At 35.5% G+C, this 115,343-nt stretch carries 118 protein-coding genes, 1 tRNA gene and 10 pseudogenes (2 of these 129 cut by a window edge); 31 read left to right on the top strand and 98 right to left on the bottom strand.

Annotated features, from left to right (window positions below; all coding sequences use genetic code 11):
* The 11 genes from A6J68_RS04300 to A6J68_RS04250 all read right to left on the bottom strand — a co-directional run.
* Nucleotides 1–585 carry the 5' portion of a phage portal protein gene (locus tag A6J68_RS04300; protein WP_370657591.1) on the bottom strand. The gene continues 882 nt to the left of window position 1, outside the view, so the window shows 585 of its 1,467 coding nt (coding positions 1–585); its start codon is at nt 583–585; its stop codon lies off the left edge, out of view.
* A 77-nt stretch (nt 586–662) separates the two neighbouring features.
* A complete protein-coding gene (locus A6J68_RS04295; protein WP_000208745.1) occupies nt 663–1,943 on the bottom strand; it encodes a PBSX family phage terminase large subunit in 1,281 nt (426 codons plus the stop codon).
* Nucleotides 1,933–2,364, bottom strand: coding sequence for a terminase small subunit (locus A6J68_RS04290; RefSeq protein WP_000041103.1), 432 nt, complete (start codon nt 2,362–2,364; stop codon nt 1,933–1,935). The genes A6J68_RS04295 and A6J68_RS04290 overlap by 11 nt, the downstream gene beginning before the upstream one ends.
* A 120-nt stretch (nt 2,365–2,484) precedes the next feature.
* Nucleotides 2,485–2,898 (bottom strand): transcriptional regulator, encoded by a 414-nt coding sequence (locus A6J68_RS04285; RefSeq protein ID WP_000041038.1) that lies wholly within the window; start codon nt 2,896–2,898, stop codon nt 2,485–2,487.
* A gap of 77 nt (nt 2,899–2,975) precedes the next feature.
* Nucleotides 2,976–3,308, bottom strand: a complete 333-nt coding sequence (locus tag A6J68_RS04280) for a hypothetical protein (RefSeq protein ID WP_000052302.1) — start codon at nt 3,306–3,308, stop codon at nt 2,976–2,978.
* A gap of 2 nt (nt 3,309–3,310) precedes the next feature.
* A complete protein-coding gene (locus A6J68_RS04275) occupies nt 3,311–3,541 on the bottom strand; it encodes a hypothetical protein (RefSeq protein WP_001005355.1) in 231 nt (76 codons plus the stop codon).
* The gene (locus A6J68_RS04270) at nt 3,538–3,774 is read right to left on the bottom strand and encodes a DUF3310 domain-containing protein (protein WP_000145465.1); all 237 of its coding nucleotides are present in this window, start codon (nt 3,772–3,774) and stop codon (nt 3,538–3,540) included. The genes A6J68_RS04275 and A6J68_RS04270 overlap by 4 nt, the downstream gene beginning before the upstream one ends.
* Nucleotides 3,771–3,986: a hypothetical protein gene (locus A6J68_RS04265; RefSeq protein ID WP_000687319.1), complete on the bottom strand. Its 216-nt coding sequence runs from the start codon at nt 3,984–3,986 to the stop codon at nt 3,771–3,773. The genes A6J68_RS04270 and A6J68_RS04265 overlap by 4 nt, the downstream gene beginning before the upstream one ends.
* On the bottom strand, nt 3,983–4,381 hold the full coding sequence (locus A6J68_RS04260; protein WP_000151204.1) for a RusA family crossover junction endodeoxyribonuclease: 399 nt from the start codon (nt 4,379–4,381) through the stop codon (nt 3,983–3,985). Before A6J68_RS04260 ends, A6J68_RS04265 begins: the two co-directional genes overlap by 4 nt.
* A 26-nt stretch (nt 4,382–4,407) precedes the next feature.
* Entirely contained in the window at nt 4,408–4,605 is a 198-nt protein-coding gene (locus A6J68_RS04255; protein WP_000666342.1) for a crAss001_48 related protein, read from the bottom strand.
* A gap of 369 nt (nt 4,606–4,974) precedes the next feature.
* Nucleotides 4,975–7,254, bottom strand: a complete 2,280-nt coding sequence (locus A6J68_RS04250) for an AAA family ATPase (protein ID WP_000829573.1) — start codon at nt 7,252–7,254, stop codon at nt 4,975–4,977.
* A gap of 70 nt (nt 7,255–7,324) precedes the next feature.
* Between A6J68_RS04250 and A6J68_RS04245 the strand changes: the two genes are divergently transcribed.
* Complete coding sequence (locus A6J68_RS04245; protein WP_001114109.1) at nt 7,325–7,576, top strand: hypothetical protein; 252 nt, start codon at nt 7,325–7,327, stop codon at nt 7,574–7,576.
* Here the strand turns inward: A6J68_RS04245 and A6J68_RS04240 are convergent.
* From A6J68_RS04240 to A6J68_RS04195, 11 genes are all read right to left on the bottom strand, one after another.
* Nucleotides 7,569–7,766 (bottom strand): hypothetical protein, encoded by a 198-nt coding sequence (locus tag A6J68_RS04240; protein WP_000427885.1) that lies wholly within the window; start codon nt 7,764–7,766, stop codon nt 7,569–7,571. The genes A6J68_RS04245 and A6J68_RS04240 overlap by 8 nt on opposite strands.
* A gap of 8 nt (nt 7,767–7,774) precedes the next feature.
* A complete protein-coding gene (locus A6J68_RS04235; protein WP_032456395.1) occupies nt 7,775–9,358 on the bottom strand; it encodes a DEAD/DEAH box helicase in 1,584 nt (527 codons plus the stop codon).
* 5 nt (nt 9,359–9,363) lie between these two features.
* Nucleotides 9,364–9,972, bottom strand: a complete 609-nt coding sequence (locus A6J68_RS04230; RefSeq protein ID WP_001870729.1) for a hypothetical protein — start codon at nt 9,970–9,972, stop codon at nt 9,364–9,366.
* Nucleotides 9,972–10,577 carry a hypothetical protein gene (locus tag A6J68_RS04225; RefSeq protein WP_000141564.1) on the bottom strand — a complete coding sequence of 202 codons (606 nt, stop codon included), beginning with the start codon at nt 10,575–10,577 and terminating at the stop codon, nt 9,972–9,974. The genes A6J68_RS04230 and A6J68_RS04225 overlap by 1 nt, the downstream gene beginning before the upstream one ends.
* 95 nt (nt 10,578–10,672) lie before the next feature.
* Nucleotides 10,673–11,746 carry an ATP-binding protein gene (locus A6J68_RS04220; protein WP_001167564.1) on the bottom strand — a complete coding sequence of 358 codons (1,074 nt, stop codon included), beginning with the start codon at nt 11,744–11,746 and terminating at the stop codon, nt 10,673–10,675.
* A 14-nt stretch (nt 11,747–11,760) separates the two neighbouring features.
* On the bottom strand, nt 11,761–13,080 hold the full coding sequence (locus tag A6J68_RS04215; protein WP_000156426.1) for an AAA family ATPase: 1,320 nt from the start codon (nt 13,078–13,080) through the stop codon (nt 11,761–11,763).
* Nucleotides 13,064–13,294, bottom strand: coding sequence for a hypothetical protein (locus A6J68_RS04210; RefSeq protein WP_000573547.1), 231 nt, complete (start codon nt 13,292–13,294; stop codon nt 13,064–13,066). The genes A6J68_RS04215 and A6J68_RS04210 overlap by 17 nt, the downstream gene beginning before the upstream one ends.
* On the bottom strand, nt 13,287–13,514 hold the full coding sequence (locus tag A6J68_RS04205) for a hypothetical protein (protein ID WP_000910901.1): 228 nt from the start codon (nt 13,512–13,514) through the stop codon (nt 13,287–13,289). Before A6J68_RS04205 ends, A6J68_RS04210 begins: the two co-directional genes overlap by 8 nt.
* On the bottom strand, nt 13,508–13,657 hold the full coding sequence (locus A6J68_RS11470; RefSeq protein ID WP_000732608.1) for a hypothetical protein: 150 nt from the start codon (nt 13,655–13,657) through the stop codon (nt 13,508–13,510). The genes A6J68_RS04205 and A6J68_RS11470 overlap by 7 nt, the downstream gene beginning before the upstream one ends.
* A gap of 4 nt (nt 13,658–13,661) precedes the next feature.
* Entirely contained in the window at nt 13,662–13,973 is a 312-nt protein-coding gene (locus tag A6J68_RS04200) for a hypothetical protein (protein WP_001123482.1), read from the bottom strand.
* Between the two features lie 79 nt (nt 13,974–14,052).
* Nucleotides 14,053–14,244, bottom strand: coding sequence for a hypothetical protein (locus A6J68_RS04195; protein WP_001112862.1), 192 nt, complete (start codon nt 14,242–14,244; stop codon nt 14,053–14,055).
* Nucleotides 14,245–14,294: 50 nt separating this feature from the next.
* Between A6J68_RS04195 and A6J68_RS04190 the strand changes: the two genes are divergently transcribed.
* Nucleotides 14,295–15,083 carry a hypothetical protein gene (locus tag A6J68_RS04190; RefSeq protein WP_000092750.1) on the top strand — a complete coding sequence of 263 codons (789 nt, stop codon included), beginning with the start codon at nt 14,295–14,297 and terminating at the stop codon, nt 15,081–15,083.
* Here A6J68_RS04190 and A6J68_RS04185 read toward each other — a convergent pair.
* Nucleotides 15,034–15,279, bottom strand: a complete 246-nt coding sequence (locus A6J68_RS04185; protein WP_000739596.1) for a hypothetical protein — start codon at nt 15,277–15,279, stop codon at nt 15,034–15,036. The genes A6J68_RS04190 and A6J68_RS04185 overlap by 50 nt on opposite strands.
* Before the next feature lie 295 nt (nt 15,280–15,574).
* On the opposite strand from A6J68_RS04185, the gene A6J68_RS04180 reads away from it, so the two are divergent.
* The 4 genes from A6J68_RS04180 to A6J68_RS04165 all read left to right on the top strand — a co-directional run bounded on the left by A6J68_RS04180 (nt 15,575) and on the right by A6J68_RS04165 (nt 18,138).
* On the top strand, nt 15,575–15,922 hold the full coding sequence (locus A6J68_RS04180; protein ID WP_000484457.1) for a helix-turn-helix domain-containing protein: 348 nt from the start codon (nt 15,575–15,577) through the stop codon (nt 15,920–15,922).
* A 3-nt stretch (nt 15,923–15,925) separates the two neighbouring features.
* Complete coding sequence (locus A6J68_RS04175; RefSeq protein ID WP_000151182.1) at nt 15,926–16,312, top strand: ImmA/IrrE family metallo-endopeptidase; 387 nt, start codon at nt 15,926–15,928, stop codon at nt 16,310–16,312.
* Between the two features lie 17 nt (nt 16,313–16,329).
* Nucleotides 16,330–16,881 carry a hypothetical protein gene (locus tag A6J68_RS04170; RefSeq protein WP_047198696.1) on the top strand — a complete coding sequence of 184 codons (552 nt, stop codon included), beginning with the start codon at nt 16,330–16,332 and terminating at the stop codon, nt 16,879–16,881.
* A 114-nt stretch (nt 16,882–16,995) separates the two neighbouring features.
* Nucleotides 16,996–18,138, top strand: coding sequence for a tyrosine-type recombinase/integrase (locus tag A6J68_RS04165; RefSeq protein ID WP_000269472.1), 1,143 nt, complete (start codon nt 16,996–16,998; stop codon nt 18,136–18,138).
* A gap of 87 nt (nt 18,139–18,225) precedes the next feature.
* On the opposite strand, the gene A6J68_RS04160 is transcribed toward A6J68_RS04165, so the two are convergent.
* From A6J68_RS04160 to A6J68_RS04085, 16 genes are all read right to left on the bottom strand, one after another.
* Entirely contained in the window at nt 18,226–18,501 is a 276-nt protein-coding gene (locus A6J68_RS04160; RefSeq protein WP_001284634.1) for an HU family DNA-binding protein, read from the bottom strand.
* A 102-nt stretch (nt 18,502–18,603) separates the two neighbouring features.
* Nucleotides 18,604–19,206: a YpmS family protein gene (locus tag A6J68_RS04155; RefSeq protein ID WP_000806954.1), complete on the bottom strand. Its 603-nt coding sequence runs from the start codon at nt 19,204–19,206 to the stop codon at nt 18,604–18,606.
* On the bottom strand, nt 19,181–20,020 hold the full coding sequence (locus A6J68_RS04150; protein ID WP_001035227.1) for an SGNH/GDSL hydrolase family protein: 840 nt from the start codon (nt 20,018–20,020) through the stop codon (nt 19,181–19,183). Before A6J68_RS04150 ends, A6J68_RS04155 begins: the two co-directional genes overlap by 26 nt.
* The gene (locus tag A6J68_RS04145; RefSeq protein ID WP_000034835.1) at nt 20,013–20,849 is read right to left on the bottom strand and encodes a DegV family protein; all 837 of its coding nucleotides are present in this window, start codon (nt 20,847–20,849) and stop codon (nt 20,013–20,015) included. The genes A6J68_RS04150 and A6J68_RS04145 overlap by 8 nt, the downstream gene beginning before the upstream one ends.
* Before the next feature lie 112 nt (nt 20,850–20,961).
* On the bottom strand, nt 20,962–22,620 hold the full coding sequence (gene recN, locus A6J68_RS04140) for a DNA repair protein RecN (RefSeq protein WP_000923611.1): 1,659 nt from the start codon (nt 22,618–22,620) through the stop codon (nt 20,962–20,964).
* 11 nt (nt 22,621–22,631) lie between these two features.
* Nucleotides 22,632–23,105 (bottom strand): arginine repressor, encoded by a 474-nt coding sequence (locus tag A6J68_RS04135; RefSeq protein WP_000747940.1) that lies wholly within the window; start codon nt 23,103–23,105, stop codon nt 22,632–22,634.
* Nucleotides 23,092–23,919, bottom strand: coding sequence for a TlyA family RNA methyltransferase (locus A6J68_RS04130; RefSeq protein ID WP_001041038.1), 828 nt, complete (start codon nt 23,917–23,919; stop codon nt 23,092–23,094). The genes A6J68_RS04135 and A6J68_RS04130 overlap by 14 nt, the downstream gene beginning before the upstream one ends.
* Nucleotides 23,912–24,784 (bottom strand): polyprenyl synthetase family protein, encoded by an 873-nt coding sequence (locus A6J68_RS04125; protein ID WP_000256277.1) that lies wholly within the window; start codon nt 24,782–24,784, stop codon nt 23,912–23,914. The genes A6J68_RS04130 and A6J68_RS04125 overlap by 8 nt, the downstream gene beginning before the upstream one ends.
* Entirely contained in the window at nt 24,784–24,999 is a 216-nt protein-coding gene (locus tag A6J68_RS04120) for an exodeoxyribonuclease VII small subunit (RefSeq protein ID WP_001280898.1), read from the bottom strand. The genes A6J68_RS04125 and A6J68_RS04120 overlap by 1 nt, the downstream gene beginning before the upstream one ends.
* The gene (gene xseA, locus A6J68_RS04115; protein WP_001286946.1) at nt 24,977–26,317 is read right to left on the bottom strand and encodes an exodeoxyribonuclease VII large subunit; all 1,341 of its coding nucleotides are present in this window, start codon (nt 26,315–26,317) and stop codon (nt 24,977–24,979) included. The genes A6J68_RS04120 and xseA overlap by 23 nt, the downstream gene beginning before the upstream one ends.
* A 125-nt stretch (nt 26,318–26,442) precedes the next feature.
* Nucleotides 26,443–27,279 carry an NAD(P)H-hydrate dehydratase gene (locus A6J68_RS04110; protein WP_000634982.1) on the bottom strand — a complete coding sequence of 279 codons (837 nt, stop codon included), beginning with the start codon at nt 27,277–27,279 and terminating at the stop codon, nt 26,443–26,445.
* Nucleotides 27,276–28,130 (bottom strand): bifunctional methylenetetrahydrofolate dehydrogenase/methenyltetrahydrofolate cyclohydrolase, encoded by an 855-nt coding sequence (locus A6J68_RS04105; RefSeq protein ID WP_000137498.1) that lies wholly within the window; start codon nt 28,128–28,130, stop codon nt 27,276–27,278. The genes A6J68_RS04110 and A6J68_RS04105 overlap by 4 nt, the downstream gene beginning before the upstream one ends.
* Before the next feature lie 138 nt (nt 28,131–28,268).
* Nucleotides 28,269–29,963 (bottom strand): phospho-sugar mutase, encoded by a 1,695-nt coding sequence (locus A6J68_RS04100; protein WP_001106849.1) that lies wholly within the window; start codon nt 29,961–29,963, stop codon nt 28,269–28,271.
* Nucleotides 29,964–30,249: 286 nt separating this feature from the next.
* Nucleotides 30,250–30,984: an amino acid ABC transporter ATP-binding protein gene (locus tag A6J68_RS04095; RefSeq protein ID WP_000230129.1), complete on the bottom strand. Its 735-nt coding sequence runs from the start codon at nt 30,982–30,984 to the stop codon at nt 30,250–30,252.
* Nucleotides 30,977–31,669, bottom strand: coding sequence for an amino acid ABC transporter permease (locus tag A6J68_RS04090; protein ID WP_001011647.1), 693 nt, complete (start codon nt 31,667–31,669; stop codon nt 30,977–30,979). Before A6J68_RS04090 ends, A6J68_RS04095 begins: the two co-directional genes overlap by 8 nt.
* A 140-nt stretch (nt 31,670–31,809) precedes the next feature.
* Nucleotides 31,810–32,040 (bottom strand): DUF1797 family protein, encoded by a 231-nt coding sequence (locus tag A6J68_RS04085; RefSeq protein ID WP_000443582.1) that lies wholly within the window; start codon nt 32,038–32,040, stop codon nt 31,810–31,812.
* A 297-nt stretch (nt 32,041–32,337) separates the two neighbouring features.
* Between A6J68_RS04085 and A6J68_RS04075 the strand changes: the two genes are divergently transcribed.
* From A6J68_RS04075 to A6J68_RS04065, 3 genes are all read left to right on the top strand, one after another.
* Complete coding sequence (locus A6J68_RS04075; protein WP_000882544.1) at nt 32,338–34,599, top strand: ATP-dependent Clp protease ATP-binding subunit; 2,262 nt, start codon at nt 32,338–32,340, stop codon at nt 34,597–34,599.
* A gap of 185 nt (nt 34,600–34,784) precedes the next feature.
* The gene (locus tag A6J68_RS04070) at nt 34,785–35,240 is read left to right on the top strand and encodes an NUDIX hydrolase (RefSeq protein WP_000184290.1); all 456 of its coding nucleotides are present in this window, start codon (nt 34,785–34,787) and stop codon (nt 35,238–35,240) included.
* A 63-nt stretch (nt 35,241–35,303) separates the two neighbouring features.
* Nucleotides 35,304–35,606 (top strand): DUF1827 family protein, encoded by a 303-nt coding sequence (locus tag A6J68_RS04065; protein ID WP_001237037.1) that lies wholly within the window; start codon nt 35,304–35,306, stop codon nt 35,604–35,606.
* Between the two features lie 69 nt (nt 35,607–35,675).
* Here the strand turns inward: A6J68_RS04065 and ileS are convergent, their stop codons facing one another.
* From ileS to A6J68_RS03985, 17 genes and pseudogenes are all read right to left on the bottom strand, one after another.
* The gene (gene ileS, locus A6J68_RS04060) at nt 35,676–38,468 is read right to left on the bottom strand and encodes an isoleucine--tRNA ligase (RefSeq protein WP_000768156.1); all 2,793 of its coding nucleotides are present in this window, start codon (nt 38,466–38,468) and stop codon (nt 35,676–35,678) included.
* Between the two features lie 284 nt (nt 38,469–38,752).
* A complete protein-coding gene (locus A6J68_RS04055; RefSeq protein ID WP_001131467.1) occupies nt 38,753–39,523 on the bottom strand; it encodes a DivIVA domain-containing protein in 771 nt (256 codons plus the stop codon).
* A 9-nt stretch (nt 39,524–39,532) separates the two neighbouring features.
* Entirely contained in the window at nt 39,533–40,321 is a 789-nt protein-coding gene (locus A6J68_RS04050) for an RNA-binding protein (RefSeq protein WP_105253161.1), read from the bottom strand.
* 1 nt (nt 40,322) lies between these two features.
* Nucleotides 40,323–40,577, bottom strand: coding sequence for a YggT family protein (locus A6J68_RS04045; protein ID WP_000604718.1), 255 nt, complete (start codon nt 40,575–40,577; stop codon nt 40,323–40,325).
* Nucleotides 40,578–40,579: 2 nt separating this feature from the next.
* Nucleotides 40,580–41,185, bottom strand: coding sequence for a cell division protein SepF (locus tag A6J68_RS04040; protein ID WP_001185362.1), 606 nt, complete (start codon nt 41,183–41,185; stop codon nt 40,580–40,582).
* A gap of 11 nt (nt 41,186–41,196) precedes the next feature.
* The gene (locus tag A6J68_RS04035; RefSeq protein WP_000981488.1) at nt 41,197–41,871 is read right to left on the bottom strand and encodes a YggS family pyridoxal phosphate-dependent enzyme; all 675 of its coding nucleotides are present in this window, start codon (nt 41,869–41,871) and stop codon (nt 41,197–41,199) included.
* A 5-nt stretch (nt 41,872–41,876) separates the two neighbouring features.
* Entirely contained in the window at nt 41,877–43,157 is a 1,281-nt protein-coding gene (gene ftsZ / locus A6J68_RS04030) for a cell division protein FtsZ (protein ID WP_000232007.1), read from the bottom strand.
* A gap of 21 nt (nt 43,158–43,178) precedes the next feature.
* Complete coding sequence (locus A6J68_RS11740; protein WP_370657100.1) at nt 43,179–43,385, bottom strand: cell division protein FtsA C-terminal domain-containing protein; 207 nt, start codon at nt 43,383–43,385, stop codon at nt 43,179–43,181.
* Nucleotides 43,359–44,552, bottom strand: a pseudogene (ftsA, locus tag A6J68_RS04025) (cell division protein FtsA); the annotation flags it as partial. The pseudogene ftsA and the gene A6J68_RS11740, both read right to left, overlap by 27 nt.
* A 272-nt stretch (nt 44,553–44,824) precedes the next feature.
* A complete protein-coding gene (locus tag A6J68_RS04020; RefSeq protein WP_001124855.1) occupies nt 44,825–45,961 on the bottom strand; it encodes a cell division protein FtsQ/DivIB in 1,137 nt (378 codons plus the stop codon).
* 3 nt (nt 45,962–45,964) lie between these two features.
* On the bottom strand, nt 45,965–47,041 hold the full coding sequence (locus A6J68_RS04015) for a UDP-N-acetylglucosamine--N-acetylmuramyl-(pentapeptide) pyrophosphoryl-undecaprenol N-acetylglucosamine transferase (RefSeq protein WP_000516700.1): 1,077 nt from the start codon (nt 47,039–47,041) through the stop codon (nt 45,965–45,967).
* A 2-nt stretch (nt 47,042–47,043) separates the two neighbouring features.
* Nucleotides 47,044–48,399: a UDP-N-acetylmuramoyl-L-alanine--D-glutamate ligase gene (gene murD, locus A6J68_RS04010; protein ID WP_000849678.1), complete on the bottom strand. Its 1,356-nt coding sequence runs from the start codon at nt 48,397–48,399 to the stop codon at nt 47,044–47,046.
* 129 nt (nt 48,400–48,528) lie between these two features.
* Entirely contained in the window at nt 48,529–48,774 is a 246-nt protein-coding gene (locus A6J68_RS04005) for a DUF3165 family protein (protein ID WP_000499533.1), read from the bottom strand.
* A gap of 44 nt (nt 48,775–48,818) precedes the next feature.
* Nucleotides 48,819–50,660 (bottom strand): translational GTPase TypA, encoded by a 1,842-nt coding sequence (gene typA, locus A6J68_RS04000; protein WP_000183434.1) that lies wholly within the window; start codon nt 50,658–50,660, stop codon nt 48,819–48,821.
* A 231-nt stretch (nt 50,661–50,891) separates the two neighbouring features.
* Nucleotides 50,892–51,272: a rhodanese-like domain-containing protein gene (locus tag A6J68_RS03995; RefSeq protein ID WP_000367664.1), complete on the bottom strand. Its 381-nt coding sequence runs from the start codon at nt 51,270–51,272 to the stop codon at nt 50,892–50,894.
* An 11-nt stretch (nt 51,273–51,283) separates the two neighbouring features.
* Nucleotides 51,284–52,252, bottom strand: coding sequence for an ROK family glucokinase (locus A6J68_RS03990; RefSeq protein WP_000038547.1), 969 nt, complete (start codon nt 52,250–52,252; stop codon nt 51,284–51,286).
* On the bottom strand, nt 52,249–52,458 hold the full coding sequence (locus tag A6J68_RS03985) for a YqgQ family protein (protein WP_000865866.1): 210 nt from the start codon (nt 52,456–52,458) through the stop codon (nt 52,249–52,251). Before A6J68_RS03985 ends, A6J68_RS03990 begins: the two co-directional genes overlap by 4 nt.
* Before the next feature lie 154 nt (nt 52,459–52,612).
* On the opposite strand from A6J68_RS03985, the gene A6J68_RS03980 reads away from it, so the two are divergent.
* The gene (locus A6J68_RS03980; protein WP_000606045.1) at nt 52,613–53,008 is read left to right on the top strand and encodes a prepilin peptidase; all 396 of its coding nucleotides are present in this window, start codon (nt 52,613–52,615) and stop codon (nt 53,006–53,008) included.
* On the opposite strand, the gene nth is transcribed toward A6J68_RS03980, so the two are convergent.
* The 4 genes from nth to A6J68_RS03960 form a co-directional block, all read right to left on the bottom strand.
* Entirely contained in the window at nt 53,009–53,641 is a 633-nt protein-coding gene (gene nth, locus A6J68_RS03975) for an endonuclease III (protein WP_000949175.1), read from the bottom strand.
* 112 nt (nt 53,642–53,753) lie between these two features.
* The gene (locus tag A6J68_RS03970) at nt 53,754–54,983 is read right to left on the bottom strand and encodes an AMP-binding protein (RefSeq protein ID WP_000894041.1); all 1,230 of its coding nucleotides are present in this window, start codon (nt 54,981–54,983) and stop codon (nt 53,754–53,756) included.
* On the bottom strand, nt 54,976–56,091 hold the full coding sequence (locus tag A6J68_RS03965) for a thiolase family protein (RefSeq protein WP_000796102.1): 1,116 nt from the start codon (nt 56,089–56,091) through the stop codon (nt 54,976–54,978). The genes A6J68_RS03970 and A6J68_RS03965 overlap by 8 nt, the downstream gene beginning before the upstream one ends.
* A complete protein-coding gene (locus A6J68_RS03960; RefSeq protein WP_000732603.1) occupies nt 56,081–56,596 on the bottom strand; it encodes a hypothetical protein in 516 nt (171 codons plus the stop codon). Before A6J68_RS03960 ends, A6J68_RS03965 begins: the two co-directional genes overlap by 11 nt.
* A gap of 124 nt (nt 56,597–56,720) precedes the next feature.
* On the opposite strand from A6J68_RS03960, the gene bioB reads away from it, so the two are divergent.
* Both bioB and A6J68_RS03950 read left to right on the top strand, forming a co-directional pair.
* A complete protein-coding gene (gene bioB, locus A6J68_RS03955; RefSeq protein WP_000009965.1) occupies nt 56,721–57,713 on the top strand; it encodes a biotin synthase BioB in 993 nt (330 codons plus the stop codon).
* Nucleotides 57,714–58,252, top strand: a pseudogene (locus A6J68_RS03950) (biotin transporter BioY).
* Between the two features lie 67 nt (nt 58,253–58,319).
* Here A6J68_RS03950 and A6J68_RS03945 read toward each other — a convergent pair.
* From A6J68_RS03945 to rsmD, 11 genes are all read right to left on the bottom strand, one after another.
* On the bottom strand, nt 58,320–58,886 hold the full coding sequence (locus A6J68_RS03945; RefSeq protein WP_000925630.1) for an aminodeoxychorismate/anthranilate synthase component II: 567 nt from the start codon (nt 58,884–58,886) through the stop codon (nt 58,320–58,322).
* Between the two features lie 127 nt (nt 58,887–59,013).
* Entirely contained in the window at nt 59,014–60,753 is a 1,740-nt protein-coding gene (locus tag A6J68_RS03940; protein WP_000841526.1) for an ABC transporter ATP-binding protein, read from the bottom strand.
* Nucleotides 60,743–62,488 (bottom strand): ABC transporter ATP-binding protein, encoded by a 1,746-nt coding sequence (locus tag A6J68_RS03935; RefSeq protein WP_000022469.1) that lies wholly within the window; start codon nt 62,486–62,488, stop codon nt 60,743–60,745. The genes A6J68_RS03940 and A6J68_RS03935 overlap by 11 nt, the downstream gene beginning before the upstream one ends.
* 195 nt (nt 62,489–62,683) lie before the next feature.
* The gene (locus A6J68_RS03930; protein WP_000919737.1) at nt 62,684–63,199 is read right to left on the bottom strand and encodes a VanZ family protein; all 516 of its coding nucleotides are present in this window, start codon (nt 63,197–63,199) and stop codon (nt 62,684–62,686) included.
* Nucleotides 63,199–64,305, bottom strand: a complete 1,107-nt coding sequence (gene rlmN / locus A6J68_RS03925; RefSeq protein ID WP_001124996.1) for a 23S rRNA (adenine(2503)-C(2))-methyltransferase RlmN — start codon at nt 64,303–64,305, stop codon at nt 63,199–63,201. The genes A6J68_RS03930 and rlmN overlap by 1 nt, the downstream gene beginning before the upstream one ends.
* Nucleotides 64,306–64,355: 50 nt before the next feature.
* A complete protein-coding gene (locus A6J68_RS03920) occupies nt 64,356–64,934 on the bottom strand; it encodes a YutD family protein (RefSeq protein WP_001224500.1) in 579 nt (192 codons plus the stop codon).
* A 68-nt stretch (nt 64,935–65,002) separates the two neighbouring features.
* On the bottom strand, nt 65,003–66,337 hold the full coding sequence (locus tag A6J68_RS03915) for a bifunctional metallophosphatase/5'-nucleotidase (protein WP_000137524.1): 1,335 nt from the start codon (nt 66,335–66,337) through the stop codon (nt 65,003–65,005).
* A gap of 74 nt (nt 66,338–66,411) precedes the next feature.
* Nucleotides 66,412–67,485 carry a SepM family pheromone-processing serine protease gene (locus tag A6J68_RS03910; protein WP_000790649.1) on the bottom strand — a complete coding sequence of 358 codons (1,074 nt, stop codon included), beginning with the start codon at nt 67,483–67,485 and terminating at the stop codon, nt 66,412–66,414.
* Entirely contained in the window at nt 67,475–67,960 is a 486-nt protein-coding gene (coaD, locus tag A6J68_RS03905) for a pantetheine-phosphate adenylyltransferase (RefSeq protein ID WP_000161888.1), read from the bottom strand. Before coaD ends, A6J68_RS03910 begins: the two co-directional genes overlap by 11 nt.
* Nucleotides 67,957–68,247 carry a hypothetical protein gene (locus tag A6J68_RS03900; protein WP_000384889.1) on the bottom strand — a complete coding sequence of 97 codons (291 nt, stop codon included), beginning with the start codon at nt 68,245–68,247 and terminating at the stop codon, nt 67,957–67,959. The genes coaD and A6J68_RS03900 overlap by 4 nt, the downstream gene beginning before the upstream one ends.
* Before the next feature lie 11 nt (nt 68,248–68,258).
* A complete protein-coding gene (gene rsmD / locus A6J68_RS03895; protein WP_001873924.1) occupies nt 68,259–68,798 on the bottom strand; it encodes a 16S rRNA (guanine(966)-N(2))-methyltransferase RsmD in 540 nt (179 codons plus the stop codon).
* A 130-nt stretch (nt 68,799–68,928) separates the two neighbouring features.
* Here rsmD and A6J68_RS03890 point away from each other — a divergent pair, with 130 nt between their 5' ends.
* Nucleotides 68,929–69,378 (top strand): bacteriocin transport accessory protein, encoded by a 450-nt coding sequence (locus A6J68_RS03890; RefSeq protein WP_000592264.1) that lies wholly within the window; start codon nt 68,929–68,931, stop codon nt 69,376–69,378.
* Between the two features lie 44 nt (nt 69,379–69,422).
* On the opposite strand, the gene asnA is transcribed toward A6J68_RS03890, so the two are convergent.
* The 5 genes and pseudogenes from asnA to A6J68_RS03865 all read right to left on the bottom strand — a co-directional run.
* Nucleotides 69,423–70,415, bottom strand: coding sequence for an aspartate--ammonia ligase (asnA, locus tag A6J68_RS03885; RefSeq protein ID WP_000748010.1), 993 nt, complete (start codon nt 70,413–70,415; stop codon nt 69,423–69,425).
* A 114-nt stretch (nt 70,416–70,529) separates the two neighbouring features.
* The gene (locus A6J68_RS03880; RefSeq protein ID WP_000021310.1) at nt 70,530–71,594 is read right to left on the bottom strand and encodes an MmcQ/YjbR family DNA-binding protein; all 1,065 of its coding nucleotides are present in this window, start codon (nt 71,592–71,594) and stop codon (nt 70,530–70,532) included.
* 158 nt (nt 71,595–71,752) lie between these two features.
* Entirely contained in the window at nt 71,753–72,655 is a 903-nt protein-coding gene (locus A6J68_RS03875; protein ID WP_000492953.1) for a magnesium transporter CorA family protein, read from the bottom strand.
* A 160-nt stretch (nt 72,656–72,815) separates the two neighbouring features.
* Nucleotides 72,816–73,775, bottom strand: coding sequence for a Gfo/Idh/MocA family protein (locus tag A6J68_RS03870; RefSeq protein ID WP_000921948.1), 960 nt, complete (start codon nt 73,773–73,775; stop codon nt 72,816–72,818).
* A gap of 273 nt (nt 73,776–74,048) precedes the next feature.
* Nucleotides 74,049–75,464 (bottom strand): annotated as a pseudogene (locus tag A6J68_RS03865) (CRISPR-associated endonuclease Cas3''); the annotation flags it as partial.
* A 1,020-nt stretch (nt 75,465–76,484) separates the two neighbouring features.
* Between A6J68_RS03865 and A6J68_RS03855 the strand changes: the two are divergent.
* Nucleotides 76,485–77,264 (top strand): hypothetical protein, encoded by a 780-nt coding sequence (locus A6J68_RS03855; RefSeq protein ID WP_000934864.1) that lies wholly within the window; start codon nt 76,485–76,487, stop codon nt 77,262–77,264.
* Between the two features lie 217 nt (nt 77,265–77,481).
* On the opposite strand, the gene A6J68_RS03850 is transcribed toward A6J68_RS03855, so the two are convergent.
* The 6 genes from A6J68_RS03850 to A6J68_RS03830 form a co-directional block, all read right to left on the bottom strand.
* Complete coding sequence (locus tag A6J68_RS03850) at nt 77,482–80,133, bottom strand: valine--tRNA ligase (protein ID WP_000032187.1); 2,652 nt, start codon at nt 80,131–80,133, stop codon at nt 77,482–77,484.
* Nucleotides 80,133–80,699 carry an AAA family ATPase gene (locus A6J68_RS11405; RefSeq protein ID WP_001021315.1) on the bottom strand — a complete coding sequence of 189 codons (567 nt, stop codon included), beginning with the start codon at nt 80,697–80,699 and terminating at the stop codon, nt 80,133–80,135. Before A6J68_RS11405 ends, A6J68_RS03850 begins: the two co-directional genes overlap by 1 nt.
* The gene (locus tag A6J68_RS11400) at nt 80,696–81,280 is read right to left on the bottom strand and encodes a GNAT family N-acetyltransferase (RefSeq protein WP_000590595.1); all 585 of its coding nucleotides are present in this window, start codon (nt 81,278–81,280) and stop codon (nt 80,696–80,698) included. Before A6J68_RS11400 ends, A6J68_RS11405 begins: the two co-directional genes overlap by 4 nt.
* Nucleotides 81,281–81,377: 97 nt before the next feature.
* The gene (locus A6J68_RS03840; protein WP_001166201.1) at nt 81,378–81,947 is read right to left on the bottom strand and encodes a GNAT family N-acetyltransferase; all 570 of its coding nucleotides are present in this window, start codon (nt 81,945–81,947) and stop codon (nt 81,378–81,380) included.
* 267 nt (nt 81,948–82,214) lie between these two features.
* A complete protein-coding gene (locus A6J68_RS03835) occupies nt 82,215–82,526 on the bottom strand; it encodes a hypothetical protein (RefSeq protein WP_001119099.1) in 312 nt (103 codons plus the stop codon).
* Between the two features lie 108 nt (nt 82,527–82,634).
* The gene (locus A6J68_RS03830) at nt 82,635–82,889 is read right to left on the bottom strand and encodes a DUF1912 family protein (RefSeq protein ID WP_000119699.1); all 255 of its coding nucleotides are present in this window, start codon (nt 82,887–82,889) and stop codon (nt 82,635–82,637) included.
* Between the two features lie 310 nt (nt 82,890–83,199).
* On the opposite strand from A6J68_RS03830, the pseudogene A6J68_RS11710 reads away from it, so the two are divergent.
* From A6J68_RS11710 to A6J68_RS03820, 3 genes and pseudogenes are all read left to right on the top strand, one after another.
* Nucleotides 83,200–83,863 (top strand): annotated as a pseudogene (locus A6J68_RS11710) (class I SAM-dependent methyltransferase); the annotation flags it as partial.
* Nucleotides 83,837–84,034 (top strand): methyltransferase, encoded by a 198-nt coding sequence (locus tag A6J68_RS11575; RefSeq protein ID WP_370657590.1) that lies wholly within the window; start codon nt 83,837–83,839, stop codon nt 84,032–84,034. The pseudogene A6J68_RS11710 and the gene A6J68_RS11575, both read left to right, overlap by 27 nt.
* A 70-nt stretch (nt 84,035–84,104) precedes the next feature.
* Nucleotides 84,105–84,175, top strand: a tRNA-Thr gene (locus A6J68_RS03820).
* A gap of 135 nt (nt 84,176–84,310) precedes the next feature.
* On the opposite strand, the gene A6J68_RS03815 is transcribed toward A6J68_RS03820, so the two are convergent.
* Nucleotides 84,311–84,715 (bottom strand): tyrosine-type recombinase/integrase, encoded by a 405-nt coding sequence (locus A6J68_RS03815; protein ID WP_228761747.1) that lies wholly within the window; start codon nt 84,713–84,715, stop codon nt 84,311–84,313.
* On the opposite strand from A6J68_RS03815, the gene A6J68_RS11570 reads away from it, so the two are divergent.
* Nucleotides 84,706–84,957 (top strand): hypothetical protein, encoded by a 252-nt coding sequence (locus tag A6J68_RS11570; RefSeq protein ID WP_000280199.1) that lies wholly within the window; start codon nt 84,706–84,708, stop codon nt 84,955–84,957. The two genes, A6J68_RS03815 and A6J68_RS11570, sit on opposite strands and share 10 nt — an antisense overlap.
* A gap of 304 nt (nt 84,958–85,261) precedes the next feature.
* On the opposite strand, the gene A6J68_RS03805 is transcribed toward A6J68_RS11570, so the two are convergent.
* From A6J68_RS03805 to A6J68_RS03795, 3 genes and pseudogenes are all read right to left on the bottom strand, one after another.
* Complete coding sequence (locus tag A6J68_RS03805) at nt 85,262–85,633, bottom strand: lipoprotein (RefSeq protein ID WP_000727985.1); 372 nt, start codon at nt 85,631–85,633, stop codon at nt 85,262–85,264.
* A gap of 2 nt (nt 85,634–85,635) precedes the next feature.
* A pseudogene (locus tag A6J68_RS11705) lies at nt 85,636–85,974 on the bottom strand (hypothetical protein).
* A complete protein-coding gene (locus tag A6J68_RS03795; RefSeq protein WP_000108709.1) occupies nt 85,971–86,264 on the bottom strand; it encodes a type II toxin-antitoxin system RelB/DinJ family antitoxin in 294 nt (97 codons plus the stop codon). The pseudogene A6J68_RS11705 and the gene A6J68_RS03795 overlap by 4 nt, the downstream one beginning before the upstream one ends.
* A gap of 56 nt (nt 86,265–86,320) precedes the next feature.
* Here A6J68_RS03795 and A6J68_RS03790 point away from each other — a divergent pair.
* Nucleotides 86,321–86,470 (top strand): annotated as a pseudogene (locus tag A6J68_RS03790) (IS256 family transposase); the annotation flags it as partial.
* Between the two features lie 505 nt (nt 86,471–86,975).
* Here the strand turns inward: A6J68_RS03790 and A6J68_RS03785 are convergent.
* A complete protein-coding gene (locus tag A6J68_RS03785) occupies nt 86,976–89,960 on the bottom strand; it encodes an alpha-like surface protein (protein WP_105253160.1) in 2,985 nt (994 codons plus the stop codon).
* A gap of 246 nt (nt 89,961–90,206) precedes the next feature.
* Here A6J68_RS03785 and A6J68_RS03780 point away from each other — a divergent pair, with 246 nt between their 5' ends.
* Nucleotides 90,207–91,400 (top strand): YSIRK-targeted surface antigen transcriptional regulator, encoded by a 1,194-nt coding sequence (locus A6J68_RS03780; protein ID WP_000564876.1) that lies wholly within the window; start codon nt 90,207–90,209, stop codon nt 91,398–91,400.
* Nucleotides 91,401–91,594: 194 nt separating this feature from the next.
* On the opposite strand, the gene A6J68_RS03775 is transcribed toward A6J68_RS03780, so the two are convergent.
* Nucleotides 91,595–92,119, bottom strand: coding sequence for a TetR/AcrR family transcriptional regulator (locus tag A6J68_RS03775; RefSeq protein ID WP_000237802.1), 525 nt, complete (start codon nt 92,117–92,119; stop codon nt 91,595–91,597).
* A gap of 131 nt (nt 92,120–92,250) precedes the next feature.
* Between A6J68_RS03775 and A6J68_RS03770 the strand changes: the two genes are divergently transcribed.
* The 9 genes and pseudogenes from A6J68_RS03770 to A6J68_RS03725 all read left to right on the top strand — a co-directional run bounded on the left by A6J68_RS03770 (nt 92,251) and on the right by A6J68_RS03725 (nt 98,874).
* The gene (locus A6J68_RS03770) at nt 92,251–93,114 is read left to right on the top strand and encodes a cation diffusion facilitator family transporter (protein ID WP_000203282.1); all 864 of its coding nucleotides are present in this window, start codon (nt 92,251–92,253) and stop codon (nt 93,112–93,114) included.
* A gap of 84 nt (nt 93,115–93,198) precedes the next feature.
* The gene (locus A6J68_RS03765) at nt 93,199–94,053 is read left to right on the top strand and encodes an aldo/keto reductase (protein ID WP_000132683.1); all 855 of its coding nucleotides are present in this window, start codon (nt 93,199–93,201) and stop codon (nt 94,051–94,053) included.
* A 109-nt stretch (nt 94,054–94,162) separates the two neighbouring features.
* A pseudogene (locus A6J68_RS03760) lies at nt 94,163–95,190 on the top strand (zinc-dependent alcohol dehydrogenase family protein).
* Between the two features lie 15 nt (nt 95,191–95,205).
* Entirely contained in the window at nt 95,206–95,595 is a 390-nt protein-coding gene (nmlR, locus tag A6J68_RS03755; protein ID WP_001873959.1) for a stress response transcriptional regulator NmlR, read from the top strand.
* A gap of 9 nt (nt 95,596–95,604) precedes the next feature.
* On the top strand, nt 95,605–96,000 hold the full coding sequence (locus A6J68_RS03750; protein ID WP_001158473.1) for a cupin domain-containing protein: 396 nt from the start codon (nt 95,605–95,607) through the stop codon (nt 95,998–96,000).
* A gap of 27 nt (nt 96,001–96,027) precedes the next feature.
* Nucleotides 96,028–96,345, top strand: a pseudogene (locus A6J68_RS03745) (carboxymuconolactone decarboxylase family protein).
* A gap of 86 nt (nt 96,346–96,431) precedes the next feature.
* Entirely contained in the window at nt 96,432–96,716 is a 285-nt protein-coding gene (locus tag A6J68_RS03740; RefSeq protein WP_000955820.1) for a DUF2316 family protein, read from the top strand.
* A gap of 238 nt (nt 96,717–96,954) precedes the next feature.
* Nucleotides 96,955–97,446: a GyrI-like domain-containing protein gene (locus A6J68_RS03735; protein ID WP_000948273.1), complete on the top strand. Its 492-nt coding sequence runs from the start codon at nt 96,955–96,957 to the stop codon at nt 97,444–97,446.
* Between the two features lie 82 nt (nt 97,447–97,528).
* Nucleotides 97,529–98,874, top strand: a protein-coding gene (locus A6J68_RS03725) for an IS3-like element IS861 family transposase (protein WP_370657101.1) whose coding sequence is annotated in 2 segments (ribosomal slippage) — nt 97,529–97,985 and nt 97,985–98,874 — 1,347 coding nt in all. Because the reading frame shifts where the segments join, the coding sequence is not laid out codon by codon here.
* Nucleotides 98,875–98,924: 50 nt separating this feature from the next.
* On the opposite strand, the gene A6J68_RS03720 is transcribed toward A6J68_RS03725, so the two are convergent.
* From A6J68_RS03720 to rlmD, 10 genes and pseudogenes are all read right to left on the bottom strand, one after another.
* Nucleotides 98,925–99,314 carry a pyridoxamine 5'-phosphate oxidase family protein gene (locus A6J68_RS03720; protein WP_000632623.1) on the bottom strand — a complete coding sequence of 130 codons (390 nt, stop codon included), beginning with the start codon at nt 99,312–99,314 and terminating at the stop codon, nt 98,925–98,927.
* Nucleotides 99,315–99,326: 12 nt separating this feature from the next.
* Nucleotides 99,327–102,494 (bottom strand): leucine-rich repeat adhesin HupY/LrrG, encoded by a 3,168-nt coding sequence (gene hupY, locus A6J68_RS03715; RefSeq protein WP_000162172.1) that lies wholly within the window; start codon nt 102,492–102,494, stop codon nt 99,327–99,329.
* A gap of 62 nt (nt 102,495–102,556) precedes the next feature.
* Nucleotides 102,557–104,722, bottom strand: coding sequence for a class 1b ribonucleoside-diphosphate reductase subunit alpha (gene nrdE / locus A6J68_RS03710; RefSeq protein WP_000194382.1), 2,166 nt, complete (start codon nt 104,720–104,722; stop codon nt 102,557–102,559).
* A 1-nt stretch (nt 104,723) separates the two neighbouring features.
* Complete coding sequence (gene nrdI / locus A6J68_RS03705; protein WP_000378631.1) at nt 104,724–105,137, bottom strand: class Ib ribonucleoside-diphosphate reductase assembly flavoprotein NrdI; 414 nt, start codon at nt 105,135–105,137, stop codon at nt 104,724–104,726.
* Nucleotides 105,138–106,148 carry a class 1b ribonucleoside-diphosphate reductase subunit beta gene (nrdF, locus tag A6J68_RS03700; RefSeq protein ID WP_001192437.1) on the bottom strand — a complete coding sequence of 337 codons (1,011 nt, stop codon included), beginning with the start codon at nt 106,146–106,148 and terminating at the stop codon, nt 105,138–105,140.
* 553 nt (nt 106,149–106,701) lie between these two features.
* Nucleotides 106,702–107,610: a glycosyltransferase family 2 protein gene (locus A6J68_RS03695; protein WP_000848920.1), complete on the bottom strand. Its 909-nt coding sequence runs from the start codon at nt 107,608–107,610 to the stop codon at nt 106,702–106,704.
* A gap of 209 nt (nt 107,611–107,819) precedes the next feature.
* Nucleotides 107,820–111,520, bottom strand: a pseudogene (locus tag A6J68_RS03690) (S8 family serine peptidase).
* Between the two features lie 188 nt (nt 111,521–111,708).
* Entirely contained in the window at nt 111,709–112,014 is a 306-nt protein-coding gene (locus tag A6J68_RS03685) for a GNAT family N-acetyltransferase (RefSeq protein WP_001873962.1), read from the bottom strand.
* Between the two features lie 29 nt (nt 112,015–112,043).
* Nucleotides 112,044–112,262 (bottom strand): annotated as a pseudogene (locus tag A6J68_RS03680) (hypothetical protein); the annotation flags it as partial.
* Between the two features lie 267 nt (nt 112,263–112,529).
* Nucleotides 112,530–113,885, bottom strand: a complete 1,356-nt coding sequence (rlmD, locus tag A6J68_RS03675; protein WP_001103613.1) for a 23S rRNA (uracil(1939)-C(5))-methyltransferase RlmD — start codon at nt 113,883–113,885, stop codon at nt 112,530–112,532.
* A 98-nt stretch (nt 113,886–113,983) separates the two neighbouring features.
* Here rlmD and recX point away from each other — a divergent pair, with 98 nt between their 5' ends.
* Complete coding sequence (gene recX / locus A6J68_RS03670) at nt 113,984–114,760, top strand: recombination regulator RecX (protein WP_000704971.1); 777 nt, start codon at nt 113,984–113,986, stop codon at nt 114,758–114,760.
* An 83-nt stretch (nt 114,761–114,843) separates the two neighbouring features.
* Nucleotides 114,844–115,343, top strand: partial view of a DUF402 domain-containing protein gene (locus A6J68_RS03665; RefSeq protein ID WP_001239184.1) — the 5' portion only. It continues 34 nt past the right edge of the window; the window shows 500 of its 534 coding nt (coding positions 1–500); the start codon lies at nt 114,844–114,846; the stop codon falls past the right edge of the window.

Raw genomic sequence — 115,343 nt, 5'->3', positions numbered from 1 at the left:
AAAGTCCTCGTAAGTAAATATCATATTTGAAGTATAGACCTTAACAATTTGCTTACGTTTACCTGCGCCGTAATCGATGTCGTAGAAATGTACAGCCATCAAAGAATTATGTTGATAAGTATCATCATAAATAACAAATGTCTGTTCTGCGGGTAGTTGATAGAGTTTAATTTCTGTCCCATTATCTACTTCTTCAACGGTTAAAAGCTCGTAAGCACGACCGTAAATGGATAAGTCCGTTTTGATTGCTACATTGTGATAGTCTTCGTTGTTACGAACACTCATAAGATTAATGTTTTTTTGAATATCACTATCTTCGTTCTTGTACTCGACAGGCACACCAAGCATATAACCTTGCTCAAAGACTGTAATGTACTTAGCAAAATCACTAGCAATACGATTGTCAGCTGCATATTCATCGGTCTTTGCTGGACGATATTTGATATTGTTATCACCAAGATAATATCGCTTTAACTCTTTCAATCGGTCTAGTTGCTCAGTCTCAAAACTAGAAATATATTTTTTTAACTGATCAATCCATTTCTGCGAATTATATTCAATAGCATCAAAATCTTCTTGCAACATGATAAATTGCCTGTTCGCATTTTCATTAAATCTTGTTCCTGATAAAAATTTTCTTTCAAACAAGTTCAAATCCCTCTCTATCTAAAATAATATTTAGCATTATTTAGTCGTTTATTTCTGTCAGATGATTGATATATTCTATCTTGTACTGCATATCTGATAGCATCAATGCAATGGTTATAGCTGTCAACTGGCTCATTGATATACTCGTTAGTTTTCTTATCTTTTTTCCAAGTGTAATTCTCCAGCTCTTCAATTGTTTTAACACACCTTTCGTCAACAACGATATCGTACTGTAGCATGTACTGAATTCCTTGCATAACTGAACCAGCTCCTTTTTTTACATCAATCATTCTTTGAATACCTAAATTTCTCAACTCTTGGTTAGATTTCTTTTCAGCTGAATCCCCTCTGATTTCTTCTTTGGCATATCCGAGGCTCTTTATAGCATTAGCTATTTTATCATTGGTCAAATTCTTTCTGACATATTCCTCCAAGATGTATAGCTTCTTGTTTGCATCATCGATTTTGACATGCAAAAATGCCGAAGGATCATTAATGAATCCGTAGTCCAAACCAAAAAAAGAAGGCAAGTGTGATAACTTGTCTTTGTTTAGTATTCTTTTTTCATACTTTGGAAATATGAGCTTTTCTAAAGTCGCGAACTGACCTAGAGCATAAATCTTGTAATAAGCTTCGTTTCTGTTTGCTAGTTCCTCTATATTTTCTCTAGTAACATCATCTAAAAACCTATTATCTTTATATGTAGTTTGATAAACTACAGTGTTTTTAGGTGACTTGATAAAGAAAGCTTTATAAACCCAGTTTGCTTTACTCACAGGATTGAACATGAGATAGACTTGCTTCTCTAGATGTTTCTTATCCCTTAAACGCAAAGTCAACTGTGTGTAATCATCAAGTGTAAACTCACTAGCTTCTTCCATTACAACATCAGATATCCCTTTAATTGACTTAATCTTTTCTGGATTATCCATGCCTTTGAAAATAAATTCCGAGCCATTCGGCAATGTTATTCTAAAAGCTGACATATTTATCTTGCATTTATCCAAGACGCCAAAATACGACAAGTTAGACATAATATCAGCAAATACAGAGTCTCTGACAGTTGCACCAACTTTTCGAAGGACAAGAATCTTTCTCGGATGTTTAAACTTTGGATTGAGTGCTTTTAAGATAATTTTTTGGAATACACCGTGTGATTTTCCAGAAGATGCACCTCCATAGTGTACCTCTGTGAAGTTATCGTAATTATATAGTTTATCGTAGATATGTTTATTAAAGACTTTGCTAGGATACTTGATGACAATATTAATTTTAGGGCGTTGCTTAGTCGTCATCCCACTCACCTACACTGATGGTTACATCTGAACTTATATCCATTTCAATTTTGTCAGTGAATAATCTGTACCGCTTACCTAGTAGCTCAGCTGCCTTGATTCTATCTTTTGCACCTACATCAATATCGACAATCTCTTGTCCTAACTCCCCGATGCTGATCAGTGTTTTTTCTTGCTGATCGCCTCGCATGATTGATGTAAGGTATTGTAAAACTTCTTCTTGCGTGGCAATCTTTGCAGATTCAAGCTTTTCAATCCTTTCATCTATATAAGCTTTAATGTCAGGTTTGGTCAAGTTTTCTTGACCTATTGACCTCGCTGTCTTTTTACTGTAACCTGCTTTAATAGCCGCTGCTGTCGCGTTAGCTGAGATGATGTACTCATCTGCAAAACGCTTTTGTTTTAGTGTTAATTTACTCAATTTTCCATCACCTCCTTCGTGACATAATAAAAAGACAAGACACTATTTGCCTTGCCTTCAAACTCATACTACCAATTTATCATCAAAAAAGTGAGAAAACCACCCTTTTTTGTCTCAAACTTACAATTTTCCAATTTGTTGTGCAAATAGAGTCAAAATTCTATCCCTTTTTCGGTAGGTTCCTGCTCTAGACGTATGAATCTTATAAGCTATCTCCTCCCAGGTATTATTAGAACCAGTTCCCCACCTTAGATCAAAAATATAATTCAATTCATCGTCAAGCAGTGCTTTAACCCTATCAACACTTTCTCTGAAGTTTTCATAACTTTTGATTTTACCGTCCTTTGACCACTTTATGACAATATCTTCTGTCTCTTTAGCTACTAGATTAGACTTCCCCCCGCCTACATTGATATCTGTACTAACAGGCGTCTGCAGCTCAAGTTTTCTAATTGCAATTTTACGTTCAATATCGCGATAATCAAACAACCACTCATCAAAAGCCTTTAACTGTGCGTTAGATAATTTACTCATTCCGTCACCTCTTCTCTAAACTGCCGATAATAAACGGTAAAAATAATATTAAAAGTATCAAAACAACTGCTGTGTTATCATCCATTCTTATCTCCTGTTCTCCAAAAAATAAATAAATCTCTACTTAGTACAACTGGTTTACCAAAGATTTTATATGATGACTCAAGATTTTTTATTTCAACATCAAAACCATCACCAAGTCGGTATTTTAGTAAATCTATTGTTTTTTGGCTGTCAAGTCGTCTAGCTAAGTATTCATCATTTTTTGGAATAGAGATTTTATAACCAGAGAATCCTTTCATCGCAGACTGTTTAAGTTTCTCCTCGATTTTTAAACCATCAAAGTACCTATCAAACCATTTTTTGTGAGATTCTGAACCGCATTCTTTTACTTCATCAATTAATGACAACTTTATCCCCCATTTCCTGTCAACTCCGCAATCCGCTTTGTCTGTCTCTGATTTTGCTCTGACGACTCTTTCAAACGGTACTGCGTGCGTATTAGTTGCTGTTGTAAACCTGTGATTTGTGGTTGGTAGTAGTTGTACAATGCAATATTTGTTGTTAACAACACGCTGACTGCTACAGTTAATACAACAATCACAATTGACTGTTTGTGTAATTTGTTGTTTTGTTCGTTCATTCGTTCACACTTTCTAGTAACCAATATTCAACGAGACGTTTTGTATATTCGAGTGCTTTTTCTAAATCCTGAGTCGCATTGCCTTTGTATCTATGTCGTTTAATGTATTTATCAATGTGACTTTCCATGATTGCGACAAACTGGTCCCATGGGTATGTCTTATACCACGACTCAATCAAATCAATTTCCCCATGATTATAATGCTTTGGTTTATGTACTAATTCACCTGTCATTTTGTTTTCCTTTCTAGCCACTCCCAAATCATGTGGAATTGGCCATTCACCAAATCGTCGTTGCCATAACTCTCGCAAATATCAACGATTGACATATTAACCCATACCCAATATTGTTCAGTTCCAAAACCAAGCTCCTGCATTTTTTTGTTACTTTCTCTCATCCAGCCAGGAACCACTCGTTCAAAAAAATCAATATAATCAATTTTCATAACTCTTCCACCTTCACATATATTCCTACTGTATCAGCCCAGAACTTCTCAATAATTTCCGAAGCAACCTGCGCATCATCATTCCAAAATCCCAATTCAGTCATGCAATCTTTAGGTAACTTGTTCAAATTATCTGTGTCGGGTTTAGTATCTTTATATTGTCCGTTTACTGATTTTTTGATTTTCGGAAATAACCACTTGGTTGTTAGTCTTATTGGACCATTTAATTTTTCTTTAGGGACATGTTGAGCAAACTTATCCATAAACATTGCCCTAGCTTCCTTTAGTGAATCTGGTTCATAGAATTGTGGTTTCCCATTTACCACACGGACCTTTTTTTGCTGATGTGTTGTGGTTGGTATTTTTTTCATTGGGATAAAAAATTCAATTGTCATGATCAACATTATCCAAGTTTATTTTTTCAAATTGCTGCACGTTGTTCTAAAATTTTTAGATAAGCTCCCATTGCATGCCATTGTGCTACTAATAATTCAATAGGACATTGTAATTTAAAATCTAGACTATCAATATAAAATTTATTAATTAATACTGATAATTTTTCTGCACGGCTTTTTAATTCTTGATATTTAACAATCATTCTTTTTTTGTATTCTTTCATTTTTGTCACTTCCCATCTTTTTTTATTTTCGCGCATAGTCAATGTCAAGGGACATGGTTACAGGGTTACAAGGGGCGGATGCATAGCCCCCTTGTTCCTGTTCATGTACCCATTGACCAATTGGGACATTTCCTAAATATTCTTCTTTCGGAGAAAGAGAATATTCTGTCCCTCAATTTTGTCCCTCAAAAGTCAAGGACATTTTCGAGAAATTTTCGAGTTTGTCCCTATTTTTGTCCCTGAAAATCATGTAATAGGGACACGGACATTTTCGAGTTTGTCCCTATTTTTCAGGGACATTTTCGAGGGACACTTTCGAATTTGACCCTCGATTTTGTCTGTCCCTGTCCCTGTCCCTCTGTGAAATATTCACAAACTTTTATTGGTTTTAGGTTCTTCTATTGGTAAAATTTGTTTATTTTTAACTTCAAATTTACCGTTTTCTTTTATCCATCTACGAATAGTTTTTTCAGAAACTGGCTTATCTTCAGTAGAAAAATATTCGATTAAGTTATCGATTGTGACTGGCTCTATTCCATCATTCAATGAATTAATTGCAGTCTCTACTTTTTGAGATTTCTTTTCCCTGGACTCTCTTGGACTCTTCTTCTCAAAATTCTTCTTCCAAGTCGGCACATTATCTTCTAGTGATATATCAGCCAAGACACCCGTTGTGTCTACATCATGCACTGGATAGCTAAACCACATGTTAACTGGTTGGAATTTAGCAAACTCGCGTAAAGTCCCTTCAACTCGCCAGGCAGTGGAAATCTCCACCTCATACTGGGCTTTCTTGACCGCTTCCAGATAGGGCTGTTTAATCATGATGTCCTTGATAGCCTTGTCAAAATGTTGCTGCATCTGATAACGACTTTCCAAATCATCTAGCGTTACTTCCTGTTGATAGTAGGCTAGCGCTTTTTCTTGCAAGGCTTGTTGGTAAATCTTAGCGGCTGCTTTTTCTGAGCGTGACTTGATGAGTTCCTCAGTCAATTCTAGCTCTACTAGGTCAATCAGTGCATCAGGGTCACGGGCAAACACTCCTGAACCACTTGCACGGTCCATAGATTTTTTACCGCCTTGGCTCCCCTTTGAGTGATGGTGGCAGTAAATCACACTACAACCTAACTCAGTAGCTACTTTGTCAAACTGATTGGTAAAGTGAGCCATTTGGTCCGCACTATTTTCATCACCAGTCAGCACCTTATAGATAGGGTCAATGATGACCGCTTGGTAATTTTTCTTTAAGCTACGACGGATAAGCTTAGGCGCTAACTTGTCCATGGGAACGGTCTTTCCACGTAGGTTCCAAATATCAATATTCTTGATGTTTGCTGGTGGCAAGCTCATAGCTTCGTATACATCACGGAAGCGATGCAAAGCTGACGGTCTATCCAGTTCCAGATTGACATACAAGACCTTACCTTGTTCACACTGCCAGCCTAACCATTCTTTACCTTCAGCCAGCGCGATGGATAGCTCAATTAATGCAAACGACTTACCAGCTTTTGATGGTCCAGCAATCAACATCTTGTGGCCTTGACGCAAAACTCCTTTGATGAGTTCCGGTGCCAATTCTGGCATATTATCCCATTCGTCAGCTAGCGTCTCTGGGTCAGGCAAATCGTCATTTAAATCTTCAATCCATTGATACCATTCTTCGTAGTTGGTTTTACCCACATTAGTATCAATCAAGAATTGCTTGTGCCCATTCCGAGTCACACCAGGCATGCGTGATAATCGACTAGGGTTGCGGTTCTGTGTGTCAATATCAAGTCCATTCTTTTTACAAATTTGATAGATATAATCAACCCGTTTGCGGTACTCCTGATAATCACGAGCATCTACTTTGACAATAGCGTGTAATGATTTTTTACCGCTATGGACTAAGGTTGCTATTGGCAATTCTAGTTCTTTAAACAAAGCATACTGTTTACCAAGTTCCATGCTGTCGGATTCAACCAAGGCATATCTAAAGTCTGTTACATTGTCATTCTTGACACCATTTCCATCTAGTGGATTAAAACGAATCCATGCACCAGCCTCTTCTTTGAAGTCTCCAAATACTGCTCCTAAGTCAGTAGGATTTTTTTGGAGTGATTCAATCAGTTGACCAGCAGTCCTGTCATACGCTCCTTTTGTTGGTTTATAAACAATCTCTCCCGTATCAAGGGTAATTGGATAGGTCTCTGTTACATAACCAACTTTGTCAGTTGATTCAAATAAGGTATCTATGTAAGTAATTAAATCTTGAACTGGATTCCAGTTTCTTGGCTCTTGAATCTCTTTCGATTCAATCCAATTTTTATCGACAATCTTATAATCACGATCGATTGTATCGTCCCAGCTGAGTTCATGAGCATCATCGCTGTTACGATACTCTGATGATGTCCATCCATTATCTTTAGCTAGCTGTGTGATTGTTGCCCCTGTGATAGTCCCAAAGCCATTGCCTTGGAAACTATCCCATTTTGCAAAACACTCACCTTTTTTATATCTACTATCAGATTGTGACCAAACATCCCAATCCATTGCTGTATAACCTTCATGCTTTAGGGCCATTCCTACTTGAACCCATGTTTGATAGTCTACCGTGGCAGGATTGATATAATCCAGCAACGGTAGCAAATTAAAATCATTCTCTGCCATGTTATCCTTTCTGCACATGTTATCCTTTCTGCATTTGATATAATTAACCTAAAGAAAGGAGGTCAACTATATGCCTGAAATAAAAATTACTTTTTCAGATGGTTCTATTGTTATATTTCACGAAGAACAGAGTTTTCAAAGTGTAGTAAAATCAAATGATGCTATGTCCTTATCAAAAATATATTCATTATGGAACCATGTTCATGATGGATTAATTCCTAGCTTCTTAGAATTAATTGCTAACTCGCAATTTTTCTTTGACTTAGAAAACCCACAAATTTATTACGCTTCAAATGCTGTTATAAAAATTGAAGCTATTTAATAATTCTGCTATTCAAGGCAATATCTCTGATTTTTTCTTGAATAGCTTTTTTTACTACTTGCCCAAACTCGGTGAGACTTGAGTGTTTATCGACATATAAAATTGCCTCCGAATATGTTTCGGATTTTTCGATTGCTTCATCAGCAAAATTTGAAATAAACTTTTCAATCTGTTCATTAATATTTTCCATTTTTTCTCCTATTCTGGTTGATATTCTCGAGCATTGATGCCTTTTGGTAGGCGCCATCCGCTAGCAGCAATACGATTAATCATGTTTGATGCTACTTCAAATTTCCACATACCTACATTTTTGAAACCGTATCGCTCAAGCATTCGTATTTGTTTTGGAGTTGTTAGACCTGATTGACGACGTTTATCCAGTCTATCTAATAATTTGGCAGCCTTACCAGCATTCCCAATTTCGTCAGTAAATATGCCAAATTTCTCAAGTGTTTTAAGTTGTTTTTCAGAAGCTGGCGCCATCTCCCAACCAAATTCCGGTACATAGTCCACTAAGTCTTCAGCGTTGATAGACATTTCAAATTGCAACGGATCAACTAATGCACGTTTACGTTTACGCATTTCTGCTAACTGCTTAGCGAGTGCTTCTTCTCGCTCTGCAACAACATCTTTGCTGGCTACTTCTTCAGCTTCTAACAATTCAAAAGCTACTTCAGTTTCATCGGTCATGTTCTCGACCATTTTTTGTGCAACTTCTGGTGTTTTTGCAATTAGATGAGCAGGACGACAAAGCTCATGGCGTTCGGTATGCCATAAAAAATCTAATAACAGTAGTTTTTCTTTCCCCGGCGCTAATCGTGTGCCACGACCGACCATTTGACTATAAAGAGCTCTTACTTTTGTGGGTCTCAGTACAACTACGCAATCGACTGTCGGGCAATCCCATCCTTCAGTTAAAAGCATTGAATTGCATAGTACATTATATTTATCATTATCAAAGTCTTCTAGGACTTCAGCACGGTCTTTCGATTCTCCATTGACCTCTGCTGCTTTGAATCCTTTTTGGTTTAGAATATCACGGAATTTTTGGGAAGTTTTAACAAGTGGTAAAAATACAACTGTTTTGCGATTAGAACATTGCTTAACCATTTCATCGGCAATTTGTTCTAGGTACGGGTCAAGCGCCGTCCCAATCTCACTTGCTTTAAAATCTCCAGCTTGCTGACTCACTGTAGATAGGTCCAAAGTCAAAGGAATAGTAACTGCTGTAATTTTTGATAAATAACCAGATTTGATAGCATCTACCAAAGAATACTCATAAGCTAAACTATCGAAATATTTACCTAGATTTTGTTTGTCACCACGATCTGGTGTTGCTGTAACTCCCAAAACATTGCTACTATCAAAGTGTTGTAGAACTCTTTGGTAACCGTCTGAAATAGCATGATGCGCTTCATCAACAACAATTGTGTCGAAGTAATCTGTTGGAAATTTACTCAAACGCTTTTCTCGCTGCAACGTCTGCACAGAACCAACAACCACTCGATACCATGAGCCGAGCGATGTACTTTCTGCTTTTTCTAAAGCCGTGCCCAATCCTGTTGCTGTCATTAGCTTATCACTTGCTTGTTCCAGCAACTCTGACCGATGAGCCAATACTAAAACACGTTCGCCTAGTTTAACTCTATCTTCAATAATCTTTGAGAAGACAATAGTCTTACCACAACCAGTAGGAAGGACAAGAAGGGTTTTCTTCTTGCCTTGTTCCCACTCTTGTTGCACTGCTGACCTTGCCTCTTCTTGATATTCTCTAAGTTTGATGTAAATCACACTCCTTTTTGTGTAGGTGTCGTTAAAGCTTTTGTAATACTCCAACCACGATTTAATCTTGTAAGTAAAGTAATATTAGAAATACCAAGTTCACTTGACCATTGTTTTATTGTCTGAGTCTTACCTTTAAATGTGATTAAATGGTTATTTCTTTGATTATTTGCTTGTTCGGTTGAATTAGCCCATCTACAATTAGATGGTTCATAATTTCCGTTAACATCAATACGGTCAATAGATAAATTGTCTCGATAACCATTCGATGATGCCCATTGTTTGAATTGAATATATTCTTCCCATTCGTCACATATAGTTATTCCACGGCCACCGTATTTAATATAATCATTGGAATTTTTATCTCTGCAGCGTTGTCTCATTCCAACCCAAATATTATAAAGACGCTCTTTTCTAGCAAAACCATGTTTAGTAACAATGCATCCGCAACTGGTACTATGACCAGTTGCTAGATTACTACTATTAACAATCGTTAACTTACCGCAATCACATTGACATTTATATTTTGCTTTTGTATATGGATCCTGAGGTAAACGCTCAATCACTACAAGCCTACCAAATCGTTGACCAGTGTAATCTTTAGCTTTTCCCATTAGAATCCTCCCCATCCACCTTGTTGTTGAGATGCTTGCATTTGACCTTGTTGATATGACTGAGGTGCTGGTTGTTGTTGAGGTGCAAAATTAGTTGTTTGCTGAGCTGGTTGTTGATACGTTGGTTGTGGCGCTTGTGGTTGAGTATTTGCATTCAATACTTTAGTCCAGTCAACGCTATCAGCATAAATCATCGATTTCACTTCATTATAAACATTGTCGTTATATGTTCTATTCTTAACACTACATACACCCGTCGCACCAACTACTGTGTTCCAATTCATTTTTAATGGCTCACCGTGTTTTTTCTGACCAATTGCCCCAAAGAATGCTGATAACATTCCTTCGGTAGAGCTATGTAAAAATAGATTATGCTTCAAACTAGCAACACCTTCATCAGTTTCAATTTCAAGAGAAATTACTGCTTTATTACATGCTGGCAATTTCCCTGTTTTTTGTGGATTTGGTGTGTGGCGTGCACGTTCAAAGTCTGTTACTGTGAAGACATAGTCACCAGGTTGTAATGTAATAAATTCTTTTGCATCTTCTTGGATTGTGTCATCCCATCCAAATTCACGTTCAAAGTTGTTATTGTATTCAGTCATTTTATTTCTCCTATTTTAATTTTAAAAAGTATTGTTAGCTATTGGAATAAATCCAATTTTTGTTATATTTTGCTATTATTTCTAATTCCCAAAATCTATGAGCCTTCCACTGTAAAGGGCTGTTCTGTTGCTCGGACTTGTGTTTTAATAACTTCCAATGTGGCTCCCCAATTTGCTACAATCATGTTCCAGTAATCTGGTGGAAAGTTTTCAATAGGAGTCAATGGAGGGAAGTGTCCTCTAATATTTGCTACTGCTACTAACTCATCTGGTGTAACTTGTTCAGGCGTCATCAAATCCGTCAAAGCCTTTGGTAGGACAGATGGATACTCTGTTGCTGCAGTTGGTCCCGACATTTGCGCCTGTTGCTCATGTACAGGTTCGTGTATAGGTTGAGTAGGCACCGGTTGCTGTACTGGCGGTGTTTCTGCTACTGGTTGACTTGGTGCTTGTGCGAATATATGTGCGATACCAGCGTAATCAAGTGGCATTTCTTCTTGTAATCCATGACGGTTTTTTGCATCCCACGCTGGATGATGTTGTGTATATAAGACACGGGTACCGCCAGTTGCTTTCTTCTTGTTGTTATCAGCTGTCATCACTACAGTTTTATAATTAGCGAACAGAACCATGTCAGCCCATTCTTTAACTAATGGTGCAGTCTGTGAGCTTGTCTTTTTACCTAGCTTGAGTTCCCAGCGATCATAAGCTCCCATTTCATCAGGTTGCTCAAATTTACGCATTTGGGCATGAGCAGTAAGGACGACATTGATACCTAACTCTATCAATTCCTGCAACATATTTAGGAAACGTCCAACTTCTTCTTTTGTGTAAGTGTAACCATTACCCCAACCAAAATCTTCAATTCCTTTTTTTCCATGTTGAGCACAGACATCATCTACTATTAAGCTTTCTGCCCAGTCAATAGTGTCAATGACAAGTGTCTTACAGCATGTAGGGTTAGCTTTTACAAAAGCAATTTGATTTTTTAGCATAGTGTAGCTTGTAGGCTTGTCCATGCGTGCCACGTCCATGTTGTCAGTTGAACCCTCTGTGTCTATAAACAACGGCTCTGGAAATTGCGCTGCAAAACTTGACTTCCCAATTCCTTCTGGTCCATAGATAATGACACGTTGTGCCCTTGCCCGTTTTCCTCTAGTAATTTGCATATTTACCTCTCTTTCTAAAATCCACCTTGCCAAGTCGGTGCTACTGTTTCAGCAAAACTACCACCCTCTGCTGTTTTAAAGCTATGGGCTTTATTTTCCACTGAGTATCCATCTTCTATAATGATGGCACACTCTTCGCCAGTTGATACACGGGTTGCAATAGCTTGCAAACCCTCCTGCTCTAGCCATTTACCAAATTGTTCAAGTGTGATGTTGTCCATCTGTTCGAGTTTATCAATCAAAACAAAGCCACAATCTGGTTTTAGTTTACGTACAATAGCAGTTGCTACTATTAGTTGTTGGCTGCCTGACATGTTATCCCACTCTTGACCAAGGTAAAGTAACTTTCCATCATCTACTGACAAGCCTTCAAGTGGCAGATCTGCATTAATCAATAAGTCTCGTTTTTGTTGACGAATTGACTCAATATCATTAGTCAATATGTTATATTGTTCACGCTGATGTTTAGCATCTTCTTCAGCTTTATCTTTATCCAGATTAGCTCTGACTTTGCGGTTGACTTCTTCAATATTAGAAATGTTTTCTTCTATTTCTGCAGTTGATTCATCTATTAATGACATTGTGTCTCTTTGTGCAATTTCCAAGTCACTAGATAACTCTTGTAATTGTTTCTCTGCTGTGGCTAATTGTTGTTTTAAATGTTCAACCTCTGACTGTTTAAATTGATGATTTTGTTGAATAACGGATAGATTCTGACGTTTTCTAGCGTTTTCCCCATTTTTTGCTAACACTTCTTGTTGTTGCTGGATTAAATCAGCGATACTAATTAATTCTTTTGGGGCATCATTATAGTATGGTTGCTCCTTAGCAAACTTTTCTTTTTGGTCAGCAATAACACCAATAGTATGACGTTGATTATAGAGTTCTTTTTCTTTGAGTTCTAATTCTGCCAACTGATCACCAACTCCAATGATTTCAAGTAAGACATCTGCTTTTTCTTTTGGAGTTCCATCCATAAATTTTGGTAAGTTAATAGCTAACTCTTCTACAAAGCTATCAAGCAATTGTTGACCACCTTTTTGCCCGTTAGGATCAATAACTTTCAAACTAGAATTCTTACCCTTACGCTCAACAATCAAACCATTTGACATGGTAATTTTAAGCGTAGGTGGTACCATAGTTCCCTCTCGTGCTGCTTGACTAGGTTTAAACTTATTACCACCTAATACCCAAGCAATACTATCCAGAACGCTAGTTTTACCCTGATTGTTATTGCCACCGATGATGGTTAATCCTTTGGATGATGGTTCAACTTTTACAGCTTTAATGCGCTTTACGTTTTCGATTTCTAACTTATTAATTGTGATTGTCATTGTCAAAATCTCCTATTACTAATTTACTTTCGGTAACTACTTTTTCAGAACTAATAATTTGAGCGTTAGCAAGACCATAGTTTAGTAGTGCATCAGTTACTTCTTTTAGTGTTAAATCACATTCATTTGCAATATTGGCGATTTCATCATAAATATTATTTGAACATCTAATTCGTGAGTACGTATTTTTTGGTTGTCTTTCAACTTCAATCATTATCATCACTCCAATTTTTTTCTAGTGTTTGTCTATCAACGTTATCTAACTTAGCAATACATTTTTCCAGTGTGCTATCTAAGATGTAACCTTCGTTGACGATAATATCCAATAAATTTGCTTTTGCTACGTTCGTAAAATAATAATCTGCCATTTCATTAGTTAGTCGTCTATTTTCATCACGCAACAGTTCATTTTCTAGTAATACTTCTTTTAACATGTACGCCCTCTATTATTACGTTCAATCATATTGTCGTAACGTCGTGCATTAGCTTCCCAGCCATGTGTTTCGATTGTCCATTTTTGACGTGTTTCTATAACCTGATTTTTCTTTACAAATAATTTTTTAAATAATTTCTTCATTATGTTATACTCCTAACTGTCTTTCCTTTTTAATATTTTCCAACATTTCTGCCAGCGTTTCCTTTTTAGGTTTATATCTATTTCTAGACTTCCAAGTAACAAACAACTTAAATCCCTCGTAATTGATGAATACAATTCTATGCGTTGGATTATTGATAAATTGTTTAAAATCTGGATGATTTCTCATTTCTGCTGCCCAAACCTTTGCCGTTCCGACGGTTAATCCCTCCCAGATTTGGCAAAGATGCACATAATCGCCATAGTCGGCTTTTTCCGACTGCTTAGCTGGTCTGTAGACTAATTCAGCTTTTGGCATTTCTTACCTCCAATCTGTGATATAATGTAAGTAGAATTTTTGATAAGGGGCTGACTGCAATCAGTTCCTTTTTTTGCATTTACTCAATGCTGTAATCTGCAATCACTCGCAGAATAAACTGGTTAGCCTTTGGTCCTCTAGTTGAGCCACTAAGAATGTTAGTGACCTCTTGACGATTGAGACCATAGGCTGCTGCTAAATCACTCTTCTTGATATTGTTACTTTTTAGAAAGGTAACAACTTTTTCTCGTCCAACTGCAATATCTGGCATATTTTCTCCTTTCTTTTCTGATATAATAAAAATAAAAACTTGAGGTAAAAATGTCTCGATACTCTGATTATAAATACGCTAATACTATCCTTAAAAGTATTGAAGAACGACCAGAAAAATATCTAATTATCCATTACTCCTGCGAAAGTTTTTATAATCTAGGTAGTAAAAGTCCTAGAATAGCTTCCATTTCAGTTCGTCAATTCAATAATGCCCAAACCAACAACTTTTCCATTCATCAGTATTCCGAGATATTAGATACCCCAATTACTGATGATACTTATGAAACTATCGAAAAAGAGCTGTTAACAGATTTCTTCACATTTGTTGACAGAAATACCGACAAAAATTGGATTCACTGGAACATGAGAGATACTGTCTTTGGCTTTCATGCTATTGAGCAGCGATTCAAAGTTCTAGGCGGCACACCAATAATCATTGATGATGACAAAAAGATCGATTTAGCCTATCTGTTTAAAAAGATGTACGGTGGAGGATATATTGACAATCCGCATATTGAAAAATTACTTGAATTGAACAATCTAACCCCACATCGTTTTCTGACAGGTAAACAAGAAGCTGACGCTTTCTCTTCGAGACAATACCATGAACTAAGTATGTCAACATCAAGCAAGGTCAATAGCTTTTCAACATTCCTCACTTTAGCTATCAACGATGATTTAAAAACTAACACCCCTAAATGGAAAATGAGAGGAACTAACCTATCTGGATTACTTTCCGCTTTTCAAGAAACAACCTCAGGAAAAGTGATAATCGGTATAATCAACCTTATTGTCGGCGGAATAGTTGGTGCAATAATTGCAAAATATATTCAATAAATGATTTCTTTTGAAGTAGAATAAGTTTTTGTTGTACTTGCTCTACTTCTTTTTTTGCATCCTCTTTGGAAATAAGAGTCGGATTGTCGTACCAATCTCTTTCCACGTAAAGTTCGTTTTCTTTCCCCTCTAAGCTATCAGCGACCCACTGAAAATGCTCATTACGCTTTTGTAGATCAACGATGTTTTTTTTCATTTTCCCTCCTTGTTTTAAAATCTGTAAACAAGAAACAACTAAATTTTCAACTTTTTAGTATATAACCACTTGACAACTCACACCTAAAAAGTTAGAATTAAAGCATATTAAAGAACCTTAACAAATCAACTAAAACCCGTTCGCCAAAACTGTTTTATAGTTGTTTGCTTAGTTGTTTTTTTAGTTATCTCTTGCTTACAAAAAATATGATACACCTATTTGGTTGAATTGTCAACATTTTTCACCCAAAAAGTTGAAATATTTTTTGTCATGCCTTAGAAAGGTTGATAAATCAATGTTTCCGACGTTTGAAAAAATCAAAGAATTGTGCAAACAGCGTGGAATTACACTTATTCAACTAGAGGAAACCTTAGGATATAGCCGAAATACACTCTATAAGTTGAAAACTCAAAAACCCAACGCTGAAAGAATTGCTGAAATAGCAGACTACTTCAATGTCTCTACAGATTACTTATTAGGTAGAACAGATAATCCCAATATAGCTAAAGATAGCCAAGAATACACTTCTGACGATCTTAGAAAAATGGCAGAAAAGGCTAAAACATTTGATGGCAAGCCACTTACTGAATCAGATATTGATGCAATACAAAATATTATTGAAATTTATTTGAAAGGAAGATAGTCTATGACTATTGAAGAGATTGTAGACTGTCACAAAGTTAATCTCGCATACTTTGATAACGAATTATGGCCACGACCTGGGATTTATATAGACGATATTAAAGTTATTTTTGTCAATAAATCACTATCGTTAGATGCTCAAAAACGGGTTATCCTGCATGAACTCGGACATTGTGAAAGAAATATTGGTGACTATAAGACACTACGTGAGAAACACGAGCTAGAAGCTGACAGATACATGATTAGTCATTTAATCGCTGAAGCACTTTCTCAATTAGAAGATAAACGAGAGTTTAACTACCTACAATTTATGCAATATCATCAACTAACAACTACTGCAGATGAATGCATGGTAATTGATGAATACTATAATTTACTTAAGGTCGTGTAATATAGTGAGGAGATTATATGGATATAAATAAAATAAAGGAATTTGCTGTGTCAACATCAGAAAAGGCTAAAGACGGCATTATTAAAGCAAACGAAATGAGAAAAAGGGCATCACAAGAAAGCAAAATAGTCTTACCGCCCACAATTAATTTAGGTTTTAATACACCTACTGCTATTCGTAAAACAGTGGAGGGTGACTACTATATTGGTTTTTATTCTGAAAAACCTGATTTATTTAAATTTGTGGATTTTCAGTTTGATGGTTCACGAATTATTGAAAAAACAGTAACAAAAGGAAAAACGACTCAAAAAGGTCGTTCTGGTAGTACAATTATTGGAGGATTAATAGGTGCAACTATCAATCCTACTGCTGCAGTACTTGGCGGATTAGCTGGTGCAAATCGTGGTAAAAAAGGAACTATTAACAGTACCTCTACTACTATAACCGAGGAAATTCCGGGTAAAGCTCAATTAACACTCAGAAATTTAAAAACAAATGATATAAAAATAATTAAAATAAAACTAACTCAGGCTCAAGCTAACAATATTCAAAATTTTTTTAGCAAATAGAAAAAGCCCCACTCTAGCCGGCAAGCAATGAAGTGAGGCAAACTGTACAATAAATTAGGCATTAAAAAGCCCTTTTTATTGTACCCATTTTATCAAGAAATGAGGTAAAAATCAATGTGGTCAGAAAAACACAAAAGTGGAAAAGTAAATTTTGTAGAAAGATATAAAGATCCATATACTAATAAATGGAAACGTACATCAGTACTGATGGAAAAAGATACTCCTCGAATTAGAAAAGAAGCTCAAAGAATATTAGATGCTAAGATAGCTGATATCGTAAGAAAGTTGCAAACCTCTGACATGCTATTTACAAATCTAATTGATGAGTGGTGGATATTTTACCAACAGGAAATTAAAAGATCGTCTATTGTCACTTTAAAAGGCAATATTCGAGAGATTAGAGCAGAATTTGGGATCAATATACCTGTAGTTAATATCGACCCTAGATATGTCCAAAATTATCTGGATAATCTCGATTGCTCTAGAAACAAAAAAGAGCGAAACAAGTCTATGCTTAATCTTATCTTTGATTATGCTGTTAGTCTAGATATCATCAAGGATAATCCTGCAAGACGCGCTAAACTGCCAAAAATCAAGAAAACACTTAATGATTGGAAAAAGATTGAAGAAAAATATCTTGAAGAAGAAGAAATCAAGCGGTTGTTAAAAGAATTATTTAGAAGACCTAGCACTCACCGCCTGGGATTTCTATCAGAATTTATGAGTCTTAACGGATGCCGTATTGGTGAGGCTATTAGCATAGAGCCGGATAATATTGATTTTAAAAACAAAACTCTACAGTTGCACGGAACTTATGATCGCACTAATGGTTACATAAATGGAGAAAAGACCTCTCCAAAAACCCTTGCGTCCTATCGTGAAACCATTATGAGCAAACGTGAAATGGAAATTTTACAAGAGATGGAGTTTATTAACGAACTCGAAAAAAATACAAATAAACGATACAGAGACATGGGGTATATATTCACGACTAGGAACGGTGTTCCTATCCAAATAAATTCCTTTAATTTAGCATTGAAAAAAGCAAACGAGCGGCTTGAACAACCAATCAATAAAAATATCACTAGCCACATCTTCCGTCATACTTTAGTCAGTCGTCTTGCTGAAAATAACGTACCACTAAAAGCAATCATGGATCGTGTTGGACATGCTGATGCAAAAACTACTGTACAAATTTATACCCACATTACAAAGAAAATGAAATCCAACATAGCTGATATTATGGAAAACTACTAACTTTATGCCCCAAATATGCCCCAAATATAAAAAAAGAACCTTGTCGCTATCAATAAACATTGATATGACAAGGTTTTTCTAGACGAATTATTTAACAGCGTCTTTAAGAGCTTTACCAGCTTTAAATGCTGGAACTTTTGATGCTGCAATTTCGATTTCTGCACCAGTTTGTGGGTTACGACCTTTACGAGCTGCACGTTCACGAACTTCAAAGTTACCAAAACCGATTAATTGTACTTTTTCACCTTCAGCAAGGTAATCTGCTACAGCTGCAAAAACTGCATCTACTGCTGCTGCTGAATCTTTTTTAGTTAATTCTGTAGCTTCTGCTACTTTTGCAATTAAATCTTGTTTGTTAGCCATGTTAACAAATCCTCCAAATAAATTCTAAACTTATACAACATAAGTTTTAACAGATTATATGATATCTAAAAAAAGGCTTAAGGTCAAGTATTTAACGTCATTTTAGGGCTTTTTCTTAAAAATATCGAAACTAAAATTATCGTTTACTAAATCAATTGCAGTCGCTTTCAAATAAATACCTTCTTTATTTTTTAAATCTTGCAAATTAATATTAATAACCGATTTTTTAGGTTTTATATCTACAAAGTTTGGCAATTTATAAGATGATTTTATATATTGTAACACATCTTTTTCTGGAAGCGGAAGAGTTCCTACTGAAAATGAGGTCACTTTAAGTTGAACAGCGCCATTTGTTAAACGATAAGGTTCAAAATAGATGTATAAAGGCACTTCATAACCTAATAATTGATAAGAGCCTTCAAATAGTATAGAAGATGAAGCAGCATAAATCTTATAATTCATCTTCTTAGTTTGATATTGTTTTAAATAAAGTGCAATTGTCTTATTCAGTTGCGACTTATTGGTCGTAAAAGTACCTACTTTTACTTTATCTTGTACCCCAGTCGAAATTTTTCCTGTATTAGGCTCACGTACTTGAATTAAACGACTTGCAATCACTGCTGTGAAGGAAAGGTTAATTGCCAACAATAAGAGAAATGCCCATTTCCAAAAATTTAAATTACGGCCAGTTTTTTCTTGTTTCATTTATTTTCTCCATAACGGCGTTAGACATGATTTGATAGCCAATATTATTGGGATGAAAATGGTCTCCAGTAAAGAGAGCATCATTAGTGATACTTGCCTGACTATTTGATGACTCTGTAATACCCTCTTTACCATTTATTCCCTTATAAAGGCGGTCATTAATTGGGACAAAATAAACATTTTCTGAAGCATCAACTACTTCTTTTGTAGCTTTATTCCAATTATCAATAACGGTTTGCATTTTAGTTAATTGTGGAAAGTTTAGGTAAAAAGGATTATAAATGCCTAAAACATAAATAGGCAATTTAGGATTATCTTGTCTTGCTTTTGCAAGAATTTCTTTCAAACGTTCCTTATATGCTTCTGCTGGTTTCTCAAAGGAATTTAGTGATAAATGACTGAGCTCTTTACGAATAACAGCCAAGACATCATTACCACCAACAGTTAGCGTCAATAAATCAGCTTTCTCTAAATCTTTTTCGATTTGAGGATCTGTCGTCATACGTTTTAAAATTTGTTGACTAGTATTCCCAGACACACCATAATTAACAGAAGTCACTTGGTAAGAGTATCGATTATGGAGTGATTCTGATAGCAGTGGGACAAAACCACCTTGAGAGGTTGTATCCCCCACACCTTCGGTCAGAGAATCTCCAAGAGCAACATAGTTAAGTGGGATAACTTTCTTTGTTAGGAAGTCTTTTTTTGTTAATTTAGGATTTGATTTTGGAATGATCAAGGAAAAAATCCCAAAAGATAAAAGAAGACTTACCAGAAAAAAAGAAAGTCCGGTAAGTATTTTTTTCTTATTCATAACGAACCATAACAGCAAATGCATCCTCACCAGTATGAGTTTGGATGATTGAGCCAGTTTCTAATACGGATATAGGAGCACCTAGAACAGCTAGTTTTTCTTTAAAGTTATTAGCCATATCAGCTTTACCACAGTAGGAGATGCCAATTTCAGCAATTTTTCGTGTTTGGGCACTTTCAACAAAATTATCTAACCATTTGCTGAAGGTCTTTAGACCGCGACCTTTAACAATCGGTACTAATTCATGGTTTGTTAGCTCCATAATTACTTTTATGTTAAGCAATGAACTTAGGAGACCTGTTACACGTCCAATACGACCACCTTTTACTAAATTTTCAAGGGTCGATACGCCAATAAATAATTCTGACTTCTGGCGTACTTCTTCCACACGAGCCAAAATTGTATCTAAATCAGCTCCCTCTTTAGCTAATTTCGCGGCTTCTACAACCTGGAATTTTTGACACTGGTCTGTAAAAGTAGAATCAATAACTGTAACATCTGCACCAGCAATATTAGCTCCCTGGCGTGATGCTTCAATAGTTCCTGATAGTGTATGCGTTAAATGAATTGCAATGATATGTTCCGCACCTTCATTCATTAATTTTTCATAAATTTCTGCAAAAACACCTACAGGTGGTTGACTTGTTTTTGGCAATTCCTTACTTCCACGCATTAGGTTCAAGAATTCCCCTTGTGCTTTTAAGTCATTGTCTGAATACAAGGTACCATCTATCATAACTGACAAGGGAACAACTGTAATGTCAAGCTCTTTAATAAGTTCTGGTTCAATGGTAATGGAAGAATCCGTTACAATTTTGATTTTACTCATATCCTATCCTATTCTATACTTTAATATTTCAATACCCTTATTATAACAAAATTTAAGTGTATCAACATTAATTTCTCCTAACAATGTTAGCTTTTTAAAGACGTTACCAAAGCTAACTACCAAGTAATTCTTTAGCTTGAGTACGTGCAGTATCAGTTACATTGTTTCCTGCCAACATTTTAGCGATTTCTTCTACACGTTCTTCATAGCTTAAAAGCCTTACCGTTGAAACTGTTGAAGAGTCACTGGAAATTTTTTCAATAAAATATTGGTAATCCGCTATTGCAATAACCTGAGCTAAATGAGAAATTGCTAAAACTTGTCCATGACTACCAATCTTGTGAATTTTTTGAGCAATAGCCTGGGCCACGCGACCAGAAACTCCTGTATCCACCTCATCAAATACAATGGAAGTTTTATCTTCCTTACGTGAAAAAGCAGATTTAATAGCTAACATCAATCGAGATAACTCTCCTCCTGAAGCCACTTTTACCAATGGCTTAAAGCCCTCTCCGGGATTCGTTGAAATATAAAATTCAACGATTTCGTTCCCTTCTTTATTAAATTTTCCTTTTGTAAATTGAACTTGGAAATCAGCTTTCTCCATATAAAGCTCTGTTAATTCTTGTTTGATTTCATTTTCCAATTGTTTAGCTAGCTTATGACGCTCTAAACTTAATTGATTTGCTGATTCAATCAAATCGTGTTCTAAAATCTTTAATTCTTTTTCTAAAGCATCTGAGGACTCTTCACTACCTGTCAATAGACTATATTCTTTAGTAATGTTATCAAAATAGTCTAAAACATCATTCACATCACCGCCATATTTTCGCGTTATTGTGTTAATAACATCTAGTCTATTTTCAATTTCTTGTAGTAAACCAGCGTCAAAATCTAAATCATCGATAACGTCACCTAAACGTTTAGTAACTTCTTCAATAACGTAGTAAGCTTCTGAAAGATTGGTGGAAAGATCTTTATATTCTCGATCAAATTCTTCTAAAGCCATAAGGTCATTCATTGCAGAACGAACATTCGATAAACTTGAAAACTCTTCGTTATCTAACATAAGATATGCATTTGTCAAAGTATCTGCAATATTCTTATGATTCATTAATTTATCACGTTGCTTGAGTAGCGTTTGGTCTTCATCTGATTTAAGGGCTACAGACTCAATTTCTGCTATTTGAAATTCTAGCATTTCAATACGTGATTTATTCTCTTGTTCATTTTTTTGCTTATCCAATACACGTTTACGAAGCTGACGATAAGCATCAAAAAGACTTTGATAACGCTCTTTTATGACATTAAATTCTGTATTACCAAATTCATCTAACATCAGAATGTGCATGTTAGGTTTCATTAGTTCCTCTTGGTCATGCTGACCATGAATGTCTACCAAATAATGCCCCACAGCTTTTAGTGTTGACAAATTCACCATTTGCCCATTAATTCGACTAACGCTGCGCCCATTTTGAAAGATTTCTCGGCGAATAATTAATTCATCTGCTAATTCAATGCCATTTTCTTCCAATAATTGGACTAATGATTGATTTTTTTCAATAGAGAAAAATCCTTCAATTTCTGCTTTGTTAGCACCATGGCGAATCACTTCAACACTAGCACGGGCTCCTAACATCATATTCATAGCATCAATAATGATAGATTTCCCTGCACCAGTCTCACCAGTTAAAACAGTCATTCCTGTTTCAAAATTAAGTGAAATTTCTTCGATAATAGCGAAATTCTTAATAGAAATTTCTAAAAGCATAAGGTCCTCTACTAATCTTTTTTCTCCAACATTGCAATCATTGATTGACGAATGTGATCAGCATCTGCTTCTGATTTTGCAATCAAAAGGAGACTATTATCGTCAGCTGTCAAACTAAAAATATGTTCTTGACAATGTGACATTATGAAGGTTTTAATTAATTGACTGTTACCTGGTATGACATTAATATTGATAAATTGCTCTAAACCTAGTAGCTTATCTGATATTGATAAAATACTTGTTTTAATAGGCTTTGCCACAGCAGTTGTAAAGATAGGGTCGTTTTCATTTGACAAACCGTAAATATAGCGACCTTTTGCTGATGGCACTTTTATAATGCCAATTTCATTCATATCACGTGAAATAGTTGCTTGAGTTAGAGTTACCCCATAAGCTTCCAATCTGCGTAACAACTCATGTTGTGTTTCAACAGCATGGTTAAGAACAATTTGCTTAATTAAATTTAAACGTTCACTCTTCTTCATTTTTCTTAAATTCCTTATGTGCTTTTTCTATAACATCTTGTATTTGGTCAAGCACAAGATTTTGTGGATCTTGACACTTTTGCAAATGCATTAAAAACTCAATATTTCCATGTCCACCTTGAACGGGCGAAAAATCAAGATGTTTAACCGTATATCCATAATCTTTCGTGAAATTGGTCACTGTTGTCAAAACCTTTTCATGAACCAACTTGTCTTTGACAATACCATTTTTACCAATTTGCTCACGACCTGCTTCAAATTGTGGTTTAATTAATGCCACTACTTGTCCACCATCCACTAAAATTTCTTTTAGAGCTGGTAAAATCAAATTAAGAGAGATAAATGAGACATCTATCGATGCAAATTCAGGCAGTCCCTCCTTGAAATCTTCTTTTTGGGCATACCTAAAATTATATTGTTCCATAGAACGAACACGATGATCCTGACGTAACTTCCAAACTAATTGATTTGTTCCTACATCTACTGCGTAAACTAAACGCGCTCCTGATTGTAGCATAACATCAGTAAAACCACCCGTAGAGGCGCCAATATCTATAGTTAGCTTATCTGCAACTGAAATTTCAAAAACTTGTAAAGCTTTTTCTAATTTCAATCCACCTCTACTAACATATTTTAGTTTTTCACCTTTTAGTTTTAATTCAGTATCGTCTGCAACCTTTTCGCCTGGTTTATCATAACGTTCTCCATTGATAACGTTAATCACCAGTCCTGCCATAACACCACGTTTCGCTTGCTCTCGTGTATCAAAAAGTCCCTGTTTATAGGCAAGAACATCTACCCTCTCTTTAGCCATTCAACCGTAATCCCTCTATTATATCTATTATTTTTCTAGCATTAAAGTTAGCTTTTTTCTCTAGATTTTGAAAAATTGCCTGAGCTTTTTTCAAAGTATCGTCAAGTATTTCCTGTGACTTATCCAAACCCAATAAATTTGGATAAGTTGTCTTTTCTGCTACAATGTCTTTATTTGGTGTCTTACCCAATTCTTCAAAACTAGCAGTCACATCTAAAATATCATCACGTACTTGAAAAGCATGACCGATTAAAAGGCCAGCTTGATGCAGTTTTCCTTTTACTTCTTCCGACTTCTCAGCTAAAATACCTGCTGCAACAAAGGGATAAGCTAACAGGCGTCCCGTTTTATTAATATGAATCAAGCTTAAATCGTCAATAGATAAAACTTTGTTTTCTCCCTTCATATCTAACATTTGTCCACCAACCATGCCAAAACTACCCGCAGACATAGACAATAACTCTATTAACCTAACAGTAACATCAGCTTTAAAACCAGCTTTTACAACTAAATCAAATGGGTCTAAAAAAAGGGAATCTCCAGCTAAAACCGCTGTAGCTTCATCAAACTTTTTATGGTTTGTTAAGCGGCCACGACGAAAATCATCATTATCCATCGCCGGTAAATCATCATGAATTAAAGAGCCAGTGTGAATCATCTCCAAAGCAGCAGCCACATCATAATGACCATCTATTAGTTCAACTCCAAATCCCTCTAAAATTTCTAAAAGGATGCGTGGACGAATACGTTTCCCACCTCCATCAACTGAGTAGAGGATAGCCTTAATTAAATCAGGAGAAACGACACTATGTGTCTGTTTGTAATGACGATGAATAGCTTCATCAATTTTTTCAATAGTAACCATCAAGTATCCATTTCTACTTCCGTTCCGTCAGCTTGCATCACTTTTACAAGCGTCTCTTCAGCTTCTTTTAAAGTTTTTTGTAACTCTTTTGAAATAAGCATTCCTTTTTGAAATTCAGCAATGGCATCTTCTAAGGCAACATCACCTGTTTCTAAACGTGAGACAATTGTCTCTAATTCCTGCAAATTTTCTTCAAATGTTTTCTTGTCTGACATCCTTCACCTCAACTTCTAAAAGACCATCTTGCATCTTAACTTGCAAATGATCTCCTTCATTTATTCCATTAGTAGTAGATACTAAAGTATGGTTTTTTTCGATAATAGCGTAACCACGCGCTACAATTCTAGAACTATCCAATGATATAAGCGCATCTTGAGCCTTTTCAAAACGTGCTAGCTTGCTGTCATACTGACTAGTCATTGTACTTGATAATAGTCGTCTACTTTGCACAACACGCTCTTGGTAAGTATGAAGCCGCTGTTTTAAATCTATGCCTTGCAGTTTTTGATGAAGCAAACCTTGCTTTTGTCTTACTGTTTGTAGTTTATCACGCATAGAATATGTTAACTGCTGATTTAGGTTATCTAATTTTTGAAGGAAACCATCATATAGACGCTCTGGTTGCCTAAAAATAACTGATTGCTTTGATTTTTGCAACCTCTCCTCTTTTGTCCTGATAAGACGAAGGCTAGACTGATACATTCTATTTTCACGTTCAGTAATCCAAGACAAGATATCAATTTTAGTAACCGTTGTAGCAAGCTCAGCTGCTGCAGTTGGAGTTGCTGCTCTGCGATCGGCTACAAAATCTGCTAAAGTTGTATCAGTTTCATGTCCGACACTAGAAATAACGGGAAGACGAGATTCAAAAATAGCTTCTACAACACATTCTTCATTAAATGCCCATAAGTCCTCAATAGAACCTCCCCCACGGCCAACAATTAATAGATCCAAATCCTTTTTCTCGTTAGCTAAAGCAATAGTTTGTGCTATCTCCTGAGCTGCGCCCTCTCCTTGAACTTTTGTGGGGAAAAGTAATATTTCCACTCCTGGGAATCGACGAGATACTGTTGTAATAATATCCCGAATAACAGCTCCACTTGGACTAGTCACAACTCCTATTTTTCTAACAAATTGAGGAAGTAATTGCTTATGACGATCATCAAAGTAACCTGCTTGAGAGAGTTTCTTCTTTAGTTGTTCAAATTGGATAGCAAGAGCTCCTATACCATCCGGTTCTGCTTTTTCAACAATAATAGAGTAGGAGCCGCTTGGTTCATAAAGTTGAACACGGCCAACTACATTAACCTTCATCCCTTCCTCTAATTCAAAACCCAGTTTTTTGAATTGACCTGACCACATTGTCGCCTGAATGACTGATTTATCATCTTTTAAAGAGAAGTATTGATGGTTTGGGCGACGACGAAAATTAGACACTTGCCCAGTTAAATAAACCCTCTCTAAATAAGGGTCTTTGTCAAATTTTAATTTTAAATACTTAGTCAGTGTCGACACGGATAAATAGTCTGACATAGCACCTCCTCATGAGAGTTTTATTAACTTCATTATACCAAAAAAACTTAAAAAATACCTATTTGCTCTACAAATAGCTCGATAAAGCAAAAGAAGTGTCATGCTAACACCTCTCTACTTATTTTTTATTTAGATAGTCTAGCCATTTCTTTTGGAATCTCATCACTAATCGTTGTCGGTAGAACAACGTAGGCTTCTTTAGATAATTCTTGAGCAATTGCCGAATGTAGATAAACTCCCACTGATACCTTATCTAGAGGAGAGGCTTCTTTAAATTGCGCTAACATACCTGCAATCATACCACACAAAGTATCCCCCATCCCTCCAGTCGCCTGGTAAGGACCTCCTACTATAATTTCTTTTTCGTCTAAATCTTGAAAAATACGCGTATGCGAACTCTTAGCGACTAAGATCGTCCCTTTGGGAAAAGATTTAAGAGCGGTTTGGGTATTTTCTTTTGTCTGTTGCGATACAGCAATACCTGACAATCGCTCCCATTCTTTTTGATGAGGTGTCAACACTAAATTCTTAGCCTTTGTTTGCGGAAACGCACCTTCTGATAACAGAGTCAAGGCTGATCCGTCAATGATGACACTTTGATGTGATTGAATCTTCTCCATGGTCCGGTTCAAAATTTTTCGAGATGATTCTGATACTCCTAATCCAGGACCAATTACAATAACATCACTTTGAACAATTGATTTTTCCAACCATTTGTAATCATCACTATCAAACGCCATTACCTCTGGTAGTTGACTATGCAAAGAGGGGATATTGCAACTTTGGGTTGCTACAGTAACTAATCCTGCACCAGTTTTGACACAGGCCAAAGCTGCCATTATAATAGCACCTCCATAGGGATAAAAACCTCCTATCAGAAGAACACTACCATAATCACCTTTATGGCTTGATTTAGGGCGTGGCTTAATTAACGCCCTCGCTTCTTGTTCACCAACAATCATAGACTCACACTTCTAAGAGCTGCTTGATAAGTTTGTTCCAAAAGCATTGTAATCGTCATAGGTCCTACGCCCCCAGGAACAGGTGTTATCATACTAGCAACTTCTGCCACTTGTTCAAATACAACGTCTCCAATCAATTTACCATTTTCATCGCGATTCATACCAACATCAATCACAACAGCACCTTCTTTAACGAAGTCTTTTGTAACAAAGTGCCCCTGACCAATCGCAACAATAAGGATATCAGCCTCCTTTGTTACCTCAGAAAGGTTTCGAGTTCTTGAATGTGTCAAAGTAACTGTTGCGTTTTTATCAAGGAGAAGTTGTGCCATTGGCTTACCAACAATATTGGACCTTCCGATGATAACAGCATGTTTTCCCTCTAAATCCACATGGTACTCTCTAAACATCTCCATAATACCAGCTGGCGTACAAGGTACCATCATCGGTCGTCCTGACCAAAGATGACCCGTATTCATTGGGTGGAAACCATCAACATCTTTCTTAGGATCTATTGCTAAAATAATTTTTTTATCGTTAATATGTTGTGGTAACGGAAGTTGAACTAAAATACCATGGATACTTTTATCTTCATTGTATTGATGGATAATATCAATCAGTTCTTCTTGAGAAATGGATTCAGATAATCGTAAAGTCTCACTTTTAAAACCAGCTTCTAATGCAGAGCGTTCTTTATTTCGAACGTACACTTGGCTAGCTGGATTATCCCCAACAAGGATTACAGCTAAACCAGGTATGATACCATGCTGTTCCTTTAACCTTTCAACTTTTCGCCCTAACTCAGCCTGCATTTTTTGTGATAAGGCTTTACCATCTATTAATTCAGTCATTGATACTCCTTCTTCATCCGTTTTTTCTATATTATATCAAAAAATAGCGATTATGCTATTTTATATCGCTATTCATTTTGTATCAATTTTAATCAATAGAAAAGGCAATGAATCCCTCATCGCCTTTTTACATATGACTTATTTAGTACTATTCATTTTAGCACGACAAGCCGACTCAATTGCATTAAGTTTCGATAAACTATCTGCTTCTGTACAACCAATCGTATAAAGGTAACATTTTATCTTAGGTTCTGTCCCTGACGGCCTTAAAGCATACCATGAACCCTCATTAAAATAATATTTTAAACAATTTTGCTTTGGAAAATCCTTATAACCATCCTTGAAATCAATAGAATTCTCCAATGTCATCTCACCTACTTGTAATATTGGGTTCTGTCTAAAATCCTCCATAATACGACTAATACGTTCTTGCCCCTCAGCACCCTCTAACTCAAGAGAAAATTGGCGCTCGTTGTAATAGCCAAATTCATCGTAAATGGTTTGCAAAACGTCTAAAAGTGTTTGCCCTCGTTCTTTATAATAGGCAGTCATTTCTACTACCATCATTGAAGCACTCACAGCATCTTTATCACGTACAAAAGTGCCATAGCAAAAACCAATACTTTCTTCATAGCCAAAGAGATAAGTTTTATCCTTTGAGATATCATATTCATTAGCTTTTCCACAAATATTTTTAAATCCTGTTAAAGTTTCAACAGTTTCAATATTATATTTATCTGCAATAACTTTTGATAGATCACCAGTTACAATGGATTTTACCAATACAGGATGATGTGGCAAATTCCCTAAGGCACATCGTTGTGAAAAAATATAATAGGAAAGAAGTGCCCCTATCTTATTACCATTTAAGAAAATATATTCTCCCTTACTATCTTTGACTTCCAATGCTACTCGGTCACAATCTGGATCTGTGGCAAGTAAGACATCTGCATCAACTGACTTTCCTAGAGATTCTGAATAGGCAAATGCTTTAGGAACTTCAGGGTTTGGATAGCCAACTGTTGTAAAATCAGGATCGGGCATTTCCTGCTCAGGTACTACATAAATATTTTCAAAACCACGGCGTCTTAAAACTTCGCGCACAGGTAAATTTCCTACGCCATTTAAAGGAGTATAAACTACTCGGACTGACTTATCAATGTTAGTATCATTAATAGTTAAACCAAGCACTTCTTTTTTATATGCTTCTTCAATACTCTCATCAATATAACTTGCCAAACCACTTGCCAGAGCCTCTTCAAAGGGTATTTGCTTAATTTGCTGATAATCGGTTATAGCATCCATATGATTGGCAATTTGGTCAGCAATATCATCTAAAATCTGAGATCCTTCTTTCCAATATGCCTTATAACCATTATAAGCTTGAGGATTATGACTAGCAGTAACCATCACACCCGAAACACATCCTAGAGCACGAATAGCATATGAGCACATTGGTGTTGGGCGAATCCCTTTATAAATATAAGACTTAATACCATTTGCTGCCATAATGGAACAAGTTAATTCTGCAAATTCCTTAGATTGATAACGGACATCATAACTAACTGCAATTCCACGTGCAATAGCTTCAGGGCCATGATCAATAATCGTATTAGCTAATGCTTGTGCTGCTTTCCCCACCATATAAGTATTCATACGATTGGTTCCTGCTCCAAGTTTACCTCTCAATCCCGCCGTTCCAAATTCTAATGTTTTGTAAAAACGATCCTGAATTTCAGATTCATCTCCTTTAATAGCTTCTAAATCTGACTTAATATCTTTACCGAGTGAGTCGTTTTCTAACCACTCTTGATAAATCTCTTTATAATTCATATGAGACATCCTATTCTAAGACCAAAATGGTAAAAATCAGCTCCATGATAAGAGATTTTAGTTCTTCAGGAGCTAACTGAATAGTATCAAATTAACCTTATAAAGTCAACTTATTTTATAAATTAACTACACTTAATATATTTAAAGCATCTAAATTTTTTTCATCACCCTATCATTCTTAATCTACATTATATATAGACTTACCAACTTCCAAACAATACAGTAACAATTTACTCATAACAATGGAATAATAAAAGTCTAAAACAAGTTGTTTTAGACAATGAAATTATAATACTTTACTTAAGAAGTCTCTTGTGCGGATTTCTTTTGTCTGCTCAAATACTTTCTTAGGGGTCCCTTGCTCAACAATAATCCCTGCATCCATAAAAATGACACGATCCGCTACTTCACGTGCAAAACCCATTTCATGAGTGACAATAACCATCGTCATACCAGATTTAGCTAAATCTTGCATAACAGTCAAGACTTCACCTACCATTTCAGGATCAAGAGCTGAAGTAGGTTCATCAAAAAGAAGGACATCAGGATTCATTGCAAGACCTCTTGCAATAGCAATCCGTTGTTGTTGTCCTCCAGATAAGCTTGCTGGATAAGCATTAGCCTTCTCTTTGAGTCCAACTTTTTCAAGTAGCTCGTATGCTTTTGTCTGAGCATCAAGCTTAGAAAGTCCCTTTGTCTTAATAGGTGATAAAGTAATATTTTCTAGTACAGTCATATTGGGAAATAGATTGAACTGTTGAAAAACCATGCCCATTTTTTCGCGCATTTTAAAAATATCATTCTTTTTGTCTGTTATATCAATCCCTTCAAAAGTCACTGTTCCCTTTGTTGGTACTTCCAAGAGATTCATTGTTCTTAAAAATGTTGACTTACCAGAGCCAGAAGGGCCAATAATAACCACCACTTCTCCTTGATGAATATCCAAGTCAATGCCTTTTAAAACCTCATTTTTCCCAAAACTTTTATGAAGTCCTTGTATTGAAATAATTGGCTCAACCATCTATTTTTACCCCTTTCCCAAGATATTTCTCCATTTGTTTTAACAAAGCTGAGAGAATCGTTGTCAACATTAAATAGTAAAATGCTGCAAATAATAACGGTGCAACTGGTGAGTAAGTAGCCGTTACAACTGATTGTGCTCCGTTCCATAATTCCATGACACCAATAGTTTGAAGGAGAGCACTATCTTTAATAATTGTAATAAATTCATTCCCTAGAGCAGGTAAAATATTTTTAAAAGCTTGGGGTAAGATAACATAGCGAAGTGTATTTTTAGGTCGAATCCCCAACGAGTAAGCTGCTTCTATTTGTCCAGATGGTACAGCCTCAATCCCTGCACGTACAATTTCCGAAATATAGGCACCACTATTTAAGGAAATGATAATGATACCAGGTAAAAGTCGTGTAAAATCTAAATCTAAAACACCAAAGCTAATTGTTGGTAAATTGTTAAAATGCATCCATGCGAAAGCAATCATAATTTGAACTACCATCGGTGTCCCACGAAATACCCATACATAGAAATTAGCTAATATTGTGAGAAAATGTAAATTAGTACGCTTTACTAAAGCAATTAACACGCCTATAATAGTTCCAAAAAAAACAACACATGTTGAAATCATAATGGTTACCATCACACCATAATTAAAATAGGACCAATATTGTGGTAAAAATGAAAAATTCATTGACATCTCCTAAAAAAGTAATTGCCAATAGTCTATCACACAAAGAATAAAAATACAAGTTTAAATAAATATTTTTGTTTTTATTCTATTTTAATGTATATTTAGATATAAAAAAAGACCTTCAAGGTCTTTTATAATTATCAGTATAATAAATCGTAAATTTCCATTGCGATAAGGTCAATGCTGTCAAATGAATATGATTCACGCGCTTCTACATCACGTAATGTGAAAACAGGACCGTTTTCAGGGTCATTACTAAAAGATACTTCTGCTACAACAACACCTTCACGTTCAAAATTACGTTTTAAATTACCACCATCAGTCGCCATTAATTCGAGGCGATTGATGATTCTCACTAAATGTGATTCCATCTTACTTACTCCTATATATTTTCTAGTCTTTTCTATTTTAACACAAAAGTGACCAAAGCAACATGAAAAGCAACATTTTTACTAACTTTTTAACGATTTTATCGTCTAAAATCCGCAAATAACGATTTTTCTCAGTAGTCATCTATTTTTCAATTTAGCACTCTAATATATTCAGTGCTAAAAACAGAACTTTTTTCTTGATTTCTATGCTTTAGGTGCTATAATAAAAGCATAAAGTTTGACTATATTTGACTATATACACATCAATAGTTAAATGTCATAAGAAAGGGGTAGCCTATGCTCTGTCAAAACTGCAAACTAAACGAATCAACTATTCATTTGTATACAAATGTTAATGGAAAACAAAAGCAAGTTGATCTTTGTCAAAATTGCTACCAAATTATTAAAACTGACCCTAATAATCCACTTTTTTCAGGTTTAAATCATGTTTCACATGCGCCTGGTGGCATCAATCCTTTCTTTGATGATTTCTTTGGAGATTTAAATAATTTCAGAGCCTTTAATGGCCAAGATTTACCAAACACTCCTCCTACACAAGCAGGAGGAAACCGAGGTGGAGGAAACGGTAATGGACGAAATAATAATCGCAACCAAACTGCAACTCCTCCTCAAGCCAAAGGGATTCTAGAAGAATTTGGTATCAATGTCACTGAAATAGCCCGCCATGGTGATATTGACCCTGTTATTGGACGTGACTCAGAAATTATTCGTGTTATCGAAATCCTTAATCGTCGTACAAAAAATAATCCTGTACTTATTGGCGAACCCGGCGTAGGGAAAACTGCCGTTGTTGAAGGACTTGCTCAGAAAATTGTTGATGGTAATGTGCCTCATAAACTTCAAGGCAAACAAGTTATTCGTTTGGATGTTGTGAGTCTAGTACAAGGAACGGGCATTCGTGGTCAATTTGAAGAACGCATGCAAAAGTTGATGGAAGAAATTCGTCAACGTCAAGATGTTATTCTATTCATAGATGAAATTCACGAAATAGTTGGAGCTGGTACAGCTGGCGAAGGTAGTATGGATGCAGGTAATATTTTAAAACCTGCCCTTGCACGTGGAGAATTACAACTAGTAGGTGCCACTACTCTCAATGAATATCGTATTATCGAAAAGGACGCTGCCTTAGAACGCCGTATGCAACCTGTAAAAGTCGATGAACCTTCTGTTGAAGAAACCATTACTATTTTGAAAGGTATCCAAAAAAAATACGAAGATTATCATCACGTAAAATATAATAATGATGCCATAGAAGCAGCTGCAGTACTATCTAATCGTTATATCCAAGACCGCTTTTTACCTGATAAAGCAATAGACTTATTAGATGAAGCTGGTTCTAAAATGAACCTAACACTAAATTTTGTTGATCCAAAAGAAATTGATCAACGTCTCATTGAAGCAGAAAATTTAAAAGCGCAAGCGACTCGTGAAGAAGATTACGAACGTGCAGCTTACTTCCGTGACCAGATTGCAAAATATAAAGAAATGCAGCAACAAAAGGTCGACGATCAAGATACACCTATTATTACCGAAAAAACAATTGAGCACATCATTGAAGAAAAAACGAATATCCCTGTTGGTGATTTAAAAGAAAAAGAACAATCTCAATTAATTAATCTCGCAGATGACTTGAAACAGCATGTGATCGGCCAGGATGACGCTGTCATTAAGATTGCAAAAGCTATTCGTCGTAATCGAGTTGGTCTTGGTAGCCCAAACCGTCCTATTGGTTCCTTTTTATTTGTAGGACCAACCGGTGTTGGTAAAACTGAACTTTCTAAACAACTAGCAATTGAGCTCTTTGGTTCAGCTGATAGTATGATTCGTTTTGATATGTCAGAGTACATGGAAAAGCATGCTGTTGCTAAATTAGTCGGAGCGCCTCCAGGATACGTGGGATACGAGGAAGCTGGACAACTAACTGAAAAGGTTCGTCGAAATCCTTACTCGCTCATCCTTCTAGATGAAATTGAAAAAGCTCATCCCGATGTCATGCATATGTTCTTGCAGGTCCTTGATGACGGTCGATTAACAGATGGACAAGGAAGAACTGTTAGTTTTAAAGATACCATTATCATCATGACCTCAAATGCTGGTTCTGGTAAAACTGAAGCAAGTGTTGGCTTTGGTGCCTCACGAGAAGGTAGGACGAATTCCGTACTAGGTCAACTAGGTAACTTCTTCAGCCCTGAATTTATGAACCGCTTTGACGGTATTATTGAATTCAAGGCTTTAGATAAAGAGAATCTCCTCAATATCGTTGATATTATGTTATCTGACGTTAATGCACGTCTCGCCATCAATGGTATTCATCTAGATGTCACTGATAAAGTGAAAGAAAAATTGGTTGATTTAGGTTACGATCCCAAAATGGGAGCACGTCCATTACGTCGTACCATTCAAGAACATATTGAAGATGCTATCACAGATTACTATCTTGAGAATCCAAGCGAAAAAGAACTTCGTGCTATTATGACTAGCAATGGAAATATCATAATAAAATCTTCTAAAAAAACTGAGGAAAGTACAAAAGGTTGAGTAAGAAACTCAACCTTTTTTCACACTCTTCTCAAAAAATAATAGCCTCTATAAAGCTGTTTCTCTCCTATCTCGTCTTTAAATTTTAATACAATTATTAAGGAAATATTCCAAAAATTTTAGTATAATAAATAAAAAATAATTAAAGCTTTTAAAATCATAAAACACAATCAGGAGAGAGAACTATGACTAATCCTACTTTCGGTGAAAAAATAGATAATGTAGACTATAGGTCACGATTTGGTGTCTATGCTATTATTCCAAATCCAACTCATGATAAAATTATTTTAGTACAGGCACCTAATGGTGCTTGGTTTCTTCCAGGTGGGGAAATTGAAGAAAATGAAAATCACCTAGAAGCTTTAACTCGTGAGTTAATTGAAGAATTAGGTTATTCTGCAACAATTGGCCATTACTATGGTCAAGCTGATGAATATTTTTACTCTAGACACCGTGATACTTACTACTATAATCCCGCCTATATTTATGAAGTTACTGCCTATCATAAGGAGCAAGCGCCACTAGAAGATTTCAACCATCTAGCCTGGTTTCCTATCCAAGAAGCTAAAGAAAAGCTAAAACGAGGAAGCCATAGATGGGGTGTCCAAGCTTGGGAAAAAAATCACCATTCTAGGAAATAATTCATACCTTTCTTCCTAAATAGTGTTATAATAAACCTAATAAGAATCAGGGGGAAAATAGTTATGAGACTAATTAATACAACCAGTAGTCATCCTGAACTAGTTCGAAATCAACTCCAAAATACAGATGCAAAATTAGTGGAAGTCTATTCAGCTGGCAACACCGATGTCGTTTTTACAACAGCACCTAAACATTATGAATTATTAATTTCAAACAAATATCGTGCTATCAAAGATGAAGAATTAGAAGCTATTCGTGAGTTCTTCTTAAAGCGTAAAATAGATCAATCTATTATTATTCAAGAGCAGATGAAATCACTCCATACTGCCAAGTTAATTGAAATTTCATATCCAACAACAGCATAATTAAAAGAAGCCTAATCAAGGCTTCTTTTTTGATGACTACTAAACAAATATAGCATTAAATAATTTTTATTAAGCTTCAAAACCTTGAGCTACTGCTTCAGGATAATATTGCTCAATAATTGCTGCACTAGCATCACAAACAGCTACACCATACGAACGCATCCTTGTGGTTGGATCAATACGGCGTGAGCGTTCGCAGACTTCACCTTCAGCGTGTTCAACAGTAAATGCAACACCTTCAAATGATACTGAGTCAGCTGGTTTGTCTGCTTCATCAGCAATTGTTAATTGTGAGACAATCATCAAGAGTGCAATATCGCTATTTAACGCTGTTAATAACGTTTTCACTTCTTGACTAGCATAAATTGTTAAATGTGCTTCTAGAGATTTACCAATGACTTTAGCGTTACGTGCTTCTTCGAGAGCTTTTTGAGCTTGTGTTCGTAACGTCATGAATGCTGACCACTCTTCAAGAATTTCTTCTTGACCAGAGAATGTCTGTGCAACAGGCATTTCTGCTAATTGAACAAATTCCTCCTCCTCATGTTCAAGGTATGACCAAATTTCTTCAGCAGTATGTGGTAGAATCGGAGTCAAAAGTTTTGTAAGTTTAACTAAAATATCGTAGAAAACAGTTTGCATACGACGTCGTTCTGGACTGTTAGCCGCTTCAATGTAAACCACATCTTTTGCAAAATCAAGGTAAAATGCTGATAGATCAACTGTTACGAAGTTAACGACAGCTTTATAAATTGCCATAAAATCATAAGCAGCATAAGCTTTGTTGATTGTATCCACAACTTGATTAAATTTAATAGTCATATAACGATCAACGGCACCTAAATTTTCATAGGCTACTGCATCTTGTTTAGGATTAAAATCGGAAGTATTTGCAATCAAGAAACGCAATGTATTTCTGATCTTACGATAAGTTTCTGATGTTTGTTTTAAGATATCCATTGAAATACGAACATCATTACTTGAATCAACAGAAGTTACCCACAGACGCAAGATTTCCGCACCAAATTGTTTTTCAACATCACTCGGAAGAATTGTATTTCCTAGAGATTTAGACATTTTCTCACCTTTACCATCAAGTACAAAACCTTGAGATAAGACTGCTTTGTATGGAGCGTGACCATTAACAGCAACTGATGTAATTAGTGATGAGTTGAACCAACCACGGTATTGATCAGAACCTTCAAGATAAAGATCTGCTGGATAGGAAAGGTTTTCACGAGCATTCATTACTCCATTCCATGATGAACCAGAATCAAACCAAACATCCATGATGTCTGTTTCTTTCTCAAAGAGACCATTAGGTGAACCTGGATGAGTATAACCTGCTGGTAGAAGGTCCTTAGCATCACGTTGCCACCAAACGATTGAGCCGTATTCAGCAAATAAATCTGCAACGTGATCAGTCACTTCTTTTGTCATGATAGCTGTACCATCTTCTGCATAAAAAATTGGAAGTGGAACACCCCAAGCACGTTGACGTGAGATTACCCAGTCGCCACGGTCACGGATCATGTTATAAAGACGTTTTTTACCCCACTCAGGTTGGAAATTTGTCTTTTCAATTTCATCGAGGATTTCTTGACGGAATTTCGAAACAGAGGCAAACCATTGTGGAACCGCACGCCAAATGATTGGCTTTTTCGTACGCCAGTCAAATGGATATGAGTGGTTGATAACTTCGCTGGCTAAAAGAAGATCTCCCAATTTTTCTTTTACAAGTGGTGTCACTTTGTCATAGAATTGACCTTCAAAATCAGGACCAGCATTTTCCATCATCAAACCACGACTATCTACGGTAACTACAACATCAAGTCCATTAGCAATACCAACGTTATAGTCATCTTCACCAAAACCAGGAGCCGTGTGGACAATACCTGTACCAGAATCTGTTGTAACATGGTCTCCAAGGATAACCAACTCTTCTACTTCTGTATCCCATGGATGTTCTGTAACAATGTGATTAAGTTCTTTACCAGTGTGATGAGTCACAATTTCAAAGTTTTCCCAGCCAAACTTAGCAGCGAGACTATCTACAAGAACCTCTGCAAGAAGGTATTTACGCTCACTACCTACTGGTGCAACTACAACATACTCCATATCTGGTCCTACTGTTAAACCGCGTGAAGCTGTTACAGTAAATGGTGTTGTCGTCCAAACGACGATATAGGTATCTGTATCAAGAATTCCCTTACCATCTTTAACTTTATTGGCATAGTAGAGTGATGTCGAATCAATATCATGATATTCGATTTCAGCCTCAGCAAGGGCAGACTCTGATGACCATGACCAATACACTGGTTTAGCACCACGATAGATATATCCTTTATCTGCCATAGCACCGAAAACACGTACTTGATCTGCTTCATAATCTGGTGTCAGTGTAATATAAGGATTTTCCCAATCAGCAGAAACGCCCAGACGTTTAAAATCATCACGTTGTTTGTCAACTTGGCTGAGAGCATAATCACGACACATTTCAAGGTATTCAGCCAAGTCCATTTCTTTACGTTTAACCCCTTTTTTAGCTAATACTTGCTCAATTGGGAGTCCATGAGTATCCCAACCAGGCACATAAGGAGCTCGAAAACCTGACATTGATTTTGAACGTACAATAATGTCTTTAGAAATTTTATTTAGTGCATGTCCTACATGAATATTCCCATTAGCATAGGGAGGTCCGTCATGAAGGTGAAAGGCTGGTTTTCCTTCATTCAATGCTTGACGTTTTTTATAAATATCAGCTTGATCCCATGCTTCTTGCCATTGAGGTTCCTTATTTGGAAGCCCTGCACGCATTGGAAAAGCTGTTTGTCCTAAATTCAAGGTTTCTTTTAATTTCATACTAACTCCTTATCTCATAGTAATAGTTATCACAATTTTTTAAATTGCTAAATAAAAAAGCTTTCATCACATAAAGGACGAAAGCTCGTGGTACCACCTTAATTCAGAGCAGAAAATAGCTATTTCTTACTCCCTCAACAACCCGTAAGGTGGGTTAAGCCTTCTACCTTACTTAAATAATAGTTCAGGTAGAATGATTGAAAATGATAATTTCAATATTAGGGATTGTAGGGCTCTCACCATCTCCTACTCGCTGATAATATAATATTAAAACCTTGTTTTTCTTAATCTTCAATATTTAATTTAAAAGTTTGAGTTTCACCTAAATTGATCGGTTCTTCCATTTGGAAATTATTAGTATCTAATAAACCTGACTCTTCAAGTTGTTTGTTACTTTCTTCAACACGACGCTGTAATTCTTCCATTTCATCTGGTGAGAATTGACGAGTAGCATCAAATGACTCAGTGTCATCCACCACTGGTAAAGCATCATCTTCATCAAGAACTTTTTCAACAACTTCTTTGAAAGAAGCATCAGAATTTTGAAGATAAATAGCTGTTGGTTTCAACAATTCTTCCCAAGCAGATGAGTTAGCTAATTTTAACTGACCTTCTAATTCAGAAAGTAAGCGTTGGTGGAAAACACGTGATTGACGTTTCAAATCTTCTGTTTCTATAGCGACACGCTTAGCATCATCTGTCGCATCACGAAGGATTTGATTTGCTTTTAATTTAGCCTCATCAATTAAATGTTGAGCATCAAATGTAGCTTTCCCCATTAGGTTAGATGCTTCATCCTGTGCTGAAATTTTCACACGTTCAGCAGTTTCTTGAGCTAAAATAACTGATTGACTTAACGATTCCTTCATTTCGTTGAAGTAAGCGATTTTCTCTTCTAAATCTTTAATGTATTGCTCTTGCTCACGATTACGTCTAATCAAGTCTTCGTAATCGTCAACAACAATCTCTAAAAATTCATTAACTTCTTCTTCGCTATAACCGCGAAATTTTGATGAAAATGTTTTATCTTTAATTTCAAGTGCTGTAAGTGGCATGTTTTCTCCTTAGTTATGTATCATTTTGTCTACTTCTAACTTATATTTTTGATTTTTAGTTAACCCTAGGTTATGGTTCAACGTAAATCGACCATATCCTCTAACACTAATCAAATCCCCCTCTACTAATTGTTCAGAAACTCGATTGACGATTGCATAATTGACCTTGACTTTATCTGCCTCAATCAATTTCGTCGACTGTGTTCGTGAAATCTTTAAAATCGTTGCTAAAATTTTATCAAGACGTAAACTGGAAGCAATAACAGTTAGTTTTTGAATATCTTGTTTGGGAGTTAGAAGTTTGGACAAGGAAACTTCAGCTAATTGTACACTAGCAGTTCCAATTTTTGTAACTGAATGAACAAGGTGATTTGTCATTTGACTATCGACCAAAACCTGAGCACAGCCTTCTTCAACTAGGATATCCCCTAAAATTGATCGTTTTACACCTAAATAATTCAGTAAAGTTCCCATAATTTTAGCATGGGTAAGGTGATTAAATTTAGCATTATACTTTATTTCAATTAGGCTAAGGTTAAAATCAACCATATCTAACTGATAGTATTCCGGTGCTATTATTACTTTAACATATTCTGTTTGAAAATACTGACCAGAAGTGTAATAATGACTACCTCGCCTCTCTAGAACACTTTCGAGTATTTTAAATTCCCTAGGATTTAGAAATTCAGTGGTAATAAACGAATAGGTGTTTTCGACATATTGAGCTAAATGGTCTATTTTATTGATAAACGCATACTCTTCTGGTCGAAAATGCTGATAAATATCATCTAACGTCATCTTATGTAAAAAGCAAGATTAAAAATCTACTCAACATATTTAGTAAAAAGAATGCTACTATTACTGTAAAATCTAGACCTAAAAATTGTAGATTAAATCTTCTGAGTGGGCGAATAATCGGATCAACAATCTGTACCACTAGTCTACCAATCCATGAATCGTATGCTCCCGGAAGCCAAGATAACAAGGCATAGGCTAGTAAGATATAAGAATAGACCCTAATTGTTTTTAATAATATTAATAGTACTAATATCATATTTATCGTCTCTTCATATCAAAATCAAAACTCGTCTCTTGACCAGTCTTTGGAATATTCATCTCCTCAATATCGACCATAACATTGGCTGGTGTTAATAGAAACATTGAACTCCCAACCTTTTGTAATGAACCATATAATACTCTACTTGCACCATCAATATAATCCAAGCAACGTCGTGCTTGCGCATCAAGCATATATTGAAAATCAATCAAGACACATTCATTAACGATAAGTAAATCAACAATTTCTTGTGCATCCTCATACTTACGGGGATACTTCAGAGCAATTGTTACTTGTTCTCTCTGTTGTCGAACTGAGTCTTTATTTTGAATCCTAGGAGTAGCTTGCTGATAAGCATTGTCTCTCTGTACCCTTTGTCTCTCCTGACGATTAGGATTATAGGTAGAAGTTCTCGGACGACTACCAATCATCTCTTCCTCTGCGGAGTTAGTCATATGACTACGCTGAGAAGCTTCCTGTGCTGTAGCTGCTCTGGAATCTCTTTGCACTGAAGTTCTCTCTTGTACTTCGTGTACTTCATTTTCACTTACATCGTCAGTGTCAAAATAAGAAATAATTTTGTCAAATCTATCTTTTAATGCCATATTCCCCTCCATTATTTAAAGAATGAAGTTCCTATCCTTACAAATGTTGATCCATTTTGAATAGCAATATCATAATCTCTACTCATGCCCATGCTTAATTCTGTAAACGGCATTCGTTCTATGTTCCTAGCTTGAAGCCTTTTCCTAAGACTCTCAGTCTCTTCAAAAATTGATGATATTTCCTCTTTAGTTGCTTTTAAGGGAGCCATAGTCATGATGCCGATAAGTTCAATTTTATCGTACCGAGAAATTAAGTTCAGTGCATCATCTATTTGCTCAATAGTAAAACCATGCTTACTGTCTTCTCGTGATATATTAACTTGTAGAAAACATTTAACTGGTTTTTGAGCACGTTTTTGAATCTCAGCTGCTAACTTAACAGAATCTAAAGCATGAAAATAATCAACATAATTAATGACATCTTTAACTTTTCGACGTTGTAAACTACCAATGAGATGCCATGTAAGCTTTTCATCTTTTAATGCTTGATATTTTTCAAGAAATTTATCAACACGATTTTCACCGATATGATTAACACCTGTTCTAATAAGCGCTTCTGTTGTTTGACAGTTAACATATTTTGTTACAGCTACGATATGAACTGATTCAGGAGCGCGACCTGCTTTTAGTGCTAATTTACTAACATTGTCAAAAATCGCTGTTTTATTTTCTTGTAAATTCATCATTTTAATTAACGGTTTTTAAAGAATGGAGGTGTTTCAAGTTCATCATCCATATCATCATTTTCTGAAAACGTTGACATAGACAACTTGCTATCAAGTTCACCTTCTGTCGGACGTGAAATATTATCACGACGAAGGTCCCAATTACCAAAAGCAGAACTTTGTTGCTGATTTTGTGCATGAGGCTGATTTTGTTGAGTTGGCATTTCGCGAGACTCTGTCATATCAAAGTTGCCACGACGATCAAAGTTTGAATTTGAAGTACTTTGACGTTCTGAAGGTGCTTGATTAGTTGGAGCTGATGTTGTAAAACCAGATACTTGATTAGTTTTATCTTTACGCACACCTGTTGCAACAACTGTTACGCGGATTTCGTCTTTCATATCCATGTCAATTGAAGTGCCTAACCAAATATTGACACCTTTACCTGCTGCTTGGCTAACAATCTCTGATGCTTCCTCTGCTTCAGTAAGTGTCATATCCATACCGCCGGTAACATTGACAATAACGTCTTCTGCTCCATCAATCGTTGTTTCAAGAAGTGGTGAATAAATTGCTTTTCGAGCAGCTTCAGTAATACGTTCCTCACCAGAACCGATACCAATTCCCATCAGTGCATTACCTTTATTTGCCATAACTGTTTTAACATCTGCAAAGTCAAGGTTAATTAAACCTGGGTTAGTAATCAAATCTGTAATACCTTGAACACCTTGACGTAAAACATTATCTGCTTCACTAAGAGCTTCAAGCAATGGTGTCTTCTTATCTACAATTTCAAGAAGATTATTATTTGAAATGATAAGCAGTGTATCAACTTGTTCTCTTAATTCTTGAATACCTTCGATAGCGAAGTTAGAACGTTTATTACCCTCAAAGCCAAAAGGACGTGTGATAACCGCTACTGTAAGTGCTCCTAAACTCTTTGCAATACGTGCAATAACTGGAGCCGCACCTGTACCAGATCCGCCCCCCATACCTGCTGTGATAAATACCATATCAGCGCCAGTAAGTGCTTCTGTTAAAACTTCTTCACTTTCTTCAGCTGCTTTACGACCAACTTCAGGTTGTCCTCCTGCACCAAGTCCGCGAGTTAATTTTGGACCAAGTTGAATGACAGTTTCAGCTTTTGAGCTACTTAAGGCTTGAATATCAGTATTTGCTGCAATAAACTCAACGCCAGCGACACCTTCGTCAATCATGCGGTTAATAGCGTTACCGCCACCGCCTCCAACACCAATAACTTTAATAACTGCACCTTGTACTGATGCTGTATCAAATGAAAATACCATTTTTATTCCTCACTTATTGTTTTAGTCAAACATACTTCCAAAAATTCCTCTGATGCGCTCACCAATATTAGTTTTAGGCTCAGTAGGCTCTTGAGCGTTTTCTCTTGCTCGGATTGGTTCTAAATTAGAATCTTCCATAGAAGAGGTTAACGGCTCAGAATAAGGCATTGTCGACATTGTATTTGTTTTTTCTTTATAATCAAAGTCGACTGGTTTATGTCTTAGCATTTCGTCGCCAGTTACAGCATGTTGTGCGATAATGTCAACTTCTGACATCATTCCTACATAATCAACGATACTAATAACATTAGCGAACATTGGATTGCGAATACCTACTTGGTTTGGAACGTGCAATTTAACTCTAGTTCCAAAAATTTGTTGAGCAACCTCGACAACTCCTGGCATAATTGCACCACCTCCAACAAGAATAATACCACCAGGTAAATCAAGTAAACGACCTCTACCCAAGTCTTGTTTGACATGTTCTAAAATTTGACGAATACGTCCTGAAATAATTTGCGAAAGATAGCTTTCTGTAATTTCAACAGGTTCCTCGTTACCAACAACATTAACTTGAACTGTATCAGAAGTACTTGCTTCTTCAACATTAGCTTGTCCAAAGTTGAATTTCAATGCTTCGGCAATTTCTACTGTTGTACGTAACACTTTAGAAATATCTTTGGTGACATAATCGCTACCTTCAGAATAAATATTAGTATATTGCAATTCTTGATTACGCATAGAAGCGACTGTTGTTTGTCCGCCTCCCATATCAATCACAGTTGCACCAAACTCACGTTCACCTTCGTTTAGAACTGATTTTGCTAAGGCTAGAGGGGCAATCACAACATGCTCTACTTTTATACCTGCTCGTTCAACAGTTTTACGAAGATTATGAAGGATAGTTGTTGGTCCAGTATAGATAAGACCACGCATCTCAAGGCGAATCCCCATCATCCCTCTAGGGTCTCTAATCCCTTGGAAACCATCTACAATGAATTCAAGCGGAATCAATGAAATAACTTCTCTTTCAGGAGTAATGCTTTTAGTCAATGCTGATTTAACAACACTTTCGACATCTTCATCCTTAATTTCTTTTGATTCATTGGGAACAGGAATCATTCCTTGAGTTGGTTCAATTTGGAGAAGATTTGCTGGTAATCCAACATTGATTTTGTCAATGGTGATGCCTGCTTTCTCCTCAGCTTGTTTTACCGCCTCTTTGATTGCAGTTGCTGCTGCCTCAATATCAATAATTATACCATCTTTTACACCGGAACTAGGGACGTTGCTAACCCCAATTACATTCATTTCATTTGCAATAAATTCTGCAACTAAAACTTTAATCGAGCTTGTTCCTATATCCAAACCAGTAAAAAAGCCATTTCTAGCCATTCACTCGACCTCGCTATCTTTCCATTCTTTTCTATTCTACATCTGCCAAAAACAGAATTATTCAGAAAATATTATACCATAAAAAAAGCAGAATTGTTACCAAATTACGTTTTTTTATTAAGCAACATCAAATTGAAATATTTCTAACTTATTTAAACCATTCGCAACTTATAACAAACTTAAATTTTTTTCAAGAAATCAATTTTTACTAGCAATCTATGACTGACTTGATATGTATAAAAAAGACTGATAAATCCAGTCTTTTTTTATCGCTAATTAACATTTTGAGGGTTGGGTGCCTGCTCTGTTGCTATCTGTTGTCCTTGTTGATTAGTATTTGAGTTATTTGTTTGTCCTTGACTATTTTCCGCAACCTGACCATTTTGTGTTTGTGTTTTATCAGTTGATTTATTTTTTGTATCTTCCGCTTTCACAGGGGTTGATTCAATAGTACTTGTTGTTGTGTAAACTCCCACTTCCATATCAACAATAGAAGGTTCCTTAAGGTTCTTCTTAATTTGTTTGTAAAAAGGAAGTCTTTCTTTAAATTTAGATAATGGTATTCTAATACTATTTCCATCATGCATATCTAACAGCAGGAGGTCAGGTGTCGTTTTAGAATCAGCTAAACTTATCACCTGAATCTCACTTATTAAATCAGGGTCTAAAGCCTTTAAATCTTTAATTAATAGCTTAATACTATCTTCCTTATCAAGGTTAATTGTTAAGAAGTGCTTTGGTAGCTCTGAACTATTTACAGGATCAGCCTTTTTTCCAGTTTCCAAGACAGGCTGATATCCTTGCTTTGTATGTGCATATGCAATAATCTTATTTTCTTGAACTTGAATATGAAACTTATTGGGAAATTGATAAGTCATCTGAGCTGTTTTTACCCATACATCTTCTGCAGCTAAACGTTGTTCAATAGCTTTATGTTTAAAAATTAAAGAAAAGAAATAATCGTTTTTTTGAATATTCGTTTTTTCTATCAAAATATCATCAGGTGTATGCTGATTTCCACTAACTGTTATTGTTTTTTGCTTACTAAAAGGAGTTAGTAGGAAAACGGAAACTAAAATGACTAGGAATGCTACTACAAATATAGGTGCAGTTCTAATGCGATTAGTTTTGGCTAAGCTGTTGACTATTTTTTCTTTTTTCTGTTTCTTTTCAATCTTAGGTTTTGAAATCTTTGGAAAATGAAGCTTCTTAATTTTAGTAGTATTTTGAGGTTCTTCAGGAGAAGAAATATTTAATTTACTTCTTTTATCTAAGCGTAATTTTTCGTTAATACGTTTTTGTTCTTCTTCATCTTCTTTGCGTTTTTTTAAAAATTCAAGGTTACGCTTTTGCCATTCCGTTAAGACAACTTCTTCTTTTTCTGGGGTATCTGATTTCTTCTTAGGCATGTTTTATCCTTTTGTTACTTTTGCCATATCATCAATTAATAATTGATAAAATTCATCTTGAGATTTTATTTCAGATGATTGTGACATGTTTTTTTCGTAACTCTCACTGTTAGAAATTAATAAATTTATCTGTTTCTCAAGTGTATTTATGTTTAATTCAGATTCTGGTAACTGCAATGCGTAGCCCTTTTCTTCAAAATAAGCAGCATTCTCTAATTGGTCACCTCGGCTCGCTTCACGTCCAAGAGGGATAATAAGATGAAGTTTTTTCATAGCTACTAATTCAAAAATAGTATTAGAGCCACCTCGTGTAACAACCACATCTGCTAAATTCATTAAAGGCTGATAAAGGTCTGTAACATAATCCACGCGATAAAGGTTCTTCTTCAATCGATTGAGAGAAGAATCGCCTGAAATATTGATAACATTATATTTTTCTTCCAGCTCAGGTGTTTGAGTAATAAAATCATTGAATACTTTTGCACCTGCTGATCCTCCAATAAATAGTAAGGTCTTTAGGTTTGGATCGAAGGCTTCTTTTATACTAGTTAAGTCAGTATTTTCAAACGACTTTTTACAATCCATGACTTTTGTTACAGCACCAATATGCTTAGTTTTGATTAAATCTTTAGATTGTTCAAAAGTCGTATACATAATAGTCGCAAATTTATAAGCAATCTTATTTGCTAACCCCATTGATAAATCTGATTCATGAACAAAAACAGGAACTTTTAATAGGCGTGCAGCTACTACAGGAGGTACTGAAACAAATCCCCCTTTTGAAAATAAGGCTTGGGGTCTAAGTTTAGCAATAATAGCAATCGATTGAAGAACGCCAACCCCTACTTTAAAGACATCTAACATATTTTGCCATGAAAAATAGCGACGTAGTTTCCCAGTAGCTATAGAGTGAAATGTGATATCAAGTCCAGACTGATTAATTTGTTCATGTTCTATGCCATTTTTATCACCAATATAATGTACTTCCCAACCATCTTTGATAAATTTGGGGATTAATATTAGGTTTAGTGTTACATGACCTACCGTACCACCACCTGTAAAAACAATTTTTTTCCCCATAGTTACTCTCCTCTAAGACTTTCGAAAGTATCAATGAATTCATCACCACGGACTTCGAAATTCTTATACATGTCCCATGATGCATTTGCAGGACTTAGCAAGATAACATCGCCCTGTTGTGCCACCTCATAAGCTTTATGTACCGCATCTCTAACATCTAAAGCATCGCTATAAGTTACTCCTGCTTTTTGTGCAGCACGTTTTACTCGAGATGCCGATTCCCCTAAAACAACCATATGTTTAAGTCCAGTGATATCTGGTATCAATTCATCAAACTCATTACCGCGATCAAGACCTCCTGCAATTAGGATAACTTTAGTATTATCAAAGCCAGATAATGCTTTTTGAGTTGCCAATATATTAGTTGACTTGCTGTCGTTATAGAAACTAATACCATGAACCTTACCGAGTGATTGCAAGCGGTGTTTAACACCTCCAAAATTGCTTAAAGTTTCTCTAATAACTTGATTACTGATACCAGCTAGTTTAGCAACCGCAATAGTTGCTAGAGCATTCTCTACGTTATGGCTTCCTGGGACACCAATGTCATCTACTGACATAATATTCTCCCCTTTATAGAAAAGTTGCTTGTCTTGTACGTAAGCACCATCAACTTTTTCCGTAGTAGAGAAAGGAACGATTGTTGCTTTAGTAGTTTTAGCTAACTCTTTAGAAATACCTTGATTAAAATTAAGTACCAAAAAATCAGATGAAGACATTTGATTTTGGATATTCCATTTTGCAGCAACATAATCTTCAAAAGACCCATGATAATCTAAATGAGTTGGCATTAAATTAGTAATTACTGCAATATGAGGACGAAATTCCTTAACTCCCATTAGCTGAAAACTTGATAATTCCATAACTAGAATATCTTTATCATCCGCAGCCTGAACAACTTCACTAGCAGGAAAGCCGATATTCCCAGCTAACAAACCTCTCTGACCTCCAGCATTTAAGACTTCTGCAATCATCGTTGTCGTTGTCGTTTTCCCGTTAGAGCCTGTAATACCTATTAGCTGAGATTCTGAAACTAAGTATGCTAATTCCACTTCAGTCAAAACAGGGATTTGTTTTTCTAATGCTTTTTTGACCATAGGATTGTTATAAGGTATTCCTGGATTTTTAATCATGTAACAAAAATCCTCATCTAACAATTCTAAAGGATGACTACCACAAACCACTTTAATACCCTCTTCCAACAAAGACTGTGCTGTTGGATTTTCATCAAATGGTTTGCCATCATTAACTGTCACTATTGCTCCTAACTTAGCTAACAAACGTGCAGCGGCTTCTCCAGATCGTGCTAAACCAAGGACTAAAACTTTTTTATTTTCAAATGTTGTTATTGTTTTCATTACTCGTCCCATTCTATCATTATTATCCCTATTATTTTACCTTTAATCAGTGGCTTTTTCAAGGTAAAGGATATGTCTCTAATTTCTCAAAACAAAAGAACTTAGGAGACAAAATCCTAAGTTCATAAGCTATTTCTTCTTTTCTGACAAATTCAATGTTTCTTTAAATGCTGTATATCCTAGAGGAATCATTATAAGCCCAATATACAATTCACCTGGCAATTGAAGGATTTTAATAAAACTCATAACTGCCAAGACAAGTAATAAGGCTACCAAACCTACTAAACCAATAGCGTTCAAAGTATTACGTACTGTTTTTGGTGCCATAAAAAAGTAATATAAGGCAATCAAAAGGGCAACAATTAAGTAAAACATAGAACTCCTTTCTTATTAATCATAAATAAGAAATACTTTGGATATTATTCAGCTGATTTTTTCTTTTTATTAGCTTTGTCACGTGCTGCTTTATTTAAAATTTGTTTACGAAGACGAATAGACTCAGGAGTTACTTCCATGTACTCATCATCTGCTAAAAATTCAAGTGACTCTTCTAAAGTAAGGATACGAGGCGTCTTGATGACTGCAGTTTGATCTTTAGTTGCTGAACGGACATTTGTCATTTGTTTAGCAGTTGTAATATTGACTCCGAGATCATTATCACGAGAATTCTCACCAACAATCATTCCTTCATAAACTTCTGTACCTGGATTTACAAAGATAGTCCCACGTTCTTCAATACGCATAATTGAATATGTAGTTGCTTTACCATTTTCAATAGAAACCAAGACACCACGATGACGACCACCAATTTCTCCTTGAACAACCGGTAGATACTGGTCAAAAGTATGATTCATGATACCATATCCACGTGTCATTGAAAGAAACTCTGTTGAATAACCAATCAAACCACGTGCAGGAATCAAGAAAATCAAACGCGTTTGACCATTACCAACCATCTGCATATCAAGCATATCACCTTTACGCTCTGACAAACTTTGGATAATAGCACCCTGATATTCTTCTGGAGTATCAATTTGAACACGCTCAAACGGCTCGCATTGAACACCATCAATTTCTTTGATGATAACTTCTGGACGTGATACTTGAAGTTCATATCCCTCACGACGCATTGTTTCAATGAGGATAGATAAATGTAATTCTCCACGCCCTGAAACCGTCCATTTATCTGGCGAATCTGTTGGGTCAACACGCAAAGAAACGTCTGTTTGTAATTCTGCTAAAAGACGTTCTTCAACCTTACGTGACGTAATCCATTTACCTTCGCGACCTGCAAATGGTGAATTATTCACCAAGAAAGTCATTTGAAGTGTTGGCTCGTCAATACGTAAAACTGGTAGTGGTTCAATAGCATCTGTCGGAGTTACTGTCTCACCAACGAAGATATCTTCCATACCAGAAACAGCGATTAAATCACCCGCTTTAGCCTCTTGGATTTCTTTACGTTCAAGTCCAAAGAAACCAAAAAGTTTTGTTACGCGGAAGTTTTTAGTTGTACCATCAAGTTTTGAAAGAGTAACTTGATCTCCAACTTTGACAGTCCCGCGGAAAACACGTCCAATACCAATACGTCCTACAAAATCATTGTAATCAAGAAGAGAAACTTGGAATTGAAGTGGTTCTTCCGAGTTGTCAACTGGGGCTGGAATGTGATCAATGATAGTATCAAAAATCGGTGCCATTGTTTTTTCTTGATCTGAAGGATCATCTGACATTGAAGATGTTCCATTGATGGCTGAAGCATAAACAACAGGGAAATCTAGTTGGTCATCATCAGCACCGAGCTCAATGAAGAGTTCAAGAACTTCATCAACAACCTCTGATGGACGAGCTGATGGCTTATCAATTTTATTTACAACAACGATTGGAATTAAGTTTTGTTCAAGAGCTTTCTTCAAAACAAAACGTGTTTGTGGCATTGTTCCTTCGTAAGCATCAACGACTAAAACAACACCATCAACCATTTTCATAATACGCTCAACTTCACCACCAAAGTCCGCGTGACCAGGTGTGTCCATAATATTGATACGAACATCGTTGTATGCTACGGCTGTATTTTTTGCAAGAATGGTGATACCACGTTCTTTCTCGATATCATTTGAATCCATTGCACGTTCTTCAAGCTCTTTACGCTCATCAAGAGTATGTGATTGTTTTAATAATTCATCAACGAGAGTTGTTTTACCGTGGTCAACGTGGGCAATGATCGCAACGTTACGGATATCTGTTCTTAAATTTGTCATGTTTTCCTCTATTTTATAATGTAATTCTGTTAACTTATGAATTATAACACAATTTTTCTTAAAAAACAGAATTTACACAAGTGTAAATGTTTTCATATTAACTGCCTATTTGTGATAGGAAAACTTTTCATCATTTCATTATTTATGTCATTTATTTTCTACTTTTTTCAATTTAATTCATTTCTACAAAAAGAGAAGAGAGTTATTAATAGTAACTCTCTCCTTAGTATATTACTTAACTCTACCCGTCCAGTAATTGAAACCGTCCTTTAACACGTAAAGTTGATTAAAACCTTCTTTTCTGAGTAACAAAACAATCCTTGGAATAGACTGACCACGGCTTGCGTCATATAAGAGGACAGGTTTATCTTTGCGTAAAGCCGATAAGGCAACTTTAAATTGACTTGCTGGAATGTTACGTGCTCCGAGAATATGCTTTCTATGAAAAGCACCAGCTTCTCGGATATCAATTAACTGTCCTCGTGACATTTCTTTTTGAAAAGACTCGTTATCTAAAAATTTAGCTGCCCTACGAACCCTCCAATAATTCCAAGATGCCCAAGCAACAAAAGCCAGAAGAATAACGATAATTAAAATAACAGACATATCCATATCTTATCTCCTTAACTTGCTTGTTGATTGGCTAAGCTTGCTGCACCAATAATACCAGCATCATTACCTAGTTCAGCAATCTTAATTTTAGTTGACTTTTTAACTTGTGGGAAAGCAAATGTGACAAAGTATTTCTCAACGCGACTACGTAAAAATTCACCTGCTGCTGAGACACCGCCACCAATAACCACAGAATCAGGGTTTAAAATATTTGAAATATTAGCTGCTGCCAGTCCAAGGTAACGTGATACACGTTCAACAACAGAATTAGCAAATTTATCCCCATCTTCTGCTGCTATAAAAATATCTTTACTTGTAACAGTATCACCGTTGTCAATCGCTGCTTTAATGGCAGACGAACCTTCATATTGTTCTGCGAGTTGACGTGCTACTCTAACAACACCTGTCGCTGATGCAACTGTCTCAAGACAGCCTTTGTTACCACATGTGCACGTAAATCCATTTTCTGGATCAACAATCATATGCCCAATTTCTCCACCTGCTCCTGCAACACCATGGATGAGGTTACCATCTGCGATAACACCTCCACCTACTCCTGTTCCGAGGGTTACGAAAACAACATCGGGATTATTGGCACCAGCACCTACCCAGCGTTCACCAAGTGCTGCAACATTAGCATCGTTATCAATAAAAAATGGAATTCCAACTTCTTTTTCAATAACCGAACCTACTTCTTGAGTATCAGCCCAATTTAGATTAAAAGCACCTGTTACTGTTTTACTAGTTCTATCAACAGCTCCTGGAGAACCCATACCGATACCGAGAAAGTCATCTTTTGTTAATCCATAGAGGCTCAAACGATGTTTGAGAGATTCAACGATATCAGAAACGATATGTCTTCCGTTTTCTAAAGTATTGGTCTCAATTGCCCATTTTTCTTGTACTTCTCCCTCAAGCGTCAAGATACCAAATTTAATGGTCGTTCCTCCGAGGTCAATTCCCAATAATTTCTTACTCATTTTTTATTTTCCTTCTCCAATTCTAGTCTGTGCTCTCTTCTTAAAATCAGTTCTGCTTTTAAATAGTCATCTCTACTTATCAGACCATTATCGTAGAGACGTTGCAATTCAATCTTCATAACTTCGATATCATAAAGACGTTTACCAATATAAACATAAATACCAAATTTTTTCAAAAGATTCTGCACATCGAATAAAACTTTCATATATGAATTTTAACAGAAAACCATTCAATTTTCAAGAAAATCCGCAACCGCTTGCTAATTGTTATTATGACGTTAGGCTGACTATCTATAATAGAAATCATAATCTCTTTTCTACCATTTTTCGAATATAAATATAAACTATAAAAAGGATTTTATGATTATGTCTACCATCTATTTTATTTCTTTATGCATGAGTTTTATCTTAAGTTATTATGATATAAAATACCAAGAGTATCCTATTTTTCTATGGATATTATTCACCATTTCAACGATAATTCTCACACCGATTACAAAAGTTTCTATTGTTTTATGTTTATTTGGGATTTTAGCTGAAGTGGTTGATATTAATATCGGAAGTGGAGATTTCCTTTATTTAGCCACAATTGGCTTATCTTTACCTCTTCATCAAATGCTTTTTATTATTCAAATAGGTGCTTGGTTAGGAATTATTTATTGTTTAGTTATGAGAAAAATGAAAAAAACGATAGCTTTTCTACCGTTTTTAAGTATCGCTTATATAATCGTCACCAGTTACTCTCTTTTATTCTAATCACTTTAAATTATCAGGAAAGTGATAAAGTTGTGGGTACTGGTCGCATTTTGGATTTTTAGGATGACAAATTGCACGACCAAAATAAATCATGGATTGATGAGCAGCTAGCCACTCTTCTGGCGGTAAAACCTCCATGACTCGTTTCTCAATTTCTAGTGGAGAAGCCGACTGTTTGCAAATCTGGTGGTGTTTACAAATCCGAGTGACATGAGTATCTACGGCAAAAGCCGGAATACCAAATCCAACACTCATGACCACATTAGCCGTTTTCCTTCCAACGCCAGACAAACTTTCTAGCTCTTGACGAGTTTGGGGGACTTTCCCATCAAAATGCTCTATCAATTGTTTAGCGCATTGATTTAAGAATCGAGCTTTATTACGGTAAAGCCCAATTTTAGAAATATAGGGTTCAATCTCTTTGGGATCAGCTTGTGCCAAAACTAAAGGATTTGGAAAGCGTTCAAAAAGGGCGGGAGTGACTTTATTAACAGCTGCATCAGTTGTTTGAGCTGATAGCATTACAGCTACCAAAAGCTCAAAGACATTAGTAAAGTCTAAGCTAGGTTTAGCATCTGGAAATAACTTAATAATCTCACGGATAATATATCGTGATTTTGCTTTTGATAACATTTTATTCCTTATCTTTCTTTTTTATCATTATATCACGATATCTTTCAAAATAAAGAATATCAGAACTGAGGTTTGCAATCCATTAACCCTATTTTATTTTTTTAGTAAAAACTCATGCTAATTGTCTTTTGAGTTGTTGATAATCAATTTTTCCAGATGGCATCAAAGGAATTTTAGATACAATATGATAATGCTTAAACCCATACTTCTTTTCAAAATGTTCCGATAACCACTTCAAACACTCTTGTTGCATCTGATTTTCAATTAAAACAATACAGCAATGTGACTCTTGTCCATGACTTTGACTCTCTTTTGTAAATGCTACTGCATCCTTGATATAAGGGCATGTTTTTATTTTTTCAATTAATCTAGGTAAATAGAGCTTAATGCCCGATTGATTGCACCAATCGTCACCACGACCAAATAGATATAATTTGCCATCTATCAGTTCACCATAATCACCAGCACAATATTCACTTGAAAGGCCACAGATACTATACGGTGTTTTTACAAAAATTCTTCCCTCTTTAATCCTAACAGCTACATTTGGAACGATTTCTCCAACATACTGTGGCTTATCTCGGATATCACGACCATCGTACCATGACACATAATTGAGTTCACTAGCACCATAGAAGATTTTCACTGACACTTTAGGATGCTTTATATATAAACCTTCCAGTAATGAGTCAGAGACATATTGCGAAGAGGTAATAATAGTTTTATTGTCTAACGCAGTCTCCTTGCTATATTGTTCCACTAACTTGAGATAACTAGGGAGCAGATATAGATGCGTTACACCAGTTTTTTCCCATAAAGTCTGCCAGTATTTTACAGAATTTTTCTGTGTGACAACAAGCGTTCCCCCCAGTAATAAAAGGGATAGCGCTAAATTTAAGTTACCAGTAAATGAAAAATCACCTTGAATAAACAGTCTGCTATTGGAAGTGACCGAAAAATAAGCATTCTGAATGCTAAAAAAATCAGACCACGAAGCGAAGCTCCTCCACAATAGTTTAGCATCAGCTGTAGTCCCAGAAGAAAGAACACCAAAATCAGCTAGTTGAGGAGCATACTGCACTTCTTTTTCTAATCGACTTATTTCATTATGAGTAAGGTTAGGTTTACAAATAATAGGAAGAGCTTTTTGACATAACTTTGAAACAAATCTTACTAATTGGTTAAGCAGAGAGTGTGTGCTAATCACATGTTTCCTATTGTCTTGTGACGCCATATCTTGTCTGACTAAGTTATAAAATTCTCCATAACTGACCTGTAAATCACCATCAAATAACTTTTTATCGCTATTGGTTTTAACTATTGTTTTCAATGATTCAAGCATTCTTAACTCCTAAGTACTCTATTGATATGGCCATTCCGACTCCTCCTGCCCCTGCAATGGCAGTTAGACCCATAGGTTTATTTTTATATTTTAATGCCTGCATAAGATGAAGGATATTAATAATTCCTGAGCAGGCATAAGGGTGTCCGTAAGCTAATGCCCCTCCAAAAATATTGAATTTTTCTCTCTCTTCAGGATAATAATGATTAAATAAAGCATCAATCGCTGCAAATGGTTCATTCCATTCAATTGCATCATAATCCGATATTTTAGTATGAGTTTCTGTTAATAGTTTTTCCGTAGCCGTGTGAACCAATTCTGGACTAAGCTTGGGATCTCCTGCTACTTCTACAATGTGAACAATCCGGAATTCTGTTTTCTGACTCTGAAGCGTTAGAAATGCAGCAGCATCGTGCATTAAACAAACATTTCCAATAGTGAGCAAAGGTGAATTTTCCATCAATCTTGGTAATTTTTGAAAAAATGCTTCTTTTAGTTTTCTAACGCCTTGATCTCGCATCCCTTCCATTGGTAAGATTACCTCTTCTAAATAGCCACCTTGTTTAGCTGTTAAGGCGCGTTTATGGCTCAAGAATGCCAATTTATCTAACATTTCTCTTCTAAAACCATATTTTTGACAGACTCTTTGTGCCCCTTCTAACATTACAGTTTCAGCATAAGAGTCAGGAGAAAACTGAGCAACGGTATATTCTCCGTTACGATTATCTTCTTTAGCGTAACGTCTCATAGGTTGAAGAGAACTACTTTCAATCCCCCCAACAAGAACTTTTTCATTAATACCGGCACTGATTTTTAGATAACCAAAAAACAAGGCAGAACTTGATGAAGCACACTGCATATCAATCGTTTGTACTGGAATATAGGATTCATAATCAGAAAAAAGAGTCATCAAACGACCAATATTGCCCCCAGTACCAACTGTGTTCCCACAAATAATACTATCAATATTAGATTCTGATTCTATTTTTTTTATTTGATTTAAGAGGTGTGCTCCTAAAAGTTCTGGACGGTAATGTTTAAATTGCTTCCCTTTTATACCGATAGGTGTTCGTAGCCCAAAACCAATATAAACATCTCTATTCTTCATATGTCCCCCTCACACATAATATTTGATGCTGAAAAATAATCACTGTGTTATCCACTACTTGCACTGAGAATTCTTGATTCACCCTTACTGGAGATAAAAAAGTCAAATGAATCTCCTTTATTTTTCCATTTCTAACTTCCATTATTTTTTCCAATAATAGAGCCGCAGGCACAATAGCTGCTTCCCCTTGGTGAAAAGGATTTTTATCTCGCACTAAGCTAGTGAATTTTTGACATTCTTCTATTGAAATAAGACTAGCCTTCTCTTCCCTTGCAGGACAGTCACTGGATGCTAGTGACATTGGCTTAAGTTTTGGTAAATTAAGCATCCTCAAATGGTAAATCCATTGCTGATCAGTTACCGTTACCTCAAGGATTCGCTTAGAAATCCATTTAATATTATCAGATGAGCCATCCTCTCTTTGATACAAACTAAGTTCAACAATTACAAAATTAAGCGGCAAATCTCGGCACATAGCTATCGCTTTTTTAAATAGTTTTTTCATCTTATCTCCCGTCAAAATATAAGACCAGTATATCATAATTTTTTATATTGTTAACTTATTATATAGACTAAGTTTACAATACAGTTTTTTTATGCTATTATTAATTTCGTTAAAGGAGGCTATCATGTCATTTCAAACAAATTATATCCATTTGGCTGACGAAATATTATCTGGAAAGACTAGCATTTCTTATGAACAAGCGCTGGAAATTCTAAATAGCGATGAGAACTGGTGGGAAATCTACGCTGCTGCCTTATACCTTAAAAATCAAGTTAGCCGAAATAATATTCGCCTTAACGTTTTATTAAGTGCTAAGCAAGGACTTTGTGCAGAAAATTGTGGTTACTGTTCTCAATCTAAAGAAAGCACTGCTGACATTGATAAATTTGGTCTGCTTCCTCAAAATGTCATTCTAAAACAGGCTATTGTCGCTCATCAAAATGGTGCTAGCGTCTTTTGTATTGCGATGAGTGGAACTAAGCCTAGCAAGAGAGAAATTGAGCAGTTATGTCAAGTCATCCCTGAAATCAAAAAAAGCCTTCCTCTAGAAATATGCCTTACCGCTGGTTTTTTGGATAGAGAACAACTTCATCAGCTAAAACAAGCAGGAATTGACCGTATCAATCATAACCTCAACACCCCCGAAGAAAACTACCCCAACATTGCAACGACGCATAGCTTCAAAGATCGTTGTGATACTTTAGAAAGAATTCACAATGAAGACATTGATGTTTGTTCTGGATTCATTTGTGGTATGGGAGAGAGCGATGAGGGGCTCATCACATTAGCTTTCAGACTAAAAGAACTGAACCCCTATTCTATCCCTGTCAATTTTTTACTTGCTGTTGAAGGAACACCTCTTGGAAAATATAACTATTTGACTCCCATTAAATGCTTAAAAATTATGGCCATGTTGCGTTTTGTTTTTCCTTTCAAGGAATTAAGATTAAGTGCTGGACGGGAGGTCCATTTTGAGAATTTTGAATCATTAGTCACCTTACTTGTTGACTCAACTTTTTTGGGAAATTACCTAACAGAGGGGGGTCGCAATCAACATACCGATATTGAATTCTTGGAAAAATTACAACTAAATCATACTAAAAAGGAATTAATTTAAATGAAAACAAGAACAACTACCTATATTGCACTCATGGTTGCACTACTCATTGTTTTAGGTTTTATCCCAGGGATCCCATTAGGTTTCATTCCAGTCCCAATTGTCTTACAAAATCTTGGTGTTATGCTGGCAGGTGCTCTGCTTGGTAGTAGGAAAGGTTTCCTAGCTGTGGCTATTTTCTTGCTCTTAGTTGCTATTGGTGCACCATTTTACCAGGAGGGCGGTCAGGTCTCGTAACGCTGTTTGGGCCAACAGCAGGCTATCTGCTGACTTATCCATTTGCAGCTTTTTTTATCGGCCTAGGGCTTGAGAAAGTGAAAACAACAAAACTCTGGGTTTAATTCCTTATTATTTGGATATTTGGCGTACTATTGATTGATATTTGTGGTAGCATCGTTCTTTCCTTTCAAACTTCTCTCCCCTTAACTAAATCACTATTTTCTAACCTTATTTTTATTCCTGGGGATACCTTAAAAGCATCCATTTGCTTGATTATTTATCGTAAATTTGCAGACAGATTAACTCATCTATACAACTAAATAAAAGACAGTGCCCTTAGGTACTGTCTTTTATTTATAGAGAGTCATTATCCTACACTAACACATTTTAGTCATTAATTAACGTCAAAAAGTTTTCAATCATTTTCATTCCATCAATACTCCCGATTGACTCAGGATGAAACTGCATCGCATATACCTTTAAGCTGGGGCAATGGAATGCCATGATTTCATTATCCTCATTTGATCGTGCAATAATAGCAATATTCTCTGGTAAATCAGTCACTACCAATGAGTGATAACGCATAACTTGGGTTGGACTATCAATTCCCTTAAACAAACTAGTATGGTCGTTTATTGTTACCCAACTTTGTTTACCATGCATAACGTGATTTGCTAAATTTAATCGCCCACCCAAGCACTCAGCAAGCGCTTGATGCCCCAAACAGATACCTAGAATAGGTTTCTGTCCTATAAACTGATTGATTAATTCTAATATTTTCCCAGCATCCTTTGGGTGTCCTGGTCCAGGTGATAAGACGATAGCTTCTGCGCTCTCAGCTAATAAAAAAAGGTTAGGATCATCATTTTTTATGACGAATATTTCTTTATAGACACTTAAATATTGCTTTAAATTATAGGTAAAAGAATCGTAATTATCTACCAATAGTAACATTTTATAGACCTTTCCTTGTACTTTGACCTCATTATACACTAATTGTAAAATATAAAAAAGGCTTAGAGGAATAACTATTCCAACCTCTAAGCCTCACAGATTATGCCTTTTGAATAGCCTAAATTTTCTAGACCTCCATCATGCCGGCTTGTAATTGGTACATACGATAATAAGTCCCTTTTTGGTCTAATAAAGACTCGTGATTCCCACTTTCAATTATCTTTCCTCTATCAAGAACATAGATACAATTAGCATCTTGAATGGTTGATAAGCGGTGAGCAATGGCAATTGTTGTTCGACCTTGACGCATTTTTGCTAACGAATCTTGTACAATCTGCTCTGTTTCCGAATCAATATTTGCTGTCGCCTCATCTAAGATTAAAATTTTAGGTTTACTAGCCACAGTTCTGGCAAACGCTAATAGTTGGCGTTGTCCAGTTGAAAAACTTGACCCACGTTCTGAAACAGCTGAATCGTACTTATCTGGCAACTTCTGAATAAATTGATCAGCATCAACAAACTCTGCTGCGTCCTGTACCTCTTGATCGGTGATGTCTTGGTACATTTTGATATTAGATTTAATAGTGCCATGATATAAAAAGGGGTCTTGTAAGACGAGTCCAATATTCTTTCGCAATTGTTCTTGTGAGTAATCCCTAATATCCTTCCCATCTAATAAAACTTGTCCAGATTGAAATTCGTAAAACCTCATAAAGACATTAATAATAGATGATTTTCCAGAACCTGTCGCTCCTACAAAAGCAATAGTTTCACCTTTTTTAACACTAAAAGAAACATTATCAAGGATTTGTTTTTTTCCATCATATGAGAATGATACATTTTTAAATTCGATATTTCCTTCTCTCACAAAAGCTTCTGTATTTTTTTGGCTTGGTTCAAAACCTGTTTCATCAATCAGATCAAACACACGCCCTGCTGATACCATTGATGTTTGTAAGGTTGAAAAATTTTGCGTTACTTCAATTAAAGGGTCAAATAGACGATTAACGTACTGAATAAAAGCATACATTAATCCTGCCGTAAGACCTCCTTTAACTCCTGTAAATCCAAAATAAGACATAAGAACAGCATATGCTAGGAGTTTTAAAAGAGACATCGCCGGTCTTAAGAAGAGACTATCAAGAGCCATAGAACGATTGGCATACACAACATGCTCTTTGTTAATTTCCTCAAATTCAGTCTTCAAGCGCTCTTCTTGACCAAAAGCCTGTACAATGCGAATTCCTTCAATACTTTCTGATAATTTACTGTTGATATCACTAAGTAAACTTCTCGTTTTAGCAATGACAGTGACTGATTTTTTCCGATAGACATTCACTAATATAAAGATAACAGGTAACAAAAGAGCGACGAGTCCTGTTAGTTTAATGTCTAGCATCAACATAGTGTACAGAGTAACTGTAAAAATAAATATCGCCGAGATAAAACTTGATAAAATACCCGAAAACATATCAGATATTGCTTCAGTATCATTAGTAATACGTGACACAATAGATCCTGCCGGTGTCCTATCAAAATAAGACATGCCTAGCCTTTCCATATTAGCAAAAGCATCTCTACGAATATCTCTAACAATACTATAAGAAACACGCGCAAAAAAGAGATTCCCAAAATATTGAATTAAGGTCTGCAAGACATACATTGAATAATATCCCACTAAAATAAGAACTGCTGTTTGATTAACATTTGTCAGATAGTGATCAATAAAATGTGAAGCAATTAAAGGAATAATATTTTTAACAACAGTCGTCAACAATAAGAGAGATAGAGCTAATACTGTAAACCATTTATAAGGGCGTAAATAGGAGATTAATCTCTTAAAGACTTGCCATTGATTAGACTTCATCAAATGCTTCCTCCATTTCTAATTGCTGTGAGGCATACGTTTCAGCATACCAACCACCTTTATTTAGCAACTCTTGATGTTGACCTCGCTCAATGACTCTGCCGTCTCGCATAACTAAGATAAGGTCTGCGTGCACAACAGCTGATAAACGATGTGCTGAAATAATAGTCGATTTCCCTTGACGATTCGTTTTAAGATTCTCAACAATAGCATGTTCCGTTTTAGCGTCCACTGCTGATAGAGAATCATCCAAAATAAGAATATCTGGATCTAAAATCATGGCACGACTCATCGCAATCCTTTGTTTTTGTCCACCAGATAATGAGACTCCTTTTTCTCCAATTAGAGTCTCAAATCCTGCTGGCATCTGTTCAATGTCATCGTAAACATGTGCCAATTTAGTTGCTTCTTTGACAGCATTGATAGATAGAGTTGGATTTCCAAAGCGAACATTTTCTAAAATACTGGTAGCAAATAAAAACTGATCTTGAGGAACATAACCGATTAGTTGACGTAACTCAGACAATCGATAATCACGTATATCATGTTTATTTAAAGTAATTTTCCCCTGAGTCACATCATGTTCACGTAGCAATAACTTAATAAGACTTGTCTTCCCTGATCCCGTTTGACCTACCAAACCTAAGGTTTGACCTTTTTCTAAGGTGAAATGAATATCGGCTAAGGTTTCCTCATTGTCGTATCTAAAGAAATCAATATCATATCTTAATGTTCCATTGACAACAGGTTTGATAGGATTTAAAGGATCAGTTATATCCGATTCTTGCTCAAGTAGACTATTAATACGGTTATAAGAAACACTACCACGCTGTACCATATTGAACAAGAAACCAATCGCCATCAAGGGCCATACCAACATATCTAAATACGTCACAAATGTTACCAAGTCACCAACAGTAACTTGACCTTTTGAAATCATAAAAGCTCCCATAGCCAATGTTAATACGTAGGAGGCACCTATAAAAAGAAGAACTAAAGGATCAAACATGACATCATAAGTCATGGTCCGCATGTTCTTCACGAAAGTCATCTGATTAATCTCTTGAAAAGAAGCAATTTCTTGTTCTTGATAACCAAATGATTTAGTCACTTTGACGCCAGAGACACTTTCTTGCACTTTATTATTTAATTCTGAAAAGGCTGCCTGAGATTCTTTGAAGGTTTCATGGGTTTTTCGCCCCAATTTACTAGTTGCTAAGGCCATTAAGGGCAAAGGGATAACCGCAATTAATGTCATTTGCCACGAAATAGTAAAGAACATGGTGATAAGCGTTACTAATGCTGTGATAGAGGCATCCACTGCTGACATAACTCCTCCTCCTGCAAGACGTGTTAGAGAATTGATGTCGTTGGTCGCGTGCGCCATTAAATCACCTGTACGATATTTCTGATAAAAAGAAGGAGACATTTTTGTAAAATGTTCAAATAAACGGTATCTGACAACTTGGCCTAATTTGTAAGAAGTCCCTAAAATATACATACGCCAAATATAACGCAGCCCATACATAGCTAAAGCTGACAAAACCAAACCTAATAAATTCCATAGTAATTGTGGTCTTGTTAATTTTCCAGTTGTAATAGCATCAATAACTGATCCCATGATTTTAGGAGGGATAAGATTTAACACTGCAACCAAACTTAATGACAAAATCCCAATAAGATAGCGCTTCTTTTCTTCCTTAAAAAACCACCACAAATTTTTTATAATAGACATATTTTTCCTTTCTCAAAGGTTGAAAAACATCATAATTAAGTCAGAAGACCAAATCAATCAGAAGACATAAAAAGTGTTTTAAAATTCTCATTTAACAACTCTCTATTATGCCTCTATAAGCTTACTTTCGTCAACTAAAGTGATCCTTTTTAAATAGTAAAAGGCTTGAACAATATCATAGCCTTTACATTATTTTCATTTTCTAATAGTTAGAAGCCAACCTTTTATGTTTCGATAACTCCATAGGGCGAAAGGACCGCCTAAGGTATTTGTCCATAGATCGTCGATTTCAAAAACCCGATTAGCATCTATTAAAATATCTAAAACAACTTGAGTACACTCTATGAAAAGAGACATCAAGAAAGCAAGTAATATAACGCTTTTATATTTCCGTAAACTTGGCTTTAGGGATAGTAACCCTATAATGAGAGGAAACAGCAGTAAAATATTCACTACATTTTGACCAATAACCCAAAAAATCTCTTTAAAGCTAGTTAGCTGATCTAAACTACGAAAAGAATTAAATGGTACTAAAAGAGCTACAATTCTTCCGAAGCGCTGAACATTCGGAGTTGATACCCCCTCAATCATAATTTGAGGCCCAAAACACATCCTGACAATAATAAGACAATAGATAACCACTAACATCCAAACGAAACGACGACTAATCTTTGTCAATTCCCCATCTTCAGTAAATAATCTTTTAAGCATTACCGCCCTACCTTCGCTTTTTGACGATCGCGTTTCATTGTGTTTGAACGTAATTGTCCGCAAGCTGCATCAATGTCCGTACCATGTTCTTGACGAACAACACAATTAACTCCATTTTTCTTCAAAACGTCATAGAAAGCTTCCACACGCTCTTTAGGACTACGACTATACTGGTCATGTTCTGAGACAGGATTGTAAGGAATTAAATTGACATAAGATAATTTGCGAATCTTTTTCGTTAAATCTGCTAACTCTTGAGCATTTTCTGGGGTATCGTTGACACCATTTAACATAATATACTCAAATGTTACACGACGGTTAGTCGTCTCAATATAATATTCAATAGCCGCAAACAACTTTTCAAGAGGGAAAGAACGATTAATACGCATGATACTTGATCGTAATTCATTATTTGGAGCATGAAGAGATACTGCTAAGTTAACTTGTACACCTTCATTTGCAAATTCACGAATTTTATGTGCTAAACCTGAAGTAGACACTGTAATGTGACGTGCACCAATAGCTAATCCATTATCATCATTAACTGTACGCAAGAATTTTAATACATTGGTATAGTTATCAAAGGGTTCACCTATTCCCATGACCACAATGTGACTAACGCGCTCACCTTGTCCACGTTCATCAAAATATTTTTGAACAAGCATAATTTGAGCAGTGATTTCGCCATTGTTAAGATCACGTTGTTTCTTTATTAAACCACTTGCACAGAAAGTGCAACCAATGTTACAACCAACTTGAGTCGTTACACATACTGATAAACCATAATATTGACGCATCAAAACCGTCTCAATCAGCATGCCATCAGGTAATTCAAAAAGGTATTTAACAGTTCCATCAGCAGATTCTTGAACAATACGTTGTTTTAGAGGATTGACAACAAAATTCTCATTCAAAAGTGCAATAAAATCTTTGGAAATGTTAGTCATTTCATCGAAGCTTTGCACACGCTTTTTATAGAGCCAGTCCCAGATTTGTGAAGCACGGAATTTCTTTTCTCCATGTTCAATAGCCCAAGCTATTAGTTCATCGCGAGTTAAGCTATAAATAGAGGGTTTATAGTCGGGTGTATCAGTTTTTTTAGGCATAATATTTTCTTTCTTCATGGTGGAATAAACGATTACAGTTTATCCTTTTTTTATTTTTTCTTACGAATAACAAAATGCTGCTTTGCAGAGGTCATTTCCTTATCTTGCTCTTCTTTAATATGACGTTCTTGACGGCGTTTTGTGTCTTTACGCTTTTTACTTGTAAAATGAGCATTGGCATTTGACTGGGAACGATTATTTCTAGTTTGTGACTTTGATGATTGTGATTTGGATCTTGACTTACGACGCTTATGAGGTCTTTCATCATCAAATTTAATATCTCTAGGATTTGGATTCTCCAACACAAAATAAGCACAACCAAAGTTACAATACTCTTTAATATAATCTTCTAAACGTGAAATCCGGCTATTTTTTCTAATCGTACTAGCATCTTTGTAAAAGCCTCTTAGCCTCAACTGCTCGTTACCCCAATCGCCAACGATAAAATCATATTTTAATAAAATCTCAGAAAAACGTTGTCCAAAGACAGTCACATCAAAAGCTGATTTTTCATTAATAACAAGTTGAAATTCAATATCATCACTTTTAACGATATTTTCAAAGTGAATAAACTGTGGGCCAGGATACTTATTATAGTTAAGCATCTCTGGTGTCACTTCTTTTCGCATAATACTCCTTTCTCTAAAATCATTGAGAGAAACGACTAGCTTCTACTCTTTATTTATCTATTTTTCATTTATAGTGTCATATTTATTAAATAATCTGCTACCACATCTCTGAGTAATTCAGGAAAAAGCAAGTCTACTTTTTTTGTTTTTAAACACTCAAAATACGATGCAAAATAATACTGATCAACGATTACAAGAATCACTTCTTCTTTGGCATCAATATCTTTCTCATTATACACTATTTTTCCATTTTTGTAATCAAATCCCGAATGTAAAACTTCTCCAAAGTACTTGCCACGAAAGCCCATACCATGAATCTTTTGTTGCGCTAAAAATTGACCTTGTTGATAAATAGTTTCATAAATCTCTAAAAGTTCTTGACTACTCACTGTCAATTTAGCGAGACGCATTTGATGAGGTAATGATTCATGCAGATTTTTCCTCGAAAAGTCTTTTTCAAATGGCTGAACAATTAAGCCAGAATTGATAATAGCAACATCTGCACCTGCGTAAAACAGCATCGCATCCATGACTAGTTGACACGATTCTTCTAATGATAATGGTGCTGGAAAGGATATTAAACTTTCTTTTCTAAGCTGTTCTTTACCTTCTGACTCAATCTCCTTAGCCCAATCACTGTCCGAAGGATAACCAGTTAGTTGTTTTGTATCATATGTTGAGATTAAAATATCTTTTAGTGTATGATTATCAAAAGTTATATCAATACTCCCAACAAAGCGACCATATTTACCAGCTGCTGCAAGATATGTACCGGTAATTAGCTCCCCTTCCTCAAATAAATGGTGTGTATGTGCACCTATAATAAGGTCAATTTCTGAAAATTCTTGAGCAATCCTTGTATCAAAACGAATACCTAAATGACTCATCAAAATACGACAATTTGCCTCTTTTATCTCATTTATTTGTAAATGGCATTTAAGACAGTCAATTGGATCTTCTATCGTCCATCCATTAGGTTCATAGGTTTTATAATAAGGAAAAGTATAAGCTAAAAAAGCAAGCTTAGTTCCTTGCTGTGTCTCATAAATAATGTAAGGTTTTGCCCAACTCGGTTCGATTATGTTATCTTTTAGATTACCAACAATAACCGTAAAATCTGAATCTTTGTAGACTTGGTCCAAGTCTTTTTTGGATAAACCAACTCCTTCATTATTACCAATAGTAGCAAGCTCAATACCCAGTTCATTCATCAATTGGACATTAGCCTTGCCCGAGCTTGCTTCTGTCAAAGGATGGCTTTTATCAATATTATCCCCCAAGTCAAGTGAAATCGTCTCTATTGGCTGCGCTTGATTGTTATGAAAAAATCGTTTTACCTTAGGAAAATTCTCAAAATGAGAGTGCAGATCATTTAAATGTAGTATTCTTATAAGCTCTGTCATACTATCATTTTAGCACTTTGATAGTTAAATGTCGCAAAACAAAAAAGCCGAGCAGACGCCCGAACTCTTTGAGTTTATTTTGTTTTTTTCAAATAATCAATAGCTTGCTGAACATTTTGAACTGGTACAATTTTCATCTTCGTACCTAATCGCTTAGCTGCTGCTTTTGCCTCTTGATAATTCGTCTGAACCTTTGTTTTGCCTTTTTTAGCATTTTTATCGATCGGATTATTAGGAACAAAGAAAATATCCATTCCTTTTTTAGCCGCTGAAACAACTTTCAAACCTGCTCCACCAATATCGCCAACATGCCCATTTTGCTCAATAGTACCAGTGCCTGCAATCTTACGTCCTTTACGTAAATCTTCTTTAACTAATTGGTCGTAAATCGCTAAAGTAAACATTAAACCTGCACTTGGTCCTCCAACACCTTCAGTATTAAAGTCCACAGGAACATCAGATGATACTTCTGTATGGTCTGTCAAACCGATACCAATACCATTTTTACCGTTTGATAGTTTAATAACTTTACCAACTGATTCTTTCTTTTTACCTTGACTTGTGTATTGTACCTTTACTTTATCACCTAGATGAAGAGCTGCAACATATTTGATAAGTTGAGAAGAATTTTTGAAACTTTTGCCATTAACTCCTGTGACTGTATCAGCTAAATGTAATCTATCTTTAAATGTCGAATTTTTAGCTAAGTTAAGCACATAAACTCCTTTATAAGTAAGAGATACTTGCTTATTAGCTAACTTTAAAGCTTGATAGATGGACTCATTTTGAGAAGTCTCCATGTAGAATTGATTAATTCTGAGATAATCGTCATTACTAAAGCCACCTGTTGTCTCCTCTTTACTAGATAATTCTGTAAAAGGAGTTAACCAAGCATAAAGAACCTGAGCTGGCGTTGCTTGACTGACAGATACCGCTACAAAATTGTACGAACCCTTAGCTTTATCAGCCTTTTTATTCACTTTCAATACCGAACGGATATCATAAGCTCCACCTGGCATTTCCAAATAATAAGGTAGCCTCACCACAAGGCTTGCTAATACTAACAATAAAAAAGCAAAACCTATAATCCACCATTTAAGCAGACCTAGCAAACTTTTATGTTTTCTTTTTGGATCTTTATTCTTCACTCATTTTCTCCACTTCTCTAAAAACACTCTTTGGAACAAAAGGCTTCACAGAAGCCTTAAAATGTATCAATTCACGGATGCGACTAGATGATATCGGACTCAAAGATGGCGACGTTGATAAATAAACTGTCTCAATACCATCTGCCAACTGTTTATTAAAAAATTCCAAATTGGCTTCATAATCAAAATCCTGGCTATTACGCAGACCTCGAACAAAATATTTTGCTCCCACTTCCCTTGCTAAGTCAACAGCTAGTCTATCTTGCGCCACTAAAACTGAAACATTCTTAAACTGACGGATAGCTTCTTCTAACATTTTTTTACGGCACTCAATCGAAAAGTAACCTTGCTTCTCAAGGTTATGAAATAACCCAATGTAAACATGATCAAATAGATAGCTGGCGCGCTCAATAATATCTAAATGTCCATTAGTAACAGGATCAAATGAACCTGTAAATAAAGCTTTCTTTGTCATTCGTCGTCATCTCCACAATAATACAACCATAAAAAGACTACCACAGGAATCAGGCGAACAATGTCTATTGCCTCAAAACCGTTAGCTATCCAATTGATAAGATTTGGCAAAAAAGTAATCATTGCCATTAATAGATACAATGGATTTTTTGTTCTTGATAATGAACAAACTCCTTCATCATTTTTGAAGTGATAATGTTTTAGCAACTCTTCTAAATAGTGAAGGCGCAACAACAAATAAATCAATATGACTAAGATGAGAATAATCATCACTAACTTGTAATCCATACTAAAGCCTCCTAACGAACGTAGACCGTTACTTTAGAAATGCCATAAATTTTCTGTTTCCATATCCCAAAAGAAGCAATTTCTTCAGGTAAATCAACTGATTTGTCCGTTTCACAAACAATCATGATATCATCGCCTAATAAACCCTTGCTATCCATGATTTGGATTTGCTTTACAATTTCTTCCTTAGCATATGGCGGATCCAACAAGACCAAATCAAATTGTCCCGTTAATTGTTCTAAAGCACGGTTGGCTTCTATTTTTAATAATTGAAATTGCTCCGGACTCTTAGTCATTGCAATATTTTCTTGAATAACGACCTGCGCACGCCTATCTTTTTCAACTAGGACAGCTTGGTCCATTCCCCTTGAGATCGCCTCAATAGCTAAGCTACCACTGCCAGAAAAAAGGTCTAAAACACGACCACCTTCAAAAAAAGGACCAATCATATTAAAAATAGCGCCTTTAACCTTATCAGTTGTTGGACGAGTTGTTTTTCCATCAAGCGTTTTTAAAGGACGCCCTCCAAATGTTCCTGCTACTACTCTCATAACCACTATTATAACAAAAAATAAGGTAGAGTTATCAAAAAAATTGCTTATAACAAACAGAGAAGATAGTATCTCTTTTCCTTCTTTTTTGATATGATAAGCTAGCAGTAAGAGAAACGAGGTTCCCATAATGATTAAAAAATTATTATTAACTTTAATAGCCATATTATGCCTTACAACGCTAAAATCAAACTTAAGTAGCGCTGACACCATGACTATTTCTCAACAACAATACCAACACATGATAACAAATAGTGACTTAATCGCCATCACAGATAAGGCCTTAGTAAGCAAAAGTCAACAATCTGAAGCGACTATTTTTATAGGACGTCCAACTTGCCAATATTGTAGAGCTTTCTTACCAAAATTATTAAAATCTCAAGCCACACTTCATTCAAAAATTTACTACCTTGATAGTCAAAAATACAAAGGGAAACGATTGAAGAGTTTTTTCAAAAAGCATCATATTACCACTGTTCCAAATTTAGCACATTATCAACGAGGAAAAATGACTAAATATCTTGTTCAAGGAAGCCAAGCTACACCTCAACAAATCCAAACTTTCTTAAGCCAAAAATAAACTTATTGTTAAAATCAGCCAAACAAAACTGCTTGGCTGATTTTTTATAATATATTTTCGAAGGTATCTTTGACTTCTTTTGGCCAGACACTTGACTGTACTTCTCCAATATGTTTTTTACGAAGCAAGAACATAGCTAATCGTGATTGACCAATTCCCCCACCAATAGTCAGAGGGAAGAAACCACGTAATAGCGTCTTATGCCACTCAAACTCTAAACGATCTTCATCACCGGTGAGAACAACTTGACGTTTAAGAGCATCTTCATCAACTCGAATTCCCATTGATGATAGTTCAAAGGCAGTTCCAAGCTGTTCGTTCCATACTAAAATATCACCATTGAGACCTTTAAAACCATTTTCTGATGGTGTTGTCCAGTCATCATAGTCCGGTGCACGACCATCATGTGGTTTACCATCTGCTAACTCTCCACCAATACCAATCAAAAAGACTGCGCCATACTCCTTAGCGATGGCGTTTTCACGCTCTTTAGGGCTTAAGTCTGGGTATTTTTCTACCAATTCTTCTGTATGAATAAAGGTAATACGCTTTGGTAAAATGGATTCAATATCAAAACGAGCTTCCACAGCAAGCTCTGTTAGGCGGATAGCTTTGTAGATTTTTTCCACAGTTTCTTTTAGGTAGTCCAAATTACGTCTACCATCAGGAATGACCTTCTCCCAGTCCCACTGATCTACGTAAACTGAGTGTGTTGGATCAAGAGAATCTTCATCTGGACGAAGAGCTTTCATATGAACGAAAAGACCTTCTCCCTCATTAAACCCAAATCTTGCCAAAGTATGACGTTTCCATTTAGCCAATGAGTGAACGACTTCAAATTCAGCTTCAGGTATATTAAGGACTTTCACCGATACAGGATGTTCAATACCAGATAAATTATCTTGCATACCATCCCCGACCTGACTAAGAATAGGTCCTTGCACTTCGACGATTTCTAACTTATCAATCAAATATTGTGTAAAAGTATTTTTGACAAAAGAAATCTCCTGTTGCTGATGAATAAAGCTTTTCTTCATATGTTCCTCCTTAAATTATAAAATGTTAGAGCTATTATACTCCTTCAAGTAACAAAATGGAAGAGGAATTGTAGAATTATTCTGACTTTTTTACAAGTTTTTTTCTGAAAGTCATTACTCTAGAATTGTTTTTGCCATGACTTGTCGCAATTCCTTGGTCATTCGCCGTGGTCCTCTCACAGTCTTAACGCCGTGTTCTGCTAAAAATGCTACAGGATAGGTAGAATCTTCAAATTGCCTTATCAGTTTGAGTCGCATATAAGCTTTGACATCTCTTGCTCCTAAGTAAGTACTTGTTTTAAGGTCACGTTCTATCACTTGACAGACATAGCGCAAAGCACGAATAGGTGCTGTAATATAAATAAACACATAATCTCCCACCGCAATCTTTCCTTTTTGAGTCCAATCAATCAATTGATGCTCTGCAAACTCCTTATCAATATCGTAAAATTTAGGATTAGCAGGAATAATCCAAAACTCTGGCTCAGAATTTGATTTTTTATTGGGAGAAACAAGCTTACGACTATCTGATACCAATTTAAAAATTTCTATATCAGACAAAGTATTGTCTAAAACGATAGATACCCAAGTCTTTTTAGACATATGATAAGAAGGATAAATACCTTCTTTTTGTAAGAGTATTTCCATATCTTGAGGATTGACTTTAATATTCAAAACTTCAACCTCTTCTTCTGACAGTTGAGCTGGAACATTTTCTAGCTTCCCCATCTTCAATGGAAAAAGAAGAGCATACCATTTACCTGATACACGATAAGAAGCATATTGTGGGTGCTTCGCAAATGGATAATCAACTGAATCTTCAAAAGTTGTAGCTATCTTCTCCGCTAAACGATTACTTTGATCTTTGGTAAATAATAAATCCTTACAACAAGAATCTGAAATATCACCTAATATAGCCATATAAGCCGATCGTACTTCGCCAACAAACGAACCATTATAATTTGCTGCTCGAAGCGGTAAATATTCTTCTTCAAGTGCCGAATCAATAACCTTACCAGCTATCTTTCCATCCAATGAAATCGTGATAATAGCTTTAAAGTCATTATCCATAAATGTTTGACAATAGATATACTCTTGGTCAGATTTGATAAATCCAAACTCCTCAAGCGATGAAAAAATAAAACGTTTTTTCCGGAAAAAATCTGATTCTATTGACATAGTAACCTCTCTATTCACTGTACATTATCCTCTATTATGTCGTTTTAAGAGTTAGAAAGCAAGCTCAAAGTCAAAGATGAATTCTAGTTTCTTTGTACAAAAAAGCATGTTGCCATGCTTAAAACTAAACTAATTGATAGCACCCTCTTATTAATTCTCTATTTATGTTTGGGATGATTATCCTCTTTATGGACATAAATGTACATAACAATAGAGAGCATAATAGTAATGATAGTCGTAATTAAAATAATCAATACCCAGACAGCATCAACACTATCAAAAGGCAACTTAACATTCATTCCATAAAAGCTGGTAACCATAGCAATAATGGAAATACCAATGGAAATAATTGTTAAGGTAGTTACATTGTCGTTAAGGTTATTGCTGAGGACATTATTATAAGAAGAAGAAAGTTCTTGGAAAACCTGTGAATTTAAGGAACACATGTTAGATAATTGTCTTGCTTCAATAATAGCATCTTGAAGTTGCATCTTTTCATTTCTAGTATTCTCTTTATCTTGCTCAATGTTTTGTAAATCGGTCAGCATTTCAAAATTTTGCTTAGTTCCCATCATTAAGTGTACTGTTCCACTTTGTAAATTTGCCAGCCTTGCCAAGTTCGATTTGTTTGGTCTTTTACGCAAATCATTGATTAGTTTATCTCTTTCTTCAGAAATAGTATCTAAAACATCAAAATATTGCTTTGAGAAAGCAGTCACTAATGATAATAAGAGGTGTTTCGGCGAATCTACCTTTTCAACGCGATTAAGTGCTTTTTTTACAAGGATAATATTTTTATGATTAGCTAATACAAACAAGCCATCTTCTTTCAAAAATAGAGTCACTGGTATCACTCTCGGCACATGACGAACATCATCAACGTGACCTTGCGTATCCAAAAGCTGGTAAACAAGTGTCAAATGCCCCTCAATATCACGTACGAAAGAAGACTCGTTTTCATCACGTGCATAAGCCAGCAATTCTGAAGGTAAAAATTTCTCCTCTTGTAAGGATAGATCGTCAACATTAATTATCTCAAATCCAAAATCGCTCGAAAACATAGAAGCACCTCACTCTAAACTTGTCTACATTATGAAACAAAAATCGAGAAAAAACAAGTAGAAAACCCTTTTAAATCTAATTAACCTTATGAGAGCAAAACAAAAAAGGACTACTAAAATAACATCTAGTACTCCTTATTAATATGCTAGATAGCCAGCATCATTTCCCCCATGAACGGTATAAGCCTTCTATAATCTTAACACCTGACAGCGTCAACTGAGGCGTCATGATATGACTTACCCTTTGCCCTTCTAAAATCATTTGACTAACATGATAAGCTTCTTTCTCAAAATCACTAACCATGTCAACTTGAATCGTTCGCGCACTAGTATCATTTCTCACCAATTTTGCATGAGTGGTTTTCCAAAAATGTGGAATGATTAGACGACCTTCAGTTCCATAAATAATCATTTCATGCGGTAAATTTAAACGTGTTGTCAAGAAGATATCTACGAGGACCCCATTTGATAATTGCAAGAGTAGTTTGGATTGACTATCGCTTTGACCTTTTGGAAAAGTCGCAGTCCCACTAGCATGAGTTATAGTCGCATCAAATAGGTATTGTAAATAAGACAGGGCATAGGGCGCCATAAAATGCACTGTTCCTCCACCTAACTCAAGTTCTCTAAACCATGTTACATGGTCAATGTTTGGGTAGGCTGTTGTAGATGAGATGGAGATCACTTCTCCTATTTCACCAGAGGCAAGTAATTTTTTAATCACTTGTGTCATCGGAATAAATACCGATTTTTGTGCTTCCATCAAAAACAGATTACAACTTTCTGCCAAAGTGAATAATTCATTTGCTTGGTCGTAAGTCAATGTGAAAGGCTTTTCTACCAACACATGTTTTCCCGCTAACAGAGCTGCTTTAGCAACTTTATAATGGTCTTGATTAATTGTTGCCACATAAATCACATCAATCGACTCATCTGCTAACATATCCTCTAACTTATCGTAAGCCTTTGGGAGATGATATTTGTTGGCAAAAGCTTGCGCAGACTCAAGAGTTCGACTCGATACAGCCACAACTTCACCATTTCCTGCTAAGCGGACTCCTTCAATAAAACGAGGCGCCACCTTTGCCGTTGACACAACACCATATCTTACCTTTAACATAAAAACTCCTTTGACATTGATAGAGTTATTATAGCATAAGAACTAGCAATTTATCTTTTTAGGGATTAATACAAATCAATCGCATCTCTGTTAAAAGTTAGACAATTTTAATAGCATAATTTGAAAGATTTAAAATAGTTGAAACTACACACCCGCAAAGGGTGCGACGAGGAACATTTTCTCGTGAAGTTGCTGAACTTATATTTCAATCCACGCACCCGCAATGGGTGCGACGTAAAACTTGGTGATGAAGCAACGTATAAACTTATTTCAATCCACTATTTCAGCTAATTCTCCCAAATTCCCTCCATAACAGATACGATGGTCAATCTCTGAAGAATCATAAGCAGGTTGTGTTGCTGTACAAAGAACGATGGTTGTATCCATAACTTTATTAAAAAAATTCATCGTTAAATTAAACAAAGTGGTGACTTCAATAGGCAGTGACTGAACTTCATCTAGAATCACAACACTATTAATCAAACTTGAAAAACGTCTCAAATTAGCCGATTTTGTTTTAAAAAGCGTTTGGAAAAATTGAACCATAGAAGTCAAGACTACTTGACTATCCCAGCTATCAATAAGATAAGCTGACAATAAACTGTCCTTGTCATCATCTTCATTAGCCTGTTTAACCATATTGGAATGGTGTTCTAGAACGCCAAGGTCACCCGTAACTTTTCTAATTTCGGAAGCATTTTGCTCAAGAACCGAAAGAAAGGGCGTTATGTAAAAAAATCTTGATTTGTCTTGATGAACTAATTGGTGAAACGCATAGCGCATACTAAGATTAGTCTTGCCAGCTCCTGTCGGTAAATCTAAGCGATAGATCCCTTTGGAATCCCGTTTACCTCTTTCTTTAACACGCTCAGCAATTTCTGTCCGAATAGTATTCAACTGATTGTTTGGTCGTCCAAAGCTAGCATATTTTTGTTCAATGGCTGCTAAATAAGAATGTTTTAGAGAGGATCGCTCTGTTTTATCCATAGGACTTATTTTAAGACCATAGGCATTTACTGTGTCCAAAATATCAGCGTTTTTTAAGAGCGACAAGTAAAGTCTCACCATACAAGACTGATAATAATCCCACTCACTATTATCTTGCCAGTTTAAGGAAGACATAGCTTGTTGGTAATTATCAAAAGCTTTATCAATAAGCTCCCTTAAATCTTTGTAGCCGTAATCACACAATTTTTCTTCTAATTTTATAGCATACCCTTTAATATCTTCGTGATAGTGATAATCATCTAAGTCTCTGTTGATACGGTTTTTAAATTTATTAAAGCTATAATATTCAGCATCGTCAGAACAGTAGCAAAAATCATACATCCCATGATGAGCCGAGATGACATAACCCACCATTTCATTGAATGTCATTCTCTCACCTTTATCAACCCCTCGACTTTTTAGATGAGGCCCAATAATAGAGCATAAGTATTTTGCCCCTGCATAAGAATGATCAACATGTCGATTTGGATTATTTAATAATTTATCTTGAAAGGCTCGATCAGCTTTGCCTAGATCGTGGTATAGACCAATTAAAAAAAGCACATCTCCTTGACCAATTATAGATGCTTCCTGTCGACTAAAACAGGCCACATGCCATGAGTGCTCATCTAAAGACTGCTTTTTTTCAGATTCTTGTTCTATTTTCTTTTGATAATGTGCCAACGTTTCCTTAGTCATCATCATCCTCTCTCCCTTATCCATAACTCATATCCCTCAATGATATACTAACATTTTTGAAAGGAATTGTAAACGGATACAATAGTTAATACTTCCCCCAAAAAGCCTCTAAATGACTTTCCAAAAAAACAAGAATCTTGACAATTCAAAATCCTTGTTAGGAGTTCTGTAAAAAAGAAATTATTTTTCGGCTAGGCGTAGTTCAACTTAGGAAACTTAAACCTAGCTTAATTGGAAGATGTTAAATTTTTATAACACCTAACGCTGACAATGCTGATAATATCGACCTTTACATTTGGTACTTATTTTTTGTCATCTCGACTAGTAAACGTGTGTTCTAAATCGCCAAGCATTAGTTTTTTCAGCACATACAACTTTTCCTTTCATTCTTGCGGTGATACCATCAAAATGCTAAATTAAATTTAACATTGACAACAAAACACTTGTTCCCTAAACAGTATCAATAAGTCAACCGATCGGTTTAAAATACTACTGTCTTATCGTATGTAACCCCCTCTATCTAGTTGCTGGATTCAAGTAGTATGATAAAACCTACATTTTATGCATGCTTACTACCATTAGAATGGAATTGTTATGACCAAGTTAAAGTATTCGTTATTTTTTCTCATCTATCTTGCACTACTATATCTAACTAGTATCTACTTTCCTGCTATTTATAAAGTCCTCATGTATCTTCACTTTCTATGTCTATTCATTTTTAGCATTATGTTCCTTTATAATCTGATTGTCATTTTAAAATATATCTTTACGCATAAAAAGAAGTAGATTAGCATATATTTTTGTTTGCTCGTTATAAAATTAAGTTTTTAAGGAATGTTAAAACTACTAAACAAACCCAAATTGATAGATAATAGAAAATAGAAAATACTACTAATATTATGAATCATTACAACATCTCTAGAAAATCATGATGTGCTAAATCAAAAGATGCATGTGTTTTTACTTGAAAAAAATTTTTTATATGTGATAATCATAATGAATAGGAATCAAAAGGAGAACGGAATGCTAAATTCTGATTTTAGTATTAGTAAGTCACTTGCTAACTACATTCACCATCGTAGGTTAGAAGTTGGCGTGTCGTCAACTGATTTGGCAGAAATATCCAATATGTCTAAATCAGATTGGGAATCATTTGAAAAAAATGGTGGGGCAATTCCTTTGAAATCTAAGGATATCATACTTGACTTATTATTTTTGGAGAGATTCCCTAAAGAGAAAGAATGTGATTTTATAGATAAATTATTTGAGGAAGCAAAGGAAAATAAACTTTGGCCTGAAAAGATTTACCAGACTATGGGACTTACTCCTGCTCTTTCATTTATTGCTGGTTGTGAAATACTTTCTGATGATATTAATAATGATTTGGAGGAATTATCTAAACTACCTAAAGAAAGTCATCTGGGACAATTAGATACTTCCCTACTTTTATCACTATTGCCTCAACAATTTATCACAAAATATGATTATGAGTTTGTTTATAAATTAAGCAAAGTTTTGGCTCAATATACATCAAGAAATAAAGTTGGTTCATCTTATACAGCGCATAGTGTAATAGAGGAAATTTATCTCTATTTAATTGCAAAAGAATCCATTCTTTATTTTGAATCTCTGGACGAAAACTCCCATCTACAACTTAAGGAATTATTAGATTATAACGATGAGTGGCCTTTTGATATTTTTGATGATATGGATAGCTATACCTTTTTATATACAGACATCTATATTGAAGAAGATTCACCTTATCATTTTAAAAACTGGTTTGTACCTCAATTTTATTTATAAAATAATTGACGAAAAAATATAAGAAATAGGCATTAATCATTTGGGTTTCTGCCTGTTTTTCTTTATGGCCAAATCATTTTCACTTCTTGTATTTCAGACGCAAGAAGTAGGCATCATATATATTAATTTTTCACAATCTTTGAATATAGCAAAAAGCCCTGTCGCTTAGACTGATGGTCTAGCGGCAGGACTCTGCGGAAGTAATGGATGATTTTAACTATTTAACAAGTTTTTGCATCTCTACAATCCGTTCTTGGGTTGCGTCGTATTTAGCTTGGTAGTCGGCTTGTTTGTCTTTTTCTTTTTGGACAACTTCTGGTTTGGCGTTGGCGAGGAAGCGTTCGTTGCCGAGTTTTTTGCCTACCATGTCCAGTTCTTTCTGCCATTTGGCTAGTTCTTTTTCAAGTCGTGCTAACTCTTCTTCTACGTTGAGGAGGTCAGCAAGTGGGAGGAAGATTTCAGCTCCTGTGATGACTGATGACATGGCAAGTTCTGGTGTGGCAATAGCTGAGCTGATTTCAAGTGTTTCTGGGTTTGTGAAACGTTTGATGTAGTTACTATTGTCTTTGAAGAAGCTTTCGAGTTCGCTGTCACTTGTCTTAACCAAGATAGTGATTGGTTTAGATGGAGCAACATTGACCTCTGCTCGGCTATTACGCACGGAACGAATCAAGTCCTTCAAGCTTTCAACTCCCTTGTGGGCAGCAGCATTTTCAAAGGCTGGGTTAACCGTAGGGTAAGCAGCTGTTACGATTGAGCTATCTGCATACTGACCAAAGATTTCTTCTGTCACGAATGGCATGATTGGATGAAGAAGACGCAAGATTTGATCTAAGGTATAAAGAAGAACAGAACGTGTAACAACTTTCTCATCTTCATTGTCACTATAAAGAACCTCTTTTGTTAACTCAACGTACCAATTAGCAAACTCTTCCCAGATAAAGTTGTAAAGGATGTGACCAGCAACACCAAATTCAAACTTGTCAAAGTTTTCAGTAACTTTACCCACAGTCTCATTTAAATTGTGGAGAATCCAACGGTCTGTTACATTTCCAACTTGACTATTAACAACTTTTTCCACATTTTCTCTGGCTTGATCCAACGTTAAACCTTCGTTATTCATAAGGATATAGCGTGAAATGTTCCAAATCTTATTAATGAAATTCCACGAAGCATCCATTTTTTCGTATGAAAAACGCACATCTTGACCAGGGGCTGAACCATTTGAGAGGAACCAACGAAGAGCATCCGCACCATATTTCTCAATGACATCCATCGGATCAATCCCATTGCCAAGTGATTTAGACATTTTACGTCCTTCTTCATCACGGATGAGTCCATGAATAAGAACATTTGAGAATGGTTGGCGTCCTGTAAATTCAAGAGATTGGAAAATCATGCGCGATACCCAGAAGAAGATGATATCGTATCCAGTTACCAAGGTTGACGTTGGGAAGTAGCGTTTGAAGTCAGCTGCTTCGGTGTCTGGCCATCCCATTGTTGAAAACGGCCATAAAGCAGAACTAAACCATGTGTCTAGAACGTCTTCATCCTGTGTCCATCCGTCACCCTCTGGGGCATCTTCTCCAACATACATCTCACCATTGACGTTGTACCATGCAGGAATTTGGTGTCCCCACCATAATTGACGAGAGATAACCCAGTCATGGACATTTTCCATCCAGCTCATAAAAGTATCGTTAAATCGTGGTGGATAAAACTCTACCTTGTCTTCTGTATCTTGGTTGGCAATGGCATTCTTAGCCAATTGATCCATCTTGACGAACCATTGAGTAGATAAACGTGGTTCAACCACAACGCCTGTTCGTTCTGAATGACCAACAGAATGAGTCATTTTTTCAATTTTTACTAAGTTTCCTAACGATTCTAATTTAGCGACTACTGCCTTACGAGCTTCGAAACGATCCATACCATTAAATTCATCCGCAAGTTCATTCATAGTCCCATCATCGTTCATAACGTTAACTTGTGGTAAGTTGTGGCGTTGACCTACAGCGAAGTCATTAGGGTCGTGAGCCGGCGTAATCTTAACCACACCTGTTCCAAATTCTGGATCAGCGTGTTCATCAGCGACGATTGGAATAGGTTTATTGATGATAGGAAGGATAACATTTTGACCAATCAAATCCTTGTAACGTGGATCTTCTGGATTTACCGCTACAGCCACATCTCCAAACATAGTCTCAGGACGAGTTGTTGCTACTTCTAGGGCGCGTGAGCCATCTTCCAGCATATAATTCATATGATAGAAAGCACCCTCAACATCCTTGTGAATAACTTCAATATCTGAAAGGGCTGTACGAGCTGCTGGATCCCAGTTAATGATGAACTCCCCACGATAGATCCAACCTTTATTGTACAAATCAACAAAGACTTTTCTTACCGCTTTTGAAAGTCCCTCATCAAGGGTAAAACGCTCACGGCTATAATCAACCGAAAGACCCATTTTCCCCCACTGAGATTTAATAGTTGCTGCATACTCGTCTTTCCATTCCCAAACTTTATCTAGGAATTTTTCACGACCAAGATCATAACGTGAAATGCCTTGCTCACGAAGGCGCTCCTCAACTTTAGCTTGAGTGGCTATACCAGCGTGGTCCATACCTGGAAGCCAGAGTGTATCAAAGCCCTGCATACGCTTTTGACGAATAATGATATCTTGTAGAGTTGTATCCCAAGCGTGACCCAAGTGCAATTTACCCGTAACGTTTGGTGGTGGAATCACAATAGAATAAGGCTTAGCCTCAGCATCCCCTGATGGCTTGAAAACATCTTGGTCAAGCCAAGTTTGATAACGGCCTGCCTCAACCTCGGCAGGATTGTATTTTGGTGATAGTTCTTTTGACATTAGTTTTTCTCCTTGATTTGATTTATTTTTTGAATAATAAGATATGCTGTTTCAGTAGCAGTTAAGCAAGTATTATTGATTTTATAATAATATGTAAGCGCTTCTGGGGCTACTTCAGGATTAAAGATAGCGTAATCCATGGTTGAACAAATATCGTTCTCTGACCATTTGATATCACGTTTTGAAGGCTTATGCTTGAGGTGATTTTCTGTGCGATTTCGTTTGAGACGCTCACTTAGCTCTGTTTCCAATTCTACAAATAATACCTCTTGGTTGTGAGATTGAAAAACTGTTTGAATCTTTTCTAGAAATGCTACATCTCTTGAATCATTGAAATCAATTACAATAGTAAAAATCATTTCTTGACCAGTCTTAGCAAACGTTTCAAAAAATTTAAAGCGAATAGACTCCGTTAGAGCAATACTATCTGGAGACCATGGCATGAAGCGTAAAACAAAATCTATAGAATCATGGTTAAGGAATAAGGTCATGCCTGTCTGTTTTGCGATTTCCTGACCAATTGTCATTTTCCCAGAAGCTTGTGCTCCGATGATAATAATATTCATCTTCTTTTTTTCTCCCACTCGCTTCGCAGTAAACCAAAGCGCATATCGCCACAACGTTGCCCCTGGGCATCTCTTCGATCACGAATATTAGCCTCTAAAGTAAAACCTAATTTGCGCGCAACCGCCTGACTTTGCTTATTATAGTCATAGCATCCCAGCTCAATCTTATGTAGTCCTAGCAGTGTGAAACCTATCTCCACAAGGACTGAAGCTGCTTCTGGCACAATGCCTTGTCCCCAATAATCAGGGTGGAGCAGGTAGCCAATTTCAAAAATGTCGTCTTCGTGGCGATGGTTAAAATCTACTGAACCAATTACCTTATCATCGCCTTTTAGAGTAATAGCATAACCAGAGGGTAACTTTTCTTTTTCAAGATTAGTTGGATAAATCTCTTGAATATAGGTTATCTCTTCTTCCAAGCTTTTAACAGCCGGAAAACCTGCTGGATAAGTCACCTCATCAAGTTTGACAAATTCAAATATCTCCTTAGCATCTTCTAACTTGCGTTGACGCAACAACAGACGATTCGTTTCCACAACAGGTAGCTGGTTATCTACGATTTCTCCAAGTATCTTAATCATTTGTCTCCTCCATATCTACGATATTATTGATGAGTTAGCTAAGTACCCTGCACAGCCAAATTAGTCTATCTAGTAACTTCTATGAAGAGTAGAATAATTACTCCCACTCACTCCTCAGCAAACCATATATCAAATTGACACAGCGATTACCTTGATTATCCTTACGATCACGGATGGTGGCTTCAAGGGTGAAGCCTAGTTTTTCTGCCACGCGCCGGCTTTGCTTATTGTAATCATAGCAGCGGATTTCGATTTTGTGGAGATTGAGGAGGGTAAAACCGACTTCAATCAAGGCTGCGACAGCTTCTGTCATATAACCATGACCCCAATAGTCAGGATGAAGCATGTAGCCAATCTCGAAAACATCGTCTTCATGGCGGTGGTTAAAGTCGCAAGAGCCGATAATCCGGTCACTTCCTTTAACGGTAATACCATAACCAGATGGTAATTTTGCCTTTTCCAGATTTTGATAGTAACGATTTTCAAAATAATCATACTCATCTTCTAAAGAAGCTATTGGACTGAGCCCTGCTGGATAGGCAACCTCTTCCAAGCAAACGTAATCAAACATGGCTGGGACATCCCCCACCGTTCGCTGACGCAAGATAAGTCGATCCGTTTCTAGTTTTGGTAATGCTTTGCCATCGAAATCTTCTAGAATCTGCATATACTTCAATCTCCTCACTCCTAAATACAAAAAATCCCTGTCAATTCTGACAGGGACGAATTTCGTATTACGATTTCCGCGGTACCACCCAAATTCGGATGATAACATCCGCAACTCGTTTTGTTTCAATTATTGGACTTAGCAACAAGCTTTGACATTTGTGCGGATTTCTCAGTATGACCGCTTCCTGTGACAAATGGGATTTCAAAACACCTCTAAGTTAATTTATTCTAGCAAAATAAGACTACTTTCGCAAGGTGAATCAAATCATTTTGCAAAAACAGCACCATTATCAACTAACTGTTTAATAGCTGCTGGACCAATACCTTTTAGTGCTAAAACATCTGCTTCACTTACTTTCGCAAACGCTTCAAGGCTGACAAGGCCAGCTTCTTTTAAAACATCTTGTTTATTAGCAGTTAAACCTTCTAAAAGATCGACTGCCTTTGGCGCTTCAGGAGCCTTTTTTTTCGGTGATGCGACTTCTTGTAAAGTTTGAGATAGTCGAACATCCTTCCAATTGATCCCTTTAGCTTTCAAAAGCTCTCTTTTTTTATTCGGTTTAATACGCTTTGCCATTGTATAATGCTTTCTCCTCATTTATGAAATCTATCATAGTATCTAAAAACTACTATAACAATGTATCATAGAAATGCCTATTTGACAAGCTTTCTAGCGATAAACCTTTTAATAATGACGTTGTCCAAAAAGACCATCAGGCAAATCATGGAAAGATTTTTGGTTATGATAGTTATTAAATTTCCCTTGCAAAAAGCGATAAGCGTCTAACTTACTCTCATAACGAATATACGCATCTGCTGCTCGCTCATCCTTATCTTCCTCTAAAACTTTCTTTGCACTGTCCATTGCCATTTGGTTGATACTTATTTGCGATTGTAACCACTCTTCAAAGTCTTTTAAAAATTCTTGTTCGTATGACATGATATTCCTCTTTTTTAGTTTTTTTCATTATAACATATAAATTAAATACTCAAAAAATCATTATATCAAAAATAAATTATGATTTTTCTGACAGATATAAAAACAACTAGTTTTATCTAAGGAAGACCTTTTGAGATGTATGGTTCTCTATGCCATTCTAGTTTTGGCATCACACCCCTAGTTAAAAGAAAACGCTCTCTAAAATTCATCACTTATACCATTCAATCACTATTACTCCTTGTTATCTTAGCATCTATGTGTTATAATTAAGAAAAAATGATATTACTATTAAAAGAAAGAGGTGATCTTATTGCCACATAAAGAAATTGGACATCAATTCTTAGCACGACTAGGAAAAAACGCTTAAGACCAGGAGGTGTCCAAGCAACGAATTGGCTTATCAAAAAAGGACACTTTAGTGCTGACAGTCGTGTTCTAGAAGTAGCTTGTAATCAATGTACCAGTTCCATCGATATCGCTAAAGCATTTTCCTGTCACATTACAGCGCTTGATCTAGATAGTAAAGTAATAGAAAAGGCCAAAGAAAATGTCAAAAAGGCCCAATTAGAAGAATTTATTGAAGTTATTCAGGGAAATGCACTCAGACTGCCCTTTCCTGATAATAGTTTATCGTTATCAACGAAGCAATGTTAACGATGCTTAACAATTCAGCTAAGGAGAAAGCCATAAAAGAGTACTTACGTGTCCTAAAACCTGGTGGACGTTTACTCACACATGATGTTTCTTATCAAGATGAAGACACTGCCAAGCTGATCGATCAACTTAGACATACTATGAATGTTAACGTTGCTCCTCTAAAAATAGATGATTGGCAAAATTTATTCTTACAAAATGGTTTTTAAAGTTCAGAATATCAATTTGGAAAAATAAGTCTTATGTCCCCGTTAGGAATGATTAAAGATGAAGGTTTATTCAATACCATTAAAATCATCAGCCGGGGACTGAAAAATGAACGATGCCCTCATCCAAAATTAATAAATGTTTTGGAAAGAAAACTTGAAATTATCCTTGGTGATCAGAAACATATCCTTGAAAAAGATAGCCTTATTAGCCTCTCTCCACAAGAAACACACCATTTAAGAGCTATTGAAAATAGTAAATTTCTCCAAATAGAATTAGACTAAAAAAACGACTATTTTTCTAAGTAAAGAAATACTTGATTTCGTCAAAATCTTATAGTATCATAGAAAAGTAGCCGCTATAGTTAAATGGTATAATAGAGCAATGGTAATGCTCAATTCCGAGTTCAATTCTCGGTGGTGGCAGAAAATATATGAGTGAAACCTTATTATAATAGGGTTTCTTTTATTTTTGTTCTTAATTTGTTCTTGATAGTCATTTTAAAAACTACCTTTATTATTAAGAATTTTTAAAAGCTGATCATTTTCCTTTTCTTCCACTTACAGAAGCAAATGACCATATGTTTCTATTAATTGTTTGATATCTTTATGCCCCATTAATTTTGCAACCGCCCAAATATCTACTCCGTTAGCCAACAAATAACTTCCATAAGTATGTCTAGCACCTGTTGATGACATCTTAGATTCTATTTCTAATTTTTCCAATGAGCTTGCCAAGAATTTGTTAACAGCATCATTTGATATCATACCAAACCTATAGTCATAAAAAATCAATTGATCTGTATTTTTTATATGCAAACCTTTCAGCATTCTTTCTTGTTGAAATTTTAGTTCAAGCAATAACTCTTTTAAATCATGACTTACTGAAACTCTCCTTATTGAAGTCCTTGTTTTAGGCTTTGTAAAGTCATTTTTTATTGAAGAATATCTTCGATATGTATAAATACTATTTCTTTCAAAATCAATATCATCCCAAGTTACTCTATAAAATTGTTTACGAAAATAAACTATTCAAAGAAATAACCATTGATTTAGAAATTTCAAAGGAATGTTTAGAAATACGACTTTTCCATCTACTTAAAGATTATTCCAATTTGAACAATAAAGAAATAAGTACGATCGTTAGTAACTTTCAAAGAAATAAAAATCAAACCATGAATTTAGCTCTTTATGATATCATAACATAATATTATTTCTGAATACGAGCAAATAACTCCAAATAATCTGGAAAAAGCAACTCATCAATTAAATAAAAGCTATCTCATTTCCTCGCTTGATTTCATTGAATTAACAGATAACACTTTCCAAGAAAAACTAAGACAGAGTAACCCCATCTTCTTTTTGGTTCTTACTTTGATTTCGGTAAAAATACTTTTTATTGCTGGGATACAAATTATTTAACTAAAAATTAGGTGCTAAGTAAAATTAAGACTTTGCATTTTGAAGTTCATTTTTTAAATAAAAAAATAAGTTAGGAAAATAGTCCTAACTTTATTCTTTATCTCTTAATGCTTTTTCTAAAGCCTTGCTACCTTCTTTATAATATGTCTCCTTACCAGAAGCATTATAATAAAAGTTCCCTAAATCAACATTCAATTTACCATCACTTTTAACATCATATAAAACAGTATACTTAGCAGACCCACCTTTAAGTACAAAACTTTTACTTTTAGTATCAATATTAGTTACTACAAAGTTTCCTTCATTATGATAAATTCCTGATTCATCATTAATTTCTAAAACTAACATTTTTTCACCATCATATACTTTATAATACTTTACATTTAACGAATTAGTCGAACAAGCAACTAAAAATACTGTAGATATAGCTAAAATCATCAATCCTAATAATTTCTTTTTCATAACTAAACTTCCTTTGCTATGAGAAAATCTTTTAACCTCTCAACATCTCTATCGCTTAACTTACCTATAATTTTAATATTGAACCCTTTATTCTCAACATCATAATATTGAATAGTATCTATCCAAGAACGCCTATTTAAATTTGCCTTTGCCTAATCAATAACTTCTAAATACTGACTTCTTATATTGTCAGACTTATTTTCATATTTAGTAGTAAATCTTAAAGTTTTTATTACTTCATCATTAAATTTGACTACTACAGCAGGACGAACCTTTGAACCTGTACCATCAGAATATTCAATACGAGAAACTAATACAGAATATACCTCAATATCACTCATTTAAAATATTCCTCATATTCTGAAAAATCTTCATCTCCAAAAAACGCATTTACACTTTCTGGATCACTAGCCTTAACTCGTATTCCCTTTAATTTTGTTTCTACCAAATTTTGAAATTCTTCATCAGAAACAGATGATTTATTTTTTATTTCAAAAGGAATACTTTGAGTTTTAACAGATTGAATCAAAAACATTTTTACTGCTGTGCTCATATCCAACCCTAAGGATTGAAAAAGTTCTGTAGCATCATCTTTTAATTGATCATCAACTCTTACTGCTACTGTTGACATAATATCACCTCAAATCATTTTTGTATAACTATTGTATCACTAAATGCAATACAACGCAAACAAAAAAGGAAATCGTCTTTCCCAATGAAGAGGCTCTAGAATACTATCTAGTCACACTATTTAATGATTACAACTTCAAGCAAGAACAACGAATCCACAAAGGTTTTGGCCAATGTACAGACACACTTGAAAGCCTATTTGATTAACAATCCCAGCTTTGCCAGTGTGTTTACACAACATTATTGACACACTCCTTTTATTTTTATAAATTACCCTTAAATACATTTAATTACTTGAAAAGACAAACAGTCATTTTAGAAAATTTTGCATCTAACCTTACATTTGATTACACCTAAAAATTTTAAATCATCAAAAGAGAGCCTAGGATTAACATCTTAGGCTCTAATGATACACTTCATTTACAAATTTCAACTAAATAGGATCATTTCTTCAGTTTTATAGTAAGCGTCCAATAACAAGGTATATTGGATGCTTACGGAATAGGGAAGAAAATGGAAGATACCTCGTTATTGGACGCTTACACAAAATCAAAATCCTATCGAAATTAATAATCTCGATAGGATTTTTCAAGAATTAAACTCGAAAAATTGAAACACTTTAATTAAGTTTGTTGAAGAGAGATACATAACTTTATTAATGTGTTCACACCAATAAATGGTGAAAAGTTTAGTGACATTTTAGGTCAAAAGATTAATCCTCTTTTTTCTTAGAAACAGATAATAAACCAACTGATGACATAATTGTCAAAGCTACAACATTAAAGAATGGAGTTGCATTCTCACCTGTTGCTGGTAGTTTATTTCCTTTACCATTGACTTGCTGATCTTTACCTGCTGGATCATTCTTATCGGCATCTGTACGTGGATCGACAACCTTAACAGTCACATCTACAGTATCTTTTGAACCATCTGGGTAAGTCACAACAACTTTTGCTGGTTTGTCTCCCGGTGTTGCCGTATCAACTGGAGTTTCAAAGGCTACTGTTGTACCTTTCGGAAGATCTGGTAAGTTACCAATAGAATCTTCTGCCTTCGGTGTCTCACCTACATTGACTTGCTGATCTTTACCTGCTGGATCATTCTTATCGGCATCTGTACGTGGATCGACAACCTTAACAGTCACATCTACAGTATCTTTTGAACCATCTGGGTAAGTCACAACAACTTTTGCTGGTTTGTCTCCCGGTGTTGCCGTATCAACTGGAGTTTCAAAGGCTACTGTTGTACCTTTCGGAAGATCTGGTAAGTTACCAATAGAATCTTCTGCCTTCGGTGTCTCACCTACATTGACTTGCTGATCTTTACCTGCTGGATCATTCTTATCGGCATCTGTACGTGGATCGACAACCTTAACAGTCACATCTACAGTATCTTTTGAACCATCTGGGTAAGTCACAACAACTTTTGCTGGTTTGTCTCCCGGTGTTGCCGTATCAACTGGAGTTTCAAAGGCTACTGTTGTACCTTTCGGAAGATCTGGTAAGTTACCAATAGAATCTTCTGCCTTCGGTGTCTCACCTACATTGACTTGCTGATCTTTACCTGCTGGATCATTCTTATCGGCATCTGTACGTGGATCGACAACCTTAACAGTCACATCTACAGTATCTTTTGAACCATCTGGGTAAGTCACAACAACTTTTGCTGGTTTGTCTCCCGGTGTTGCCGTATCAACTGGAGTTTCAAAGGCTACTGTTGTACCTTTCGGAAGATCTGGTAAGTTACCAATAGAATCTTCTGCCTTCGGTGTCTCACCTACATTGACTTGCTGATCTTTACCTGCTGGATCATTCTTATCGGCATCTGTACGTGGATCGACAACCTTAACAGTCACATCTACAGTATCTTTTGAACCATCTGGGTAAGTCACAACAACTTTTGCTGGTTTGTCTCCCGGTGTTGCCGTATCAACTGGAGTTTCAAAGGCTACTGTTGTACCTTTCGGAAGATCTGGTAAGTTACCAATAGAATCTTCTGCCTTCGGTGTCTCACCTACATTGACTTGCTGATCTTTACCTGCTGGATCATTCTTATCGGCATCTGTACGTGGATCGACAACCTTAACAGTCACATCTACAGTATCTTTTGAACCATCTGGGTAAGTCACAACAACTTTTGCTGGTTTGTCTCCCGGTGTTGCCGTATCAACTGGAGTTTCAAAGGCTACTGTTGTACCTTTCGGAAGATCTGGTAAGTTACCAATAGAATCTTCTGCCTTCGGTGTCTCACCTACATTGACTTGCTGATCTTTACCTGCTGGATCATTCTTATCGGCATCTGTACGTGGATCGACAACCTTAACAGTCACATCTACAGTATCTTTTGAACCATCTGGGTAAGTCACAACAACTTTTGCTGGTTTGTCTCCCGGTGTTGCCGTATCAACTGGAGTTTCAAAGGCTACTGTTGTACCTTTCGGAAGATCTGGTAAGTTACCAATAGAATCTTCTGCCTTCGGTGTCTCACCTACATTGACTTGCTGATCTTTACCTGCTGGATCATTCTTATCGGCATCTGTACGTGGATCGACAACCTTAACAGTCACATCTACAGTATCTTTTGAACCATCTGGGTAAGTCACAACAACTTTTGCTGGTTTGTCTCCCGGTGTTGCCGTATCAACTGGAGTTTCAAAGGCTACTGTTGTACCTTTCGGAAGATCTGGTAAGTTACCAATAGAATCTTCTGCCTTCGGTGTCTCACCTACATTGACTTGCTGATCTTTACCTGCTGGATCATTCTTATCGGCATCTGTACGTGGATCGACAACCTTAACAGTCACATCTACAGTATCTTTTGAACCATCTGGGTAAGTCACAACAACTTTTGCTGGTTTGTCTCCCGGTGTTGCCGTATCAACTGGAGTTTCAAAGGCTACTGTTGTACCTTTCGGAAGATCTGGTAAGTTACCAATAGAATCTTCTGCCTTCGGTGTCTCACCTACATTGACTTGCTGATCTTTACCTGCTGGATCATTCTTATCGGCATCTGGGATTCGAGGTACTAGTATTTTTTCTAAATTAGTAACTTCAGTTATTTTATTGGCAATGTCTGATTGCGTCTTAGGATTATTATCAATATCTGTTTTGATATCATCTAAACTTATCAAAACTTTATCGCGACTTCCCTCGTCCCATTTAGGGTCTTCCGCTTTCTTTTTAACTTCATCTATTTTATCTCTCAAAGCTGAAGAATTGTAAATAGTCAATGAAACGTTTATAATATCCACTTGTCCATCAGGCTTCGTATGAGGACTTCCATCTGTCTTCAATACTGTATAATTAATACTAGCTGCACCAACAGTAGTCAATTCAGAAGGTTGTGTGAAATAATTGCCGCCTTGCCTAATGACATACTGAGCTTTTAAATCAGGTGAATTTAACGTAATTAATTGTAATGGATCTATTTTCCCATTTTTCACATCATATAAATCTATATATGCTCTACCATTCTGAACATTTTTAGTCATATTTGTGTTTAACGTAACAGCACTTCCTGAAATTACTTCAGCTGCAAACACAGTATCTGTAGAAATATTAAATTGCCCTTGAGTAAAACCTCCTAAAAAACTAATACCAATTAGTACAGAAGCTGCACCAAACTTAAACTTCTTAATTGAAAACCGTTGTTTCGTCTGTAAAGTATCATAACTGTTATTTTTAGACCTTCTAAACATAATATTCTCCTTTACTTTATTCTGTATAGCTCTATACATAGTAAAGTATAGGCTTTAAAAACAAATATTAGAATATCTATACTTTTTTATCCAATCTAATCTGTTTTTTTTTTTTTTCTGATTTGACTTTTTCGGTTTTTTAATTCATATTTGGTTAAAAAGGTATCGACTACCTAATTATTCTGTTGACTTTAAAGAAATATTCTCTAAAATAGATAACATATTAAATCAAAGGTGGTAACTCATATGATTGATTTTCTACTGTTGAAATCATTACACAGTCTTCTAGGTCTAACTATTACTGTTTGTGATCAAAATTTTTCTGTTATCAGAGAGTATAAATCCGAGAAAACTATTTCACTTTTTTACAATCATTACCTTATTTTAAGTAACTTTAGTAAAACTCAACATGATTTTTTATTTCATTATGGCTCTTTAGGAGAACTTTTTCTTGTCCACCATATTCAACAATATTATATTATCATCGGTCCCTGGCGTAGCAATGTTATTGACCCTTTACTTCTTAAGAAAAAGCTGACTGAAACACAAATCAATGCTAGTGAACAAGACTACTTTATTGATAGACTATCCCAATTACCTTTCTTCTCACTTAGTCAAATCCGAGAATTACTAATAGTAACCAATTATTGTCTAACTGGGGTTGTGAAAGATAAATTATCAGAGCCCTTACATTACTACACGAAAGGGTGGAGCAACTCCTTTGATCTAGATAAAATTAAGCAATTTTCTAAACAGAATATGAGTTCTTACAAATATCAGTATCATTTTGAAAATAATATTCTAAAAGCTGTTAAATCAGGTAGTGAATTTCTTTTGAAAGAAACAGTGGAACAATTTAGCAATTCTATCGTACCTATAATCAGTGGAGATGAATTGCGATCTGAAAAAAACTACTCCATCATGATTTATGATCGTCTCTCACAGGCTACCATCCAAGCAGGACTTGATATCGAAACAGCTTATCGAGCACGAGATCGTTTTATAAAAGAAAACGAGTCAACTATAAGTCTAAATGAAGTTTTAAAATTACGTGATACTGCTATCTTATTCTATACTCAACAAGTTCATTCTTTAAAAAAACATCTCGAAACCCCTCATTCTCAAACTATTGTCGCAGTGATTCGATATCTTGAAAATAATCTAAATCGCTTTATTAAAACAGAAGAAATAGCTAAAGAATGTCACATGAGTGAATCGAAGTTACGAAAACTATTTAAGCAAGAAAAACACATCACTATTCAACAATATTTTCTAAACTTAAAAATCGAAGCTGCTAAGCAATTACTAGATGAAAATAAGAAAGTAGAAGAAGTTTCCAATTTACTTGGATTTTCCACTTCTTCTAATTTTTCAAGGACATTTAAAAAAATAGTGGGAATTAGCCCACTAGAATATAAGCAAAAGCCTAAGACAATATAGTAATCGAAAAATATTCATTTTGCTTATGGTGACATCAACAATCCCAAAGAAACTCTTTCATCAAGGGGACTTTTTTATCTCCCGAATTATACTCATTTAATCTAATAATTTCAACTCGCTATATTAGACAATCAATCCATTCATCACCTCTGATAACGCTAATGAAATAAGAGAATCTCCCAACTCTCTATAATTTACCTCTCTACCATAGTTAAATAATATTTTAGTAAATCTTCAACAGTCATTTTCTGTCTTTGATGAAGCCACCACTTTAAGGTCTCGATAAAACTGGATAAAAGAAATTGTTTTAAGAAATCTTCAGGAATGTCCACCTTTGTAATATACTCCTCACGCAATCTAGGGTAAACATCGTGTTCTAATTCACTTCTAAAGCGTAATAAAAAATAGGGATCGTCAGATAATAATAACGTAGCGATACTATCTTGATTTTGTTCAAAATGTTTTAAGATATGAACTAAATACTCTTCAAACGTAACATCTCTACCCTGCTTAAATAAGTGGTGAAAAAGGTCTTCACAGAGCTCCTTGAGTAACACTTCTTTGCTTTCATAGTGAGAGTAAAAAGTTGATCTTCCTACATTTGCAAGTCCGATTACATCTTGAACCGTTATTTTAGAATAATCATTTTCCTGTAGCAAGCTTATAAAAGCATTATAAATCGCTACTTTTGTTTTCTGAATTTGTCTATCTTTTACCATATAGGACACTTTCTAAGTTTTGTTCAGTATTGAACAAGTGTTCTTTTTTGTTTCTAGCAATTCTCTTTTATCTCCTAGATAATAGAAGAAAGAATCACACTACAATACCAGTATAACAAAAGGAGAAAAATATGACATCAAACAAAAAAGTGGCTATCGCTTTTATATTAAATATCAGCTTTTCCGTCCTTGAATTCATCTTTGGAAGTCTATTCTTCTCAGGAGCTATCTTAGCCGATGCTGTTCATGATTTTGGTGATGCAATAGCTATTGGCATCTCAGCTACTTTAGAAAAAAAATCTAAGAAAGATGAAGATACGATATTTTCATTAGGTTATAAACGTTTTAGCCTTTTAGGAGCTCTTATCACAAGTCTAATTCTTATAAGTGGATCTATCTTAGTCATGATAGAAAATATTCCAAAATTGTGGCATCCTACTCCTGTTAATTATCACGGCATGTTTATTCTAGCTGTCATCGCTATTATCATTAATGGTCTAGCTAGTTTTATTCTCCATTCTGGTCAAAGTAAACATGAGGAAATATTAAGCCTTCATTTTTTGGAAGATATTCTAGGGTGGTTAGCTATTATTGTTATATCTCTTATCTTAAATTGGAAACCGTTGTATATCCTTGATCCATTATTATCAGTTGCCATATCTACTTTCATCTTATCTAAAGCACTTCCTAAATTACTATCAACCCTGAAACTTTTTTTAGATGGTGTTCCAGATTCCATAGATTACGCTGCATTACATGATGAACTTAAGGGACTTTCGCAAGTAAGATCTATCAATCAACTCAATATCTGGTCAATGGATGGTATTGATAATCGAGCAATCATTCACTGTTGCTTAAATCAATTGATATCTGAAAAAGATTGTAAAAGAGCTATTCGAACGATTTGCCAACATTATAAGATAAACGATGTTACTGTTGAAATCGATTATTCTTTAAGAGAACATCAAAATCATTGCAAACCATTAAAAAACTAACCTGAGTGTTAGTTTTTTCCTTGACTTGGAGTTAACTCTAAGTGTTAAGATTAGGTCAATACTAATGAAAGAAGGAAAATAAAGATGACAGATACAATGATATTAAATGACAATCATAAAATACCAACTTTAGGTTTAGGTACGTGGATGATAGATAATGATAGGGTAGCTCAAGTTGTTAAAGATGCTATCGAATTAGGCTACCGCCATATTGATACTGCACAAGCATACAACAATGAAAAAGGGGTCGGTGTAGGGATTAAAGAATCTGGTATTACACGTGAATCTTTATTTGTTACGACTAAAATTGCCGCTGAACATAAAGATTATGAAAGTGCTACAAAATCAATTGATCGATCACTAGAAGCTTTAGGGCTTGATTATATTGATTTAATGATTATTCATAGTCCACAGCCTTGGAAGGAATGGCGTGAAACAGATAAACATTTTGACCAAGGAAATTTAGAAGCTTGGAGAGCTTTAGAGGATGCTCAAAAATCTGGTAAGGTAAAATCCATCGGTGTCTCAAACTTTTTAGAAAAAGACTTAGAAAATATCTTAAAAAATGGTTATGTTAAACCTGCTATCAATCAAATCTTAGCTCACATCGGAAATACACCTTTCGACTTGATTGATTACTGTCAAAGTAAAGGTATTCAAGTTGAAGCTTATTCACCAATTGCACATGGACAAGCATTGAAATCTGATGGTATTCAAAAAATGGCTGAAAAATATGGGGTTAGTGTTGCTCAATTATGTATTCAATATTTACTACAATTAAACCTGATCGTTTTACCAAAGGCTTCTAGTAAAGAACATTTACAGTCTAATCTAGACTTTGACTTTGTAATTAGTGACGAAGATATGTCGATATTAAAATCACTTATGTTTGACGATTATGGGGAATTTTCTAACTTCCCTGTTTTTAGTGGAAAATGAAACCATATGCGGATTTTTACAGATGTTTAATTTTCAAAATTTTTAAGTTTTTCTTGACTTGAAGTTAACTCTAAGAGTTATAATGAAGTTATAGAAAAGAGGTAAGGTTATGAAAGTAGCTACATTTATTGAACCTGGCAAAATGGTTATAACTGATACACCAAAACCAGTCATTGAACAAGAGACAGATGCTGTTATCAAAATTGTTAGAGCCTGTGTTTGTGGTTCAGACTTGTGGTGGTATCGTGGTATTTCAAAACGTGAAAGTGGTTCTTTTGCAGGTCATGAGGCTATTGGTATCGTTGAGGAAGTTGGTACTAAAGTAACTGACGTGTCAAAAGGTGATTTTGTTATTGTTCCCTTTACACATGGCTGTGGCCAATGTCCGTCTTGTAAGGCTGGATTTGATGGAAATTGTACAAATCATCAAGCTGAAAAAAATGTAGATACCAAGGTCAATATCTACGTTATACTAATGCAAACTGGGCATTGGTTAAAATTCCTGGTCAACCTTCTGACTATGATAATGAGACACTTAACTCTCTTCTCACCTTATCAGATGTAATGGCAACTGGTTATCATGCTGCAGAAGTTAAAGAAGGTGATACGGTAGTTGTCATGGGAGATGGTGCTGTTGGACTCTGTGGTGTTATTGCTGCTAAAATGTTAGGTGCTAACCGTATCATTGCAATGAGTCGTCACAAAGATAGGCAGGAACTAGCATTGACTTTTGGTGCAACGGATATTGTCGAAGAACGGGGTGACGAAGCCGTTAAACGTGTTTTAGATTTAACCAATCAAGCAGGTGCCGATGCTATTTTAGAATGCGTTGGTACAGAGCAGTCTGTTGATACAGCTACCCAAATTGCTAGGCCTGGTGCTGTCATAGGACGTGTTGGTATCCCACAAAATCCAGACATGAATACCAATAATTTATTCTGGAAAAATATCGGCCTTAGAGGTGGCATTGCTTCTGTAACAACATTTGATAAGTCTGTCCTTTTAGATGCTGTTCTAACTCATAAAATTAACCCAGGCTTAGTTTTTACAAAATCCTTTGTATTAGATGATATTCAAAAGGCTTATGAAGCAATGGATAAACGTGACGCTATCAAATCCTTAGTGATTGTTGACTGAATATCGATGTTAAAAATGCATATCAAAGAAGTTAGTAAAAAGACTGGCATTACGTCAGATACCATTAGGTATTATGAGAGAATTAATCTTATTCCCCCTATTCATCGGAGTGAATCAGGAATTCGTGAGTTCACACAAAACGATATTGATATTTTAGAATTTGTCCGCTATTTTAGAGGCGCAGGTGTTTCCGTTGAAAGTCTCATTGATTATATTCATTTGGTTGAAAAAGGCGATTCCACAATCCCAGCTAGGCTAGAAATTTTAAAAGATAAACGCAACAACCTTGAAGATAGGCTTCAAGGCCTCCAAGAAGCACTTAATCGTCTAAATCACAAAATAGACAATTATCAAAAAGTTCTTGTTCCTAGAGAACAAGAACTTTTTGATCCAACAACGAAATGAGGAAATCTTATGCAAGAAACAACTAAGTCTATCTTTCCTAAGGGTGAAAAAAATCCATATGGTGAATTCTTTATTAGGCAATCCTATCTCGCAGCATTAGCAAAATCTCCAGATGGGAATGTTTCAGTTGGAAATGTAACCTTTGAAGCTGGCTGTCGTAATAATTGGCATGTTCATTTGGACGGTTATCAAATCCTCCTCGTTACAGAAGGTTCAGGTTGGTACCAAGAAGAGAATAAAAAGGCAGTTTCATTAGAACCAGGTAACGTGATTGTAACTGATAAAGGCGTTAAACATTGGCATGGTGCTAAAAAAGATTCTGAATTTGCACATATTGCGATTACAGCTGGTAAGAGTGAGTTTTATGAAGCTGTTAGTCTTGAAGAATATTCAAGACTAGGTTAAATTCAAGTAAGGAGGAATCAATCCATTATGAAAGAAAAACAAACAGCCGGACGTCGTCAATTAGAAGAATTTGCACCTGAATTTGCCAGATATAATGATGATATTTTATTTGGTGAGGTTTGGGCAAAAGAGGATCATTTAACAGATAAAACACGTTCTATTATTACTATATCTGCCTTAATTAGCTGAGGAAATCTTGAACAGTTAGAGCATCATCTTCAATTTGCCAAACAAAACGGAGTTACTAAAGAAGAAATTGCTGACATTATCACTCACCTCGCTTTTTATGTTGGATGGCCAAAAGCTTGGTCAGCCTTTAATAAAGCTAAGGAAATTTGGATATAAAATAACAGACATAGCAAGGGAGATACTTTCCCAAAAGCCAAAAAGAAAGATCAACCAATTATTAAACCAACTATTAGGAGAATGATATGCTTACTATTCAAGAAATGAAAGATACAACCTTTGAATTACAAGAAAATTTTAGAAGGTTAAATTATCCTATTAAACAAGTTGCTAAAGACTTGCAACTTAATATCAGTGAAGTTGAATCTCTTTTAAGTCTTGATGTTACTTATCCTGGAGATGTTTGTATGCTGAGAGATTATCTAGAAGATATGTTGAAAAAAGAGGGTAAAGAAGTTTATCCATTTTCTAGATTAGCATCTCATTCAGCAAATCGTTGGTACCCTTATGAGACACCATGGCGTTATTAAAGACTAAAGATTAATCCATCATCTTTAGAGAAATAAACAAAAATAGTCAATAGATTCTTTTTAGAAAAAAGCTATAAAATAAGTGCCTCTTAGAGAATACTCTATATCATAAGATTTCTTCTTTGAACCATATCATTCCAAAAGAAAATTATGATTGCTAACAAGACAATTATTCTAAAAAGAAACTATTTTAACGACTCTATAATTACTTAAGGAATCATAAAGAATAAAGATTTTTATGCTATCATTTCAAATTGTTGAAAAGCCAGCAATGATACTTGCTGGAGTAACTTTAGAAAATGTAAAGTCAAATCAAGAATGTCCTAAACTTTGGGAAAAATTACATAAACAATATAATCCATCAAAACTAAAAGAAAAAGGTATCCAGCAAGCCATTGGCATTTGTAAAACACAACCTGATTTTCGTTTCGATTACAGTGCCACTTATCAAGTAGAGACAAGTGTCCAAGCCCCAAAAGGGTTAGAAATTATTAGGATCCCAAGCGCTACCTATGCAGTCATTTCTGTTAAAGGTCCAATGCCATCGAGTCTTCAAGAAACATGGCGAAAAATAATACAAGGATTTTTTCAAGAGAATAATCTAAAACCAGCTAACTCGCCAAACTTAGAAATTTATTCATCTCAACATCCACAAGATACTGATTATCAAATGGAAATTTGGCTTGCTATCGCAGATATTACTAATAACTCGAAAACAAACTTAATCTAGTATTGCTTAATATAAAAAAGCCCCTTCTTGAACTGCACCCCAAAAGTTAGACAAAAAATCTAACGATTGGGGTGCTTTTCTGATGAAATTAAGTTATGAAGATAAACTAGAAATATACGAGTTAAGAAAGATCGGGATGTCCTGGTCTCAGATTAGTCAACGATATGATGTTCGTATCTCGAATCTTAAATACATGATAAAACTCATGGATCGGTATGGTGTAGAAATCGTCGAAAAAGGTAGAAATGAGTATTATCCACCTGAATTAAAGCAGGAAATGATAGATAAAGTCTTGATTCATGGTTGTTCTCAACTCTCTGTTTCTCTTGATTATGCTCTCTCTAATTGTTCTATACTCACAAATTGGCTTTCCCAATTTAAGAAAAATGGTTATACTATTGTTGAGAAAACAAGAGGGAGACCGAGTAAAATGGGACGTAAGCGTAAGAAAACTTGGGAAGAAATGACAGAGCTCGAGCGACTTCAGGAAGAAAATGAGCGCTTGAGAACGGAGAATGCCTTTCTAAAAAAGTTGAGGGATTTGCGCTTGAGGGACGAAGCCTTACAGAGCGAACGGCAGAAACAATTAGAGAAATGGTCACAGGAGGATTCCGACTAGACCTCTTACTTGAGATAACTAAGATAGCTCGTGCAACTTACTATTATCAACTAAAGAAACTGAATAAACCAGATAAAGACAAAGCAATCAAATCTGACATTCAATCCATTTATGATGAACATAGAGGAAACTATGGCTATCGTCGGATTTATTTAGAACTGCGAAATCGTGGCTTTGTCATCAACCACAAAAGGGTGCAAGGCTTGATGAAAAGTATGGGCTTGACTGCTCGTATTCGTCGTAAGCGCAAGTATGCCTCTTACAAAGGTGAGGTTGGTAAGAAGGCTGATAACCTGATTCAACGCCAGTTTGAGGGGTCGAAGCCCTATGAGAAGTGCTATACCGATGTGACGGAGTTTGCTTTACCTGAAGGGAAACTTTATCTATCGCCTGTTCTTGATGGCTATAACAGTGAGATAATTGATTTTACCCTGTCTCGGTCTCCTGCCTTGAAACAGGTTCAAACCATGCTTGAGAGGGCTTTTCCTGCGGCTTCATACAGCGAAACCATTCTCCACAGCGACCAAGGCTGGCAGTACCAGCACAAGTCCTACCATCAATTTCTGGAGGACAAAGGCATTCGTCCTTCTATGTCACGGAAGGGGAACAGTCCTGACAACGGTATGATGGAATCTTTCTTTGGGATTCTAAAGTCTGAGATGTTCTATGGCTTGGAGAAGTCTTACAAATCACTTGATGACCTTGAGCAAGCTATCACAGATTACATTTTTTACTACAACAACAAGCGAATCAAAGCAAAACTAAAAGGACTTAGTCCTGTGCAATACAGAACTAAATCCTTCACTTAAAATAAATTGTCCAACTTTTGGGGGTCAGTACATCTTGAGGCTTTTTTATATTAAGTGATTTCTTTACCTGCATTAGCACCAGATTGTAAATTAAAAATACGCTCGACATGAATAATACCAACTGCTTTCGGAACCCCCATGCGTCCTTCTGCCCATTTTTTCGCTGCTTCGTAATAAGTACCTTCTGTTTGAATTTCAGCAGTTCCCACAAACCTGTAACCTAAAAGACGTTCACGATCAACAAAGGCAATTTCAATTTTCCCATTATCTTCAATGTTAATACGAGTTTGACCATCTGTATTTTCATTATAAATAAACGTTTTATCATCCCAGAGACGCATAGAACGTTTTGGGCCAATATTGGGTTGACCTTTAGCATCAACCGTCGCGACCATTGCTAACTGACTATTAATAATCTCTTTCATTTCTTGTGTAATCATATTAATTTCTCCTTATTTTCTTGCTCGTTTTCCTTTTTTCCCAGCAGTTACTAGGAAAAGCAAACATAAACTAACGTATCCTAGAATCTCGTATATAAAATTATTTTTAGAACTTGTTTGAGGTAAATTTACATCAGACTGTGACTTATGTAATTGCTGCTCGGACCTTATTGGTGTTACAGCTACAGAATTATTAGTCTCCGCATTTATATTATGACCTTTAGCCGCTCTATCACCGTCTACCTTTTCATTAGGTAAAGCCTTATTAAAAATCGGCGTTTTATAATCAACTGGTTTTAAATTTTTCTCCATTTGTTTTTTACGATAATTTGGGACTTCATTTAGGTACCCCTTAGGTGTCTTAGGAAGCAATCGGTCTGCTTCTGCCGCTGCATTTCGGATAGCTTGGAAAATTCCTAATCTATGATATTTTGCCAAAGGAATCTGGCGTATTGCTTTAATCTTATCAAGGGAACTATTTAAAATATCTTTAATATAAAGACCTTCATAATCAGCTAAAGTGGCAACTGCCAAGGTATGATAACCTTCATTATCCTCGTCAACATTTAATATAGGATTACCATATGCATCTTTTTGTCCCTCGCCAATAGTATCACTCATATCAAGTGCATAAATCAATTTTCCAGACTTGTCAAAATAAACGTTCAATCCGATATAATATTCTGGCAATGGTAAAGGCGTCTTTAATAAATAAACTCCTTGTACCATTGTAGCTTGCGCTAATGGTCCTTTTCCCTCGACTAAATCTGTCAGCAAGTCTAACTCTTTTTCCAAGCGCTTAACATTAGCTTTTTTAATAGCACTATTATTATAAGCTAATACCGCTTTGTTAATACTCCTCTCAAGCAAATGACCATTCTTTGTTGCCTTCTTGGTCACTAAAGCCTTCTCAGCTTTAGCTATGGCTTTATCCAAATCAACGCGACCAAGGAAAAATTGTGCTTCTTGAAGGAATTTTTGTTTTTCTCCTTGTCGGAGGTTAGATTTTGATAACAACGCTTTACCTGCAGTAGTCATTTCTCTAAACTGAGTTTGAGTAGTCTGACGTAATGTAGAGTAATCTAAACCTTCGATTATTTTTAAAACCTTTTCAAGGTCTACCATTGTAGAAGATAGCTTATCTGGATCAATGATAAAACGCTCACCATCTGCTAACATATGAGAATTATTATGTGTCCTAACAACCACTTTCTTACCAAAGCGTTTGTCCCCATCATTTTGATCAAAAGCATTAAAAGTAATCTGAGATAATGTAGATGAACCCTTCACTTCTTTCAAATGATTCCTTTTGAAAGCCTCTTCACGAATAGTCTGTAAATTTGGCGGTAAGACTACTTCACTAAGGGCATTATCCGAAAAAGCTTGGACCTCAATTGTCTTTAATTGTTTTTGCTCAGAGAGATTTACACTTTCCAGTTTATTGGATAAAAAAGCCATTTCACCAATTGTTTTAACCTTATTTCCGATAAACATAAGGTGAAGCGCACCATTTTGTCGAAAAGCTGAACGTCCTATTTCTTGTACAGATTCTGGAAGAACAATGGCATAAATATGATTAATATGGAAAGCAGCATCACCTATTTTGATAAGTTTGTCTTTCAAGTCTAGAGTTCCAATACGATTATTCATAAAGGCTCCCTCTTTAATCTCTTCTAAATCTTCACTTGCTTCAAAGGATTTCAAGTTATTAGATTGAAAAGCAAAAGCACCTATTTTCCGAATAGTTGAGGGGAGCTTTATTTCTTCCAAATCATATTTACGTAAAGTTTTACTTTGAAAATCAACATTGCGAAAAGCGTTATCACCAATTTCAGTAATAGTAATACCATTGTGTTGTTTTGGAATTTCTAAGTTTTTATTACGTCTTACCTTTTGTAAGCCTTTATTTGAAAAACCTGTAACACTATTTTTTTGATAGGTAAAATCTTCCTCTAACCATTTGGTATAATCCATATCAGGTGTTGCACGCCACAATGATTTGTCCGGATTGACGTAAGTATTCTCAGTCGCAAGTTGATGTGGATTTTGGCCTGTCCTTGTGCGCAATACAACCTGATTGTTGTAATGTTCATCTCCTGGATTTCCTGTAAAAGCTTCTGATTCTATTTTTTCAAGTCCATCCGGAAGCATAACATTCCTCAGATTATTATCTTGAAAACTTGCTTCTCCTATAACCTTAAGCTTACTTCCCAAAAATTCAACTGTTTGAATACGATTAGATTTGAAAGCGCGTTCTGCTAATTTTATCAAGTGACGTGGCAAGTAAAGCTTACCACCAATCTGATTATCAAAAAAAGCTAATTCTCCAATGACCTTTAGGTTATCTGGTAACTTTACTTGTTTTAAAGACATGTGAGCAAAAGCATAGTCTGAAATAGTCTCGAGACTCTCAGGAAGGTTAACCTCAGCAATATTCTTATTGTCCACAAAAGCATCTTGACCAATAGACTTATAACCATTTGGAATAGTAAGCTTAGTCAACTGGTAAGCATTAAATATTTCTCCCTCATCAATAATTTCCTTCTGATCAATATCTAAACGACTCGGTTTCCCATTTTCTCCTAGCCTACTTGTATATTCTGCAATGGCCGTCTTTTTATCTGGAGTAAAAGCAAAGCTAGCTACTTGTGTCAATTGAGTTCCATCTGCTGCATGACTTGGTAAAACCAAGTGTGATGTTTGAGATAACTTATTAATTCCAGATTTTGAAAAACCTACTAAAGTATCCCCTCTAGTTACGAAATCTTTTGCCTCCCAAGTTGATGTTTCTAGAGTTTCCTTTTTTGAAGCTGTATCCTGTTTTGGTACTTCTACTTTGCTAGCATCATTACTAGAATTGCTTGCTTCTTGTGTAACCTCTGGTTTTGCTTTGGGGACTTGTTTAGGGTCACTTACCACTGACTCGGTTTTAGAACTAGAGTTATTACTATTTCCATCAGAAAATAAATCACTAACTGTTTCATCAACAGTAGAATTCTCTTTAGAAACATTTGTTTTCCTCTCATTATCTTCTTCGAACCAATCATCTTCTGAAGCTGACTGGGTTTGTTCTTGTTTGACCGATTCCTCTCTTTCTAATCCATATACCTCCTGGCTGTATGTCACTACTGATACTGTAGTAAGTGCCAAGGCAAGCGTTTTAAGATGTTTTTTTGTCATTACAATAAAGCCTTTCTAAAAGCCAATATATTTCTCTTAATCTTCTGATTGAGTATATTTAGTTAAATCATGCAGGATTGACAGTCTTCTAAGTCCGATGAAGTGAAATCATCCAGCATATCATCATAACTCTCGCTACCTTCTAGGATGTCCTGTCTCACTCGTACATAATAAATAGAGGCACATTTTTGTTTAAATGCTTGAATATAGGCTTTATTTAAATCTCGCGTAGTTGCTTGATCTGTCATGAAAAGCGTTAACGAAATAGCTTGATCAATGTGTTTTTGAGCGGCAGCTGCAATATTGATAATCGCCTCAGATCCCACTTCATAAGCTCCTTTTTTGTAGTAGACATAATTATCTGCATCAATCTTATAAGCAGGTACATAAACCCTCCCCAGTGCTCCTTCCTTGCGTACTTCGACAGGTGATACAACCGGTTGAAGGCTCGGAGTACAAGAAGAAAGATAACTGATTGACCCTGTCGGAGCAACAGCTAATAAATGCGCATTAGCTAATCCTATCTCTTTAATACTTTGCACAAGCTTTCTCCAATCCTCTTGGCTTGGTAGAGTCAGACCATACTCAGCTAGTAGATTTTTAACACGCTGTGTTTTTGGCTCAAAGTTTTGTTCGGTATATTGATAGAAATAACTGCCATCAGCATAACTTGATTCCGAGAAGCCCTCAAAGGTTCCTTTTTCTTTTGCTAAATGGTTAGAAGCTTTAAAGGCATAATAAGCCATAGCGTAAAAGAAGCAATCTGTAAAATCAATAGCCTCTTGAGAATCGTAATAAATATGGTTAGTCGCCAAAAATCCATGCAAATTCATAGCACCTAAACCAACAGCATGATTAGCTGCATTACCTTTTTTAATAGATGGAGCACTATCTAAATCAGAAGTTCGAGATACACGATCAAGGGCTCTAATGCTATTAGCAATTAATTTTTCAAAATCCGCCGCTTGATCCATAGCACGCGCAATATTAATAGAACCTAAATTACAACAAACATCATGTCCAACCTTAGTGAAAGTCAGGTCTTCTGAAAATTGACTAGCTGTATTAACTTGTGCAATCTCAGAACATAAATTAGACATAACAATTCGTCCCTCTTTTTTGTGAGGGTTTTTAGCATTTACAGTATCTTCAAATAAGATATAAGGATAACCAGATTCAAAATGAAGCTCTGCTATCGTTTGAAATAGTTTTCGTGCACTAATAAAGGTTTTACGAATATCCGCATTGGCTAATAAAGTTTCATATTCTTCTGTGATAGAGATATCAGACATTGGTTTACCATATACTCGCTCAATGTCATACGGTGAAAACAAGGCCATATCTTTATTTGCCTTAGCCAATTCAAAAGTAATATCAGGAATAACAAGTCCTAGGGAAAGAGATTTAATTCGAATTTTCTCATCGGCATTCTCACGTTTAGTATCTAAAAACGTTAATACTTCAGGATGGTGAGCGTGTAAGTAAACTGCACCAGCTCCTTGTCTTTGTCCTAATTGATTGGCGTAAGAAAACGAATCTTCTAGTAATTTCATGACAGGTACAATACCAGTAGCTTGATTTTTAATACCTTTTATTGGAGCACCAAATTCCCGTAAGTTGGTTAAGCAAAGTGCTACCCCACCACCTCGTTTTGATAACTGAAGGCTTGTACTAATAGCACGAGAAATAGATTCCATATTGTCTTCAATGCGCAACAAATAGCAAGAGATATATTCACCACGACGTTTTTTCCCTGCATTTAAAAAGGTAGGTGTTGCTGGTTGAAAGCGATTTGCTAGCATGTCATCTACTAGGTCATAGGCAGCTTTTTCATCACCAGCAGCTAAAAACAGAGCATTCATTACAACACGATCTTCATAGTGTTCCAAATAATAACGATTGTCTTCTGTTTTAAGAGCATAAGCATTATAAAATTTTAAAGCCCCCATAAAATTTAGAAAAGCAAATTTCTTAGCGTATGCATGCTCAAAAATTTGGCAAATAAACTCAAGGTTATATTGTTTTAGAAGGTCCGATTCATAGTAGTTATTAGAAACCAAATAATCTAGCTTTTCAATTAGTGATGTGAACACCATCGTATTAGGTTCAACATGTTCTATCATATATTGTTCAACAGCCTCTTTATCCGAAGTAAAATGATAATTACCTGTGCGATCTCTAAAGCGTGTCTTCGCGTTCAACGAGAGATATGCATCTGATTGTGTCATCTTATTTATCCTTTCTAGTGAATTGGCAAAGTAACTCCTTTACCCTTGTAACATCTTCTTGTGTTCCCAGTAATTCAAATTGATGAAGCAAAGGAACATTTAATTTTCGAGCAATAATAGGTCCAGCAATGGCATAAGTGTCACCAAAATTGGTATTTCCAGAAGAAATAACCCCTTGGCAATGTTCCCGATTTTGTCGAACATTTAAAAACTGTACAACTTGTTTTGGAACTGCGCCTTTGGTATCATCTCCTCCTCCAGCGTAAGTAGGCACAATCAAAATATAATCCTCAGTAACCAATATACTACTACCATCTGATGGAATACGCTGGTTAGAACAAGCCAACTTTTGAACAAAACGATGGGTATTGTTAGATTTCGATGAAAAATAGACCACCTTCACTGTACTATCCATTTAAAACTCCCAATCTTCATCCAATGTTTCTTCTGTAATCCCCATAATATATGAAGAGCCGTTTCCTGAGAAGAAATCATGATTTTCATCTGCACGCGCCGAAAGTTGTGCAAAAACCTCAGGAGATATACGAGTCTCTTCTTCTGTAAATGGAGAATCATATCCTAAATTTTGTAAAAATTTACCAGCATTGTAAATGCTAAATCTGATTGCATCTTCAGCCAAATCAAAACCATCATATAGTTCGTAAAGATAGGCTTTTTCTAAATCAATCAACTGATAGAGGAGGTCAAAGACAAATGTCTTCATTTCGGCTTGCTTTTCTACAGATAATTTAGCAACTTTCTGTTGATACTTATAGCCACTGTAATAGTTATGAATTACCTTATCTCGTAAAATTAAACGAATAATATCAGACGTATTTGGTAATTTTCCTCTGGCTGAAAGGTAAAAAGGAAGGTAAAAGCCACCATATAACAAAAATCCTGGCATCATGGCTGCAGCAACCTTAGATTTCAAAGGATCGTCACCAGTATAAAAAGGAATAAGTATACGTGATCGAGCTTGTAGACTTTCAGTATCCACTACCCATTCATGTGCTTCCTCAATTTGTTGGCTAGTGCATAAGGTTGAAAAAATCGTTCCATAAGATCGCGCATGAATAGCTACCATAAAGGCAAAGTTAGCATAAATAACTTGTTCATGATCTGTCTGAGAATGCTTAATCTGAGCAATATCACCAACAGTAGCCTGCACAGAATCTAATAAGGTTAGACCAGTAAAAGTCCGAGTAATTAATTGCTGCCAATCAGCATCCAATGTTCTCCAAGAATTAAGGTCATTAGAAACTGGGATCTTTTCAGGTAACCAGAAATTTTGAGTTACTCTGTTCCATACCTCTAAGTCTTTGTCATCGTTTAGCTTATTCCAATTAACAGAACGCATAGGAAAAGCTTTTTCTGACAAGGCATAGTCAAGTGGTGATTGAGAACGATCATAGTATGATTGCATTAAACTAGTCTCCTAAATATTAAAATTAAGCGAGTTTTAAGCACCAAAAAAGCCTCCCAAGAGGACTGGATTTTTGTTAAAATCACACAACTATTGGAATGTTCTTCTTGATGTTTTTTTATTCTGGTAAGAAGCTAACTCTTGCTTCAAAACCACTGTTTTGTTAAGTCACGTTAAACTTTTTTGTCGGTTACCTTTATTAAGGATCTGCTTAAACAGTATACTAACACAAAGTTTTGTGTCTTTCAACATATATCACCACTATATCTTGTGTTTTCATCATAATGTAAAGAATATAAAAATTAAAAAATTAAGCAAGCTTAATTTTTATAAGAAAAAAGGCTTTTCCTTCATACTTTTCCTGTGTAAAACAAAAAAGGAGTAGCGATTACTACTCCTTTTCCAAAACCCGAAATTAATGCGAGCCAAGGTTCTACCTTGTTCTTTAATATTATTATACACTAATTTCGTTAAGTGTCAACAACTTTTTGAAAAATAAATATTTTCTATATTTTTAACTACAACTCAACTTGATTTCCTTCAACCAAAAAAATTATGCTTTTGGTTTACCGTAACCTGTTAAAAGTAGGATAGTCATAGCAACTGTTTCTTTCAATGATTTCCGACGAAGTTTTAATTTTGATAAAAGATAAATCCTTCTTATTAGATTGGCATTTTTTAATTCTATAAAACGACTAAAGAAGAGTTTACGCTCCAGGGACATTTTATCGGATACTTGAGCAAAAATAAGCGAAGCACGATCAAAAGAAGTATTTATCATCTGCCAAAACGTAGCCACCCCATATTGTCTCCCGTAATTATTTAGCGACTCTGCCCCTACTTGTCTACGCCAAAGGACTGTACTGTCAGAAATATAAGCCACATTTCCAACGGCGTAAGCCAGAGTTCCAACATAAGAATCATGGGCGCCAATTTGACGGTATTCCCAAAGCTTTGCTAACTCATGATTCATCATGATAACCATACCATTTATTTGGTTAAAGGCAATTTGTTCTTGAATAACTGTTGCTGGATTATGTTCTTTCAATACTGTTAATTTTTCATCTACAGAAGTCCAGTTCGAATAAACAAGCAATGGTAATTCTTGGTTAAATTTCTCTGCTTCTTCAAGGTAACGTTCTAAACGATTTTCTTTCCAAACATCATCCTGGTCTGAGAAAACATAAAAATCTGCTTTTTTATAGTTAACCAACTCGTAAAAACTGCGGTGACTTCCTAACTTTCTATCATCGTTAGAATTAATAAATATAAAACGTGAATCTCTATTAACATATTCTTTAATAATAGCTACTGTATCATCAGTAGATCCATCGTCCCTTATTAAACAAATCCAGTCAGTATAACCTTGTTGTATTATGCTATCTAATTGCTGGCGAAGGTATTTTTGACCATTATAGGTCGCTAAGCAAATATTTATTTGCCAATCTTTTATCGTTTTCATTGCTATCCAAACTCCTTAAGGCTAGTTCATCTTATGAAAGCTTACAAAGCGAACAGTATCACATACTAATCGTAATTATAATATTATAATATTATATGCCGTTAATCAATATAAAATTAATCAAAAATAAGAGTCAATACCCTAAAAGTCCAGCTTAACATAATGTTAAACTGAACTTTTCATCATATTACCGAGTAGTTTACTTAGTTTTATTTACTATTATTTTTAGTCTTTTTGGGTTTCAAGTAAAGAAGTAAACTAGATAACAATGCCAAAGTGCCAACAAATAGACCATTCGTTGCTCTATCTGATGTACTAGGTAAGGTATGGTTAACAGAATCCCCGTTATGTTTAGGTGATATGATCTTAGCTACTCTGCTACTATTATTGTTTGTAGAAGTGAGGACTTTCTCATTTCCTGATTTAGTTATTTCTTTAGACAATGATTGAGTAGTAACTGTAGTTTGAGGCTTAACTAATGTTATTTCTTCTAGATTCTTGTTTACTACTTTTCCTTCTTTAGAAATAAACATAGGTTCTTTCTTCAAGTTATCAAAATATTTGAAACTGTTAGAAATTACTATAGCGTTTTCTTTCTCTGATACTACTGCCTTATTCAAGAGGTCAGACAATTTTACCGTTGCAAAATTACCAGCTTTATCTTCCACAACAAGTGTCAAGGCCTTAGGGTCTACCGCAACCTCACTCTCTCCTATCTTAACCGTTTTAGGAAGTGTCACTTTACCTTCTTGATCTATATGGAAATAATGGTAAGAAGTCTCATCCCCATATTCTTCATCTTTTACAACATGAGATAAAACTAATTGTAAACGATATGTAGGAACATAACTACTTTCCTTAGGCATGGCTAAGCTTAATGTTCGATTAGTTTCATCAAACTGAGCTCGTGAAGGAAGATTTGGTGACTTAGTACTTACTTGAACTTTAAAGTCTGACTCCTGACTATTTGCTCCTTCTGCTACTGGTGTGTAACGTAAGCGATAAGTATAAAAACCATCTGCTACAACTTTGCCATCCTTATCTAAACCACTCCACTGAAGAGCATCCATACGATAATGACCATCACTTTGCTTTGGATTATTATGGAAATTTTTACGATAAGATGGTAAAACCTTACTTTGCCAAATAACATTTCCATTTTGATCTAGAACTTGAGCAGAAATATCCTTAACATTTCTTAAGAAAGTTGCCTGGGGAGTGATTTCGTCCCTATTTCCATCTTTATTTGGAGAAATGGCAAAATATGGATTATTCGCTGCATCTCTTTCCAAAAGATGAATTGTTTTATCCTCAACCTTATTCTCAAAAGTTCCTAAAATAATTCTTTTTGGACTCTCCGGTGCTAATTCTAACTCCCCACCATTTTTGACATAATCAACATAGCCCCAAGACGCTGATTGTGTTAACAAGGCAGTATAGTTGTTGCTTTCAAAAGGAGCTGATTCATTGTACTCCAATTGGTCTTTATGAGTTGTATCATTTGGTTTATAGTAGAAACTACCTTTAGAAAGCGTCTTATAAATCGGTGTTTCAAGTGCTTGTAAGTTCGCAAAATCACCATTAAATCCTACAAAAGGAATACTCATTAACTCCTGATTACTATCCTTGGCTTCTTTAAAACGTACAAAACCTTCTAAGAAATAACCATTTGCCATCTGTTCTTTTAATTTCTGACTAAATTGACTAGCATCAATAGTAAATCGAACTTGTGTTTCTTTATCACGAAGAATTACTTTCTGCCAATTAGTATCTAGCAAGGCTTGTGGTTTAAGGGCAAATTTACCTTTATTTACTTGTTCTGTTGCTACATTAGCTTGATAATACAATTCTTTGACACCTTCTACAAGTTTATGAATTGTAACTGTGATATCAAATTTATCTCCCTCTCGTTTGAGATTAATTTTAACTTTGCCATCGTTTCCAGTAACATAATATTGAGCTTGGATAGCTTTTTCAGCATCAACTACACCTGCACCTTGCTGACGTGGTGAATAAAACGCCTTATCCTCTTCACTATATAATGCTGTTGCTGAGCTCATGAGGATGTTTTTAGACAATTCTAGCAATTTTTTAGAATCTAAATTCATCCCTTTATATTTCTCAGCCAAATGACTTTGAAGCATTGTCATTAATCCTGCAACATGTGGTGAAGCCATACTTGTACCAGACATTGTTTAGTATTGATTATTATAGGTTGAAGAATAAATTTCAAAGCCAGAAGCTGTTACATCAGGCTTGATTGCTCCTTCAGCTGTCACGCCCCAACTTGATTGTTCCAGCATACGATTGCCACCTTGGCTATCAACTACTTCAAAACTCTGGTTAAATGTTAACTGACTTGAAGTATTTTTTATACGCTCGCCATCTACTTTACTAATAACCCCCACAGGTAATTCACGGTAAGGAATTAGAAAATTTCCACGTTTTTCTTGATCGTTAAAAATAACGATACCAACAACACCTGCATTTGTAGCATGAGTGATTTTAGTCATAAAATCAAGTCCACCACCACGCTCAATTAATGCAATCTTACCTTTAAAGTCCTTACCTTCAAAATCTTTTTTGCACCATAATTGGCATAAACCACATCGTAGGCCTTACCTTTGTCAAAAGGTTTAGAAGTCACAATCGGCAACTTAACTAACTTACCTTCAATAGTTGTTTCAACGACCTCACTGATAGTTTTAAGTGATTCATAGCTAGCAACACTCAAAGTATCTTCAGAAATAGCTGGACTATTAACCGTACCGTAGTCAGGATTAGTTGATAATGGTTTGCTATAATCCATACCAAATGCACCTTCATTTCCGGCAGCCACAACAACTGCAACGCCCTTCTCAGAAGCTAATTTAAGTGCTAATTTAACTTTATCATTGAGAGCAATTAAAGAATCAGCCGTTTTTCCCAGGCTCATATTAATCGTTTTTGCTCCTAGATTAACAGCGTCTATGATTGCTTTAGCATATGCTTCTCCAAATTTGTCCGAATCAATTTTATCTGGAATACGCATTAATAAGACTTGAGCATTTGGCGCTGCACCTTCTAAAAGAAGACTATTGATTGCTGGACGTTTACTATTACCTACAAAAATACCAGCAACGTGTGTACCATGCAAAATATTCTTTGCTTCTGACCCATAACCATCTTTCATAGCTGCTGCAATATCAGCCACCGTTTCTGTATTGTTGGCGTAGTTATGTGCAAAAACAATCTTATCGTTAACCCATTTCCCATAAGTGATATTATGTTTTGCTTTTAATTCCTCAAATTCTGCCTTAGTTTTAAAGCTGTGCTTATCATCTTTTGGGCTATCTAAACGAAAAATATCATGGTTAATATCAAAGCCAGTATCAATAATAGCTACTACATTTCCCTTTCCTCTTTGGGTTGTGGCTTGTAATTTTGTTATTTTAGATGTATCAAGAACAGCAAGCGATGACTTGCTTTCTGACTTCACCTCTTCATATGCTGAGGGAACTTTCTGTGCTATTGCAGTTGAAGCATTTGTTACTACATTGCTTTCTTTATTGTTGGTTGTCTCTGGTTTAGAGGGATATTCTTCTTCAAGATCAGCCCCCAAATTAGACGTATCAAGGTTTTTAGATAACTCTTCTAATAATTCATCTTCTGTTTTGTCATTTTTTACAGATGTATCACCCATTTCTTTCACTGTATTACTAGCAGAAGCAGCTGTTACAGATGTTTTTTCAACAATATTAGTAGTTACCGATGGCGATGGCTGTTGAGCAACATTAGCAATTACAGGTGATTGCTCTTGGTTTTTTAATTCTTGCTCCTCTGCATTCACTTGATTGCTATGCATTAATAAAATACTAGTTGTTATAAGTGTTAACTTTAAAATAGCCTTTTTTGAGTGATGTTTATCCACTTTTCCTATTTCCTCCAAAAATCAGTATGCATACTATATTACAACATAATTAATGTATTAGCAACAGAATAATTAGCGATAAATTTTATTTTTATTTTTTAATTTAAATTTTTTTAATTTTTTGTTAATTAAAAGATCTCTCAGTAATACTGAGAGACCTTTTAATTGATAGTTTAAATAGTATGTATTTATGATAAAACCATATCAAGATGAGGAATATTATCTTCTAGATAGATATCTGAGATAGGTTGAAATCCGAAAGATTGATAAAAATCTTGTAAATAAGCTTGGGCCTGAGCATAAATAGGTTTATTAGGGTAATTTGCCTCGCTAAATTTAATCTCATATTCCACTAATTGATTTCCTAATCCCTTTTTTCTAAAGTCTGGATTAACAATCACACGTCCCAAATGCACCTTATCATCTTCTGGTATCAATCTATAATAAGCTGCCAATTGACCATCTACCCAATTCATCCCATGCAAACAAATCAAATCTTCATCACCAACCTCTTGATAAGGACAATCTTTTGTCCTTTAAATTCTAATTCATAAATGGGAATTTCTAAGTTTGCTACACTAGTTCTAGCAATTTCACGATGAGGCAATTCTTCTAAAATGCGATTGAAAGTCTCCCGCGCAAAACAGGTAATAACAGTCTTTGGAAAACCTTTTATTGGTGAATTAATATCTTCAGGATTAATAGTCGCTTTTCTACTATTATCGAATGAATTTATTATCATAAGCATTTCCTTTAAACCTTAATTTACGATGTTCTATCATCTTGTTAAAAATATTTTTTCTATTTTAACCCAATGAAACTTAAAAGGCAAGGTCAAATTTGCAAAGATGAATATACTTAATGGAATTATTTACCATTTCTAAGGTAAATTTCCGTATCAAATAGCTTAAACCATGTGTTTTATACTATGCTATATTAATATCTCACCATTACTATCTAAAAATAAGAATACCCAAAAATACTCTTATTTTTAGATTAGAAAACTTTATTATACCTTACGTTGTAGTTTCACTACAGCCTCGGTCCTTGCTGTATGTGGAAACATGTCAACAGATTGGATGTAGTGAACATGGTATACTTTTGTTAATGTTACTAAGTCTCTAGCAAGCGTAGATGTATTACAAGAAACGTAAACCATTTTTTCTGGAGGCATTTTTAGTATAGTATTTAGCAATTTATCATCTAAGCCTGTGCGAGGAGGATCCACGATTAACGCATTAGCGCGAAATCCCTCACTATACCACCTAGGGATAATATCCTCTGCCTTTCCAGCTTCGTAATGTGTATTAGTAAAACCCATATGAAGTGCGTTCTCTTTAGCATCCTGAATAGCCTCAGGGATAATATCCATTCCACGAACACTTTTAACTTTTCCAGCAAAAGCAAGTCCAATCGTTCCTACTCCACAATAAGCGTCAATTAAATCATCATCTTCCTTCACATCTAAGGCCTTGACTGCCTCACTATATAAAATTTGTGTTTGTTTAGGATTAAGTTGATAAAAAGCACGTGGTGATAACGAAAAACCATAATCTAATACTTCTTCATTGATGGATTCTTGACCCCAAATAACTTCTGTTATTTGACCATAGATATCACTTGTTTTACTAGCGTTGATATTTACAGCAACTGTCTTTAACTCAGGAAACTCTCGAACTAATTCAATAACAACATCATCAAAATCAAGTCTTTTACTTGTGATAAAAATCAGTTGAACCTCTCCACTCGCTTGTGCTCGTCGAATCATAACAGTACGAACACCAGCTATTTTACGTTCATTATAAATAGGCAATTTATATTTTCCTAAAAGTTCTGCAACTCGATTTATCATTTCCTGAGTAAGCCTATCTTGCACTAAACAATCTTTGATATCAATCAATCGATGTGTCCCTTGTGCATATAAACCTGCCTTTACATTCCCTCCAAACGAACGCACTTGAAATTGTAATTTAGCACGATAGTGTTCAGGTTCCGACATACCTATCGTTTTACGGATTTCATAATTCTCATATCCCTCTGGTTTAAATTTCATTAGAGCCTGTCGAATAATATCCGTTTTAAACTCTAGCTGCTTATCATATTGAAGGTGCATTATTTGGCATCCCCCACATTCTTTATAAATAGAACAAGCGGGATCTACCCTATTTTTAGACTTTTTATTTATCTTTAACAGTTTAGCTTCTGCAAAATTACGTCTAACAGAAGAAATCTGACAAAACACCTCTTCTCCCTTGAGAGCCCCTGGAACAAAGATTAGTGTTTTTTTATAAAAACCTATTCCTTCACCATTAATTCCCATTCGTTTAATTTTTAAAGGAATTCGCTGTTTTAAAACCACATTCATCAGTTCATTACTCCCTAACTAAGAAAATACTATAAATCCATAACATTTAAAAAAAGACTCATTTTTACTATTTTATCATTTTTGCTATAATAAAAACTATGAAAATAACCAAAATCGAAAAGAAAAAAAGACTTTACACTCTAGAGCTAGACAATACCGAAAATTTATATATAACAGAAGATACTATCGTTCATTTTATGTTAAGTAAAGGGATGATAATTAATGCCGAGAAACTTGAAAATATTAAAAAATTTGCCCAACTATCATACGGTAAAAATCTAGGTCTTTATTATATTTCTTTCAAGCAGAGAACCGAGAAAGAAGTTATTAAATATCTTCAAGAACATGATATTGATTCTAAAATTATTCCACAAATTATTGATAATCTAAAAAGTGAGAATTGGATAAACGATAAAAACTACGTGCAATCTTTCATACAGCAAAATCTAAATAATGGCGATAAGGGGCCATACGTGATAAAACAAAAATTATTGCAAAAAGGTATCAAAAGTAAAATAATTGAATCTGAACTTAAAGCTATAAACTTTCAAGACTTAGCATCCAAAATAAGCCAAAAACTCTATAAAAAATATCAAAACAAACTTCCACTAAAAGCATTAAAAGATAAATTGATGCAGAGCTTAACTACAAAAGGATTTGATTATCAGATAGGGCATACCGTAATTCAAAACCTTGAAATTGAAAAAGATCAAGAACTTGAAGATGACCTCATTTATAAAGAATTAGATAAACAATACCAAAAATTATCAAAAAAACATGACCAGTATGAATTAAAGCAACGTATAATCAATGTCTTAATGCGTAAAGGATACCAGTACGAAGATATCAAAAGTGCTTTAAGAGAATATTTATAAGATAATAACTCTCAAACGATGTATTTTACAGAAAATTATGATAAACTATAACAGACGTATAAATTGTAGAAAGTTGGTAGGCTATGAGATTACCTAAAGAAGGCGACTTTATTACAATTCAAAGTTACAAACATGATGGTAGTTTACACCGAACTTGGCGTGACACCATGGTATTAAAAACAACCGAAAATGCCCTCATTGGTGTTAATGATCATACTTTAGTAACAGAAAATGATGGTCGACGCTGGGTGACACGAGAGCCTGCAATAGTATACTTTCATAAAAAATATTGGTTTAACATTATCGCTATGATACGTGAAACTGGTGTCTCCTACTATTGTAATCTAGCAAGTCCGTATATCTTGGATCCTGAAGCACTCAAGTACATCGACTACGACCTTGATGTCAAAGTATTTGCAGATGGTGAAAAAAGACTACTGGATGTGGACGAATATGAACAGCATAAAGCTCAGATGAACTATCCTACCGATATTGATTATATATTAAAGGAAAATGTAAAAATATTGGTAGAATGGATAAATGAGAATAAAGGCCCCTTTTCATCATCATATATCAATATCTG

The organism is Streptococcus sp. 'group B', from assembly GCF_002073795.1.
In the GTDB taxonomy this organism is placed as follows: Bacteria; Bacillota; Bacilli; order Lactobacillales; family Streptococcaceae; genus Streptococcus; species Streptococcus agalactiae.
Note: the sequence above shows the minus strand (reverse complement) of the source record. Positions and strands in the feature narration are given on the sequence as shown.

Excerpts from the sequence above, each read along its gene's own strand:
- A6J68_RS04110 (WP_000634982.1), bottom strand. The coding sequence starts at position 27,279 with ATGATTGTTGGTGAACAAGAAGCGAGGGCGTTAATTAAGCCACGCCCT.
- A6J68_RS04205 (WP_000910901.1), bottom strand. The coding sequence starts at position 13,514 with ATGTTAAAAGAAGTATTACTAGAAAATGAACTGTTGCGTGATGAAAAT.
- A6J68_RS03720 (WP_000632623.1), bottom strand. The coding sequence starts at position 99,314 with ATGATTACACAAGAAATGAAAGAGATTATTAATAGTCAGTTAGCAATG.
- A6J68_RS03960 (WP_000732603.1), bottom strand. The coding sequence starts at position 56,596 with ATGAAAAAACTATTTAAAAAAGCGATAGCTATGTGCCGAGATTTGCCG.
- A6J68_RS04270 (WP_000145465.1), bottom strand. The coding sequence starts at position 3,774 with ATGACAGGTGAATTAGTACATAAACCAAAGCATTATAATCATGGGGAA.
- A6J68_RS04175 (WP_000151182.1), top strand. The coding sequence starts at position 15,926 with ATGACTATTGAAGAGATTGTAGACTGTCACAAAGTTAATCTCGCATAC.
- A6J68_RS03970 (WP_000894041.1), bottom strand. The coding sequence starts at position 54,983 with ATGCTTGAATCATTGAAAACAATAGTTAAAACCAATAGCGATAAAAAG.
- murD (WP_000849678.1), bottom strand. The coding sequence starts at position 48,399 with ATGAAAACAATAACAACATTTGAAAATAAAAAAGTTTTAGTCCTTGGT.
- A6J68_RS04065 (WP_001237037.1), top strand. The coding sequence starts at position 35,304 with ATGAGACTAATTAATACAACCAGTAGTCATCCTGAACTAGTTCGAAAT.
- A6J68_RS04265 (WP_000687319.1), bottom strand. The coding sequence starts at position 3,986 with ATGAAAATTGATTATATTGATTTTTTTGAACGAGTGGTTCCTGGCTGG.
- A6J68_RS04070 (WP_000184290.1), top strand. The coding sequence starts at position 34,785 with ATGACTAATCCTACTTTCGGTGAAAAAATAGATAATGTAGACTATAGG.
- nrdI (WP_000378631.1), bottom strand. The coding sequence starts at position 105,137 with ATGGATAGTACAGTGAAGGTGGTCTATTTTTCATCGAAATCTAACAAT.
- A6J68_RS11400 (WP_000590595.1), bottom strand. The coding sequence starts at position 81,280 with ATGATTAAGATACTTGGAGAAATCGTAGATAACCAGCTACCTGTTGTG.
- bioB (WP_000009965.1), top strand. The coding sequence starts at position 56,721 with ATGTCATTTCAAACAAATTATATCCATTTGGCTGACGAAATATTATCT.
- typA (WP_000183434.1), bottom strand. The coding sequence starts at position 50,660 with ATGACAAATTTAAGAACAGATATCCGTAACGTTGCGATCATTGCCCAC.
- A6J68_RS04210 (WP_000573547.1), bottom strand. The coding sequence starts at position 13,294 with ATGATTGAAGTTGAAAGACAACCAAAAAATACGTACTCACGAATTAGA.
- A6J68_RS04035 (WP_000981488.1), bottom strand. The coding sequence starts at position 41,871 with ATGATGAATTTACAAGAAAATAAAACAGCGATTTTTGACAATGTTAGT.
- A6J68_RS04275 (WP_001005355.1), bottom strand. The coding sequence starts at position 3,541 with ATGAACGAACAAAACAACAAATTACACAAACAGTCAATTGTGATTGTT.
- A6J68_RS03830 (WP_000119699.1), bottom strand. The coding sequence starts at position 82,889 with ATGTCATACGAACAAGAATTTTTAAAAGACTTTGAAGAGTGGTTACAA.
- A6J68_RS04225 (WP_000141564.1), bottom strand. The coding sequence starts at position 10,577 with ATGACTGAATACAATAACAACTTTGAACGTGAATTTGGATGGGATGAC.
- A6J68_RS03765 (WP_000132683.1), top strand. The coding sequence starts at position 93,199 with ATGACAGATACAATGATATTAAATGACAATCATAAAATACCAACTTTA.
- A6J68_RS04285 (WP_000041038.1), bottom strand. The coding sequence starts at position 2,898 with ATGAGTAAATTATCTAACGCACAGTTAAAGGCTTTTGATGAGTGGTTG.
- A6J68_RS04160 (WP_001284634.1), bottom strand. The coding sequence starts at position 18,501 with ATGGCTAACAAACAAGATTTAATTGCAAAAGTAGCAGAAGCTACAGAA.
- nrdF (WP_001192437.1), bottom strand. The coding sequence starts at position 106,148 with ATGCAATCATACTATGATCGTTCTCAATCACCACTTGACTATGCCTTG.
- coaD (WP_000161888.1), bottom strand. The coding sequence starts at position 67,960 with ATGACAAAGAAAGCTTTATTTACAGGTTCATTTGATCCTGTTACTAAT.
- ileS (WP_000768156.1), bottom strand. The coding sequence starts at position 38,468 with ATGAAATTAAAAGAAACCTTGAATTTAGGACAAACAGCTTTTCCAATG.
- A6J68_RS11740 (WP_370657100.1), bottom strand. The coding sequence starts at position 43,385 with ATGCTAAGACATAAACCAGTCGACTTTGATTATAAAGAAAAAACAAAT.
- A6J68_RS11570 (WP_000280199.1), top strand. The coding sequence starts at position 84,706 with ATGTATAAATACTATTTCTTTCAAAATCAATATCATCCCAAGTTACTC.
- A6J68_RS03785 (WP_105253160.1), bottom strand. The coding sequence starts at position 89,960 with ATGTTTAGAAGGTCTAAAAATAACAGTTATGATACTTTACAGACGAAA.
- A6J68_RS03940 (WP_000841526.1), bottom strand. The coding sequence starts at position 60,753 with ATGAAGTCTAATCAATGGCAAGTCTTTAAGAGATTAATCTCCTATTTA.
- A6J68_RS03770 (WP_000203282.1), top strand. The coding sequence starts at position 92,251 with ATGACATCAAACAAAAAAGTGGCTATCGCTTTTATATTAAATATCAGC.
- A6J68_RS04045 (WP_000604718.1), bottom strand. The coding sequence starts at position 40,577 with ATGATATTAGTACTATTAATATTATTAAAAACAATTAGGGTCTATTCT.
- A6J68_RS04095 (WP_000230129.1), bottom strand. The coding sequence starts at position 30,984 with ATGGTTGAGCCAATTATTTCAATACAAGGACTTCATAAAAGTTTTGGG.
- A6J68_RS04125 (WP_000256277.1), bottom strand. The coding sequence starts at position 24,784 with ATGGTTACTATTGAAAAAATTGATGAAGCTATTCATCGTCATTACAAA.
- A6J68_RS04195 (WP_001112862.1), bottom strand. The coding sequence starts at position 14,244 with ATGCCAGATATTGCAGTTGGACGAGAAAAAGTTGTTACCTTTCTAAAA.
- A6J68_RS03780 (WP_000564876.1), top strand. The coding sequence starts at position 90,207 with ATGATTGATTTTCTACTGTTGAAATCATTACACAGTCTTCTAGGTCTA.
- A6J68_RS03985 (WP_000865866.1), bottom strand. The coding sequence starts at position 52,458 with ATGAAAGTTTTATTCGATGTGCAGAATCTTTTGAAAAAATTTGGTATT.
- A6J68_RS03935 (WP_000022469.1), bottom strand. The coding sequence starts at position 62,488 with ATGTCTATTATAAAAAATTTGTGGTGGTTTTTTAAGGAAGAAAAGAAG.
- A6J68_RS04165 (WP_000269472.1), top strand. The coding sequence starts at position 16,996 with ATGTGGTCAGAAAAACACAAAAGTGGAAAAGTAAATTTTGTAGAAAGA.
- A6J68_RS04190 (WP_000092750.1), top strand. The coding sequence starts at position 14,295 with ATGTCTCGATACTCTGATTATAAATACGCTAATACTATCCTTAAAAGT.
- A6J68_RS03875 (WP_000492953.1), bottom strand. The coding sequence starts at position 72,655 with ATGTTTTCGAGCGATTTTGGATTTGAGATAATTAATGTTGACGATCTA.
- A6J68_RS04005 (WP_000499533.1), bottom strand. The coding sequence starts at position 48,774 with ATGTTTTACTTAATTGTTGCCCTTTTGATTGCCTTATATTACTTTTTT.
- A6J68_RS04075 (WP_000882544.1), top strand. The coding sequence starts at position 32,338 with ATGCTCTGTCAAAACTGCAAACTAAACGAATCAACTATTCATTTGTAT.
- A6J68_RS04220 (WP_001167564.1), bottom strand. The coding sequence starts at position 11,746 with ATGCAAATTACTAGAGGAAAACGGGCAAGGGCACAACGTGTCATTATC.
- A6J68_RS04215 (WP_000156426.1), bottom strand. The coding sequence starts at position 13,080 with ATGACAATCACAATTAATAAGTTAGAAATCGAAAACGTAAAGCGCATT.
- A6J68_RS04245 (WP_001114109.1), top strand. The coding sequence starts at position 7,325 with ATGCCTGAAATAAAAATTACTTTTTCAGATGGTTCTATTGTTATATTT.
- A6J68_RS03850 (WP_000032187.1), bottom strand. The coding sequence starts at position 80,133 with ATGTCAAAAGAACTATCACCAAAATACAATCCTGCCGAGGTTGAGGCA.
- A6J68_RS03835 (WP_001119099.1), bottom strand. The coding sequence starts at position 82,526 with ATGGCAAAGCGTATTAAACCGAATAAAAAAAGAGAGCTTTTGAAAGCT.
- A6J68_RS03880 (WP_000021310.1), bottom strand. The coding sequence starts at position 71,594 with ATGTCAATAGAATCAGATTTTTTCCGGAAAAAACGTTTTATTTTTTCA.
- nth (WP_000949175.1), bottom strand. The coding sequence starts at position 53,641 with ATGTTATCAAAAGCAAAATCACGATATATTATCCGTGAGATTATTAAG.
- A6J68_RS03945 (WP_000925630.1), bottom strand. The coding sequence starts at position 58,886 with ATGTTACTATTGGTAGATAATTACGATTCTTTTACCTATAATTTAAAG.
- A6J68_RS04105 (WP_000137498.1), bottom strand. The coding sequence starts at position 28,130 with ATGACTGAATTAATAGATGGTAAAGCCTTATCACAAAAAATGCAGGCT.
- A6J68_RS03805 (WP_000727985.1), bottom strand. The coding sequence starts at position 85,633 with ATGAAAAAGAAATTATTAGGATTGATGATTTTAGCTATATCTACAGTA.
- nmlR (WP_001873959.1), top strand. The coding sequence starts at position 95,206 with ATGCATATCAAAGAAGTTAGTAAAAAGACTGGCATTACGTCAGATACC.
- A6J68_RS04200 (WP_001123482.1), bottom strand. The coding sequence starts at position 13,973 with ATGCCAAAAGCTGAATTAGTCTACAGACCAGCTAAGCAGTCGGAAAAA.
- A6J68_RS03695 (WP_000848920.1), bottom strand. The coding sequence starts at position 107,610 with ATGAAAACGATAAAAGATTGGCAAATAAATATTTGCTTAGCGACCTAT.
- A6J68_RS11405 (WP_001021315.1), bottom strand. The coding sequence starts at position 80,699 with ATGAATATTATTATCATCGGAGCACAAGCTTCTGGGAAAATGACAATT.
- A6J68_RS03915 (WP_000137524.1), bottom strand. The coding sequence starts at position 66,337 with ATGACAGAGCTTATAAGAATACTACATTTAAATGATCTGCACTCTCAT.
- A6J68_RS04130 (WP_001041038.1), bottom strand. The coding sequence starts at position 23,919 with ATGGCTAAAGAGAGGGTAGATGTTCTTGCCTATAAACAGGGACTTTTT.
- A6J68_RS03890 (WP_000592264.1), top strand. The coding sequence starts at position 68,929 with ATGATTAAAAAATTATTATTAACTTTAATAGCCATATTATGCCTTACA.
- A6J68_RS04255 (WP_000666342.1), bottom strand. The coding sequence starts at position 4,605 with ATGAAAGAATACAAAAAAAGAATGATTGTTAAATATCAAGAATTAAAA.
- recN (WP_000923611.1), bottom strand. The coding sequence starts at position 22,620 with ATGCTTTTAGAAATTTCTATTAAGAATTTCGCTATTATCGAAGAAATT.
- rlmN (WP_001124996.1), bottom strand. The coding sequence starts at position 64,305 with ATGCCTAAAAAAACTGATACACCCGACTATAAACCCTCTATTTATAGC.
- A6J68_RS04100 (WP_001106849.1), bottom strand. The coding sequence starts at position 29,963 with ATGAATTATAAAGAGATTTATCAAGAGTGGTTAGAAAACGACTCACTC.
- rsmD (WP_001873924.1), bottom strand. The coding sequence starts at position 68,798 with ATGAGAGTAGTAGCAGGAACATTTGGAGGGCGTCCTTTAAAAACGCTT.
- A6J68_RS04295 (WP_000208745.1), bottom strand. The coding sequence starts at position 1,943 with ATGACGACTAAGCAACGCCCTAAAATTAATATTGTCATCAAGTATCCT.
- A6J68_RS03980 (WP_000606045.1), top strand. The coding sequence starts at position 52,613 with ATGATTATGTCTACCATCTATTTTATTTCTTTATGCATGAGTTTTATC.
- A6J68_RS03735 (WP_000948273.1), top strand. The coding sequence starts at position 96,955 with ATGCTATCATTTCAAATTGTTGAAAAGCCAGCAATGATACTTGCTGGA.
- A6J68_RS04230 (WP_001870729.1), bottom strand. The coding sequence starts at position 9,972 with ATGGGAAAAGCTAAAGATTACACTGGTCAACGATTTGGTAGGCTTGTA.
- A6J68_RS04145 (WP_000034835.1), bottom strand. The coding sequence starts at position 20,849 with ATGAGTAAAATCAAAATTGTAACGGATTCTTCCATTACCATTGAACCA.
- A6J68_RS04135 (WP_000747940.1), bottom strand. The coding sequence starts at position 23,105 with ATGAAGAAGAGTGAACGTTTAAATTTAATTAAGCAAATTGTTCTTAAC.
- xseA (WP_001286946.1), bottom strand. The coding sequence starts at position 26,317 with ATGTCAGACTATTTATCCGTGTCGACACTGACTAAGTATTTAAAATTA.
- rlmD (WP_001103613.1), bottom strand. The coding sequence starts at position 113,885 with ATGAATGTGGTTTTAAAACAGCGAATTCCTTTAAAAATTAAACGAATG.
- A6J68_RS04055 (WP_001131467.1), bottom strand. The coding sequence starts at position 39,523 with ATGCCACTTACAGCACTTGAAATTAAAGATAAAACATTTTCATCAAAA.
- A6J68_RS03930 (WP_000919737.1), bottom strand. The coding sequence starts at position 63,199 with ATGCTTAAAAGATTATTTACTGAAGATGGGGAATTGACAAAGATTAGT.
- A6J68_RS04150 (WP_001035227.1), bottom strand. The coding sequence starts at position 20,020 with ATGAATAAGAAAAAAATACTTACCGGACTTTCTTTTTTTCTGGTAAGT.
- A6J68_RS03795 (WP_000108709.1), bottom strand. The coding sequence starts at position 86,264 with ATGTCAACAGTAGCAGTAAGAGTTGATGATCAATTAAAAGATGATGCT.
- A6J68_RS04240 (WP_000427885.1), bottom strand. The coding sequence starts at position 7,766 with ATGGAAAATATTAATGAACAGATTGAAAAGTTTATTTCAAATTTTGCT.
- A6J68_RS11470 (WP_000732608.1), bottom strand. The coding sequence starts at position 13,657 with ATGAAGAAATTATTTAAAAAATTATTTGTAAAGAAAAATCAGGTTATA.
- A6J68_RS04085 (WP_000443582.1), bottom strand. The coding sequence starts at position 32,040 with ATGGAATCACATTTAGTGAGAATCATCAATCGCCTCGAATTAATGGCG.
- A6J68_RS04155 (WP_000806954.1), bottom strand. The coding sequence starts at position 19,206 with ATGAAACAAGAAAAAACTGGCCGTAATTTAAATTTTTGGAAATGGGCA.
- A6J68_RS03740 (WP_000955820.1), top strand. The coding sequence starts at position 96,432 with ATGCTTACTATTCAAGAAATGAAAGATACAACCTTTGAATTACAAGAA.
- hupY (WP_000162172.1), bottom strand. The coding sequence starts at position 102,494 with ATGACAAAAAAACATCTTAAAACGCTTGCCTTGGCACTTACTACAGTA.
- A6J68_RS04015 (WP_000516700.1), bottom strand. The coding sequence starts at position 47,041 with ATGGGGAAAAAAATTGTTTTTACAGGTGGTGGTACGGTAGGTCATGTA.
- A6J68_RS04020 (WP_001124855.1), bottom strand. The coding sequence starts at position 45,961 with ATGCCTAAGAAGAAATCAGATACCCCAGAAAAAGAAGAAGTTGTCTTA.
- A6J68_RS04090 (WP_001011647.1), bottom strand. The coding sequence starts at position 31,669 with ATGAATTTTTCATTTTTACCACAATATTGGTCCTATTTTAATTATGGT.
- A6J68_RS03870 (WP_000921948.1), bottom strand. The coding sequence starts at position 73,775 with ATGTTAAAGGTAAGATATGGTGTTGTGTCAACGGCAAAGGTGGCGCCT.
- A6J68_RS03900 (WP_000384889.1), bottom strand. The coding sequence starts at position 68,247 with ATGGATTACAAGTTAGTGATGATTATTCTCATCTTAGTCATATTGATT.
- A6J68_RS04260 (WP_000151204.1), bottom strand. The coding sequence starts at position 4,381 with ATGACAATTGAATTTTTTATCCCAATGAAAAAAATACCAACCACAACA.
- A6J68_RS04180 (WP_000484457.1), top strand. The coding sequence starts at position 15,575 with ATGTTTCCGACGTTTGAAAAAATCAAAGAATTGTGCAAACAGCGTGGA.
- A6J68_RS03990 (WP_000038547.1), bottom strand. The coding sequence starts at position 52,252 with ATGAGTAAGAAATTATTGGGAATTGACCTCGGAGGAACGACCATTAAA.
- A6J68_RS04185 (WP_000739596.1), bottom strand. The coding sequence starts at position 15,279 with ATGAAAAAAAACATCGTTGATCTACAAAAGCGTAATGAGCATTTTCAG.
- A6J68_RS04120 (WP_001280898.1), bottom strand. The coding sequence starts at position 24,999 with ATGTCAGACAAGAAAACATTTGAAGAAAATTTGCAGGAATTAGAGACA.
- A6J68_RS04250 (WP_000829573.1), bottom strand. The coding sequence starts at position 7,254 with ATGGCAGAGAATGATTTTAATTTGCTACCGTTGCTGGATTATATCAAT.
- A6J68_RS03840 (WP_001166201.1), bottom strand. The coding sequence starts at position 81,947 with ATGCAGATTCTAGAAGATTTCGATGGCAAAGCATTACCAAAACTAGAA.
- A6J68_RS03965 (WP_000796102.1), bottom strand. The coding sequence starts at position 56,091 with ATGAAGAATAGAGATGTTTATATTGGTTTTGGGCTACGAACACCTATC.
- A6J68_RS04170 (WP_047198696.1), top strand. The coding sequence starts at position 16,330 with ATGGATATAAATAAAATAAAGGAATTTGCTGTGTCAACATCAGAAAAG.
- A6J68_RS04040 (WP_001185362.1), bottom strand. The coding sequence starts at position 41,185 with ATGGCATTAAAAGATAGATTTGACAAAATTATTTCTTATTTTGACACT.
- A6J68_RS03995 (WP_000367664.1), bottom strand. The coding sequence starts at position 51,272 with ATGGATATGTCTGTTATTTTAATTATCGTTATTCTTCTGGCTTTTGTT.
- nrdE (WP_000194382.1), bottom strand. The coding sequence starts at position 104,722 with ATGACACAATCAGATGCATATCTCTCGTTGAACGCGAAGACACGCTTT.
- A6J68_RS04050 (WP_105253161.1), bottom strand. The coding sequence starts at position 40,321 with ATGACGTTAGATGATATTTATCAGCATTTTCGACCAGAAGAGTATGCG.
- A6J68_RS03855 (WP_000934864.1), top strand. The coding sequence starts at position 76,485 with ATGCTAAATTCTGATTTTAGTATTAGTAAGTCACTTGCTAACTACATT.
- A6J68_RS03775 (WP_000237802.1), bottom strand. The coding sequence starts at position 92,119 with ATGGTAAAAGATAGACAAATTCAGAAAACAAAAGTAGCGATTTATAAT.
- recX (WP_000704971.1), top strand. The coding sequence starts at position 113,984 with ATGAAAATAACCAAAATCGAAAAGAAAAAAAGACTTTACACTCTAGAG.
- asnA (WP_000748010.1), bottom strand. The coding sequence starts at position 70,415 with ATGAAGAAAAGCTTTATTCATCAGCAACAGGAGATTTCTTTTGTCAAA.
- ftsZ (WP_000232007.1), bottom strand. The coding sequence starts at position 43,157 with ATGGTATTTTCATTTGATACAGCATCAGTACAAGGTGCAGTTATTAAA.
- A6J68_RS03920 (WP_001224500.1), bottom strand. The coding sequence starts at position 64,934 with ATGCGAAAAGAAGTGACACCAGAGATGCTTAACTATAATAAGTATCCT.
- A6J68_RS03750 (WP_001158473.1), top strand. The coding sequence starts at position 95,605 with ATGCAAGAAACAACTAAGTCTATCTTTCCTAAGGGTGAAAAAAATCCA.